This window comes from Pseudoalteromonas sp. UG3-2 (genome assembly GCF_037120705.1).
GTDB lineage: Bacteria > Pseudomonadota > Gammaproteobacteria > Enterobacterales > Alteromonadaceae > Pseudoalteromonas.
Map to the genome: position 1 here is coordinate 461,372 of NZ_JAWLJU010000001.1, position 115,343 is coordinate 576,714.

Sequence of the window (115,343 nt, forward strand, 5' to 3'; positions counted from 1 at the left end):
GCACATCATAATAATGGCTTTCAAATTAACTATCCTTTTAATTTGTTTGCGATAAATTTTATCTTAGCCCAGTTTAGCAGAGAATGCAGCATAAATATTGGTATCAAAAAATACCAATATTTGGGCCCTGTATAATTTTTAAAGGTAAAGTATGAATAAGCGGTAATAACGTAAGTTTCGCCGCTTTCCTCGCAGAAAGTTAACCATTAAGGAAAGAATAACGAGAAAGGAAGGTTCGACTATTATGACAGTTTTCGCCGCACTTTTTTAAGCAATTTGGCATTTCACCGTCGTCATATCTAATGTAATAGCCAGTAGTAATGCCACTTTACAGCGCTGCGATTGCAAGTGGCTTAGTGTGCATCGAAAAGCGGTGTTAAAGGTTTGCTTTTCATAACAAACACTTAATGTGGTTAAACGCTGCTAGTTGAGCGCCAGAGGGCACTCAACTATTACTCACCACTTGTAACGAGTTGTTGTCATCTTTACCGGTATCAAACTGTTCGACCATTTCCCTCAGCTCATTGGCTTTAGTGAGCAAAGTGATCCCGGAGGCATTGGTCATTTCCACTAGGGTATTATTTTTTTGAGTGATTTCATCAATTTGCTTAATGGCCAAATTAATTTGTGCAATACCACTTGATTGGGTATCGCTGGCATCAGCAATTGTTTGTACCTGCGATGCCAAAGTACTCGCATTGGCAATAATGGTGTTCAGCGTTTTTCCTGAGTCGGCTGCAAGCTTGGCTCCTTGTTCCACCTTAACATCACTTGTAGAAAGCAATGCTGCGATGTCTTTAGACGCGCTGGCACTTTTTAATGCCAGCTCCCTCACCTCTGAAGCCACCACTGCAAAGCCTTTGCCCTTATCCCCTGCCCGAGCGGCCTCAACCGAAGCATTTAATGCCAATAGGTTAGTTTGAAAAGCAATGGAGTCTATGACCTCGATAACGGTTTGAATTTCTCTAGCACTGCGGGTGATCTCGTCCATAGCCGCAATCGTCGAGCTGACCGCCTTTCCGCCCTGTGTTGCCTGTTGGTTCACTTCTACCGATAACTGATCGGCGGCTTTGGCATTAGTAGCGTTAGAATGAACGGTTTCCGATATTTCGCCAATTGAGACGCGAGTCTCCTCTACCGAAGCGGCTTGCGATGACGAGCGCTCACTCAGCTCTTCTATGCCAGAGGTGATTTGTTGTACCGACACCGTGATGGATTCCGCCATCGCCATCAGTTGTTGCATCATCTCAGCCAGTTTACCGACACTGCTGTTCACTGACTGCTTCAATAAGGCAAAATCACCATTGTAATTCCGACTGACTTGTCGAGTTAAATCGCCCTGCGACAACCCCTCCATCACATGCATACAGTCTTTGAGTGGCGCCTCAATGGAGTCAAGGGTGTTATTCATCGCAGCAATGATGTTGCGGTACGCTCCCTTATGTTTGCTCACTTCTGCGCGCTGATGCAAGTCACCATCATTAGCGGCCTGAGCCAAAACAGCCGTGTCAGCAGCCATATTATTTATCGCGGTTAAACACAGCTGTAAGCTGTCATAAATATGCCTAAAGTCGCCTTTGTAGCCCTCACTACTGAGCTCCGGCTGCTCTCCTTTAGCCAAACTGTCTAGGCAAGCTGTGGTTAACGTAATAGGTGCACTCAGTGCATCTAAGGTTGCATTGACACCGACAATGATTTTGCGAAATTCGCCGCGATGTTTGCTGGTATCGGCACGTTGTGAAAGTTTTCCTTCACTGGCTGCGGTAACCAGACTAGAGGTATCATCTAACAATAAATTAAGTGCTGCGGTGGCTTGCTCAAGTGCCTGCTTTATTTCTTTAAACTCGCCTTTAAAGTCACCGTTGATGGCATCTGGTATGTCTCCTTTAGCCAGCTGAGCTAAGTAATTTTTGGTTTGTTCAATGGGTGATTCAACGGCTTCTAATAGCTGATTTAACCCAGTGGCAATAACAGCCATGGAACCTTGATAATGCGTGGTATCTATTCTCTCACTTAAGCGGCCATCGGCTGCAGCCGCAATGAGCCCTTCAACCTGTTGCTGCGCTTGCTTTTCGAGAGTTAAGTCTTCGAACTCAAATACGGTGCCAAGCCTTGCACCTGAGTCATCGCTTACTGGGCTTGCGATCACTTCAAGGGTTACCCCTTTACTGTGCCAGAGCCACTGCAGCGGGGTCGTCAAAGTATTCGACTTACTCAGCTGGGTATTACTCTCCACTACGGCCTGAGGTAATGGTTGATTAAGCAGTGATGAGGGCAGCGATAACGCTTGATGATACTTAGCAACTAACTTCTCACATCGCTCATTAGTGTATATTATCTGGCTATCGTCGTTAACCACCAATACGGGTACCGCGACATTATCCAGTGCATAGCGCAGACGTAAACTCTCAGCGGCCTGCAGCTCAAGGCGCTCAGTGGCCTCGCGCAAACTGTCTTGCATTTTATTTAAATTTGTTAGTAGATCTCCTACTTCATCGTCACTGGTGACGGCAATAGTATTATCAAAGCGGCCATTGGCAATGGCTTTGGCAGTGCTTGAAGCCTCGTTTACCGGCTTTGTGATCAACTTTTGCATATACCAGGTTAGTAAAGCGAGAGTGATAAGCGCAATAATAATAAGTGCAGCAATACTCCAATTGATCACCGTTAACTTAAATTTGGTGATTTCGGCGTCGCGGCTGCTGACCAAGTCATTTATCTGTTGATTTATTTGCAGCAAATATTGACTCGAGCGACGGTCAATTCCACTCACAGCTTGATCCGCCAAACGAGCATCAAAGTTTGACTGTTTAAAGCGCTCTAAGCCTTGCCGATACTTGTCGCCGAGCTGCTGATGTTCTTGTTGAAAAGACTGGATCTCGTTTTCCAGCCTTGGTGGTAAAGCGTAGCGCTGTAACAACTGCGTCAGCTGCGATTGCACACTGGCTTCTTTGCTTTCAAAGCGCTGCCAGTATTTATTTAGCTGCTCAGCATTACTGCCACGCAACAACACATTTTTCCACTCTTGTACTTGCGTCTTAAAGTCTTCGAGCACTAAATTGACTTGCTCGCGGGCGGCCAATTCTTCACTGATCAAATCATCGTATTGCTTTGCCACTTGTTTTAATACAAACACCGTCGAAATAGCAGCCACCAGTAGCACAACTAAGCCACTGCTAACGGCCGTAAGTAACTTCGCTTTAACGCTTTTCATGCCCGAAATCCTTTATTATGAAAAGTTTATTACAGCTAAAGATAGGACACCAAGTAGGTTTCCACAAACCTAGTACCGCAAATGTACTCAAGCGACATCTCCCCATAACAAGGTAATAGTCCAAGTTGCCTAACTAGTATTGCCATTGCTACACTGGCACCAGCCGTGTACCCTGCATCAGTTGAGGAATAAAGTGGTTTCAGCGAACCCAAACCTACCTTTGGTATACCATCCAAACTATTCATTTAGTTTTGACCCTAACCATCGCTTTGTTATGAGTAAGTTTGCGCGCTTGTTTCAAGAGGTGCAGCAACTAGGGCTCGTCCATAACAACGTGTACAAACCAGAGGTTGGCTCGCCAACGCCATTAGAGACGGTTCATTGTGAACAGTATTTGTGGGATTTATGGCGTAACCAACTAGACTCCAAAACCATGCGTAGGATCGGGTTACCTTGGTCAGAACCATTAATGGCAAGAACCTTTACCGCCCCCCTTGGTACCCTTAAAACCGCCGAGCTGGCATTGCAACATGGAGTTGCTTGCCACCTTGCTGGCGGCACCCATCATGCCCATTATGACTTTGGCTCAGGTTTTTGTATGGTGAATGATTTAGCTTATACAGCCACCACCTTGATTGCGCAGCAGCGCGTCAATAATGTCTTAATCTTTGATTTGGATGTTCACCAAGGTGATGGCACGGCGGCGATGCTAAAGCACCACCCCTATATTTATACATGTTCCATTCACTGCGAAAAGAACTTCCCCTTTCGTAAGCACAGCAGTGATTTAGACATTGGCCTTGAGATTGGCCTCACAGACACAGAGTATCTAGATATTGTCGCCCATACGTTAGAGTCCTTGATACGTGATTTGAACCCAGAGTTAGTTCTCTATGATGCTGGTGTGGATGTCTGGCAAGGGGATAGCTTAGGTAAGCTCGATATTTCTTGGTTGGGGATAGCTAAGCGTGATGCCTTAGTATTATCCATGTGTCAGCGCCATGGCATTCCTGTGGCTACCGTTATCGGTGGTGGTTATGACAAAGATCATCAACGCCTAGCCAAACGCCACGCCTTAGTGGTTCAACAAGCCGCAAAAATTTAAAATTTTTTTGATCCAAATACAATCTTGCCACGTTTACTATTATCGAAGGGTTTGAACGGTGCAGTCACAAGACGCACTCTTGGATAACCCCCCTTCACGATGGCACTATTAAAGCGCACTTTATGTGCGCTTTAGCTTTTTTATGGCCCTACAAATTTTTTGTTGTGCTCTGCCAAGGCTCGCCTAAACCTATTAATCACACTCGGATTAGAATTTAGATTGAACGCAGCACAGGCACGCTGTTTCGTGATTTTTTTAATTTCGTAAATCGGCGTTACCATATCGTAGTCAAACCCTGCTGCTTTCATGGTTTCACTCATGGTGTATTCGGTTCCCGCGAGCAGGTCAATACGCTTCGCCACTAACAGCTTAGCAAATTGCGCAGGCTGGGCTGAAACATCTAAATGCACCCCAGGTAGCAAGCCGTGAGCCAAAAAGTGTTCGTAGTAAGAATCGCCTTTCACCACCGCAGTGACATAGCGTTTGGCATCTTCAATGGTATTAATGGCAATATCATCGCGCTCTTCGAGTTTAAAAAAGTACACCCCAACCGGCCGGATCAACGGGCATGCCCATTCAAATAGCGCTTCACGTTCTGGGTTTCGGTAAATTGAATAGATCATGGTATTGGGCCGCGACTGAGCCACCTTCATGGCACGCACCCAAGGATACATTTTTATTTCGTAATCGATCCCAGCTTGCTCTAATACTTGCTTAATCTTTTTGGTGGCGCGGCCGACTATCTCTCCTTTCTCATTGGTATAGTTGTAAGGTCGCCACTGCTCAGTTACCACTAGCAGTTTTGTTGCCCACGCACGAGCACTCAATGTTAGCCCCAGCAGCATAACTAGAGCAAAAAAAGCGCTGCTTAATGAGTTGTTTTTAGATGAGGTTTTGCATTTAGCTAACAACTGATGCACCATACGATAAAATGAAATTCGAAACCACCAATATGAGAAGCATAGTACTTATTATATTACTCGTCGCGTTGAGTTTTTCGGTAAACGCACAACAGTCTAGCGCCAACGAAAAACCCACTCAAGCTCAGCAACAACAAGCGGTGACTGAACTGAGAGAACCTATGTACCGCCCCCTTATTGAGCGCTATATTTTAGACGAACTAAAGGCCGTACGAGAAGACCAAATGCGTTTGCGCGCCGATATTGAGCGTAAAATAAGCCACTCGCAATTAGAAACAGCCGATCGTGCTATCACTTACACCACAGATACCGTTAATAATGTGCTGTTTCTTATCACTGCCGCCGCTTCCATACTTGTGGTTGTAGGTTGGACTTCCTTTAGGGATATAAAAAGCAAGGTTGAGGATATTGTCAGCCAGCGTGTGGGTACCATCACCGATGAATATGAAGAAAGGTTATTGTTACTGGAAGAAAAGCTCCGAGAGCGCTCTGAAGAAATTCTCAATAACCAGAAGAAAATATCCATCACCAACGAGGTACATTCACTGTGGATGCGCGCCAACCTAGAAAGTGACATGAACTCAAAAATTGAAATTTATGATGAAATATTGAATCGTAAACCGGAAGATGTCGAAGCGATTGCGTATAAAGCGGATGCCTTACTAGAACTCGGTGAGACTAATACTGCCATTGATTTATGTAACCAAGCGTTAGAAATAGACAGCGATTATGGTTATGCCTACTGGCAGCGAGCTTGTGCTTACGCCATGCTATACAAGCATGCCGATGCCATGGCCGACATTCGCATGGCACTTGAATATGCACCGAACTTAAAGAATGAATTACAACATGAACCTGCTTTTGCAAGCTTAGCTGACAACCAAAGCTTTAACGACTTGGTGAATAGTTAAGTCGCAGCAACAGCTGTGATTGCAGCTGCTTAATTAAGCCAACGGGGTGTTGTGACTCTGAAACAAGGGGGCTGGAGAGGTAATGTACTTCAGCCTCAGACAGATCAATCTGCTGTTTAGCCTGCTGCATAAACGCACTGGAATAGAATAGCTTGGCTAAACTTCCATCTTGCATTGCCAAAGACAACCCATAACGTAAGCGCCGGTGCAGTGCTAAGTTGCCCTTTTTCACGTAAAACGTCACCATCGCCGGATAAACCAACACGCTTTTTGCTAAAAACCCAACATGGCGCTGGTTTAACAACATCAGTTCAGGGAAGATTTCAATTACCCCCCGTGGAAAGAGGTATCCACGTTGCTGCGCTAATAAGTGATACATTGCCTTAGTGTTATTTTCTTTTACCACGGTAAAACCCGCCTCTTCAAACACTCTAACATCAGGCCAATTCTTTCCAAGTAATACGGAATAGCGTTTTAAATTTGCAAGGGACGCAGTAGCTAAGTCAGCTTAGTCGCTATTGTTTAGCGCTAATATTCTGACGCCAAAGCTGCCAAAAGCCAGTGGAATGTTGACCGTCAATGCCTGTGCGTCCCTCATGGGAGTTGCCACTGTCCAAAAAACGTCTACATTACCTTTATCTAATTCTTTGAATTGCCTTAATTGATTAATCGGCACATCGATGGGCTCTAGCCAATACTCGCCATATTTTGTTTGCGACTTATCCAGTGCTAAGCGTAATGCCGACAAAAAGTAAGCGTTTTGTGGCGATATATTAATGGTTGCGGCATCCACTACTCGGATCACCATGGACTCGGCCTTGGCAATAAAGCTTATCAGCAGTCCAAAAAACAAGATTAACCACTGCATAACAACCCCTTACCAGTATTGCTCTACGGTGATTTGTCCGGGCTTTGCCCGTCGGTGACGTTGATAGCCCATTTGCTGCAGCTGTGCACTACAGGACTTAACCATATCTGGATTGCCACAGAGCATAAAATGACTGTGCTCGGGAAATTGCTCATAGCCAAGGTGCTGAAGCAGCACGCCATTTTCAATTAAGTCTGTCACTCTACCTGCTAACCCTCCGACTTCTGGTGGCTCTCGGGTGATCAAAGGTTGATAGACAAAGTTGTCACGGCTTTGTGCTAACTGTTGTAATTTTTCGCGGTAACAGAGGTCGTCATTAGTTCTAACTCCATGGATTAAGATTACTTTATCAGCCTGCTGCCAGACATCTTCGCTATCCAACATAGACAAAAAAGGCCCTATGGCCGTGCCAGTACTTATCATCCATAAAACGTTACAAGGTGGGATTTCATCCAGGGTAAAAAAGCCGGTTGCTTGATGGGCAATATCAACGTATTCACCTACTTTAAGTTGGTGTAATGGCGGAGTCAGTTGGCCACCTTCAACTTCTACGAGTAAAATTTCCAGTAGCTCACTTTGCGGTGGATTTACAAAAGAATAGGCACGCGCTACGCGCTTATCGTCTTGCTGTAAGCTAATTTTGGTGTATTGCCCTGCTTTAAACGGTGCAATATCGGCTTTAATTTTGACTGAAAATAGCGTCTCGGTCCAATGTATGATGTCAACAATTTCACCTTTCACCCATTGCGCCATAACCTCCTCCAATTTTATTTACACCATCAAATACTAGCGGTTAGCACTTTAAACCATGGCAAAAAGGCCGTGTTTGTCAATAAATTCTGTTATTTGTACTAACGCGCTAACTTAAGCCTTTTGGGTTGATAAACAAGATAATGAAATGAAATTGGCATGTTGGTGAGACAGCTGTTTTGCTATTGTATTCCCGACGCCACAGTCGATGACCACCATTTGCTTTACTTCAGCCCCTTAAAGAGGAAAAGTGCACACTGGTGCCACTATTGACACCACTGTGGCGTTAAATTCAGAGGTAAAGGATCTCGCTCGGGAATTTGCTCTTGTACTGCAACAGTCGGTATATTAAATGCTGTAATATGAGCGTTAACGATATTCGCAAAGGTCTCAGACGCGACTTGTTGTAATGCCGTTGCCATTGTGTCGCTAAGCACTAAACTCTGTCTATTTGGGCTCTGCACCAGTTGCTTAGCCACCTCTCGCAGCCATGTCAGGTAATTTGCTCTGGTTTGATTGATCTCTTCATCGTCTGCAAGCGTTGCCATCGCCTGTTCATAGGCATTTAAATCGCGGTTAATCAGGTAAAGCCCGGCACTGTTTAAACTCACCAGCCTAATGGCGCGTTGATTGTTGCTGTTAGCGTAAAGCTCAATGGCGCGATTATAGTGTTGCAGCGCCTGATCAATCTTGCCAGTCGCTGTGGCGGCATTACCCAATGCCGTTGTTAGGCCGGCACGCATAAAATCAGGTAAAAACTGTTGCTCAATGCCAGTCAGTAAGTTATAGCCAATAGCAGGTTGCCCCATGCGGGTGTAAGCTATAGCGATATTAATTTTAATCGCCGATTTATATTGGCGCTTTTCAGCCAGCTCTAAGGCACAGCGGTAATAGGTAACGGCTGCTTTGTTTTGTTCTCGTAGACGATAAGCAACCCCAATGTTACTCAGGATCTTGGCTTTGTTTTCTGCCACCTGATCACTGTATTGAGGCTTTTTCAGTGCATTGATTGCCGATATTAAGGTTTTGTTATCATATGCTTGTGCACTGGCTCTGATAGCTAAGTAATGCAAGCGGTAACGTTGTAGTAGCGATAAATCGTCTCTTTTGAGGGTCTGTTGATAAAGTTGTACAGCCTGCCTAGGGTCATTTTTAGCAAGGTCTTCTAAAGTTAAAAACACGCTATTGCTGAGGCTGGTTACCCCAAGCATAAAGCTAAAAACCATGGTTACTATCATCTAGTTTGCCACTCCCTAATCTACTTTTTTCACTCTCTTGGCACTATCAACATAGTGCAGATACATCGCCCTCGCAGAGAAAAAAGAAACCCAAAGCTAGATTAAATTATAAACCATGAGGTTAAGTTGCAACATACGTCACTATGCTGACTTTTGTAACAGGCAAAAAAAAAGCCGCATAAGCGGCTTTTTTGGGTGTGATTCGCGTTGTTTTAGGCGTGTCTCCAAAACTCTGCGATTACGTTACCAAGGAACTTTTTATATCTAGGACTAAATTGATTCAAGTGCAATTTTAACCATTTCATTGAAGGTGCTTTGACGCTCTTCAGCTGGCGTTGCCTCGCCAGTAATAACATGGTCACTAACAGTAAACAGTGCCATTGCTTTAGCGCCATACTCAGCAGCAACGCCATACATACCAGCGGTTTCCATATCTACCGCCATGACACCTAGCTTGTCTAACTCTTTGTAAAAATCACCATCGGCTTGATAGAAAGTATCAGTGGTAAAAACATTACCAACCTTTGCTTCAATACCAAGACGACGTGCAGCATTAATGCCATTCTCAAGTAAGCCAAAATCAGCAATCGCGGCAAAGTCATAACCACGTACGCGGGCACGGTTTACGTTTGAGTCAGTGCTGGCACCTTGTGCAAAAATAACATCGCGGATTTTAATGTCTTGACTGATACCACCACAGGTACCAATGCGAATTAGGTTCTTAACGCCAAAGCTAACAATGAGCTCACGAGCATAAATCGACATGGATGGGATCCCCATACCAGAGCCCATGATGCTTACTGGCTTACCATTATAGGTGCCTGTAAATCCAAACATGTTGCGAACATCAGTGACCTGACGAGCATCTTCCAAGAAATTTTCTGCAATGTATTTTGCGCGCAGTGGATCTCCTGGCATTAATACGGTTTCTGCAAAATCACCTGGATTTGCGCTAATGTGTGGCGTGCTCATAATGTTTCCTTTAATTTGGCTTAATTGCGGCTTTAAAGCCTTCACCATATTCTGTTGCGTCTAAATCAAACCACTGGGCAAGTGTTTGACCCATGTCAGCAAAACTTTGTCTCTCTCCTAAAGGAGTATTGTCCATACCTGGGGTATATGCCAATACCGGCACATATTCGCGGGTATGGTCAGTGCCTTCCGCGGTTGGATCGCAACCATGGTCAGCGGTAATTAACAGCAAATCATCTGCTTGCAATTTCGCGATGATCTCTGGTAAAAAAGCGTCGAACTGTGCCAGCGCTTCGGCGTAGCCAACGGCATTTCTGCGGTGACCAAACTTCTCGTCAAAATCCACTAAATTAGTGAATACGATGCTATGCTCCGGTGCCGATGCCATTACCTCACTGGTTTTTTCCAGTAAGTTTAGCAAGCCAGGCGCTTTGTGCTTTTGCGTTATGCCTTGATGGGCATAAATATCCGCGATCTTACCTATGCTGATCACTTCACCACCATCGCTGGCTAGTTTATCTAGCACCGTTGGCGCTGGTGGCAACACCGAGTAATCTCTACGATTACCGGTACGAATAAAGTCGGCACTCGAGGTGCCTATAAATGGCCGCGCAATCACTCGTCCTATATTCATTTCATCAAGCAGTGCCCGTGCGATTTCACATACTTGATAAAGCTTGTCAAGTCCAAACGATTGCTCATGAGCGGCTATTTGAAAGACGCTATCAACTGAGGTGTAGCAAATCGGCTTACCGCTTTGCATGTGCTCTTCACCCAGTTGTTCTAAAATTGTTGTGCCCGAAGCATAACAGTTGCCCAAAATACCTGGGATGTCTGCTCGCTTGCACAACTCATCAATAAATTCTTGTGGGAAGCATGGCTTAGTATTAGGGAAGTAACCCCAATCAAACAGCACTGGTACCCCAGCCATCTCCCAGTGGCCAGACGGCGTGTCTTTACCACTTGATAATTCTTTTGCATATCCCCAAGCCGCGCTTGGTTCAATATGTTGTGCCACGGCACACTCTTTTTTTCCAGCAGCTTCACACGCTGCGATTAAGCCAAGCTTACTTAGGTTAGGTAAGTCTAATGCTTGCCCTTTTTCTTCTTTATAAGCCTGCAATAAATGAGCGAGAGTATTAGCACCTACATCACCAAACTTTTCAGCGTCTGGTGCTGCGCCAATGCCTAGGCTATCTGCCATTAAAATGATTGCTCTTGCCATAGATACCTCTCTTATACGCTGTGGCTGAAATTTGTTATAAATACATCATTACCACAAGCGTTGGTTACTTTATGTTTGGTTCAAAAAATCGTACAGGACATAAGTCCGCTGTCATAAAATAGTCATAAGTTTCACGAAAATCGTCGATCTTGCAAAATGTCTCCAGAGGACATAAGTCCTGTTTTGAGTACACTAAACCAGTTAAATTTGCTCATTAAGCGAGGCAAAAGAGATTAATCGTGTCTTTTTTGCTATTGTGATCTTCCAACATAAACAACTGCTGGGTGTGAACTTTAGTGACACGAACTATTATAGCTATAGCTGGCGCATCTGCGTCTGGTAAGTCTCTTTTTAGTCAAACGATCTACAACGAACTAGTTAACGAGCTGGCCTCGGGTACTATCGCGGTGATCGAAGAGGACGCCTATTATAAAGATCAATCGCATTTGCCTATAGAGCATCGTACTCAAACGAATTACGATCATCCTGATGCGTTTGAACACGAGTTATTACGCGAGCATTTAACTAAGCTTCGCCAAGGTGAATCTGTAGAGGTTCCGACCTACGACTACGGACAGCATACACGTAGCGATAAAACACGAATAGTAAATCCTGCTAAGATATTAATCGTAGAGGGGATATTACTGCTAAGTGATCCTGCATTAAGTGAAGAGTTCGATATAAAGGTGTTTATTGATACGCCTTTAGATATTTGTTTGCTGCGTCGTATGCAAAGAGATATAGAGCACAGAGGTAGAAGCCTGTCTTCTGTGGTAGAACAATATCAGGCGACGGTAAGACCGATGTTTTATCAGTTTATCGAGCCTTCAAAGCATAATGCCGACTTAGTTGTGACCCGTGGTGGTATGAATCGCGTTGCGATTGATATTATTAAAAGTAAAATAAAATATTTGCTACAAGAATAACGGGAAATTGGCATGACAACAATTATGAGCTTAGTGGGCATGATGATGCTCCTAGGCGTAGCATTTGCGTTTTCAACAAACCGCAGTGCTATAAATAAGCGCACCGTTGGCGTTGCATTTTTACTGCAAGTCCTTATTGGTGGCTTTGTACTCTTTATTGAAGCGGGCAAAAATGCCTTAGCTGCAATGTCTAGCGCAGTTGCGAAAGTGATTAGCTACGCCAATGACGGTATTAGCTTTTTATTTGGGCCTTTGGCTCAACAAGACTCGTTAGGTTTTATTTTTGCGATCCAGGTGCTGCCGGTGATCGTATTCTTCTCAGCGCTTGTTGCCGTGTTATATCACGTCGGCATCATGAACTGGATTATTAAAATTTTAGGCGGCGGCTTACAAAAGCTGTTACAAACGTCACGACCAGAGTCGTTATCAGCTACTGCCAACATTTTTGTCGGCCAAACTGAAGCGCCTTTGATAGTCAGACCGTTTATTCCAAAGATGACGCAATCAGAATTGTTTGCGGTTATGGTTGGCGGTTTGGCAACGGTAGCGGGCTCCGTAATGGCGGGCTATGTTGCTATTGGCGTAGAGCTAAAGTACCTGATTGCAGCCAGCTTTATGGCCGCTCCAGGTGGTTTCTTAATGGCCAAAATGATTGTGCCAGAAACCGAAAAACCGCATGAGAACCTCGAAGAGGTCGACAGCGGTGATGATAAACCGGTTAACGTAATTGATGCCGCAGCGTCAGGCGCTTCGAGCGGCATGCACCTAGCACTGAATGTTGGTGCCATGTTACTGGCTTTTGTGGCGTTAATTGCACTGTTAAACGGTTTACTCGGCAGTGTGGGTGGAATATTCGATTACCCAACACTGACGTTGCAAGAAATTTTAGGCTATGTCTTTGCTCCTGTTGCTTGGTTGCTCGGGGTGCCTTGGTCAGAAGCCGTTACGGCAGGTAGTTTTATCGGCCAAAAATTGGTAGTTAACGAGTTCGTTGCCTACCTAGATTATATGAATTATCGCGATGCGTTGAGTGAACACACACAAGCCATTGTCACATTTGCGTTATGTGGGTTTGCTAACTTGTCGTCGATTGCCATCTTACTAGGCGGGCTTGGCGGTATGGCGCCAAGTCGAAGAAAGGATATCGCGCGCCTGGGGCTCAGAGCAGTGTTAGCAGGGTCTATGGCTAACCTCATGAGTGCAGCAATTGCAGGTTTCTTCCTCTCGCTAGCTTAGAAACTTATTGAGATAAGCCGCAGTTGCAAAACAATTGGTTGGTTGCTTTAAGGGGTTAAAGTAACCACACTAACTTGAACGATACTTCACCAAAGGGCCTTTATGGCCCTTTTATCGTTTCTATGGCTCGCTTTTTTCTACCTTGACTGCCAACTCATCCTTAGTCATTATCACCCTTTGTACGGCAAAGGAAATGTTACATGAAATACTTAGTTATCTCTGATATTCATGGCGATACTGACTATATTCGCCAATTCACCGATAGCTTAGGTCCTGAAGCTGACTACCTCACCCCCTATCATGGGCAACAAGCTGCGTATAAACGTTCAAATGAATCGCAATATGCGTTTTTTAAGCGAGTTTCTTCTATTGATAACTTGACCGCTAAAGCTCGAATAACATTGCAAGCCGCTCAAGAGCCTGTGGTGGTAATTGGTTTCAGCGTTGGCGCTACCTCGGCGTGGCAACTTGCTGCCATGCCTGATTTACCCATAAGCCAATGTATTTGTGTGTTTGGCTCGCGCATTAGAGATCATTTAGACCTAGCACCTAAAGTACCCACCAGCGCCCTATTCTCCATTGATGAACACTATTTTTACCAGCAAGTTAGTGAGTCAAAGCTAGTACAAAAACAATTCATTGATTGCCCTCATGATGCCATTGCCACGGTTAACGAGTCTGGACCACTTAGACAATACATCACAGCAGCCATAACCTAGCGTTCCAGCTAATACCGGTTGGTATTTAAGCATTGATGGCTTTGGCCGATAACGAATTAATTACTCTAATCACCAATAACCATGCTAGATTGAAGTGAGATAAGCACTCATCAAGTCATTACCGTTCAAGCAGTGCAGTGGAGTACTATTATGAAATTGGCGCTGAAGACATTCTTGCTCGTTATGGCAATAACGCTAGCTGGATGCAGTAAGAAGCAACAGCTGCTACCTTTGGAGCAGTTACAACTGACGCAGCTGCCTATTTCAGCAGCGCAACTGTCTGATGACGGCGCGCTGACATTATTGTTGATTGAAGATCATTTACTGCAAGTATGGGACAACAGCACACAGGAAATTATCAAACAGATTGAAGGCAGCAAGTTTAACTTATACTTTCGCGCCGCCTTTATTGCGCCATCAAAACGCAGTATTTTGAGTGTATCGGATCAACAGCTCACCATTTGGCAGCTCTACTCTGATGAACTCACTACCTACGCACTGCCCCAGCGCGACAGCTATATCAGTGTCACAAAAGTGATTTGGTCATCCGATGAAAACCTCATCATGCTCGGTTATAACGATGGCAGCGCGCAACTATTGAACCTTAAACAGCAAAGCTTATCTCAATTAGCCTTACATGAAAGCAGTATCACGGAGCTTATATTTAGCCGCGACCTCAGTGTGGTTTACTCGGCGTCACTTGATGGCCATGCTAAAAAAGTCGATATTGCTAGCAAGCAGGTGCTATTTGATTATGCCTTACCTCATCGCATCACAAGCCTTGCGCTATCGCAGGCGGAAGATAAGCTATTTGTCTCTGATGCCCTTGCCGATCAACATATTATTTCCGCTGAGAATGGCGATAACTTAACCTCATTAGACTATATTCAGCGCTTTAAGTTTTTCCGTGAGGCCACCTTTGTGGCTGACGATAAATACCTGTTAACGAGCTCTTCAAAAGCGCATATGTCACTGTGGCAGGTTAGTTCAGGAGAAGAAATAATCAGCTGGCCTATTGCGCAATTAAGCCTTGGCAGTACCGTTTACGATTTGCAGCTTTCCAACAGCAATGTGCTCACCACGATTAGCTCTGATGGGGTATTAGAGCGGTGGGATTTACAACAGATCTTATTTAACTGGTAGCGCGGAGCCATTACTCCGCACTTAAGGTGGCTACGCAGTTATTGCTTTAACTGCGCTTTTGCCGCCACAACTTTGGCATAGTCTAAACCGAGCTCATCCACGGCTTCTTTGATCAATGCTGGGTTTTGCATCACTAGGGCCATTAACTGTTGCAGCTTTTCCGGTGGGATCCCCAGCTGCTGAATGGTGCCCATTGCCATCATTGGGTTTTCAGTTAACTGGCCAAATACCGTTTGAATTTGCTCATCTGAAATATCATGCTCTTTCAGTAACGCAATGATTGGGTTCATAATATGTCCTAACTTACTTTTACTAATCGGGCGGCATAGAAGCCATCGAATTCAGTGTTTATGCCAGGCAATAAACTCAGCGATGCCTCTAATTGCCAGTTGGGATTACGGTCTAAAAACTGTTGCACTTGCTGTTCGTTTTCTGCAGGTAAAACAGAGCAGGTTGCATACACTAACTTGCCGCCCACCTTACACATTTGACTATAGCGCTGCAAAATATCGCTTTGCAATGCAATAAGTGTGTCTAAATTTTGCGAATTCAAGTGCCACTTAGTATCTGGGTTACGTTTTAATACACCAAGGCCAGAGCAAGGCACATCTAATAACACCCGATCAAATTTCTCTTTTTGGCGCTTGATGGTCTTATTGTTTTGGATCACCCGAGTTTCAGCTACATGAACACCAGCGCGCTTGGCTCTTTGCTTTAGGGTTTCAAGCTTATGTTCATGTATGTCTAGCGACAATAAGCGGCCTTTATTTTCTAATAACGCGGCTAGGTGCAGGCTTTTACCACCCGCGCCAGCACAAGCATCCACCACCTTATGACCAGGCTTCACCTGTAAAAATGGTGCGATTTGCTGCGAGCCCGCATCCTGCATTTCAAACCAACCGGCCTGAAACGCTTGGGAACGGAATAAGTGACTGTTCGATTCCACCTTCAAAGCAATATGGCTATCGAGTTGCACCTGAGAAACCGTAATGCCCTCTTTTGCCAAAGATTGTTGCAAGCTTTCAAGATCGCACTTTAAGGTGTTAGGACGAATATATTGAATGGCGCTTTGATTTAGCCCCATAGCAATATCTGACCACTGTTCACCAAGCTGTGCTTGAGCAATCTCATGCAACCAGTCCGGCATAGACAATTTCACCGCCTCAGGAGCAGTTTCAATAGATGCACTTAGCGCATCGAAATCATAAGTCTCGGTATCTAACCATTCTGGCAATGTTTGTTGCGTAACGACTTGCGCGGTTAACCAATAGCCAAAACCATCGCGGCTGATGCCATTTTGCTCTTGCACGTATTCCAGCAAACGCTTAAAACGAAAAATATGATAGTAATTGCTGACCACATACTGCCGCTCATCAAGCTGCCATTGGGGATTATTGTGCAATAGTTGTGTTAATGCCTTATCGGCATGAGGAGAACTTTCCAGCACATTTTCAATGCACTCAGACAGAGTTTGAACTAACGAACGGGTAATAGACACGATGCGGTCTCGATTATTGCTAAAGGGCTATTTTAGCCTGCTAAGTACCGGGCATCAATTAGAGTTTATGATTTTTAGCTGAAACCAAAGCTTAACTCATCGGCTAGCTAGCAATGATGGTAAAGGGGGTGAAAACATACCCCCCCTTTAATCCAGCGGTCGTGATTATTTTTCCACAATGACAGAGGTAGAGCCATTACTAATGACTATAAAACGTGTAGCAACGCCACTGACCTGATATGCACCAAATTGCTGCAACGACTGCCCAGTTTGAAATAACACCAATTTGCTGCCATCAGTAGCATAAATACTACCAAGTGTATCCTCATTATTGGCTTGCCAAAGTAGTGTCCAGCCTAATGTGGCCTCAGTGGGTAATAGGCTTTTAGTCTGTTCAGAGTCAACAAAATGGAACTGGGTATAAAATGGCGCGGAAGATGATGTCTGTGACTGCAACTGCGCAAGCAATTCTTCTTCCTGGTCTCTAACCTGCTCAAGCAGCATAAAGTCACTCTCTGCATCTATTTTTCCAAGCCATAGTAGCTCCCCCATGGCAACCACCTCGCTGGCCTGAGTCGCAAATTGGCTGACCCATTCAATGTTCATGGTTGAAGTTTCTTCTAAACGCTGCACTGCTCCTGAAAATATCCTGACCAGTTGTTGCTCATCATCAGCATTTTGCCGAATACTTGAGCTGGTATCAGCGTCGATAAAGTCCACGATGTGTGCTGCTGAACTCACAGCTAATTGATAGCCTAAGCGCTTATCCTCAGTCCAAAACGTCATTAAGCCAAAGCCATTGCTATGTAAAACACCTGTCGCGGTACTTTTGTGGTAGCGCTCATCAAAAGTAAATGTGCCCGAGCTATTGCTACCGTGATGTTGATAAATGTGCGCTTGCTGGTTTTCATCCATTAACTCAACCGATAATAAAGGCCCAGAACGATACAAATCTGGTAGCACGTCCAAAGTTGCAAATGGCTGCTGTAATACCCAGCCATTATCGCCATAACGATAAAGCCCGTCAGACTTTAGCCCTGACAAAACGTCATTGCTTTTACTAAAATCCATGTCCAACGCGCCATCCAGTTCAAGCAAAGAACCAAGCACGAGAGTATTTTCACTATCAATGCGTTCAATGCCATCAGAGCTGACAAACCAAGCGATATCATCATGAAATACAATGGGGGAAATTAACGACTTTGCTTCACTACCAGCCAAAGCCCTGGTGGTGCCATCCGAAAATAGCAGCACGATGCCATTATCGCCATCGATTAAGGTATATTCTACACAACTTAACTGAAACGTATTTTCATCACTGCTATTTAAGCTACATTCTGCAGCACCCGCGACACGAACCAATTCAAACTCACTGATATTATAGGGTTTATCAAGCTCAAACTCGCCGGCCTCATGGAACTCATACTCCTCTCCCGCCACCATCACAGTGACGGCATAAGGTAACGACTCAGGCACCTTGACCATGGCATGATCGGGGGGGCAATTAACAACTAAATTATAATGAGATGGCGACAACTGCTCCTCGTTGTAGCCACACTCTTCATTGCTGAAGTTAACATTAGTAGGAGCTTGGTAAGCTAGTGACCAATGACTTAATGTTTGCTCACTATTGACCGAGTACTCTTCATCAAACCAAGCGAAAGAGACCTCTTCTGCAAAGTCAGCCATATCTACAGTCAATTGCCATAACGTCTCGGCTTCACAGCTAATAGAATATGAGTACTCAGTTGCTGATATTTGCTCATGACTGTTCTCACATACATGGTGCTCTGGGTGTTCAAAAGTCGGGGCTTGGTATGTTGCCGCTGTTTTTGTTAAAACCTGAGTATTGGTAAGGTTATAACTTTCACCCAGCCAATTAAATTTAATTGGTGTAGACACACCAGAGACGGTTACATCCAAAGAAAACTGAGTCTGATTCTCTACTGGTGTAGCGCCGTTCTGCTTATCACCACTTCCACCGCAAGCGCTAAGAAATACACACAAAATCGATATTTTGACTAACTTATTTGTCATTTTCATACTATTTCCTTATGCCGCAATAGTCACATGCATGCGAGCTCATTTACGAAGATTATCGGTTGATCAATTGCTCCTTCAACACAATCGATATTAAGTAATGTTGTTGCCGAAACTTGTTCAATGTCGGTGTGGTAAACTGTAAAATCAGAAATAGTCCGATTTATAAGCCATAAATAATTCGCTTTCAGTATGTAATACCCTTGATGATTAGTCGGAGGCTCAATGTCTTTTGGCGGCAGTAAGATTGGCGGCATTGGAGAGTGACATACTTTGCCTTCCACTGAATGAAGGCACAATGGGCTGCTTTGGTCGTATTGTTGCGCAATGGCAGGAAATCTATCAGTTACTTCACTTCCCCATTTATTTTCAAGTTCATCTCTCGACGGTAAAAAAACTTTTCTTGGTGCGTTTAATAATTCAATTCTCGCTGCAGTTGAAAGCATTGAAGGGTGGCTTACGAATGTAAATAGATACTTTTGAAGCCTGTTTTTGATGCTAGACTCGACCCTTAACTTCTGAGTTAATGAAAATGCACTTTGACTTTGTGTACGATCTTTGAAGTAGGTAATTTTTACACCAGCACGCTCAGCTATTGCGTGTGCAATAAACTCATTAACTTCAGTTAAAGATAACCTCCAACCAGTGCGCTTAATTTTAGGCCTCAATACATCAGAAAGTTGTAACCAGTCAATTCGGTATTTTGCATCTAACTTCCTTGAATAAGTAGGCAGCTGCCATTCGATAGCAAACTGAATTAGGCCATCCCAGCTAGTGCCACTTTCTAATAAAGTATTAATTGCATACTCCCAACCTGGAAGCGCTTTACCTGAAAAGGGTAACTTTTGCCCTATGTTACCTGGCTGCGCTAATGTGCTTTCAAACTCACTAAGAAAGTCCACAGCTAACCACTCTCCAGTTTGGCTTTTTGCTTTGCAAACGGGTATAACTATGGTGCCTGACGGGTTGCTCCATGTTTCCTCAGTACAATTAACCTGCAAGCGGCCCTCATTATCCAATAAAAACCCCGCAAGTATAATCCGGGTGTTTGCAGCTATAGCTTCCACGGGCTGCAGGTTGAAACCTTTTAGCAAAGCTTCAAGTCGCAAAGCCGAAAGGCGGTTATTCCGAGTTAGTGAGTTAAACTGCCCAGCAAATGATATCGAGTTTAAGCCATTAAATGGTCCAGATAATATTTGTTCTGATGACACCGAAAATACTGGCCTACCTCCAGCAGAGTCAAGACTCGCAACTTTTGGGATATACCAGACAAGATTAGAATTATCGGAGTCAGCAAATAAATGAAATGCGTTTTGACTATCAATTGAAAAATAGCCAGAAACGTCTTTGACACTGGGGCTGATAGGTATGGCCAAGCTGGTCACAGAAAAAACCATACTCATTATTGCTATTGCTAAAGTCCTAATTAACATAATCTCTTTCCTTGTTGATTGTTACAGCCGCTCTTAATCCAGCGGCCTACTAATTCTATAATTTGGGGGTGCAACGCTGCCCCAGTCATTGGCATCCCAGGCACACTTGCACCAATACCAACATCTTGCTCGGCTTGCCTTATCTTCAAACGGTAATATAGGCTTTTGCCATTGCCATTTTTCAGGTACTCAGCTAAGCCAATGCTAGATGTATCAAACCTTTGTTTTGCCCGGCCTTCGATACCATGACAATGCACGCAACCGCTATCTCTCCAAATTCCTTTCCAAACATACTGCCTTTCACTGCGGTTTAATGGGGAACTAGGTATTCTTGACCACTGCTTTTCAATGGCGGTTAGCTTGGCATCGACTTCCTCTTCGAGCTTATTACGTGAATGCGTGAAGTATGCCTGTAACGCTGCGGCTTGGTCTTGAGATAAACGGTAAGACACATGAGACTTACCCGAATGTTGATACTGCAAAAGGTACTCTTTTGCATACAACGACATGCTTGCTTGAGCAACACCGTCTTTGAGACCATGGCATGCCGCGCATGTCTGCTCATAGAGTAGCTCGCCTTTTTTGATAACGCGTAGCTCTTGGCTAACAGACTCTGAACTGACTTCGATACTGAGCGCTTTAATATCAACAAGCGATATGGCAGGGTAAGCCATCATGCTGATGGCTCGACACTCCCCTTCACTGCAACTAGCGCTTGGCCTCCGCAGGAAATTAACCAAGCCCTGGGCGTGATATTTTACGCCACTGCTGGAACCTAGATGTAACGGCGCCTCAAGATATGGCATTGGATGCTTAACTAAGTTGCGTAAACGTTCATCTGAAACTGGTAAAGTAAGGTACCTAGGATCGGGTTGCTTAGTGACAAGGTTATGCCCTACTTCATGTATTTCAGCGTGACAGCCATAACATTGGTTGTCTTTCCAGCGACCAAAACCACTTTGAAAACGCCCTGGTGGCTGTACTCTAACCTCAGTGTGACAACCTAAGCACTCTTCAGCTGTGCTTGTAAGCATTGCACTATTGCTGCTTAGCACCAGTGCAATATACGAATAGCTCAACATCACTACTGGTTAGCTCGGGTATCGACGTTAACCACGACTTCACCAGAACTTGGCGAAATTTCAATGGGTTGATCAACGTCATTACTATTGACCTGCACCCCGCCTGTAAACCTTATAGAGAAAAGCTTCATAAAGCGCTTCCAATCATTTACAGACAAACTCTCTCCTGGGGTTGCGTTGCTACGAAACGCTTCGGCTGGAGAATTCCTAGAGTAAAATACAACGTCTAATAAATCGCCGCTATACTCCACACTGTTGTCTAATGGATCTGGGGGAGACGCAACCAAAGCATTTTCATTAAGCAAATCGGTGATAATACGAGGAGCATCTAAATATACGGGCTCAGAACGAGTGCTTTCAATTGAGTACCAATGGTTTAAAACATTATTTGCATTCAAATAGTCCATAAGTTGAGCTTCAACGGCACTGTTTGACGGTTTCAAATAGGTTATACTCAGCCAACACAGGCTTGGATAACCGGATGGTTTTCTCTCTAATTGATAGTTTAGGTTTAGCGCTTCTAACTTAGCGACTAACCCCTTGGTCTCGATGCATAATTGTGCATTGGTAGGAATAAGATTTTGCCGCTCATCAATAATATTATTTTGCTGTACAAAATGAGTATATTTGCCATTATCTTGTGCTTGCGGATATGCCCGTATCGATATTTTATTAAAGTAGGGGTTTATTCTCGTCGGTGGAGTAACATCTTGCTTTAATGTCGTATACCAAAAAATGCCAGCGTTGATTTCAGTTCCTTTTAAAGGCGCATAAATAAAACCATCCTGCTCCGTTTTTACACTAAAATCCACATCATCTAACGTCAAGGCATGACTATTTTGCAGTGATAATAACCCTGCGATCACGACAATAAAAATGCGTTTCATAACAATCTCCTTTTTGATAAAGCTGAGCGTTACCTCAGCTTTTTGTCCTTGGTACTATTGTCCAATAATGTCTCGACACGCTGGATCGTCCATATCCCATGTAACTGGGAGGCCAAATCCGCCTTTACTACATTGAATAGTCATATTGGTCGATGCATTACTGATCTTAGAGCCAGGATTCCAGGTTAAATACCTTGACTCATTGCGGCGGAAAACCAATTTTTCGTAATTTGCTCTGAGCGTAAACACAGCGCCGCTAGGTTCATTATCTACATTTCCTAACTGTGACTGACCAAAGTCTCTGAGCTCTATAAATAACTCATCGCGAATTGACTCGTACAACGACTGCACAGCTTGATCAAACTGGGCAATATTAGTGGGATTTTCAGAATAACTACCATCTGGCTGTTTATATTCGATGGTAATGCCCGTTTGACCATTTTGGTTATCGAGCAAGCGTCTGAAGAAAGTTTCGATCTCAGCCTCTACACACGAATTTAAATGCACCGCAGTGTAAGTACTTGCTTGCTGAAAAACGCGTTCCCAATCAATGTTAATGCGAGCAATTTGAGTTCTGGCATGGGTGGTGAGCTGCCAATCCGTGGTTGCTTGAATATTGGCATCCCAGTTTGCACCGGCCATCATAATTTGACGAATCTCAGGCGTCGCATTTGGTGTTGTCACTAATTGAAATGGAATATAAGTCGAAGTGGAAGAGAAGCCATCGGGCGCCATGGATTGAAAACTAGCAACCACATCCGTTGGTTGCATATTGCCGTCATCGTCTAAGGCGTAGCATTTGGGTACTTGGAACTCAACGCCATTAAGACTACCTGTTTCCATCTCACACTCAACATGCGCTCTACCGCTATTGTCGAAATATATATCGCTGAGCATAAACCGAGTTTTAGCATGCTGAGCAGGTGCAGGCGCTACACGCCAGCCCCGCTCCTGAGCTTCCGATTTTAACCGTAACAGTGCACCACGGTTACCAGTGGTGTCAAACGCACCACCGATTACCGCTTGCTCTAAACCAGCCCAAATACCGTAAGGTGAAACTCGCGATAACACCGATAACCGCGGCCTTGGTGAACTGGTATTAGCACCATTAATGGCTATTTGCCCTTCTTTGGGCACATACCAAACTAGCTGATTATCTTGAGTATCAGCATATAAGTTAAATTTTCTTTGTGTGTCTGCACTAAAAAAGCTCGAAATGTCTTTTTCATCATGAGACATGGGGACAGCTTGAACATGCATAGAGGTCATGACCAGAGTCATCAAAAACACACTCTGACTGTACTTTGAAGTGTTCATACATTATTCCTTATGTATCTAATTTATAAGTTGCAAATCAACTTTTTCGCCACTTCCTAGGTCTGTTGAGGAACATACATCCACATCACTTGGCGAGCTTTAAGTAAAGCACAAAAAACAAAATATTTACACAAAACCAACCTTAAAGTCACAAACAAAATACGAACCAACTGAAATCAAATGATTTTTATTTTTAAGGCAAGTCGAGACGAGTTTGAATAAGGCTCGCGTCTTTCGCCGTTACTTTTTCCAGAGAATGTCGTGAACCATTGTAAACAACAAGAGTATCTATATGATTTTATTTAAGTTAAATCGTCTCATATTATTTTGAGTCACCTAACCTTAGTGATAAAGTAAACTCAATCACATTAATGCTTCAATCAATTTGAAAGGTCAAAGGCCTCGCTAGTAGCGTTAAAGGTTTCTTATCTAAAGTACGACGCAGAAAAAAATTTATCTTATCTGCATTGATAAAGGTGATTTTACATTGGCTGGACGAGGAAACTCATAGACCATTTCTCCGCTACAAACATAAACTGTTTACGTATTCAAATTGATATTAATTAAAAATAAAACTCAAGGAAATTTTATGTTCAAAAAAGCTTTAACCTTATCAGTTGCACTCGCGCTGACCGGTTGCAATACTTCTAATGAATCAACGCACTCAGAGACAATGTCACAAAATCAACCAGCACCAATCAATTACCCAGAAACCAAAAAAGAAGCTGTTGTTGATACATACTTCGGGCATAAAGTAGCTGACCCATATCGCTGGCTGGAAGACGATATGAGCGAAGAAACAGCTCAATGGGTGAAAAATCAAAATAAAGTAACTTCAACTTACCTTGAAGGTATCCCCTACCGTGATCAAATAAAACAGACACTAACCGACTTAATGGACTATGAAAAAATAGGATCCCCATTTCAAAGAGGTGAGTACACTTACTTTTTCAAAAATGATGGGCTACAGAATCAATATGTGCTTTATCGCAAGCTCAATGACGGCGAGCCTGAAGTATTTCTCGATCCCAATACCTTTAGTGATGATGGCACGACCTCATTAGGTGGCTTAAGCTTTACCGAGGATGGTTCCTTGCTAGCTTATCAGATCTCTGAGGGAGGTAGTGACTGGCGTAAAGTTATCGTCTTAGACACAAAGACCAAAGAGCAGGTAGGTGAAACACTAGTAGATGTAAAATTTAGTAATATTTCTTGGTATGGTAATGAAGGATTTTATTACTCTAGCTACGACAAGCCAGAAGGCAGTGAATTATCTGCAAAAACCGATCAGCACAAAGTCTATTATCATAAACTTAATACGCCACAATCGTCAGACAAGATAGTCTATGGTTCAACTGCTGATGAGAAACATCGTTACGTTGGTACTCAGGTAACAAAAGACAAACGATACTTATTCATTTCAGCTAGCGTTTCCACTTCAGGGAACAAGCTGTTTATGAAAGACCTCACTAAACAAAACAGTCCTCTTGTCACTATTTTAGATAATACCGATTCCGATACCTACGTTTTAGATAATAAAGGCAGTAAACTATTTTTAGTTACCAATCTAAACGCTCCCAATAAAAGAATAGTTACGGTTGATGCAGCGACCCCCACTCCAAGCAATTGGCAAGACCTTATTCCTGAAACGAAAAACGTGCTATCCGCTAGTATCGGTGGTGGCTATATTTTTGCCCGTTACATGGTAGATGCAGTGTCTCAAGTCAAGCAATTCGACAAGCAAGGGAACTTGGTTCGCAATATTGAATTGCCAGGCGTTGGTTCTGCATATGGCTTTGCTGGTGAGAGTGGCGATGAGGTGCTGTACTACTCATTTAGTAACTACAAAACGCCCACGACATCCTACAAGTTCGATACAAAAACGGGACAATCAGATATTTATCAACAACCCGAGATAGACTTTGAACCAGATAACTATGAGTCCAAGCAAGTGTTTTATACTTCAAAGGACGGTACCAAGGTGCCAATGATCATTACTCATAAAAAAGGGGTCGAGCTTGATGGAACTAACCCAACTATTCTCTATGGTTATGGCGGCTTCAATGTTAGCTTAACACCTTCATTCAGCTCTTCACGAGCGGCTTGGCTTAAGATGGGTGGTGTCTATGCCGTTGCCAATATTCGTGGTGGCGGCGAATATGGCAAAACTTGGCATAAAGCGGGAACGCAATTGCAAAAACAAAATGTATTTGACGACTTTATCGCAGCCGCTGAATACTTAATAGAGAAAGACTACACCTCAAGCGAAAAACTAGCAGTGAATGGTGGCTCCAATGGTGGTTTATTGGTGGGTGCTGTCATGACTCAACGTCCTGAGCTATTTAAAGTAGCGCTACCAGCTGTTGGTGTACTCGATATGCTTAGATATCACACCTTTACCGCTGGTGCTGGTTGGGCTTATGATTATGGAACGGCAGACCAAAGCGAAGAAATGTTTAAATACCTGAAAAGCTACTCACCAGTTCATAACGTTAAGTCAGGAGTACACTACCCTGCTACGCTTATAACAACTGGTGACCACGACGATCGAGTTGTACCAGCTCATTCATTTAAGTTTGCTGCTGAACTACAAGATAAACAGTCAGGTAGTAACCCAACACTTATACGCATCGAAACTAACGCAGGTCATGGTGCCGGTACGCCTACTAGTAAAATCATTGACCAATATGCCGATATTTTTAGTTTCACTCTGCACAACATGGGAGTGAAGTCACTATAACTTTTTGCGCAGTAGGGCTATTTTTAGAGCCCTACTGCGCTAATTAACTTTTCACAAAAGTGCAGGTTATACCAGTTGAACTAATACTCCAACACCTTGAAAAGTGAAACCCATCAGCTCCGCTAAAGAGCTTCTTTGATTCAACCCCAACTATAATCCAAACCACTGTACTACACGCTCAACCACAGCAAGTTACTATTTATCCACTTAGCAGACATGGACTGAAAAAGCCTGTATTGAATTAATTTAAAGCTGGTGCGAGCAAAAATGTGAACCTAAATACCTAAGTGCTTGCAGACTCACTTAAAACAGGACGAAGAGCACTCTGAGGTGTAACCCTCTCATTTTATACAGCAGTTATTCAGGGTTTAGACCTTGTACAGCCGCATTATCAAAAGGGCGTACTGCAACCAATAACAATTAGTGCTGCATGGCAGAGTATATTTCTAAAAAACTATACGACAACCTAGGATGCTGAATAGGCATTTTATTGAGCACTCGCACCTTTTTTAATCTGAGCCTGAGATCAAAGTCGACAACGGAGGTCATTAGTACTTTTGCAGAATTATCAACAGAGGTTTAAGGGAGCATTTTGCAGTCCCGGTTGGCAGCATAGCTACAGTGTGACACTTGATGCTGGGCTACTGCCAACAGGCAATGAACAAGACATCAAGTAATTAAACTTGGCAATCAATTACTCACTAGGCGGACTACTGATGGTAAACGAGAGAAATTAAGATCTAGTCTTATTATTGAGACATGATGAGAAACACTGGCAACCGGTGTGATCAGCAGACTGGTACTCAGCAGGTCTTCACTTGGACTGACTGTAACTCGACCAGCATATAGCTCTGTCATGGCAGAGCAGGTACCAAAACACGAATAATCAGCATCGAAGAAATAATGAAGAGAGTCTACGCTAACTTTTACGTTAATTCTGCCACTAAAAAACCTTATAGCATCATTCTATTCACACATATTTACATATGAATAAACATTTAATTGACAACCAATCTGTAAAAATAAACACTTATCAAACTTATAGAAAGTAAGTCTTTTAAATTAAAGGAATTAAAATGAAAATGAAAAACCTCGCTGCGCTTCCTCTTGCTCTAGCTTCATTAAGCGTGATGTCACAAGAACTTCCATACGACTGCAGTTACTCCAGTTATGAGTCCACGCAATTAGAGCTTCATGCATTACCAGATGCTATCGACGCCGGCTGGGGCTATTATGGTTCTCAATCTTGGACTAGCCTAGGTTCATTTTTATGGTCTTTGACGAGTTTGACAACTGGTGATAGCTTCAAATTGTCAGGTCCATCCTATGTATTAAAGGGAAACAGCTATCGCTTTAAAGTTGACCTTGACTTCCTTGACCTGAATGACAAATTACGTGATGTGAGCTTCTACAATTCCGAGAACGGACTTTTAGGAAATGACCGCACTAACTGGGATTCAAATGCTTATTTTAACATGGACTTTTCATATACTTATGGAGCAGCTTTAGTATGGGCACGTTCAAGTAGTAGATGTCAAGCAATCCCAGTGATGGTACAGAATGCACCAAAGATAACCTACGCAACTACACCATCAATTACAGGCGGTAAAGTTAGTACGAAAGTTAGTTTTGAACTAGACCAATATTCCAAAGCGATGGTGTCAAATTCAGATGTTAGAGTAACGCTTACATTAAAAGACGAACTCTATTTGACCTCAAAAAGCACATCAGTTTCTTTCTCGAATGGCGGTATGCTGAGAGGCTCAAAAACTATTACAGCAACACCTCATCGAGGTGGTGGTATATACCAGGTTAAAGTTACCATAAATGATGGCACTTATAGCACTAGTCGGAATATTGGCTGGGTGAGAGTACCAGGCGACACGACCCCACCTTGTCCCCAGTGCAAGCCGTTATAAGCTGAACTTTTTAGCAGGTATGTGACCAATATACCTGCTAAATACTTAATGCGTAAGACATGATATCGATTGGTCTATACCGTTTTATGCTAAGAACTATTCAATATACCGAAACTGAGGTATAGATTTTTTCACAGATAAAAGCGCCAGCAATTATTATTAAAACTATCTCTTCCACTATGCGCTTAAATGATGGTGGGTGTCTCCGTTAACCCTGTCATTGTCTAAGCTTGACAACGGTTTTCCGACTTCGATTAAACAGTGCGTTAGCGTGAGGATAGCTAGAAAGTTATCACTTCCATGATGATGGACTTTCCTTTGCGGTTCAAAGTAAACGTAGCAATAAGACTATTTACAACAAAACGTTGAGCTATCAGTCGTCGAGCACCAAAAATCAATACAGTTTACGAGTAAAGGCAAACAATATTTGCTAGTTAAGTCTAAGTATCTAGGAGGGAGCCTTATTGTTTATCGCTGCGCCCAGCTCATTTTAAAAACCAGTTATAACGCGTATCTGGTTAACATAATTTAATTGCTGATGGATTCTATCCGTGCTTTTTCTACATACCCTGAGCGTAATTATTAATGTTCCTTGGTATTTCCCCTAAGAAGATAGGCAAGCGTTAAAGACTACCTACCTTCTTAATTCAGCCTACTATTGCTGCACCAATTGCCAAGGCCCCCAGCTACCTGCAACAGGGGTGTCACCTTGGGTCCACCATTTCGCCTTAAACACTAGGCCCTCATAACTAACTTGGTCGTCTTTTACATACACACTGGTGGCATCCCAAGCAGGCACTTCGCCCACAGGAGGCTCTGTAGGTTCAGTGGGTAACTCATCCACGACTCTCACTTGCGGCCAACCAGCATGAGATTGGTAAAAGTTCGTCACACACTTTTCGTAATCGCCAGGGACCAAAGCGGAATAAGCCGTTTGGTAGCCCACCAGTTTACATTCAAAAGAGAAACCTCCAGGTCTATCTGGGTAGTAGGCCCAATCTCCTTCCCAGTTGGTGTATAAAACATCGCTTGCGCCATCCAAGTTCAGGCTGCCATAAGGCGTTTGTTGCCAGCAGGTGTCTTCTTCGTCGCTGGCAATGGCGATATTGTAGTGGTGTGAGAGTCCTTGCCAGTAACGAATACGATTAACCGGCTGGCCTTTATCTTTATTTTGCGCACCGCATTCAATACCCCCGTTAATAATATTTATCGTGGTACCAAAGCCATAACCAATACCAGCATCCACCTCACGCTGCGATGGTGTCCAAGTTCTGTCGATAACATGCAACATGGCAGGTTTAGGCGCCTGTGGGGTTAAGAAAAACCAAATCGCTGAAGCCAAGTTTAACCAAGAATCAGCCACCAACCCTGGATTATTAAGCAGCACGGTAGCGTCGCCATCAAACATCACTTCGCTGAACGCACCATAGTTAAAGTGATAAGACAGTTGTTTAGCACCGCGACCAAAGTAACCTTGGCCTTCACCACATGGCCAACGCCGAGTTTGCCAGTTATCTTGACCACATCCTGTGGTATAGCCTTGCTCTCCTTCAGACCACCCCATTTCACGTACGTGAACCAACGCCTGCTGCCACTCTTCAAGGCCCAATGGGTTGTCAGAGACATTGCCTTTACTAATATGACCACCGGTTTCTTGAGCAAAGTGAGCAAATGCGGTGATGATAGAGCGTTTACAGATGGCATCGGCATTTCTGCCATCGCTGTAGTCACCACAAAATGCGGGAAACTTGCCAATTGCTCGTAAGAAACGGGTGTAGGTGTATTCTGGCGCCGCCATTTGGGTTAAAAACTGCCACTGCTGCTGACCAAACACTCGCTCCGCTCGTTTTACATTCTCGGGATTACTTGCAAGACCTGGCGCAATCGCCTCAACCACGGCGTTGTCACGCGCTTCAAGGGCTTTTGACCAAATGGCATACATGGGGTCGAGCGTTTTGCTGGTTTTCGCAGCGTTGAGCTCGGCGCGTGAGACAATATACCCATCTGGGTTGTTAGGGTCAGGCTGAGGGTTCATCGCCACAGCAAGCGAGCTGTTCAGTGCCACTAGGGCAAGCGTGATAGAAGTTACTTTATTCATTTTTTATCCTTTACATGTTGTGATCGGTACAAAACACCGATTAAACAATTATTAACAAAATGACATCGCTGTCAAATCTACTTTCTTTACCGCCACGCTGGATTTTTGTTTTTGCTGTATATATGCCCGTGGTAAGCTTAAACGTCGACGCAGTTCATAAATAGATACCGATAAAAGAATAAATAAAGAGGCTAATCATGCAGATACTTCCATTACAAGCCGAACATTTTGCTGCCGTTATCGAGTTAGGTAATCTGGTTCATGGCGACAATTACCTAGATGCACAGGGCATTGAAAAAATGTATCAGCAAGGCATGAAAAATGGCATTAACGCCTCTTTTGTTGCACTCGGGGACGATGGCGAGTTACTGGGCTTTAGAACCACCTACAGTGCAGGCCAATGGTTTATCGATAAATGGAGTTCACCTGAGCTATGGCCTGTTACAGCGGCAGATATGGCGTACTTCAAGTGCATTGCTGTGGCGCCACAGGCACAAGGCCTCGGGATCGGACCGCAACTGTTACAACATGCTGTGGATGCGCTGCGTCAACAAGGCGCAAAAGCAGGCGTTGCCCACTTGTGGAAGCAAAGCCCAGGCAACGGCGCAGTAAAGTATTTTACCAAGGCAGGCGGCCGCTTAATTAAGTTACACGATGACAAATGGTTAGACGATTGTATTCACCATGGCTACGTCTGCACTCTGTGCGGTAACGAGTGCCACTGCCAAGCAGCAGAAATGGTGTTGGAGTTTTAGTATGACAAGCTTTGACCCCCTCTCACAGCCACATTGCCAAGGCCAAGCGTTTGCTGATAGTTATTGGGCCGCAACATGCGATCTTGGTAAGCCTTGCGCGGCATTAGATAAACCGTTGCAAGTGGATGTTGCAGTTATTGGCGGCGGCTTTACAGGCTTATTAACTGCGTATCATTTGGCCACCAGCTATCAGCAAAGTGTGGCGCTGTTTGAAGCCAACCAAGTTGGCTTTGGTGCCAGTGCTAGAAATGCCGGGTTTGTGCTACCCAGTACCGGGCGCCTTGGTTACAGCCAACTTGCCAAACTCTATGGCTTAGACGTGAGTAAAGCCATCTATCAAGAATACAATCAGGCCGTAACTCAGGTGCGTAACCACATAACGTCGCAGCAAATAGATTGTTCCGTGCAGCCATCAGGCTATCTCAAAGTCGCCCATAATCAGCACGCCTTTAACCTACTTAAGCAACAAGCAGACTTTTTAAGCAACACTATGGGCTCAAGCAGCCATCAGCTGTTATCCAAACAGCAGCTGGCCGAGCACTACATGCAAAATCAACAAGGGTTTGGGGCACTACGCTTTGATAATGCCTTTGGCATTCACCCATTAAAGCTATTAATGGGCTATAAATCGCAAGCACAGCAAGCCGGTATTCAACTTTTTGAAAATAGCCTAGTTAGCCAGCAGCACAACCACAATGGCCAGCATCAACTTAACGTCAACGGCCATCAGGTCACGGCTAAAAAGCTGGTGATTGCCGCGAATGCTTATGCTCAACGTGACTTTTCGCCACTGACTCAAGGGCGCTACTTGCCTATTCTAAGTAGTATTATTGTCACCGAACCACTTAGCCATGAGCAATTAGCCGCCCATGGCTTACTCACTGAGCAAGTGGTCATGGATACCCGAAGGCTAAAATATTATTATCGTCGTTTGCCAGATAACCGTATTTTATTTGGTGGGCGTGGCGCCGTGTTTGGTCACGATCAAGATAATATTAAGTATCAGCGTAATCTCGAGAAGGCACTGAAAGACTGCTTCCCTGCTCTGCCATTCAAAACCCACTACTTTTGGAGCGGTTACATTGCTGCCGCTTTAGACGACATTCCCCATGTCTATGCTGAAAACAACACCGGTTATGTCTTGGGTTACTGTGGCTCTGGCGTTGCTTTTAGTGCCCAAGCAAGTATGCGTTTGGCGCAGCAGTTGATGGGGGAAAGCGTGCCCAATCTGCCAATTTACAACAAACCATTGCCCAAATTTCCACTTCCCCAGCTCCGGCGCTTTGGGCAGTTGGCGTATTATCAATACGCCCAACTTATGGACAGGGTCAGTTAATCAAATTGCGCTTTAATTTTTAAAATTTCTGGTAAGTTTTCTGCCAATAGCGCCACCAACTTGGGATCAAAGTGCAGTCCACTTTGTGATTGAATAAATGCCATCGCTTTCTCTATAGGCCATGCCTCTTTGTATGGCCGCTTTGAGGTTAAGGCATCAAACACATCAGCAAGAGCGCAGATCCGCCCTTCGATGGAGATCTCTTCCCCCTGCAAACCTTTTGGATAGCCGCTGCCATCGTACTTTTCGTGGTGCTCCATCGCCATCAGATAGGCAAGGCGTACCAGTTTTGACTCTGAACCGGCAAGAATATTGGCACCAAGTTCCGCATGTTGCTTCATGATTTCATACTCTTGCGCGTCTAAACGCCCAGGTTTTAATAAAATACTGTCTGCTATTCCCACCTTACCAATGTCGTGCATGGGCGCTGCCAACATTAAATCCTCAGCATATTCTTCTGATAGCCCATAAGCTTTGGCAAGCACATAACAATAGCGACTCATTCTGGCAATGTGCTGACCCGTTTCATTGTCCTTGTACTCAGCAGCTTGAGCTAAACGTTGCATCAGCTCGACATAGGCCTTTTTTAACTCCGCCGCACTCACCAAAGACAAATGCGTTTTCACTCGGGCACGAGTAATGGCCGGACTAATTGGTTTGGTAATGTAATCGACTGCACCAAGTTCAAAGCCTTTTGCTTCATCAAACTCTTCACTCAAAGCGGTAACAAAAATAATTGGGATATGGGCAGTGCGACTGTTTTGCTTGAGCTTGGCACACACTTCAAAGCCGGTCATGCCTGGCATCATCACATCTAATAAAATCAGGTCAGGGCGCTCTTGGGAGGTAAGCTCAAGGGCAAGCTCACCCGATTTGGCAAACTTTAAACGATATTCTGCTGCCAGGGTTTGTCTTAACACCTGAAGATTGGTTGCCTCGTCATCTACCGCTAATATGAGCGGTTTTTGCTCGTTACTCATTACGATTCGCTTCCCATGAGTTGTGCTACTATGTGCTCTGCACGCTGAAAATCAAAATCATCCAAAGCATGCTGTAATAACTCAATATCTCGATGATAACTTGGTGGGGCACTCTCTCTGAGCGCCACAATAACTTCATCTTCTACTTGCGCCGCCAACACCATGGCTTTAATGCGGCTAAGTGAGTGCTTAAATTGCTCAGCATCTCCTTGAGTCAGTGCCGCGGTTACGGTGTTTTCGTCGCTAACACCCACCACATCATCTAGCTGCTCAACAATGTTGGCCAGCTTAGCCCGTAATCGCTCATCTAAACATTTGCTGCGCTCTGCTTGGGATAAACTATCTGCTAGGGTTTCTAACGCCAGGTTGCTAGCAATGCCTTTGAGAGTATGTACACTCTCAAGCGCAGCGGCATCGAGTGGCGTCACATGCGACATTAAGGCGATAACATCGGCTCGCTTACCCTGCCAAAAGCGCGACAACTCGGCCAAAAAGCGTGGTTCATCACCCCATAAGTTAATGGCTCTAGCACGGTTGATCAGCTGCTTGGTTATAGCCTGACGCCCTTGCTGGCTCTGCTCAGGCACTTTCAAGCCAAGTACTTTGGCGATGGTTCGGGTTAGTTCCTCTAACACCAACGGCTTTGAAGCAAACGCCACCATTCCGGCTTGCTTAGCAGCGGCTCGGTCTTCACCCAGTACGCTGGCAGTCAGCGCGATGATCGGGGTTGCTTTGCTTGAGGTTTGTTGCTGCCAAGCTTTAATCTTGCGTGTTGCCTCTAGGCCATCACATCCAGGCATATGAATATCCATTAGGATCACGTCATAGTTACCTGCTTTTACTTTGTTTAACGCTTCCGCACCATCATGAGCAACGTCAATCGTATGGCCATGTTTAGATAACAATAATTGCAATAGCTCGGTATTTTGTTGGATATCATCGGCCACCAAGATGCTTAACGGTGGTATCTCAACTTGCTGATAATTATTGCTGTTTGTGAGTGTTGCAATCTGTTTCAAGGGCACGGTAAAGCTAAATATTGAGCCCTTGCCCAGTTCACTCTGCGCCCAAATTTCCCCTTGCATTAATTCCACCAGCTGGCGGCTAATCGTTGTACCGAGCCCTGTGCCACCATAATTGCGACTCATACTGCCGTCGGCTTGCTCAAACGGGTTAAAAATCGCCTCTAAGCGGTTTTTCTCGATGCCAATACCTGTATCGTGTATTTCAAATAATAACCCTTTGTCGCCATTTGCACGAACACACAACTTCACACAGCCTTGGTTAGTAAACTTAATGGCATTGCCCAGTAAATTCACCAGTATTTGTCTGAGCCTGTCGGGGGCTCCGTGGTAATACTGATGTAGGTTTGGGCTTATTTCCAGCTCTAACGCCAAGCCTTTCTTTTTCGCCTGATACCAAAACGTCGACACAACATTATCAACCAGCTCAGAAACACAAAAGTCCGCTTCCACCAAGTCCAACTTACCTTGCTCTAATTTGGCAGAGTCGAGAATGTCATTAAGCAAGTGGAGTAATGCTTTGGCACTAGTTAAAATGGTATGCACATGCTTGCTTTGCTCTGGTTGCAAGGGCGAATCTTTCAGTACCTCGCTAAATCCTAAAATAGCATTCATGGGAGTTCTTATCTCATGACTCATATTAGCTAAGAATGCCTGCTTCGAGGCCGCAGCACTCTCGGCGATACGCTTAGCTGTACGTAACTCGTCTTCCATTGATTTGCGCTCACTGATGTCCAGTAGCACGCCGGCAATACCCGCCACTTTGCCCTGCTCATCAAATTCAAATGAGCCCTTATCTAACACCCACTTTATTTCTCCCGCACGATGCTTAATACGATACTCCAAAGAGTAGCTCCCCTTACCACTTTGTAACGCTTCGTCTATAACATCACGAACATAGGTTTTATCCTCATGATGCAATAACGCCTCAAACGTGATGGTATTGGCAATAAACTCTTCGCTACGATAGCCGGTTAGCTCGGCAACGATTGGGCTAACAAAAGACATGCTCCATTGCTCGTCAATTTTACAGCGAAACGCAACACCAGGCATATTGTTAAGCAAGGTGCGGTGACGCGCTTCTTGCTCTTTAAGTGCCTGTTGCATTTGTTTTTGTACGGTTAAATCGGTAATAAAGGCAACAAAGAAAGAGGCCTGATTTTTAAGCTTTACTTCACCCACACCTAATCGTACAGGCACTAAAGTACCGTTTTTGTGTTGTGTGGTTATTTCACTCCCCACGGCACTAAACTGCTTGATTTCGGCACTACTGAGTGGCCCTCGAACGCCGCTGTGTTGCGGCAGTAAAATAGCAATGTTTTGTCCCAACAACTCTCTTTCTTGATAGCCTAAAATATCGCTCACTACGGCATTGCAACTTTGGATATTGGCTTGACTATCGATGGTAATAATACCATCCACTGCGGTTTCAAAAATGGCCTCTAGACGCGACTCATTAGCGGCTTTATCACTGGCAACTGCACGGTATTTACTGGCCGTATGCACCAACGCCGACAGTGCACTAATAATAATGCTCATGGCGGCGACGAATAGCGCTAAAGACTGATTGTGTTGACTTTGTATTTGCTGATCGAGGATGGGGCTGTCGGCGACAAAACGCGCTGCCGCCATACCAGTGTAGTGCATTCCTGAAACAGCAGCGCCTAAGATCACCGCACATAATAGCCGCACTGCATTTTGATTATATTGTTCACTCACGCGCCGGAGTTTGGCGCGAAATTGAATCGCCACAAATGCCAAACTAACAGCAACCACAATAGAAAGGCTGAATATACCAGGGTCATACTTCAGGCTCGGACCAAGCTGCATGGCCTCCATACCAGCGTAATGCATAACCCCAATCCCGGCTCCTAATATCAGCGCCGCGCCGCCTTTTTGCGTAAGTGTAGGACTAGGCTTGGTGATGACTTCAAATGCACTCCAGCAGGCAATCAAAGCCGGAATAACAGAAGCCCCAGTAAGCCAGGGGTCATAACTTATCTCGACACACAAAGAAAACGCCAGCATACCAATGAAATGCATGCTCCAAATACCACCGGCCATGGCCACTGCACCGCCGAGTTTTGCCAAACGGCTGATACTACTGGTTTGATTTTTTTCAGCAAAATCAATTTGGATTAAGGTGAAAAACGAAGCGATGATGGCCACTATCACCGACACCACTACTAAGGTGTAATCGTAGGCACCATTGACCAATAACTCAGGAGCAGGATTAGTAATAAAAAGAGAACTCAGCATAACGTCATAAATGGATCCAGATTCACCGAGTTTAGTCTGCTAAGCGTCAGTTGCACAGGAAAAAACGATGCCTCTGCGAATTTTTAAGGTGATTGACGCCATACTCAACGCAACGAGTATCAGCGCTCATACCCTACTAGCTCAGCATAACCTTCCCCAGTAAAGCCTCCGGAAGCGCTCACCCGGCCCTCCCAGTAGGGAATGGTTAAGTTATTGCGTGAATTTGGGTTTCGACTGTGAATATCAATGGCAGCTCGATGGTCTAACTTGAGCCGCCACCTAGTGGGATAACGGTGCCCCGAAATATCTGTGGTAGCCGTTACTTGCAGGTTTATCTCCTTGGCTGGGATGTGTTTGCTACTCCCGTTTTGACTAATTTCAGTACCGCGACAGTCTTGATATCGTTGTTGTTCATCGCGAATACAAAACACCATCAATGCTCCTTGCGCCGGGTCTTGGTGGCGCAAACTAAACCAGTCCCAACCACTTTGCTCTGGGTCAATAAAGGCCGCTGACCACTCGCGGTCTAACCACGCTTGGCCTTTCACTTGATGCACTTGGCCATCAAAGTGAATACGTCCCGTCACTTGCAAAAACGGATAACTGTAGTAATAAGAAGCGTGGCCCTCGGCTGTTTTTTCGCTGTAACCGTTATCGCCGTGTAATACTCTAGGGCTGTTTTTGAGCGTCAATGCTATTTGCTCAGAACCTGTATTAGCCTGCAACTCCAACTGTAAAAAGGCATCGCCGCGACTTTGCATTGACCAGTCATCGATACGGGCGACAAACGGCTGACTTTGAATGGTCACCTGCCCAGCGCGACCGTACTTCTCAGCGGCTTTATGAGTGTTGTCGGTTTGAATGGCAAAGTGAGCAAAATATAGGTTGTCATCCCACCACTTCGAGTTGAGCTCTGGCTGCGCTAATGAGGTTCTAAACAGTGTCCATTGCACCCCAAATTGCTTGCCTTTTTCACTGCTTAGGTTCGCAGTAACGTACCACCATTCAATCCCTTGCTCAGGATGAGCACCATGATCTTTAGGAAATTGCAGTTGCATGCCCGGCTTAACCGCTTCACCAAGCTGGAGATTAAAAACGCTCGCGGTTTGCTCTTTTGCTGGCTGCTCGGCGGGTGAACAGCCGCTAAGCAGCATCACAGTACACAGAAATAAGTAAGCTTGCCAATTACTGTTCATAAAGCAGATCCGCAGCCGCATAACGACGAAGTTTTAGTAATGGTAACAGGCTGACCACTAACGCCAGTATAAAAATGGTGAGCAAAAAGAATACAATATCTAAGACAGGCAGATCCATAGGAATACTCCAACCGAAACCGATAGGCATCACTAGTTTCAATAGCACCACCCCAAGCGCAAGGCCTAAGGCCGTTGCCAGCAATAAAGTAACCAGCAAGATGATACCACTTTGTAATAGCTTCACCGCCAACAGTTGCTTGGTGGTCACCCCCAACGTGGATAAGGTTGCCAGTGGTTGCAACTGCTTTGCACCTAAGGTTAATAACGACACCCAGAGCCCAAACAGGGCAATCAACACGATCAACATATTGAGTGCTTTCGTGGCATAAAATGTATGAGAAAACAGCCTGTTAGCAAAGTCTTTGAACACTTGATTGTAACTCACTTGCGAGGCTCTTAATTGCAATGCTGTGACGATATCTTTTTTTAACTGGTCGATATCCGCACCCTGCTTAGCTTGAACAGAGTAACCGTATTGTTGATAGGTAAAGCCCGCTTGCTGCAGCGCGGTAGTAGGCACCACCAACACCGGCTTTTGTTCACCGTAATCATAGTAAAATCCAGTAATGGTACAGCGGAGTACTCGCTCGCCTTGCAATAACCTCAGTGACATACCGGTTTCGAGACCATAGCGTAACTGACTGGGTTCATTCGCTAAGCAGCCAAGCTGCTCAGTGGCTTTGGCGGAATAAAGCTCTGTACTGTCGGGCGCGCGACCTTGAAGTAACTGTAAGTTTTGATGCGAAGTTGCATCCGCACCAAAACTTATTACTTCAACCTGTGGGGGAAGTTGGCGCCGCTCAGCGTTATCGAGCGCGGCATCGGCGTGCCAATACACGCCCAGTTGTGCCACCTCTGGGCGCGCCGCGAGCCAGCGATACTGCTGCTCTGTCACCTCAGCAGGACGAACGTACAAATCGGCACTTAAGCGCTTATCTAAGTGAATTTGTAATGCGCTATTAAAGCTGACCACCATAACTTGCAACCCCACCGAAGCGCCAGTGGCGAGTAATACAGCATAAACACTGACTTTAAGCACCGTTAGTTGCTGCGCACTTTGCGCTTTCATCCACTTTAATAGTGGGGAGGCTGCCGGTAGCCAAGAAAACGTGTATCGCAGCACAGGGCCGCAGATAATAAAAAACAGCAGTAATAAGCTGACGCACAAACCCAAGGCATCTAATGCGCTATCACTGTAGTGGTAAAAATACCCGGCAATTACCGCCACCATCATCAGAGCACTAAGCTTTATCGGGGTGTTTAACGGAATGCTAACGCCCCTTAATTGACCGACAATAACCCCGAGCAACACCATAACGTTGAGCGAAAACGCCAACAGTACAGTCGTCCAACTAAACTCTATCGCTAAACTCCGATCGAGCTCGAATAAACTTTGCATGGCGAGGTTAATTTCGCCCAGTAACAGGTTAGCACCAAAGTAGGCCATGCCCTCGCCGATAAGCGCAGCGATGGCGCTCATGAGCAGCAGTTCACTGACGACGACATAAGCAAGCGTGCGCTCAGTACAACCAAACAATAATAACTGGCTGTGCAGTTTTTTTCGTGCATACAGTACCAGTTTAATGGCGTTAAAGCTTAGAAAGGCACCCACTACATAACCCAGTAACGCCAATGCTTTAAGATTGAAAAAGAACGCCTTAGAGAGGGAGTCAAAAGATTGCTGCTCTGCGTTTTGTAACACCCCCTCACCATTAAGAAGTAGCTGCACCTGACTTGGCTCCAGTTTGGGGTCGGAGATTTCAATGTAACTGACTGCGCCATTTAATTTCAGCACACTGTCTACCAGCGCAATGTCTGCCAGTGCCGTTTGCCCTTCAAGGCTGGGAGCCGGTTGCAGATTAACCGTTACCCCGGCAACCTCGCGCGTTACGGCTTGGTTAATATTGAGGCGCTGTGCCAAAGCAGCCGGTAAAAATAGCGTGTTCAGAGCAAAGCCAACATCACGCCCTTGCTGTGATTGCTTGGCTGGTCGTGCTTGGCTTAACCAGTCGAGGGTGTTTACCCCTCGCAGCCAAAGCCGCTGCCCTTGTAGTGTGATGGTGTGTTCAACCACCGGAGCGGCGCTGGTGATCCCCGCTTTTCTTAATCTTAACCACGTTGCTTGCTCAATATACTGCTGCCCAGCAGCTGGACGAACAAAATGCGTGATGGGGTTATTAAGCAGGGCACTGGTGTTTTCATAGCGCTCGCCCGCTTCTTGGTTAAGCCCTTGAATAGCCCCGAGTAATGCGCCGCCTAACGACAAACCAAACAGAAACAATAAACACAAGGCCAAGTGTTGGCGATAGAATTTGCCTATCACCTGAGCGATAAGCATAAACTCTCGCCTTGAGTGTATTGTTTGACCTTGCTTAACCATGGGCAACTTGGTCTTGAATTAAAATTTGTCGGTCAAGGGCATGTGCTAATTGCTGGCTGTGGGTCACCATAATCAAGTTTATACCTTGTTCACGACAGAGGCTTTGCATCAGTGACACCACTTCTTCACTGCGCTGGGCATCGAGATTACCGGTGGGTTCGTCGGCCAATAACAGTGCCGGTTGATTAAGCAGCGCACGCGCTATTCCTACTCGCTGTTGCTCGCCACCAGAAAGCTGGCTTGGGTAGGCATCCAGTTTGTTACTAATGCCCAACCTCTCTGTGAGGGTGATGATTTCATCCTGACTGGGTTGGCGATGATTAAGCTGTGCTTGAAAGGTAATGTTATCGCGCACTGTTAATGGCGCTAGCAACTGGTAATGTTGAAAAACCATGCCAACACTTCTGCGGTATATGGCTTGCTCGGTATCATTAAGCTGGGCAATATTTTTGCCCGCCACCCAAATATTACCGGCGTCTGGGCGTAATAACCCCCCAAGCAAATTGATCAAGGTGGTTTTCCCTGAACCGCTGTCGCCAATAATGGCAACTTGCTCGTGCTCGGCGATGGTAAAATGAGCACGATTTAAAATGGTGCGCGTGGTATCGCCGTCACGGCGAGTAAAAACAAGATCTTCAACAACAACCACAACGGATCCTTGGTTTAAGGTAAAAGGATTTACCAGGGAATGGCTTCGCCTTTGTAATCGTAAAAGCCCCCACTTTGGGCATCAACAAAGTGTGATAGCACACTGTAGAGGCCATTTGCAGACTCTTGCGGGGTAATTAACGCATTCTCCCCACCCATTTCGGTTTGCACCCAGCCTGGGTGTAAGGCAACTGTGCGAATGCCTTCATTGAGCAAATCATTAGACAGGCTTTTGATCACCGAATTGAGCGCAGCTTTTGAGCTGCGATAAATGTAACCGCCGCCTTTGGTGTTCATGGTATTGCTGCCAACCTTAGACGACAAGGCCGCAAAGATTTTGTCTTCGCCATGACTTAAATGGGTATAAAACAACTCAGCTAAACGCAAGGTAGCAAAGACATTGACCTCCATCACCTCACGCCAAGTTTCTATGTCGGTTTCACCAAAGGCATAGCCTTTAGGGCCATAAATACCAGCGTTATTAATCACTACATCGATTGCCACTGGCGCTAACTTTTCACTGAGCTCTGCCATCTGGTCGTAGTTAGTGACATCTAAAGCAAACACTTGCAGTTCAGGGTAAGTGGGTGCTAACGCATTAAGCTCGGTTGCCGCTTGAGGATCGCGGCAGGTCGCAAGTACATGCCAGCCAGCTTGCAAGTAAGTATTAACTAACGCCAAGCCAATACCACGGTTTGCGCCCGTGATTAGGATTTTCTTCACTTGAAATCCTCCCCCGAAAAGTGAACTAAGTGTTTAATCTATCGACTTTTTAGCCATAACGCAAAAGTAGCTACAAGGGACATAGGCTAGTCAGCATTAAGCCACTGCAGTGCCGCGGACTTTTCTTCAAAGTATTTCACTTCTCCTGAGATAAACCAGTTGCCAATGGTTGCTGCCAGCTTTTGCCAGTTTTGTCTGCCATAAATGGCTATTTTTACAAACTCACTGCGATGGCCAAGACCCAGTTTAAAATCATCCCAAAGCGCTCGAGGTTCCCAGCCATCGAACTCGGTGGCATCAATTAATGCATACACTTTAGGTGAGGCCACCGCCTGCGTGGCGTTATCGATGATTGGGGTGATCACTTTGTAATCTTCATGAGTGAGCGTACCTGTGGGTTTTAAGGTAAAGAATATTCTTTCACCATGGCGTTCGGTCCCCACCGCAATACCGTGAAAAGCGCGTGTCATATCCATCTCCATCCTGTTAGGCCTACTAAAGTATATGTAAGCAATTACCACTAAGCCAATTCGAGATCTTAAATAACCACAACCGACGTAAGCTGTCATACTCTGTTCATTTACTGGCTCATACCATGAGCTGCAACTTCGGCAGTATCGCCAATTTTTTTACCATTAAAGGATGAATATGAAACAGCTATTATCACTTGCAGCCATTTCCCTACTCGTATCCACTTCTGCTGCAGCCAATGCCGGCAACGTCAATAAGTCATGGTTTAATGGCGCCAGTTATACCCACAATGATGGTACTGATAATAACGCCCTAATGCTTTCTTCACGTTACTATTTTGCCCCTCAAGCCTCCTCAGGTGTGTGGGATGATTTTGGCTACCTCGATACCGACAGTAATATTGGTGTGAGTTACATTAATGATGATTTTGACAACGCCTTCTCTGCCGATGGCGAAGGGTTTATTACTAACCAGTGGTTTGTCAGTGGCAGCATCAGTGATTTAGGCAATGCCGATGATCATTACTCACTGGGCTTTGGTTACCTCTATAATGACAACTTAAAACTCAGCGTTCGCCAAGAGGAATATGACAATGGTGACACCACCTGGTTTAAAGCACAGTACAACCACCCGCTCAATAACACTGACTACGTTGGTTTTAGTATTGAAACCGAAGATCAATTAGACGCCTTTAATTTAGGTGCCCGCTACTTTAAACATGTTGGCGGTGACAGCTATTTTGCTATTGATGTTGAACACAACCGAATCGATAACGACTTTGTTGATGACTCCATCACCAACATCATGGCCAATTACTACTTTACCCGCCACCTTGCACTGGGTTTAGGCAGTTATGACTCCGACCTAGCAGTAGAAGGTAAGTACTTCTTCAACGACACTTACTACCTAACAGCCAATGTCGTTGACACTGAAGGCGGCGAAACCAGCAGTTTGAATTTTGTGGCACAGTTTTAATTAACTCCACCCCGTATTCCTAACCAGCAACAGCACTTAAGTACCTCGCCATCGGGGTACTTTTTCACATTTTGAAACAAGCCAACCACCGCAATGGGGTGCAATTCGAGCTGTAATCGTTATTATGTATCAAAATAATAACGGAAATATGCTTATGACAAAGATAAAATCGTTAGTGCTGGCCATTGCTGCGGCAGCCGCACCTTTTGTATCCGCTTATCAAACCGAAGATACCCGCTTATTGCGTTTCCCCGACATTCACAAAGACAAAGTAACATTTGTCTATGCTGGCGACATTTACGTTGCTGATACACAGTCGGGCCAGAGTCAACGCTTAACCGACCACATCGGCTTTGAAACTTTTCCGAAGTTTTCACCCGATGGCAGTAAAATTGCGTTTGCCGCTGAGTATAACGGTAGCCGTCAAATCTATGTGATTAATGCCGATGGCTCGGGGCTAAAACAGCTGACTTACTATAACGATGTTGGCCCCATGCCGCCACGCGGAGGCTATGACTACCGCGTAATGGATTGGACGCCCGATGGCAAACACATCGTCTTTAGAGCCAACCGTACCCCTTGGGGTAAGCGCATGGGCCGCCCTTATATGGTGCCAGTTGATGGTGGCTTAGAGCAGCCAATGGCGATCCCTGAAACCGGTGGCGGCATGCTCTCACCAGACGGCAGTAAGTATGTTTATACGCCAATCGACCGAGAGTTTAGAACCTGGAAGCGCTCTCGCGGCGGCCGTGCTCAAGATGTTTGGGTTTACGATTTAGAAAATAATAGCTCTAAACAGCTGACCACCAACCCAGCTACCGATCAACAACCAACCTGGGTGAACGACAGCATTTATTTTGTTTCAGACCGTGACTACACCCTTAATCTCTACCAGTACCGCGACGGCAAGCAACCAGTGAAAATGACCGACCACAAAGACTTTGATGTGTTGTGGCCATCGGCGGGCCCCGATGCCATCGTCTATGAAAACGGCGGTTACCTTTATCGCTTTGATGAAGCCACGAATAGCTCTGAACGCTTAACCATCGACGTCGCTGGTGTGCGCCAATATGCCATGCTATATAGCAAAAATGTCAGTGATTTTATCGACTCAATGGACATTTCTCACGACGGTAAACGGGCGCTATTTACCGCCCGCGGCGAACTGTTCTCCGTGCCTGTAAAGCAAGGCCCAACGCGTAACCTTTCTTACACCCCAGAAGGCAGAGAAATTGAAGCCAGCTGGTCGCCTAATGGCCGTTATATTGCTTACATGAGCGATGCCACTGGCGAGTATGAGATCTACTTAAAAGACCGAGCCAATAACAATAAGACCATTCAACTGACCAGTGATGGCACCATTTGGCGCTTTACCCCAATTTGGTCTGCAGACAGCAAAAAGCTGTTGTTTGCCGATAAAAACCACACCTTGTGGTGGCTGGATGCGCAATCTGGTGACCTACACAAGATTGATACCGCCAAATACAACGAAGATGGTTTAACCCAATATACCTGGTCACCAAATAGCGCAGACATTGTTTTTGTTAAAAACAATGAAAACCGCTACAGCTCACTGTGGCATTACAATATCGATAGCGACAAGGTGACGCGCCTCACTGACGAAATGACCAGTGAGCGTAACCCAACGTTCTCACCTGATGGCGAGCACTTATATTTCACCTCAGAACGTGACTATAACTTAACCTTTAGCAGCTACGAATTTGATTATATGTTTAACGACGCCACCCGCATTTACAGTGTCGCCGTAAACAATCAAATTGAGCCATTAAATGCTTTTAATAGTGATGAGTCTGAGATCAAAACCGCAGGTGACGACGCCGAATCAGATAAAGCGGACAGCAATAATCGCATCGAAGCCGATGGCTTTATGTCGCGAGTCGTAGCATTAGCCGCACCAGCTGGTAATTACCGCGCACTCACGGCGGTGGAAGACGGCGTGCTCACTTTAACCGGTGGGGCATTAAAGCTACTCGGCACCAAGCCAGACAGCAAACTAAAAACCGTAGCCAAGGGCGTTTCCAGCTATAAAGTGGCTGCCAGTGGCAAGCATATTATTGCCCGCGCAGGTAACGATTACAGTGTGATTGCGCCAAAAGCAAAACAGGATCTAAAAGCAAATAAGTTAGATCTTTCTAACATGACGCTAAAAATTGATCCGCAAGTGGAATGGCAGCAAATGTATGTGGAAGGCTGGCGTACACTGAGAGATTGGTTCTACGACGAGAACCATCATGGTCAAGATTGGGATGCCATTTTAGCCAAATATCAACCCATGGCGGATGCCGTGGCACACCGCAGCGATCTGGATTATGTTTTAAGTGAAATTGCCGGTGAGATCAATGCTGGTCACATTTATGTGCAATCGGGTGACGCCCCTACTGCTGAGCGCAAAAAACATGGCTTGTTAGGCGCAGAGATCAGCGCGCACCAATCGGGCTATGTCAAAATTGAGCGCATTTTCAAAGGCGAAAATTGGCATGAAAACTACCGCTCACCACTTGATGAAACCGCGGTAAACGCCAGCGTTGGTGATTTTATCATTAGTGTTAACGGCCGCTCGGTGAAGGACGTAGTAAACTTCTATGAGCTACTGGAAAACACCCAAGGCGAGCAAGTGGAGCTGGTGCTAAGCAAAACACCTAATGCTGACGCGAGCTGGAAGACCACAGTGAAACCGGTTGCCAGTGAACAAGGCTTACGCTATATGGCATGGGTGCAGTCTCGTGCCGACTACGTTGATAAGCTCTCGGGCGGTAAAATTGGTTATGTACACTTGCCAAACACCCATTACGATGGCAACCGCTCGCTGTTTAAAAACTTTATGCCACAAACCAATAAAGACGCTTTAATCATTGATGACCGTTATAATGGTGGTGGCTTTATCCCTGAGCACATGATCACTTGGTTGGCTCGTAAGCCACTGAACTACTGGAAGCGCCGTGGCGTTGAACCCACTAAAACGCCACAGTTTGCTCACGATGGTCCTAAAGCCATGTTGATCAACGGCTACTCAAGCTCCGGGGGCGATGCCTTACCTTACTACTTCCGCCAAGCTGGATTAGGTAAGCTCATTGGTACTCGCACTTGGGGTGGCCTAATTGGTATTTCTGGCAACCCAAGCCTTGTTGATGGTGGTCAAGTCATTGCCGCTACCTTCCGCATTCTCGATAACGACGGTAACTGGATCATCGAGAACGAAGGGGTCAGCCCAGATATCGAGGTGATTGATCGCCCTGAGCTTATTCACGCAGGCAAGGACCCTTCCGTAGAGCGTGCGGTTGAAGAGCTATTAAAAGAGCTTAAGGCCAATCCGAAAAAAGAACTGACTGTGCCACCTGCGCCGTCAAAGTTCTAAATTCAAAGCAAGTAAAAGCGGCTGGCAATAAAGCCAGCCGCTATCTAACTTCTCACTCTCTGACACGGTTACTCTACGCGTTCCATAAGGTTATTTAGGGTATAAACAACTGGCGCTGTTGCCCCTCTGCTGTTAGCCAATACCGCTAAAATATAGCCCTTATCTTTATAGATATTTAGCTGTGAGCTCATACCAAGATGTGCACCATTATGACCTATGATTTGATTGCCAGGCTTACCGCGCACCGAAAAGCCAAAACCATAGTTAGGCGAGTTTAATTGCGGCTTGGCAGACGTTGCCTGCAAGGTAAACTTAGGAGCAATCAAGCGATTGTGCATTAAAGCCAGAGCAAACTGATGCAGATCGCCTACGGTGAATAGCCTCCTCCAGCAGGGCTTCCCTTAACATGTTGTTTAACTAAATTCTCGGTGATTGCTTTGGTGTCGATAGAATACCAGTAGCCTCTGGCTGTATTTTTCACCGGTAAATCTATATCGAAGCTGCCACTGCTGAGCATCTTGGCTTTGTGATAAATATTATCGTCAATATAATCGTAATAGCTTTGCTGGGTAACCGCTTCTATAACATGACCCAGCATATCCATTCCCGTGCTGCTGTAACCCCAGCGACTTCCAGGCGGAAAGTTGAGCTGCACCTCCTTATAAAGCCCTAAGCGCTGTTTAAGCGTTCGTATCTCTGTTTGTTTTGCTTGATAGCTAGGCACTGCCCCCAAGCCCGAGGTGTGAGTAAGCAACTGCGCAATAGTGATGGCATCAAAATTCCCGGTACCAAAATATTCCCTGTCGACATATTGAGTAAGCTTATCATTGAGCGAAAGCTTGCCAGCTTCTACCAGCTGCATAATAGCTATACCGGTAAACATTTTATTCATTGAACCAATTTGAAATTTGGTTTCTAAATTATTTTTCACGTCATAACGTCTCGACGCTAAGCCGTGGGCCTGTTGCAAAAGGATCTCTTCTCCTTTTGCAAGCAATACCGCGCCAGAAAACACCCCATTTTTGGCTAATTTTTTTATCAATTCGCTCAACACTTTTACCATTTCCGCTTCGCTCACCTTACCGTCCGGCTTATTCCTATCACTAGGGGTGAGATACCAACTTATAAGCGAGTGAGGTGCATGAGCCCCAACATTGATGACGAGCTCATAGTCCAGCCCCGTAGCTTTAGAAGTAATCGGCGCTGTTATCCTAACCCTTTGCTGTTGCTCTTCCTGCGCAATATCACCAACCTGCTGTAGACTTTTATGGCTCAAGGAGCTGTTCATGGTATAAATGATATATCGCTTTGTGCCAGCCCCCTGCCAACGCGCTGCGGTTTCCTCGGAAAGGTGGTTGTCCACGTAGTGAGTGATAGTCTCGAGGTTATTGGAGTTAAAAACCCGCAAAAACTGCGAAACGACTTGCTTAGGGTCGAGCTGAGCAGGAAGTTGCGCCTTTACATTGACTGACATTAGCACCAATGTCAGTACTAGAAGTAGCGTTTTAGCCATGATAAGTTGTTCCTTTTATTTAATTTTTCTGATGAAATGTAATACCAATTCGCTTAATTAAGTGATCTATTTGAGGCAAGAAAATTCTGTCGATAACAAAGCAAAAATTTTGCTATTTAGTTGTTCTAAATAAGAAATTTTTAACGTAGTTAACGTCGAGTTTGCTCCCTCAAATTGAGCAAGTATTAATACGGATTGGTATAAGTTACCTACATGGCTTTAGTACCTGTTTAAACGGGGAGTGGCGATGACTTTCTGCTTAAAAAAGCATTAAGTAATGATTAAGAAAAAATATCAATAAATAACATAAGGTTAGAGACTTTTTTGGCAGTTGAAAAATATCCCTACGGGTTCTATATCAATGACGCCTTTATCAATCCGCAGTCGGGTGAAGTGGTATTACAGGATAAGGTTCAGGTCCTGGAACCTAAGCTAATGACGATGCTGCTGGTGTTTGTTGAACATGCGCGGAGCATTCTAGGCGCCGAAACCCTGTTCGAACAGGTCTGGCCGGGCGCTATCTATAGTCCTAACTCAGTACGCCGTAACATCGCCTTGCTAAGAAAGTCGCTTGGCGACGAACAAAAACAGTTGCTAAAAACCCACCCAAAGCGCGGCTACAGCTTACAAGCCAAGGTGACGATTTTGTCCGCCCCCAATGGCGCTGCTGGCAAGGATGAGAAAATCACACGAGTACCTACTCTAACCGTAGTGGCCGCATTGATATTTGTGGCCTGTTTACTGGGAGGCATGGCGTTTGATGGTTTTTTTTACACCTCACCCTCACCGCAAATTAATACCTTAGCGGAACAAACGCCAATCACATCAGGTAGTGAACAAGAGCGTTATATGCGCCTAAGCCCTAACGGCAACTACATGGCAACCATTCAAACGCAAGATAACCCTAACAGCAGCCACATTGCTATTTTTAATTTGGCTACTAAACAAACTTGGCGGGTCAGCCAGCAGGACAAACCTTATACCTATCTTGCCTGGCGCGATAATAATTTGCTGCTGTACTCTTACAACAGCAATGCTGGCATCAAGTTTGGCCAGCTGCTGCTGAATGAGGATTATCAAGTGGTCTCTGACACACCCTTATTTTCGCGACAGGATATTAGCTGGAATAGCCCTTTTTTTATTGATGATGAGCAACAGTTGTACTATCTGGCGAATAGACAAGCCTCGGAGCATAGTCGCAACACCAGCTTGTACCAACACGATTTGTTCTCGGGGAAAATCACCACTTTACTGCCGCCCAATGACGCCTTTAAACCATACAAAATCACGCTCTCCCCCGATAAATCAACACTTGCGATACTGGGCTTCAATCGTCAGTCAAAATCCGTGGTAAAGCTCATGGATCTCGCTACGCTGGCCGTTAATACGGTGAGCGAGCTTGATACGAATTGGTATTTTTTTACTTGGTTAGACCATCAAGAGTCCCTGCTATTAAGTGACGGCAGCCAGATATCTGAGCTGAGTTTAAGTGGCCAGTGGCGCCAACTGCCATACAGTAGCTATCACTTCTTGCAGTACGTGCAAGTGCATAATAACCAAGTGTACTTTATCGACAAGCGCGCCGATTGGGATATTTTTTTGGTTAAACGTAACGAGCCAGAAAGTCTAGCGGCTATTTCAGATTCCAATATGCTCGACATGGACGCCGTTATATCAACCGACGAGAAGAAAGTGGCCTATATCTCAACTCGCAATGGTAAGCCACAACTTTTTGTTAAGTCGCTTGTTGATGATTTTGAACAGCTTGTGTTTGCCAATAAACGAGGTAAGCTCGCCCTGCACCCACCTATTTGGCACAAAAATAATGAGCGCTTACTAAGTGCTGCGAACAATCGACTCTTTATCGTTGATACCAATAAGCCGAATGTAACTTGGCTAGAAGATGCCATTGGTGTCCCCATCGCTTGGTTAAAGGATAAAAACAGTTTTGTTTATATCGATAAATCAGCCCAAGGCGACTGGTTGTATACCTACAATCTAGTTACCTCCAAGAGACAGGCCTTACAACAACAGTTGGATGGTCGCCAAACCATAGTGAACAACCAAGATGAGCTGATAGCCGTTACAGCTGCTGGCATAAAGAACCTTTCAACCGGGGCCTTGCTAGAAGCGGTGACCACACCAAACCTAACACTGTTCCCTGCAGCACAAGGCCTCTATGTCAGGACCAAGCAAGACGATCAATATAGTTTAAAGTATATTCCTTATTCCGGCCAAAGTACTGTTAACCAAGAGGACTTAGCAAGGCTTTGCCAACGCTACTGTGAAAACTTACATTCACTATCGGAAAATTATATCGTCTACACCACACAGCGATACCAAACGGATATTGTGTCGTTAGCTATAACAGGCAGCCGGTGACTTACGATACCCAGCCCCTGAAAAATAGCAAAGCGAGTAATGGCCTATAGACAGCGCGCAACAACACAACTCTAGCTTCTTATTCATGACCTCACTGTCTGTGGGTAAAAAAACTGTGCCTTATTAATTTACAGGCAGGTATCGAAAGCAGTTGAAAAAAAGGAAAACAAATTTAAAAACAGGCTGACAAATACACTCGATAAAGCTACTTTTAAGAAAATGTTTTTTAATTCAACGTGAACAATGCCTCATACATGGCCCCTAGTTATTTTTAGTTGTTTGTTGTTTGCACCGTCATGCTTAGCTTTGGACGATCTTTATAGCCTGTCACTAGAAGAACTACAGGATGTAAAGGTCACTATCGCGACCAAAACCGATACCCAGCTCAAATATACGCCTTCATCAGTCAGCTATTTTTCACAACAGCACATTCGAGATCTAGGCATAACCACGCTCACCGAGCTGTTTGCGCATATACCTGGCTTTTATCCTATGTATAACCCCGTTGAGGGCAATGAATCTTATTTAATCGCCCGGGGGCATCCACAAAAATACGCCAATACCTTGCTGTTATTGATTAATGGCCAACGTATAAATGAAGACTATACCGGTGGCATCAACTATATTGACCGCTTTATTAGCCTACACAATGTCGAACGTGTCGAAGTGGTAAGAGGGCCGGGTTCCACCTTGTATGGCTCAAACGCGTTTAATGGTGTGGTGAATATCATCACCAAAACTGAAAATTACATCACCCTTGGGGTGGGCTCTTTTTCACAGCGAACTTTGAACCTTGGGGCGACATACCAAGGCGAAACCATCTCTGCAGGATTTGATGGCCACTTTTATCAAGATGACGGCGACACTCTTGGCAACGTCTTTGATCGCTTCTTGCTTCAAGATGCCACCAATGATGCTCACGAGGCGCAACAACTAGAAGCGTTTGTTTCTGCCTACGGTGTAACCTTTAATACGCGCTACCACCGCTCTGCTCGCGACAGTTATTACTTATTTCGCCGCTTGCGTGATGGCACCACAAAACATGAAAACCAACATTGGCTATCGCGCTTGGGCTATCAATACACTGTTAATGATAGCTGGGCCGTTAAAGCGGCACTAGAATATTCTAAAGCCACGCGAAAGTCGCTTACCGCACTAGAACTACAAGGAAACGCGCCATTTAATAATGCGGATTTTTTATTCGGTGAGGACTTTACTTACGACTCTTATCGCGCCATTGTTGACTCACAGTACTTTTACTCTGACTCGCAAACGTGGTCAGCGGGTATTGAATTGGTCGAATCCCAAGTACCAGAAGGCTATTTGCGCAGCAATTACGATCTTTATTCTGAGCTTGAGTACTTGAATCAAATAGTCACCTTTACTCAGCCCGGACAGCGAGTGGTTCTGCCAAACACACGCCGTATCAAAATGGCTTACTTACAACTGGAGTCGGTGTGGAGCGAACATTGGCGCACGACGTTTGGTTTGCGTCGAGATAGCTACAATGATGTGGCAGGCAGAACAAACCCTCGTGGCGCGGTGATTTACACATTTGATGACCACCATTTATTCAAACTACTTTACGGTGAGGCCTATCGAGCTCCTTCACTTGGCGACCTTTACGATGAAGAAAGTGGCTTAACGGTGGGCAATCGCACTTTGCGGCCAACCACGCTCAAAGCAACAGAATTGGTTTACCAATATACAGGAAACAGCCTCTCTTTCTCCCTTAGTTTGTTCCACAACCATATTGATGACCTTATTGATTTTAGTAGCAGTGGCGACGCCGTCTTTTTAGGCAATATTGCCAACAACAAAGCCACTGGCGTTGAAATAGAGTGGCATGCTGACCTATCACAATATGTTGACTTAAAAGGGACTTTCTCTCATTTATTCAGCAACGACACTGAGATTAATCCGGATCAGAGCAAAACTCCTTCAGAAGATTTAGTGCCCCGGACTCATGCCATGACGTCTATTGTGGTTAAACCCAGCGAGCGTTGGCGAGGGTCATTGTCTGTCCATAGTCGCAGCGGGGTAAAAGTGTTACAACAATTCGATGATAGCTGGACGGTCGCGGCGGCCATTAATTATCAATACAGTGAAAACGCGTTGTTCTCCTTAGATATTAACAATTTACTCGACAGCAACTACCACACCGCTGCAATCATTCCATTAGGAATTAAAGATAGTCGCGAGTTCAGTAGCTTTCAGGCACGTGGTAGAGAAATAAAACTCAGCTACCGGTATCAGTTTTAACGCTGAACACTGCCACTTAGCTGCAACTCACTTAAGATACTAGCAACATTTGCGCATGCAAACAGTGATCGCCTATCTGTGTTGCTTTCGTTTTGTCGTATATTTGTTGTCAATTATCGCACATTACTGAATGCTGGTAACAATTTAGCTAAGAACCAGCTACTCTAGGGTTATTGTTTTTCAATCAATTGGATTTGTTATGAAAAAATACTTATATACGGCCATAGCTGCAGGCATATTAACCGCGGGCTTTGCGGCACAGGCTAAGCCGGAACAACCTATTCCTCTGGCAGCCAGCGCCGATAAATACGAGCTAGAACTGGTTGCTAAGGGAATTCAAATTCCTTGGGGCCAAGTATGGTTAAATGAAAAGGAGCTATTGGTTACCGATAGGTCGGGAGAGCTTAGGCTCATCCGTGACGGCAAATTGCTAGAGCAGCGAATTGCTGGTGTGCCTAAAGTACATGCAGAGCGCCAAGGCGGCCTGTTAGACGTAGAGCTTGACCCTAACTATAAAGACAATGGCTGGATTTACTTCTCGTATTCGGGCTATGAAGGCGATGGCGAAGGATATAATACCTCCATTATGCGCGCGCGCTTGCAAGACATGAGCTTAGTCGACAAGCAATTGCTCTTCGATGGTACGCCAAACACCACCAAAACGTTCCACTATGGCTCGCGTATTGAATTTGATAAAGACGGTTATTTGTATTTTTCTATCGGCGACCGCGGTAACCGCGATGTTCACCCACAGCGTTTAGACCATGACGCCGGTAAAGTTCACCGCATTAATGCCGATGGTTCTATTCCCAAGTCGAACCCATTTTATGACCGAGCTGGAGCGCGTAAGAGTGTTTACTCATACGGCCACAGAAACCCACAAGGCATGGCGATGCACCCTGAAACAGGGAAGATCTGGACTCATGAGCATGGGCCTCGTGGCGGCGATGAAGTGAATATCATCGAACCCGGTGCTAATTACGGCTGGCCAGTCATTACCTACGGCATCAATTACAATGGCACAACCATTACTGATGAAACGGCCCGAGATGGGATGCAGCAACCCGACTGGGTTTGGGTTCCGTCTATTGCCCCCTCTGGCATGGAGTTTATTAGTGGTGATAAATACCCTGAGTGGCAGGGCAAAGTAGCGATAGGGTCAATGAAATTCGCTCACCTTGTGCTGCTCGAGTTAGATGGCAATAAAGTAAAAAGCCATAGCAAGATATTTGAAGGGGCAGGAAGAGTGCGCAGTATTTCCACCCACCCTAATGGCGACCTGTATTTAGGGATTGATGGCACTGGGATTTTCCGCGTAGTGCCAAAAGGCTAACCTTAACTATTGGAGTGTGCTTTCACGCATACTCCTTATTTTGTTTACTTTTTAATATCAGAGTTACGGTGAACTGAGTCTAATTACGAGTATACACGCTAAGTAATGGAAATTTACTTTCACCAAAACTGAGTGTCAGCGACAGCGTTTCTTGACCATCGAAAATCGTCGATAGCTGCATTGGTTTAATTCGTTTCCCCTCCGCGGTCAATGCTAATAGGTGCTTATGGGTTAAGGTACGGCGACCGAGAGCCTGATTTTTAATGGTTGCCACGGCGAAGCGCTCGCCGGCATCGTTGCTCATAGGTATAACACTTAGCACGGTAAAATCACTGATTTCAGGAAATACTTTAGCGTCATTGGGGAAAGCCAGTTGGGTACTACTAGGAATAGCTCGGTCGACTGCCAGCGCACCGCTGGTTGCGCCAAAGCTTAAGGCGCTAAACAATAGGGTAAACGGTATTAATATCCTTTTTATCATTCTCAGCCTCTCGGGTAACAGTCCAAAACACAGTTATAGTCTCGAACCTAGCTATTTTTCAAGCTTTAATCCTTGTCAGAGTGCATAAAAGCTCCAGCCACCATGCAAGTGGTGACTGGAGCTTTTTGTCATTACAAACCCGAGTTACGCTGCAGCTTGAGCTTTATTGCTTAACTTGTCACACAACGCCTGCCACTCTGAGGTTTGTTTCTTGCCCTCTGTACGGCGACCGAATAAGGTTAATACCGTGTCGCGATTGGCATCAAAAAACTCGATAGAAGTGACGACTGTGTCGCCATTGTCGGTTGGCTTTCTCACCACAAAAGCGCGGCTGAGCTCAGCGGTTTTCACGTGTAAATTAAAGTCGGGATCCAGCACGTTATACCAAGGCCCTACCTGCTTTAAGTTACTCACCTTACCAGAGAAAATTTGCACCGCGCCGTCGTTCCCCACAAACGCCATGATCTCTTGCTCTGCAGACTTAGCGGCGCTTAATATGGTTTCCAGATCGACGTTTTCCAGTTCAAATGCCCAAGGTGAGCCCACCAGCTCCAAGGCTTGTAAACGCTCAAGCTGATGCTTTTCTAGCAGTTTTGGAAAGTGATGAACGTCGGCCAACTCCGCCCAACCTGTTCTGAACTCCTCTAAATGCTCTGCACTTGGATTCACCTGCGCTACTTCTTTGGCTGCAACCGCTGCAACCTGCAAAGGCGCTGGCGAGTCTAACTGAAAACGAGCCTTTAAATTCACCACCTCATTAACGTCAGAGTCTGCCGTGGTAAAGACCTTATGTACCGCACGACCATGTTTATCAAAGAATTGCACGCTGCTGTGGTTATCGCTTTCGACTAAAAACGCACTGTGCCAACGATACAAAAATAGCCTTAAATCAATGCCACCCGGATTAATGGCAATGCCACTGAGCTTGCCGTTGTTGTCAGAAATATACAGCTTTTCATAGACGCCTTTTATTTCGTTAACGACGCTGCCGTTTCGTGTCAACGCCATGACTTTGCCAAGCTTCTTAAGCTGTTTTAATATTTCAGCAATTTTGCTTTCATCCAAGCGGGTTACGGTGGCAGTAACACTGTGATATTGCTGCGCCGCAAGTAGCTCAGCTTCACTCACGCCTAATCGCATGGCGGCATCCACGGCTCTGGTGCGTGGCTCTTCGGCTAAAATATCTTTATATTGTTGAATAAGTTCTGTGGTCATGTTCGCTCCTTAAAAGCGCCAGCTAAGTTGAGTTTTGATATTGCGGCCAAAGCCATAGTCACCAATACCACCACCGGTGCCAGCCATCAGTTTATATTCTTTATCAAAGGCATTATCGACGGCCACTCTAAGGTTAATGGCACTATTCACGTCCCAGCTGGCATACAAGCTAGTTAGGGTGAAGCTTTGTTGGGTTTGGGTAGAATATTGTCTGGTGGCTCTGTCCATCACCTGAACGTCTCGCGCACCACGGTGAACCACTTTGACACCCACTTGCACAGACTTATCAAGCAGTGAGGTGCCCAAATCCAGTGCCAACTTATCTGCAGGCAAGTACCATAAGTGCTCGCCATTTTGGTCTTCACCATCGATGTCACTGTAAGACAAATTCGTGTAGAAATCTGCGGTGGCGAAGTTCAGCTCAAACTCAATGCCGTCTCTGTCGTTGCTGGCGCGATTAGCGTAACGTGGCGCCGGAAGCGGGTTAAGAGTACTGCTGGTCAGCGAGGTGATTTCATCGTCGACGGTAATATCAAAATAAATAAACCGAGCGGTTAAAGAATCATTGTCGGTTAGCACATTTTGTACTTGATAATTCACCCCAAGCTCAGTGTTGTCACTGTATTCAACATCTAAGTTTAGACCTGGGTTTCTGCCGCCATATTGGTCATAGAGTTCATCGATTAAGGGGGCTCTAAAACCTTCTTGACGGTTGGCAAATACCGCCAGCGATGGCGTTATTTGATAGCTTGCACTGAGTGCACCGGCCCAGTCACTGTGACTCACGTCGGTATCTAACTCAGCGAATTGCTGTTCAAAGCGGCTTGTGGCTGAAGTACGATAATGCTCGTAACGTAGGCCTGCCACTAAGGTTAACTGTTGCCATTGAAATTCATCTTGAATATAAAGCCCAGTCCGTGTTTGTGAGCCACCAGGTTGAGAGGTCATTTCCGATGTTTCAGGCTCAGTGCCATATTGCAGGCAAGCATAAGTTTCATAGTTCACTTGCAAACAAGGCAGTGCGGTTTTCTCGCCAATGCGTTCTTTGTCGGTGTATTGCAGGCCATAGGTGAAAGTATGGTTGTCGAGGCTGGTGGTATTCATCACATCTAGAGTGGCAATGTTGTACTCGTAGTTTGACTCCAAGCCGATGTAATCCTCTAACATGCCAACGCCATCGCTTTCTGTGACTTGGCTGCTGCTGTAACCCAGTTTAGCGGTAAGATTCAAATAGCGATTATTAGCCGGATTAAGCTCATAGCTTAAGTTTGTCACCGCCTGATCAACTTCACGGTAAACGGTGCCCCATGCGCCGGGATCTGTGGTGTTAAACTCGGTGCGTTGACTGTCTGAGGTTTCAGTATGACTGGCGCTTACGATGGCGTCGTCGCTTAGAAAGTACTCCCCTTTCAGCAATACTGAGGTGTTTTCGATGGCGGAATTATCTAAGGTTTCACCATTTGATAACTCCCAGTCGTCACTATCTCGCTTAATAACAGCAGCCAATAAGTCTAATGATTCTGTGGGTCTGGCAAAAGCAAATACAGAGCCGTTTTGCTGTTGGTTATTGCTGTCATAGCCCAGCTTTACTTTGGCGCCGGCCGTTTCGCCTGGCGCTAAAAAGTCGGCGGCGTTTTTCAGCTCAAACTGCACTACGCCACCGAGTGCCCCACCACCATGAAGCACAGTACTGGTGCCTCTTTTAATATTAATCGTGCGGTATAATTCTGGGTCGGTGAACAGGCTACCCATGCGGTATTTTTCAAAGGTTTGTAGCATGCCGTCAATGGTCACCATGACATCTTCGGCATCACTGAAACCGCGTATATTAAACTTATGACCAGTGGCTCTTGGGCCGCCATTGGCAGACACATTCGGTAAGGTATCAAGGGTGTCAAAAACACTGCTGTCTAGGGTGCGTTCAATTTGCTCTTGGGTGACTACGTTCACCGCTTGCGCCGATTGCACAACGGTTTTCTCAGTTCGAGTGGCAGTAACGGTAACCGCGTCGAGATCGGTTTTCACCGCGCTGTTTTGGGTGTCGGTGTTTGCTGAAGCAGTGGCTGTCAGGGCTGAGCAACCCGCAAGGGCAATGGATAAGGTTAATTTTGATAAACGCATAAGAATACTCCAAGTGTCGTTATATTTATACGCCCTTCACCTTTGCCCCTATTCGTCCTTTACAGCCAACTTATGTGGCCTATCCATGGTGAAGCGCGATTGTCGCGAGGCAATATAACACAACCAAATCTAAATAGTAATTATTTTTATTCGCTTTTAACTACTATGTTAGCAATGGCTATTTCTAATTTGCTAAGCTCAGCAAACAGGCCCACCAAATCTTCGCTGGGAACACGCTTATCCACGGCCAGATAAATCGGTTGAGTTTGATCTAAATGGGCCACTGCTTGGATCAATGTATGCTCGGCGCTAAAAGGCTGCTCATCTAAGGCGTACGACACTTCGCCCTGACTGTAAGTAAGACTGATCACTTTCGGCGGCTGCTCTAATACCACTTCGCCACTTTCTCCTGCACTGGGTAAACTCACTTCAAGGACATTTAATTTAACCGCCACACTTAACAACAAAAACACCAACACAATAAAGAGAACATCTAAAAGTGCGGTTAAATCAGCAGTGAGGTTCTGCGTTCTCACAGGTGGAAGCTCAAGCATGGGCTGCTCCGGCGCTAAAATGTTCATTGCTCAGCAGCACCAGTTCGCTTTGTAGGCGTTCCACCCAAGCTTGAAATACCCCATAAACCAGCAGGCACGGCATCGCAATAGCCAAGCCAGCCATGGTTGAGTACATGGCTTCCCATAAGCCATCGGCCAATAAAGCGGGGGTTACGGCTTGCTGAGTTTGCGCAATGGTTTGAAACATAAGCACTAAGCCCCAAACGGTGCCGAATAAGCCCATTAAGGGGCTTAACGTGCCAATGATGCTCAGCAATACCAGTCTTTTGCGCCACTCAAATACATAACGCTGTACCTTTAACGAAGCGCTGTCGTGACATTTAAATTGCTCGGCAAATGCGCCTTTTGTTAGGGTTTTCACCCTATGCCAAGCTTGGCTCAGTACCCAAGCTCGCTCAATAATGACCGCTAAGGCGACAATTGAAATCACCAGAAATGGCCACTGCATAAGGCCTAATTGTTGAAACCATGATTGCATTGTTAACTCTCTTACTTAGGTTAATTTGAATTCGATTGGCACAGTGAACTGGGCTTTAACCGCGTGGCCATTTTGTTTTACCGGATGAAACTGCCACTGTTTAACATTTTCTTTGGCAGCACGGTCTAGGCTGTCGTAGCCACTGCTTTTTAGCAGCGTTAGCTGGACAATTTCGCCTTGGGTATTGAGTTCAATTTCAAACACACTGATCCCTTCTAAACCACGCCGCTTCGCTCTAAGTGGGTAGCTCAGTGGTGGCCTTGGCGACTTAAATAAAGGCAGCTCATCGAGACGCACCGGAGTATTGCTGACACTATTTTGCTGGTTTAGCTGTTTTGCCGTGGCCAACTGCGTGGCGTCTGCGTCTGTGTGCTTTAATGTTTCCTCGGTATTTTGGGTGGTTGGCGGCTCTTTTTCTTGCACCTGGTGTTGAACCATTTTTTTAGGCTCAGGGGTGTGTGTTGGTTTTGCTGTGGTTTTTGCCACTGCGGTTGCGGGTTCAGGCACTGGCGGCTGAGGTTTCGTCGTTTTCAGCTTAGCTTTACTGTTGTTAAACTCACTGCTCGCTGGCAATTCTTTTTTTGCCTTACTAGAGCGTGCCTCTACTTGCGGCTCAGGTACAGGCTGAGTCTCTTGCTTAATCACTGGTGTTGTAAAAGCAATAGCCAATGACTGTACGGTGTCAGCTTGCTTATGTGCCACCTCCCCGCCTTGCCATCGCAATGGCTCAGCACTGGGATAAAGCCACCATGCAGCGTGAAAAGCGAGGGAAACAACAAAACAAATAAGCACTTTCATATTGATAAACATAAATGATAACTGTTACTATTCGCAACAAATACTAACAAGTTTGAGATCCTTATGAAAGTTCAAATTCGTCATTTATTCACTATTGCTGTATTACTGCTTACTTCTATGCAGTCCGTTAAAGCGGATCCTGCGCCACAAAGAGTGGTGGTTGCCGGTGGTTCTATTACAGAGATCATCTATGCGTTAGGTGAACAACAGCGCATTGCCGGTGTCGATAGCACCAGTATTTTTCCTCTCGCAGCCACCAAAAAGCCGCAAATTGGTTACGTTAGAAAAATTAATGTCGAAGGCGTGTTGTCACTGAACCCAGATTTGTTATTAGGTGAGGCTGATACCGGCCCAGAAAAAGTCGTTAAGCAACTGCAACAAACCGGGTTAAACAGTCATATTTTTAGTGATAATGATAATTTAGCTGGGGTGGAAGAAAAAATTGCCAAAGTGGCAGAGCTACTGGGTGTCAGCGAAAAAGGTCAAACTTTGATTGAGACTATCCAAGCAGACCGCCAGGCATTAAGCCATGTGCTCAAGCAAGTTGAACACCAGCCTAAGGTGTTATTTGTATTAAGTTTGCGCGGCGGCCAACCCATAGTGGCTGGCAAAGGCACATCCGCAGACGAAGTCATTACTGCCGCAGGAGGCATTAATATCGCCGCCAACCACTTTAACAACTGGAAGCCTTTGTCTACAGAAGCTGCCATTGCCATGAACCCTGATGTGATTATTAGCATGGGTCGCCACGGCGAAGATAGCACACCAGACTTGAGCCAAGTTCCCCATTTTCAATTTTCCAATGCGGTGAAAAACGATCAGGTGATAGTACTGGATGGCGTGTACTTATTAAGCATGAGTCCACGCACGCCACAAGCAGTGGTGGAGCTAGCTACTTTACTGCACCCAGAGGCACAACTACCGAGCGGTTATGGTTTTCGCTTTGCCAGCTCTTCAAAAGCCAGTGAGTCGCTGTAATGCTGGCGCTAAATCAATCGTTATTGTCGCCTGATGTGGCGCGCAAATGGATGTTGCTGGGCTTAGCGGTTGCAGTGCTCGGCGTTAGCTTTTTAGCCTTAGCCATCGGTGGGGTGGATATCTCGTTAGAGCGCCTAGTCACGATTTTATTTTCTTCTCAAACAAACAGTTTGGAGCAGGCCGTGATCTGGCAAATTAGATTGCCACGATTAGTGCTGGCACTCGTGGTCGGTGCAGGCCTTGGGGCATGCGGCGCCGCGATGCAGGCAATTTTTCGCAACCCGCTGGCCGACCCTGGACTCATTGGTATTTCCAGTGGTGCCGCGCTTGGTGCTATCAGTACCATAGTGCTGGGCAGCACCTTGCTCAGTGATTTCTCGGCTTATTATGGTATCTATGCCGTGCCGATTGGGGCGTTTTTAGGCTGCCTTGCCATTTGCAGCATTATCTATCGCCTATCGAGTCAAGGAAACCGCTTCACCATTGTCAGTTTATTATTAGCAGGCATTGCAGTGAATGCCATTGTCGGCGCTGTAATCGGTATTTTAACCCTGATCAGCAGCGATGAGCAGTTACGCGATTTAACTTTTTGGAGCATGGGCTCGCTTGCTGGTAACAGCTTTATGATGATGCTGCCATCGTTAGTATTGATGTTGGCTTGCTGCATTGGCTTTAGCCGTTTAGCGCAACCGTTAAACCTGTATCTATTGGGTGAGCAACAAGCTAAGCACCTTGGCGTAAACGTGGTCAGTTTAAAAAAACAGGTGTTTGTGTTTACCGCCTTATGCACCGGAGCGGCTGTGGCCTTAACCGGGATCATTGGTTTTGTGGGCTTCATCGTGCCCCACATTGTGCGCTTACTCATCGGCCCCGATCACCGCTACTTACTGCCAGCCTCCATGCTAGGTGGCGCGATATTGTTATGTTTAGCCGATTTGATGGCACGCACGCTTATCTTACCCTCTGAGCTGCCGATTGGGCTCATTACCAGTGCTTTGGGCGGCCCGTTTTTCTTAATTATGCTGCTGAAAACCTACCGAATAAAGGAGCTGTAATATGCTAAGTGCAAAACAATTAACGGTTGCTGTGGGAGCCAAAAAGCTTCTTAATGAGGTTGACTTCAGCTTGTCGCCTGGGGAGCTGGCGGTGGTGCTTGGACCAAACGGCGCGGGGAAATCGACCTTATTAAAGGCCCTTTGCGGTGACGTTAGTTTGCAAGCAGGCGAGGTACGTTATCATGACAAACCCATATTGCAGTATAGCGCTCAACAACTATCTCGTATTCGCGCCGTACTGACTCAACAATACGACTGTGAATTTCCCTTTAGCGTGCAAGAAATCGTGGATATGTCTCATTATGTTCACCAACATCAAATCTCGCCTACACGGCTAAAACAGTTCTCACTGCAAGCGCTAGAGACATTATCGGTTGCCCACCTGACCAAGCGTAGCTTTACGCAATTATCAGGCGGAGAAAAACAAAGAGTGCAGTTTGCGCGGGTGTTGTGTCAGTTATTACCAACCTTAGAACAACAACAACCTTGTTATTTAATGATTGATGAGCCTACGGCAAGTTTAGACTTATTTCATCAATACCAAGTGATGGCACTCGCTAAAGACATCGCCAAACAGGGAGCTGGCGTGGTTGCCGTGGTCCATGACTTAGCATTGGCTGCCAGTTTTGCCGACACCGTTTACTTGCTCCAACAAGGTGAGCTAGTTGCGTCCGGTACGCCCGATGCCGTGCTTGCTAAGCAACAACTGAAACACACCTATGGCATTGATGCCGAGCTCACTCAGGTGGGTGACTTTCTGCCCGCGTTAGGGGTGGCAAAAAGCTTCGACTTGCGTGCCGCCCAACCCTAGGTTCACACTGGCTATGAACAGTAAAGATAGGGCTTTAGGTTTAGAGCTGTTGCAAAAGCGTTTTATCCTTGGCTAAGAAATTTGCTAAGGATAAAAATAACGGCTGCGGTAACTGCGCTAAATCAAACCAGCGCCAATGCAAACACTTGTTTGGTTCGAGCACTTGCGCCTCGCCGCTTGCGACTTTAGCGGCGACAAACAGTGTAATGTAGTGCTTATTCTCCGCAGCAAAAATGTCGTTACTAAACCCTAACCGCGTTACTTCTGTCACTGTCAGCCCAGTTTCTTCTTGCACTTCTCGCTTGGCGCACTCCGCAATTTCTTCACCAAATTCTAGATGCCCGCCAGGAGTGGCCCAAGTATTGGCCCCATGGGCACCAATTCGCTCACCTAATAAAATCTTTTGCTCGCGGATAATTACCACCGCGACGCCCACTCGTACTGCTTCATTCATCGCTTTGCGCCAATTTTATTTGTTGCCGCTTTTGTTCACAGTTTTGCAATACATCACGCTTTTGTTTATCAGTAAAACTCGTCCAGCCTGTGATCTGCTCTAATGTCCGGAAACAACCTAGGCAAATGTCGTTATCGTCCAAGCAGCATTTGCGGATACAAGGCGACTCTGTAGTGGTACTCGACACTGTCATTGCTCACTTTGCTCTAAATGCCTAATCGTATTTATATTAGCAGTTGGCCTCTTTGTTACTCAAGGCAATGAGCTAATTACAGGTGAGTTAACTATTGCAGACCCCAAATAGTTGTTCCCTATTACAAAATACCCTTAAGTCATTCGATACTTATTAATGGATAGTGTGAGTTATCAAACGAACCCTAACCCCAGCACAACAAGTGCCACTAACGACAAAGCAAAGACGAGTCGTATCGCCGATAGCGTCTTAACATTGGTTATGGTTTTAAACATCACGCCTCCTAAAGCCAACCAACACACGTCGACCAATACCGCTACGGAGTAACAGACACTGGCCGCTAATAAGATGGCTGTGAGGTTTGAAGTTACAGGCACAGTAGTGCTGGCAAATATTGCAATACAGGCAGCATAGGCCTTGGGGTTGAGCAAGTTAAGTAGAAACCCGTCATAAAAACGCAGAAGTGACTGCACTTTGCTGTCCAGTGCCGATTTATTACTGGCAATTTTGTAGGCAACATAGAGCAGATACGCTGCCGCAGCCCATTTTAATCCTCTACTGATTTGCGGCTGCTCCACCAGCAAGGTGGCCACACCAGAGGCAGCCAGTATTATTGCAACTAGGAGCCCAGCTAAGATACCGCATAAAAATGGCAAGCCACGTTTAAACCCTTGGGCCGCGCCCGTTGCAGCTAAAGCCAATGGCGCAGGGCCAGGTGACCCCAGCAGTACCAAGGTAGTGAAGGCAATAGTAAAAAGTGCTTCTGTCATCGCTTATTTCCTTTAACAAGTGCTCTGCTGAGTCAATGAGTTTATTTATTCTGGTGGTGCATGGGGCGAGATTAATAGCAGCCCTGAACAGATCAGGGCTGTGAAGATAAGTTTATCTAGGCTTGTGGTACTCTGACTTGTCCTTCCATCAGTACCCGCGCACTGCGGCTCATGATCGCCTTTTTAGCTTGCCAACGACCAGACTGCTGCAGCGCTTCGGCGCCGACTTTTAAGGTACCAGAGGGATGGCCAAAGGTCACGCTAGTGAGATTGCCGCCACCTGCAGCCTCATTCACTAAGGTGCCAGGAATCGCTGCCGCCGTGGCAATGGCAACAGCAGCGGTCCCCATCATGGCATGGTGCAGCTTACCCATGGACAAGGCGCGAACATTCAAGTCAATGGTCTCAGCGCCAATGGCTTTGCCACTCGACGAGGTGTATGCCTTCGGCGGCGACACAAACGCGATTTTTGGCGTATGCTGCCGCATCTTGGCTTCATCAATATGCTCAATTAAGCCCATTTTAACGGCGCCATAAGCACGAATCTTTTCAAATCGCGCCAATGCTGCCGGATCGCCATTAATCGCCTCTTGTAATTCCGTACCGTCATAACCTAAGTCATCGGCTCGGAAAAATAAGGTGGGGATCCCAGCACTTATCATGGTAACCTCAAAAGTGCCCTCATCGGGCACAGTGAGAGTGTCTACCAAGTTCCCCGAAGGGAACATGTCGACATCAGGATCGCTTGGATCCATAAACTCAACCACCACCTCGGCGGCCGGAAAAGTAACCCCATCAAGTTCAAAATCACCGGTTTCTTGTACTTCGCCATTGTTCATGGGCACATGGGCAACAATGGTTTTGCCAATGTTGGCTTGCCAGATGTTGACCACAGCAATGCCATTGTCTGGCACTTTATCGGCGTCTACCAAACCGTTACTGATGGCGAAAGCGCCAACAGCCGCAGTGAGGTTGCCGCAGTTGCCGCTCCAATCAATAAAGGGTTTATCAATGGCAACTTGGCCAAACAAGTAATCGACGTCATGATCGGCGCTGTCACTTTTAGATAAAATAACTGTTTTACTGGTGCTCGAGGTCGCTCCCCCCATACCGTCCGTGTGTTTGCCATACGGGTCGGGACTGCCTATAACTCGCAGCAGCAATGCATCTCGTGCTTCACCAGGGACTTGAGCAAACTCCGGTAAATCCGCCAGATTAAAAAACACCCCTTTGGAGGTGCCGCCACGCATGTAGGTGGCGGGAATTTTTAGTTGTGGTTTAAACTCACTCATGCTTATACGCCTTCTGCTTCCAAGAAGTCTTGGGCAAAGCGCTGTAACACACCACCTGCAGAGTAAATAGACACTTCTTCGAACGTATCTAGGCGACAGATAACCGGTACTTCAACACGTTCTCCATTTTTACGGTTAACGATGAGTGTAAGTGTTGCACCCGGTGCCGGTTCGCCTTCAACATCATAGGTTTCAGTACCATCTAAGCCGAGAGTTTTACGGGTTGTGCCCGCTTCAAACTCCAGCGGTAACACGCCCATACCAATTAAGTTAGTACGGTGAATACGCTCAAACCCTTCCGCCACAATCACTTCAACCCCAGCTAAACGCACCCCTTTGGCCGCCCAGTCACGAGATGACCCTTGGCCATAGTCGGCACCGGCAACAATAATTAGCGGCTGTTTGCGCTCCATGTAAGTTTCGATGGTTTCCCACATCCGCATCACTTTGCCTTCTGGCTCTAAACGTGCCAGAGAGCCCTGCACCACTTCGCCGTTTTCGACCACCATTTCATTGAGAATTTTGGGGTTAGCAAAGGTCGCGCGCTGAGCCGTTAAGTGATCGCCTCGGTGGGTGGCGTAAGAGTTAAAGTCTTCTTCAGGCAAGCCCATTTTCGCCAAGTATTCACCAGCAGCACTGTCTGCCATAATGGCATTCGATGGTGACAAGTGATCGGTGGTGATGTTATCTCCAAGAATAGCCAATGGGCGCATGCCTTTCATGGTGCGCTCACTCGCTAAGGCACCTTCCCAATAAGGAGGACGGCGAATATAGGTACTCATAGGACGCCACTGGTACAGTGGATCATTGTCTTCGCCATAATCTACGCTTAAATCAAACATGGGCTCGTACACTGCGCGGAACTGTTCGGGCTTGACGCTTTCTTTGATCACCGCATCAATTTCTTCATCACTTGGCCACAGATCCTTTAAGGTCACTGGGTTGCCTTGTTGGTCTCTGCCCAGTACGCCGTTTTCAATATCAAAGCGCACAGTACCGGCAATGGCATAAGCTACTACCAATGGCGGTGATGCTAAGAAAGCTTGTTTAGCGTACGGGTGAATACGACCGTCAAAGTTACGGTTACCAGACAGCACAGCAGTTGAATAGAGGTCACGGTCAATCAACTCTTGTTGAATTTTCGGGTCAAGCGAACCACTCATGCCGTTACAAGTAGTACAAGCGAACGCCACGACACCAAAACCTAGGGCTTCTAATTCAGGCAGTAATTGTGCTTCTTCCATGTAAGAACGCACCGCTTTTGAGCCTGGCGCAAACGAGGTTTTCACCCAAGGTTTGCGGGTTAAACCCAGCTTATTGGCGTTACGAGCAAGCAAACCGGCAGCCACCACGTTACGTGGGTTACTGGTGTTAGTACAACTGGTAATGGCGGCAATGATCACCGCGCCATCTGGCATCAGGCCATCTTCCGGCTCTGCAATTTCTCTAGCAATACCTTGGTTTTCTAGATCGCTGGTGGCCACTCGACGGTGGGGGTTAGATGGCCCAGCGATATTACGAGTAACCGTGGATAAATCGAACTTTAATACTCGCTCATACTGCACTTTTTCAAGTGAGTCTGCCCATAGCCCTGTGTGCTTAGCGTATTGTTCCACCAACTTCACTTGCTCATCGTCACGGCCAGTGAGTTTTAAGTAATCAATGGTTTGTTCATCAATGTAGAACATCGCCGCTGTGGCGCCGTATTCTGGCGTCATATTGGAAATGGTTGCTCGGTCACCTAAATTTAAGTCCTTGGTGCCTTCACCAAAGAATTCTAGGTAACTTGATACCACTCGCTCTTTACGCAAGAACTCGGTGATTGCCAATACGATGTCTGTGGCGGTGATCCCAGGTTGACGCTTACCGACAATTTCAACTCCGACAATATCCGGCAGTCGCATGTAGGAAGCTCGGCCGAGCATTACGCTCTCGGCCTCGAGGCCGCCAACGCCTACCGCAATAACACCTAAGGCATCAACGTGCGGCGTGTGGCTATCGGTGCCCACCAATGTGTCTGGGAACGCCACACCGTCGCGGGCTTGAATCACCGGAGACATTTTTTCTAGGTTAATTTGGTGCAAAATGCCATTGCCCGGAGGGATAACATCGACATTTTTAAAGGCGGTTTTGGTCCAATTAATAAAGTGGAAGCGGTCATCATTACGACGGTCTTCAATGGCCCGGTTTTTCTCAAACGCGTCTTTTTCATAACCGGCGTGTTCAACAGCAAGACTGTGGTCAACAATTAACTGGGTAGGGACTACCGGGTTCACTTTTGCCGGATCGCCACCTTTTTCAGCGATGGCATCGCGGAGGCCAGCTAAATCAACCAACGCTGTTTGCCCTAAAATATCATGACACACTACCCGAGCTGGGAACCAAGGAAAGTCCAGATCGCGGCGACGCTCAATAATTTGCGTCAAGTAGTCGTTGAGCTTTTCTGGCTCTGCGCGACGCACTAAGTTTTCTGCTAAAACACGTGAAGTGTAAGGTAAGGTTTCGTAGCTACCTGGTTTAATTGCTTCTACAGCGGCTTTGGTGTCGTAATAACACAGCTCAGAATCAGGTAGGCGTTTGCGGAATTCAGTATTCATAACAACTTCCAATAATCGGTGACAAGGAGAAGACGGTGTGCAAGCCATTTAGGCTGCGGCTGACTTAAAGGTGTAAAGCCAGTTGGCACTGAGCAACAAGCCCAGTGCCTTGGTCAAGATTAACGTTCAGTAATGGCTGGTACTGGACGTAACTCTTCCCCTGTGTATTCAGCCGACGGACGGATAATACGGTTATCGGCACGTTGCTCCATCACATGCGCAGCCCAGCCAGTAAGGCGTGACATCACAAAGATAGGAGTAAACAGTTTGGTTGGAATGTTCATAAAGTTATAAGCCGATGCATGGAAGAAGTCGGCATTACAGAATAGCTTTTTCTCACGCCACATAACTTCTTCACAGCGCACTGATACTGGATATAACACAGTGTCGCCCACGTCTTCGGCAAGCTTTTCTGACCACTTTTTGATGATTTCGTTACGCGGATCCGAATCGGCATAAATAGCGTGACCAAAGCCCATGATTTTCTCTTTTCGCTCTAGCATCCCCATCATTTCTTGCTCGGCATGATCAGCAGACTCAAACCGCTCAATCATTTCCATGGCGGCTTCGTTAGCCCCACCATGAAGTGGGCCACGTAGCGAGCCAATGGCACCGGTAATACAAGAATGCATATCAGAAAGCGTAGAAGCACACACACGAGCAGTGAAGGTAGACGCATTAAACTCATGCTCAGCATATAGAATCAAAGACACATGCATTACCCGTTCATGCAGTTCACTTGGCTTTTTGCCGTGTAGCAAGTGTAGGAAGTGAGCACCAATAGACTCGTCGTCCGTTTCCACATCAATGCGCACGCCATCGTGGCTAAAGCGATACCAATAACAAATAATACTTGGGAAGCTGGCTAACATGCGATCTGTTACTTTCCCTTGTTGCTCAAAGCTTTCCTCGCCCTCAAGGTTACCTAGCATAGAACAACCGGTACGTAATACATCCATTGGGTGCGCGTCTGCTGGAATGCGCTCGAGTACTTCGCGTAGTGCTAATGGCAAACCACGCATTGCTTTTAATTCACTTTTATAGTTGTCTAGCTCTGCTTGGTTAGGCAACTTACCTTTTAAGATAAGGTAAGCCACTTCTTCAAACTGACAGTGTTCAGCCAGATCCTTGACGTCGTAGCCGCGGTACGTCAGACCTGAGCCTGATTTACCTACTGTTGATAATGCGGTTTTACCTGCTACTTGACCACGAAGGCCTGCGCCACTTAGTACTTTAGCCATTTTGTTGTCTCCTGAATTTTTTACCTGCTGAGGATTAATTTTTATCTCGCTGACGCTGCCAGCGAGTTGAATTTTTTACTTATTTTTGCCTTCGGCGAATAAGGCATCTAGCTTTTGTTCATACTCGTGATAGCCAAGGTAATCGTACAAGTCCATGCGGGTTTGCATGGTATCGATCACGGCTTTTTGGTCGCCATTTTGTAAAATTGATTGATATACCAGCTCTGCTGCTTTGTTCATGGCTCTGAAGGCACTTAATGGATACAGCACCATATCTACGCCCCACTCACCCAGCTCGCTTTTGTTCCAAAGCTCGGTTTTACCAAACTCAGTAATATTAGCCAAAATTGGCACATCGAGCGCTTCACTGAACGCACGATAGTGTTCTTCGGTTTGCACCGCTTCTGCGAAAATGCCGTCAGCACCAGCTTCCACATAGGCTTTAGCACGAGCGATAGCGGCTTCCAAGCCCTCTTGCGCAAAGGAGTCGGTTCTGGCCATGATGAAAAAGTCTGGATCGGTGCGGGCATCGACAGCTGCTTTAATGCGATCGACCATTTCTGCTGTGGATACGATTTCTTTATTAGGGCGGTGGCCACAACGCTTTTGTGCCACTTGGTCTTCCATATGAACCGCCGCAGCACCGGCTTTTTCCATATCACGGATGGTTTTAGCAATATTAAATGCCCCACCCCAACCGGTATCGATATCCACCATTAAAGGTAGATCACACGCTGAGGTTATGCGATCGACATCGGCAATCACGTCATTTAACGACGTCATGCCTAAGTCAGGTAAGCCATAAGAAGCGTTAGCAACACCGCCACCCGATAAGTAAATGGCTTGGTGACCAATTTTCTTGGCCATAATCGCGCTGTAAGCGTTAATAGTGCCGACTATTTGTAATGGTTGATTGGCTTTTAGTGCCTCACGAAATTTTTTTCCTGCGCTCATGATGTTCTCTCTTAAAAGTGTGATTGATTGCTTGCTAACTTGGCTGCGATGTTATTTTTAGAATATTGGATATGTCGACGCATTAGGATCTCGGCCAACTCTGGGTCGCGATTACTGATGGCGCGCACAATGTGTTTATGCTCATCAAAGGCGGTAGTAACTCTGGGCCCTGCCATGCCTAATTGCACTCGATACATGCGCACAAGGTGATAAAGGCCGTTCACCAACATCGATATCAAACTGGCGTTTTTGCTACCTAAGATAATGCGGTAATGAAAATCTAAATCACCCGCTTCTTGGTAATACGAGTGCTGGTTCTTTACCTCATCAAACTGGCTCGACAGCAGCTGCTCTAAATCCGCCACTTCGCCGTCGCTCATGTGCTGTGCCGCCAACCTGGCCGCCATGCCTTCTAGTGCTTCTCTGATCTGATACAGCTCCAGTAGCCCCTCAGGGGTCAGAGTAACCACTCTGGCACCGACATTGGCTTTGCGCTCGACTAAATGGCACGACTCTAAACGGTTGATGGCCTCCCGCACCACGGCACGACTGACCTCATACTTTGTCGACAATTCCATTTCACTGAGCTTAGACCCTGCCGCGATCTCTCCTTCCACTATCTCTTTGCGTAGTCGAAAGAAGGCTTTATCAGAGGAGGTAACGGCTTGTTCGTCAAAAAAGCTCATCATCAGTTAGTCTATTATAATGCTTTAAGTGCTAGACAATATAGTGCTGCTTTACGTATGCGTCAACCTCAAAATCGCAACATTGTCGACAATAATACCAATAGACAGTATTCATCATATTTATGGTAATCACACAATTCTGCCCTAAATCGATCTTAACTTTTGCAGTCGAGTATATTTAGGCATAGTATTGAACTACCCGTTGCTATTTAAGGCCTGAATGAGACTATTTGCACTAATAGCCACCATCATGGCATTGACCCTTTCGCCGCTAAGTGCGAAAGAGTATCAAGTGTTGGTGTATCACGGTGCCAACCCTCCTTACTACTACTTGCAGCAAGGAAAAGAAACGGGATTATTTGTCGACATTTTTGCCGAACTGGCTCAACGCACAGGTCATCAGTTTACCTTTATGCCTTTGTCTGTCGCTCGAGGCAGCCGCTTCTTTGACCAGGGCAAAGTGGATATTGAACCTGGGATCAACCCGCTGTGGCGCCAAGATGCCGAAGTTCCCGGTATTTATTCAATTAGTTATGCATTCAGCCGAGAAGTGATTTTAGGGCGGGCCAACTCGTGCCCGGTGAATGCCGCCCCTGAAGATTTTTACGGTGCTTTGGTTGGTAAAGTCAGAGGTTACAGTTATGGCGATTTTGATGCTCATTTGAGTAGCAGTGGAATAGTTGTTTACGAAAATATCTCTGAAAAAGAACTACTAGCGCAACTGGCATACCAACGTCTCGACTATATTATGATTGGCGATGTGACCGCAGATTTTTACATTGCCAATCAAGAGGCTTACCGAGGTTTTAAGGAGTGCTATGAAATTAGTCGTTTACCTGTTCACATGCGCTTGCAGCCAAAACTTACGCAATTACAACAAACCATGAATAAAGCACTTAGACAAATGGTTAATGACGGAACCGTAAAAGCCATCTATTCTAAGTATAGGTTAAGCCATTGATGTCCGAGCTTTATGAAAAACTGTTTCTCTTTCTGTAGTTGGCTACTAGTTTGCTTATTTATATTGCTGAGTCAGTCAGCATACGCTCAATTGCACATATTCACCGAACTTTCACCGCCCAACCAAACCCTACACAACAACCAAGTAGCTGGGACCAGTACGGCATTAGTAAAGCAAATTTTACAGCGCGCTAAGCTGACTGGCGAATTCACTATGTACCCGTGGGCTCGGGCATATAACTCAACCTTAAAGCAGCCAAACGGACTGATTTACAGCATGGCGAAAACACCAGAAAGAGAGGATTTATTTCATTGGATTGGCGCTGTTGCCGTGTTTCACTTAGGTTTTGTGTCTAACCGCTACCGCTCAGACATTCAGATTAAAAGTTTAGCGGATGCCAAGCAATATAAGGTTGCAGTGCAGCGCGGTGACGTCGCTGCAGGCACGCTCAAAGCACTAGGCTTCAATTTTATAGAAACCAGTGATATTCAAAAATCTTATGAGTTGCTGGTGGCAAACCGCGTCGATTTAGTGATTGATGATCCGCGTTACGTCACCAATATGGCAGAGGCTCTTAACTTGCCAGATGAGCACTTTGCATTTATTTATGACATTGAGCAGCTCACGGTAAAAGGCTATTTGGCTGCTAATAAACAGCTACCCGAGGCCGTTATCGTAGAGCTTCGTAAAGCTTTTGAGCAAGTGGCAAGCACCCCTGAATATAAAAACGTGCTAGAGCTTTAAAAGCGATAAAAAAAGCACAGGGTGAACTGTGCTTTTGTGGATGAGAAAGAAAATAGTTGTAACTGAAGTGCTTAATCTACCGCAGTGATCACGGTATCAATTAAGTGGATCACGCCATTTACAGTGTAAATGTCTGTTTGGGTGACATTACTGCCTTCCACTTGCAAACCTGAAGTTGGTAAGCTCACTTGCCACCAGACGTCGTTGACCCCCTGTCCCATGGCATCACCCGCTTGGCTGTCACCACTGTAAGTGTATAAAGGTCTGCCAAGATAAGCGGCCTGCATGCTGCCATCGGCACGCGCCATTAAAGACAGACCGGCGATATTTTCAATTTGCTCTGCAGTGGCGATGACTGGCGGCCACGTTTGTGCACAGGCATCATTACATTGGCTTTGAGCAAAGGTTAAGTCGTTATCAAACACATACAGCGTACGGCCCGCTTGCTCTAAACCATTCCCGGCAACTAGACGTTGCTGTTCGCTGTTATAAGCAATGGCATCTGCAGCGGTATTGCTGGTTGCGGCAAAGTCATAGACGTTTATATCTAACTGATTACCAGCCACCGTTGTGGCTTTTTTACCATTTAAGGAAAATGCGGTGGCACTGCTTGCCTCTAGTGGCAACACATGTTGTGTTAATACTTGCGTTAAGGCGTCGCTGTCAGCAAGGAGCCCTGACAAGGTTGCAGAGGGGATCTTGTTAAACGCAGCGTTCGTGGGAGCAAACACAGTGAACTGTGCCTCGGTATTGGCTAGGGTATCAACTAAATCGGCGGCTTGCAGCGCACTTACTAAAGTCGATAAGTCTTCTCTAGCCACGGCAGCATCAACGATGGTGTTTTCAGTAGCCACTTTCTCAGTGGGCGGCATGATAACCTTGTCTAGCACATGGATCACCCCATTATCAGCTTCAACATTAGCGCTGCGGATCACGGCATCGTTAATGAACAATTTACTATCGACCATGCTCAGTACACTGCTATCCTGATTAGCCATGGTGACGGAATTTTCGCTTGAACTGGCGACACTCGCGGCCGCATCAGACATCACGCTTTGGCCTGCAATCACATGATAAAGTAAGATATCTTTTAGCTTGTCGGGGTCGCCTGCCAAGGCGGTTAGGGTTTCTTGGCCTAACGCCGCAAACGCTGCATCTGTAGGCGCAAATACGGTAAACTGCGTGGTCGGATCGGCCAACACCGAATCTAAACCGGTTTCAGTGACTAGGCTTAGTAAGGTGGTAAAGCTGCCAGCTTGCGCCGCCACGGCCGGAATTAACCCTTTAGACTCAGGCACAGTCACCTCATCAACAATCACCGCATCAATCACATGAATAATGCCGTTTGCCGCAGCAATGTCAGTTTGTGTTACGGTGACGCCAGCAAATTTTAGCTGATCTGTTTCCGAGTCAATAGTGATAGGTAACGAATTTCCTAACAATGTTTGCGCATTTTGACCATTTAATGACATCGCGGTAACGGCATCCACTTTGCCACTGACAATGTGTTGCTTAAGGATGTCGCCGAGGACATTGGGGTTAGCAAGCAAGGTATTGATGGTGTCTTGACCAAGCGCTGCAAAAGCAGCATCGGTTGGTGCAAAGACAGTCAAATCATCACTTCCCGACAAAGCGCCGCTTAACCCTGCCACTCCAGCCGCTTGTAACAAGGTATCAAAGTTACCGGCAGATGCAGCCACCTCGGCAATAGTCATATCACCAGTGGCCTCTTGTGGTGGCATGAGCACCGCGTCAATAACGTGAATGATGCCATTGTCAGTGGTGATATCGGTTTGCGTAACGGTTGCGGTATTCACCAACAGCGAATCACTATTGAGAGATAAAGCGATGTTTGCGCCATTGACGGTTTCAACGGTTTGCCCTGCAGCAGCAATGGCTGCTTCTGCGTTCACTTCTGAACCAATAACATGGTAAGTCAAAATGTTGCTTAAGGTATCGGGGTCGGCAAGTAAACCGTTGATGGTGTCTTCGCCTAATAGTGCAAAGGCGTCATCTGTTGGAGCAAATACAGTGAAGCTTGAACCTGTATCGTCTAAGGTAGCATCGAGGCCTGTTGCTTCTAATGCTGCTACCAGAGTGTTAAAGCTACCAGCCGCTTTCGCCGCATCGTAAATTGACGTTTCTTCAACCACTGGCGGTGGCGTAGGTGGGGTAACTGTGTGGTCGTCGTCATCAGAGCAAGCACTTAATAACAATGTTGCGCTGAGCATGGTTATTGTTACTATTTTGTTCACGATAATCTCCGTTTACTGGGTTAATCATCCAGCAATACGGAGATTTTTTAAACAAAGATCAACGATTATAAAAAAGCAAATTTAAGCTTTTTTAACAAACTTCGCCGTGACCATCATTTCGCCAACGCCATCCACTTTACAGTCTAGCTCATGATCTTTTTTATCTAACACGCGGCGCACCAAGGCCTTAGTGCCAATTTTAATGACCTGAGAACTGCCTTTAATTTTCAAATCTTTTGCTACCGTCACTTTATCGCCGTCTGCCAAAAGTGTGCCGTTAGCATCTTTTACTTGAATTGCATCTTCTTCATCGATGGCATTAGGATCCCACTCGTATGCACATTCAGGGCAGATCAGTTGATTTTGATCTTCATAGACATACTCTGAGCTACATTTTGGGCACGGTGGTAAAGACATAAGCGATATTCCAGTTTTGGTTGTAGTAAAAGGGGTATAATAAACCTTTCTTACCACAACCGCCACTAAGTGAGACAAACAATGCTGTTTGCGGTTGGTAGAGACTCACTTTTGCAATTGTTTAGTGAGTGAAAAGATACCCCTCAGCTCGCCGAGTCGATACCCTGTTGCTAAGTCATTGGGGTAATAATGCGCTAAGGCCTGTTTCACTTCTGGCGCAATGGTCTCGCCATGACACGACAAGCATAATGGGCCTGCCATTATCGGACTCGTGTAACGAAAAGTGCTTGATGAAGTGGTGCTGGTATGTTGTCCAGCTAGGGGTTGATTGTCAGCGTTCATCGCCAAGTAATGCTGTAATTGCTGCAGCTCCCAGCTATCGGGAACGTTTTTAGGGTTGCGATTTTTATTGCTCTTTCTGGCTACTTGCCAGCCGTCTATAGAGAGTGAGGCGGCAATCACCGGAGCACGTTGCTGGCATACTTTGATGCCGTTAACTAAGCCACCCGCTTTAATCGCAGTACTGAGCTCAGACTTTAATTGGCCAGAAAATGCCTGCACCTTATTTTGAGCTTGAACCACTAGCTTTTCTTCGTCTGCTGCAGCCACTGCAACCGAGGCTAGTGCAGCACTTAATAACGCCATATAAGAAATCAATTTACTCATCTTGACACCTTTATATTAGAATTTCCTAATATAATAGAACAGACTCAGAATATGACAATGTTAAAGTCTGTCAATCTTCAGCTAATTTGTTATAAATCAATAAAGACTAAGCATTGGCGGTGTGTTGCCAAACCAGCGTAACAACGTGGGCGATAGATATGCGGATGGTCGAGGAGGTGTGCTTACCAACTTATTCATAAGAAGGAGCAAATTTCAGGCACAAAAAAAGCAAGCCTAAGCTTGCTTTTTGTCAGTCGTTTAAGCGATTAAAGCTTAACGATGTTCTCAGCCTGAGGACCTTTCTGGCCATCAGTTACTGTGAATTCTACTCTCTCGCCTTCAGCAAGTGTACGGAAACCGTCACCTTTGATTGCGCTGAAGTGTGCGAACACGTCAGGGCCATTTTCTTGAGCGATGAAACCAAAACCTTTAGACTCGTTAAACCACTTAACGGTACCTGTAAGAGTGCTAGACATAATACTAATCCTGATATAAAAACAAAAAATCAATGCTATCAATGTGCATTGATGAGCTATGCCCATGTGGGCGCATAGACCTAAATTTGTAGAGTGGATAAAACTTCAGGACGGTACTACTACAAGCAAACACTTATACAACAACGTAATGGAGATTTTTAAACACTGACCCAAATTCTGTCTATGAACATCATATAGGGATTCCTCCCTAAGTCAATACATTTTTAACCATCAATATGACTTGTTAATGACAACCTTAAATCTAGCGATAATAAATTGATAATTTGATGTTTTTTGTATTATTTAATTATGCTCAGCCTATGCCAGAGGTGCTTAACTAAAGCCTAAAGTGGCACCTTTAATAACCAAGGTAAAGCAACTCTCAGGAAAATTTAGTGCCTATTGGCAATTAATTTGCCCTAATAATACTGCACTGGTGTCGTACAAATACCAACAGGAAATTGAGGATTTAACCGCTAAACGCTAATTATTAAGGGTAGTCACTTCTAAGCCCGAATGTTCTTGGACCTCTGTGTAACTGTACTCAACTAACCTGTAAGCTATTTATCGACTAGCGCTATTGAGTCGCGCTCCCAAATGGCCACTTAAACTAGCCTAGGTACTAATATATGTTGCTGCGGTAAATCAATGAACAACTAAAGGTCGCTTTTTAAGCAAGGCTTGAACACAGCTCACAGCTTGTAAAGGGGTTTTACACCAATTCGCTTAATTAAGTGGTCTATTTGAGGCAAGAAAATTTTGCCGATAACAAGGCAAAAACTTTGCGATTTAGTTGTTCTAAATTAGAAGTTTTTAACGCAGTTAGCGTCAAATTTACTCCCTCAAATTGAGCAAGTATTAATGCGAGTTGGTATTCTCCCTATTCAGACCATACCGCAAACTCGTTACCACTGGGTTCAATAAAGTGAAAGCGTCGGCCACCAGGAAAACTAAAAATGGCTTTGTTTACCCGTCCGCCGGCTTGCTCAACTTGAGCCTGTGTGGCTTCTAGCTCTTTGCTGTAAAGCACCACTAAAGCGCCACAAGTTTGCTGCTCAGAGTGAACATCGGCTCTAAAAAAGCCGCCATCGAGACCGGCATTACTGAATGCAATGTAATCGGGCCCATAAGATTGAAATTGCCAATCAAAGACTTGCTCGAAGAAGGCTTGAGTGGCTTCAAGATTGCTTGCTGCCATTTCTAGATAGTTGATTTTATGATGCATAATTGACTTCCTTTTACTCGGCTATTTTGAGTTTACATCGTATTCGGTGCTAAAGTGTAGCCCAGTTTGTTCAGCGTTAGTGACTGATTGTGCGTTTATTATCGTTTTTTACCATATTAGGGATGGTTATCACCATGAGTTTTTCCGCTTCAGCTCAAGCTGCACCGAATCGCGAGTCAATAAGCCCAGCATCAATGCTAGGGCAAAAGCTAATGCTTGACCTGCGTTATTATTGCCCTAAGGGCTCAAGCTCAGCCTGCCGCACTCCACTTACGCAATTGCCACCAGAGTTGCATCAACTCATAGCTAAACACGACATCGGCGGAATTATTCTGTTTTCCGAGAACGTGCAAGACACGGCGCAAATTGTTTCACTGACCAAGGAACTTCAAGCCGCAGCTGCACAAAGTGCCAGTGGCCTCCCTTTGCTTATTGCCATTGACCAAGAAGGAGGCCGTGTTGCTCGTATTAATCGCGCCCAAGCGACTTCGTTTACTGGCAATATGAGCATAGGTGCAACCTACCCCAAGCATGGTGATAAATACGCCACAGCGGTAGCCACAGCCATCGCCACCGAGCTCAATAGTCTGGGCATAAACGTAAACTTTGCGCCGACGGTAGACGTGAATAGCAACCCCCACAATCCGGTGATCAATGTCCGCTCTTTTTCAGAAAACCCCAAGATGGTTGCCGAGCTTGGCGCCGCTCAGGTTAGCGCCTTTGAGCAACATGGGGTGATTGCGGCACTAAAACACTTCCCTGGCCATGGTGACACCCATGTTGATAGCCATACCGGCCTGCCTCGCGTCGACCACAGCCGCGCAGAAATAGACCAACAAGACTTGCTGCCGTTCAAAGAGATCATTACCAGCAGCGCACCTGGCATGATCATGACAGCACACATACAGTATCCCGCACTCGATGCCAGCGAAGTGGTCAACTCTCAAGGCGAGCGCATGATAAAGCCCGCTACCATGTCTCACAAAATCATGACGACGCTGCTACGCGATGAACTAGAATACCAAAGCGTTACCATCACCGACGCCCTCGACATGGCTGGGATCAGTGACTTTTTCTCCCCGCTGGATGCCACCATTACTACTTTTCAAGCTGGGGTAGATATCGCCTTAATGCCAATGGCAATTAGAACACCCGATGACATAGCGCAATTTGACGACTTTATGACTGCGCTTAAAAACGCTGCAGAGCAACACTTAGACAGCAATGACATACAGCGCTCGTTCTCACGCATTACCATGCTAAAGAGTAAGCTGCCCAACTCAGTTCCCTCGGCCACCATTGCGCAATCGACTCTTGGCAACCCTAAACATCGCCGTTTAGAAGCCGAGTTGGCATTAGCCGCCATTACCGAAGTGAAAAACCAGCAATTGTTGCCACTGCCAGCGACCTTAAAATCACTCCATCTGATCATGCCAGACAGACAAAAATGCATGGCATTAACGCAAGCGCTGCAGCAAGTTTCTCGCTCACCAATGAACATCACATGCAGTAGTTTACAAGGTTACGATCCAGTGCTTGCAGCCACGCAAATCGCCAATGCCGAAGTGGTGATTGCTGGCCATGCTTCGCCACCGCAAAGTGCCGTTGAAATTGGCGGCATGGACGACGTGAAAAAGTTACGTGAGCATGGTGTTGCCCGCAATGAGCAGCCCGAAGCGTTGAAATCTTTACTTGAGGTGGGTGCAAAGCTGGGTAAGCCTCAGGTCTTTATTAGTTTACGTGCGCCTTATGAAATCACCGAGTTTTCTCCTCTGGTTGACGCGGTGTTAGCCAGTTATGCGTATAATGTCGATGTGGTCGCTGGCGAGCAAGTAAGTGGCCCGGCGTATACTGCCTTGGCAAAAGTATTGCTGGGGCAGGCGAAGGCGCAAGGCCATTTACCGGTAACCGTAACGCTGCCAGAGCACCAACAACCCGAACAGAACTAGGATCAACAGATGTTATTGAATTGCGATTTAGGTGAAAGTTTTGGCCCATGGCAAATGGGGCTGGATGACCAAGTTATGCCCCATATTGACATGGCCAACGTGGCTTGCGGTTTTCACGCTGGCGACCCAGATGTGATGGCAAAAACACTGACATTAGTTAAGCAACACCAAGTGATGCTCGGCGCCCACCCAAGTTACCCAGACCGTCAAGGATTTGGCCGTCGCTCAATGACACTGAGTGAAAACGAGCTGCGCCATGCTCTGCACTATCAAATTGCCGCCATCGAAGGCATGGCCAAAGTGCAAGGGCTCACGCTCAGTTACGTCAAACCCCATGGCGCATTGTATAACGATATGATGAAATCTGAGGTGCTGTTGAGTACTGTGATTAAAGCGGTGGCAGACTATCCCAGTGAGCTCAAGTTGATGATACTGGCCACCAAAGCGCAGCAACACCATCAACAGCTCGCCCAGCAACATGGCGTTAATTTGATCTTTGAAGCCTTTGCAGATCGACTTTACACCGATGAAGGCTTATTAACCCCACGCACAGAGCCCAATGCCGTTCATAATAAAACCGCATTATTGGCTCAGGTTAAGCAACTGCATCAACAAGGCAGTGTCACCACCAGCTCAGGACAGACACTGCCTTTGCGTGCGGATACCCTGTGTGTTCATGGCGACAACGAGGCCAGCATTGCGTTAGTGAAAGAGATAAAAAACGAACTAAGTCAGTAACTAACCTTTGTTACGATAACAGTAGGAGACAAGGATGCAACTCACCACACCTAGGCTGGTATTAAGGCCACTTCAGGGATCCGATTGGCCATTGTGGCAACAGCTGCATCAAGACCCTGCTGTTATGGCCTATATCGGCGATATACCCGACGAAAAAACGCTCGGCGAAAAATTTCACGCCCGAATAGTTAGCCCACAGCAACCTTGGCATAAAGAAACGTCGCAGTGGCTAACTTTTACTATCATCGAGCAAGCGAGTGACACAGCCATTGGCTTTCATGGCTTTTTCAGTCACTGGTCGCCCTACCAGCAAGCTGAGCTCGGCTTTATGCTCGACCCAGCCTTTCAAGGCCAAGGTTATGCCTTCGAGGCCAGCCAAGCGGTTATTGATTTTGCTTTTGCCCACTGTCATTACCATAAGCTGGTCGCCACAGTGACCCAAGGCAATGCCCCTTCGCACGGGTTACTCAAAAAGCTGGGGTTTGAGCTCGAAGGGGTACTAAAACACAATTTTCGCATTGCAGAGCAATGGGTTAATGATGAAAAGTTCGCATTGTTTAATAACGAATAACCACACCTATATGTACTTACAAACGCCAGCTTCGTGGATAGTATTAGCTGGCTTTTGCCAATAACTCTTGGCGCACTAGCTCAGCGCCTGCGCTTAATGCCTGCAATTTTCCTTGAGCAATATCCCGTGCCAGTGGTGCCATACCACAATTGGTGCATGGGTAGAGCTTATCAGCATCAACGTATTGCAATGCTTGGCGCAAGGTTGCGGCCACTTGTTCTGGCGTTTCAATGCTCTCGGTTGCCACATCAATGGCCCCTACCATGACTTTTTTACCCCGAACCAGCTCAAGTAGCTCAATGGGCACCCGCGAGTTGTGGCACTCCAATGAAATAATGTCGATATTCGACTGCTGCAACTTCGGCAATACTTGCTCATATTGTCGCCACTGCGCGCCTAAGGTTTTTTTCCAATCGGTGTTGGCTTTAATGCCATAGCCATAGCAAATGTGTACCGCCGTTTCACATTGCAATCCGTCAATGGCTCGCTCTAGCGCTGCAATGCCCCAGTCATTGACCTCATCAAAAAAGACATTAAAGGCTGGCTCATCGAACTGAATAATATCCACTCCTGCCGCTTCCAGCTCTTTGGCCTCTTGATTGAGGATTTTGGCAAATTCCCACGCCAGTTTTTCACGGCTTTTATAATGATCGTCATAGAGCGTATCTATCATGGTCATCGGCCCCGGCAGCGCCCATTTAATTGGCTGGTTGGTTTGCTGGCGCAGCACTTTGGCATCTTCCACAAATACCGGCTGTTGCCGTGAAACTGGGCCCACCACCGATGGCACGCTGGCCTCATAACGGTCGCGGATGGTCACCGTTTGCCGCTTTGCAAAGTCGACACCACTGAGGTGTTCAATAAACGTGGTCACAAAGTGCTGACGGGTTTGCTCGCCATCGCTGACAATATCAATCCCGGCTAGCTGCTGCTCATGCAAGGCTAGCCGTAATGCGTCATGTTTGCCATCCACCAGCTCCTGGCCGTGTAATTTCCAAGGTGACCAAAGCACCTGAGGCTGCGCCAGCCAACTCGGTTTTGGCAAGCTGCCCGCCGTTGAAGTGGGTAATAGCTGTTTCATTCCATGATCTCCTTTGTTTTACTGGTTATAACGCGTAGTTTTGCGACCACTGCTCGAGTACTCTTTGGTACGGCTTAATAAAGTGCTCTTCGGCAAATTTCCCTTGTGCCACGGCCAATTGGCTACGCTCTTCGCGGTCATAGACAATTTGCGTCAAGGAATGATCTGGGTTTTGTAAGTTGGGTCGATAACGACGCCCTGCCACCGCATTAGCGTTATAGATCTCTGGCCGATAAATCTTTTGAAAGGTTTCCATGGTGCTAATGGTGCTGATCAGCTCCAAGTTGGTGTAGTCGTTCAGCAAATCACCAAAGAAATAAAATGCCAATGGCGCCACACTGTTTGGCGGCATAAAATAACGCACTTGCAGCCCCATCTTTTTAAAGTACTGCTCGGTAAGCGAAGACTCGTTGGGCTGATACTCAAAGCCCAAAATTGGGTGTTGGTTTTCAGTACGTTGATAGGTTTTGTTGTCAGAAACGCTCAGGCAAATCACTGGTGGCTTGTCGAAGTGCTGCTTGTAACTATCTGACTCAATAAAGCACTTAAACAGTTTGCCATGGAGTTCGCCAAAGTTACTGGGCACACTAAAGTTCGATTTGTCTTTATTATATTCCCGTAGTACCACGCTAAAATCATAGTCACGAACATACGAAGAAAAGTTATTGCCCACAATACCAGCGATGCGCTCATTGGTTTTATGGTCAAGGATATTGGTTTTCAAAACTTCTATGGAAGGAAACGCCTGCTCGCTGCCTGCAATGGCGATATCCACAGACACAATCTCCAACTCAACGGTGTAGCGTTCCCCTTTGGGGTTATCCCAGTTAGCCAAGGCGTTGAAACGATTATTCACCATCTGTAAGGCGTTGCGTAAGTTTTGTTGGCGGCGCTCACCACGGGCCAAATTAGCAAAATTGGTGGTAATTCGGGTGTTGTTCGACGGCTCGTAATTCTCATCGAGCTTAAGCTTTTTAATATTAAAGGTAAATTCTGTCGTCATGGTTTTTCCCTGTCATAATGAATCACGGTTGCTGGCAAACAACCCAGCATGCAATATCACTTCTGGCGGTGTTACCCTTGCCTCGAAAGTGATGAGATGCAGTAGTTATACGTGTTCCAGTTAGAGAAAAAAAACGCTTTAATTTCACCCCTACTATGAGGGCGATTCATATAAACAGAGCGGTGCTAACGCTCATCAGCAAAACCTCCCCAAAACACAAATAAACACCCAGACATTTAGAACTCTAAAAGTCCAAATATAGTTTTATTCATATTCAAGATGAGGAAATATCAGCCCTTATTATGACCGCAATTGTTATACTGGTGAGCACCTTTGCAATCAAAATATCAGTATAACTGACTGATATTTAATTAATTTAAATAAGAATAATATGACTGAGCTGATCCTACTGTTGTTGAGCTGCGCTGTACTTGGCGCCGTGGTTGGTTTTTTAGCAGGCCTGCTGGGCATTGGCGGCGGGCTAGTTATTGTGCCTATGCTGAGCAGTATTTTACTCTACTTTGCGGTGCTGCCGGCAGAGCAAGTGGTGATTGTTGCTATTGCCACCTCTTTGGCTTCAATTTTATTTACCTCCACTGCAGCGGCCAAAGCGCACCATCGCAATAATAATGTGCCGTGGCATATTGCCCCTTGGATTATGGTTGGCGTAGCGGTTGGCGCCACACTCAGTGGCTTTTTCGCGCCACTGCTTGATGCCGAGGTGGTTAGCATTATATTCGTTGCCAGTGTACTTTTGATTGCAGTAAAAATGGCATTTGGCAGCAACCAACCTAAACAGACGCACCCTTTACCTAATAAAGGGGTGTTGATGCTACTCAGTGGTGTTACCGGAAGTGTGTCTGCGGTGATTGGCATTGGTGGCGGTGCTTTGCTGGTGCCACTGCTGACTTTCTTTTCTGTTGATATTAAAAAAGCCATTGGTTGTGCCTCGGCAAGCGGCATTGTTATCGCGTTATTTGGCTCAATAGGTTATATCAGCACGGGTAGCCAAGATTTGGCGCTTAACCATGGCTTTGCTGGGTTTGTTTACTTACCAGCACTGCTTGGGATTGTGTGTACCTCTTGGTTTACCGCCCCACTTGGGGCCAAAGCAACCCAATATTTACCGGTGGCCACTATTAAAAAAGTGTTTGCGCTTTTGTTGGTTGTTATGGCGATGAAGTTGTTGGTTTATTAGTAGCTATGCTTAACGGAGTTTTAGTTTTGAACTTTTTGTGTTGAAATTTTGAACTCAAACAACTTGTAGTGCCATAGTTCTTTTCCTCTTATGAGTGTTGGTATAGTCGTCCTCGTGACGGGTTTCGACGTCCGTCCATGGGCGTCAACTGACTTATCGATGCTTGCCCAAAGTAAAGTAAGCAAAAGAAAGAACGCTTCCAGCATCACACTAATACCAGCTTGCTTAATTAAAGGGTCGATTCTGAGGCAATTAAACATTGTCAATAACACCGCTCCCGCATCCTGCTACCGCCAAGGTACCTGCGTCCATGCAGGCAAGGCAAAAGTTTTGCAATTTGGTGGTGCCAAATAAGAAACTTTTAACGGAGTTAGTGGCAGCGCTTTAAAATATTAAATAATGACAGCACTTTTTGCTTCTGTGTATTCAGTTGGTTGTCCTCGTGACGGGTTTCGACGCCCGTCCATGGGCGTCAACTGACTTTTCTTTGCTTGCCCAAAGTAAAGTCAGCAAAAGAAAGGGCACTCCCAACATCACACCAGGAACCTCAAGTAATCAGCCAATTTTAACGTTACCAGCATGTAAGGGCCGTCCTTGGCCCTGTCATGCTTTTTCGCGCTTCCATGCGCGAAATAAGTTAATTGGCTGCTGACTTGAGGGTGTGATGAGGGAGGTAAAATTGCTGCAAGCGCGCTGCTTTTAGCTCGCAATTGAGTGGCTGATCTAAACGAAAAACGGCCATTTCGATTTAGAATAAAACCTTTTAGCTTTTAGGTTATTGGCCTTCTCCAATATTCAGAAAAGTGAGCGATTTGCGTATTTTTGTCCTTAGACCAACTTGTAACAATGCAATAATTTCTCAAGCTAGTAATGGTTTACCAAATTTGGTATTAATATGTGAATTAGAAAAGTGAGCCATACCACGGTAGAGAAATGCGCGATTTGCGCACTACTTAATTATTATGCATATTTCTAGTTGAGAGGTTAAATGGAGTCGGTTCAGGTAGCATTAAATCCGCTGGATTGGTCAGGTGTTTCGGCAATCACATCAATCTTGATGCTTTTCATCAACATTTTCTTACTCGTGTCAGTAATTTTTGCTTACCGAACCATTAAAGAAGAAGTTAAGAATAGAGACAGTACTTTGCTACTTTGGGCAATGGATGAAATGTCAAAGATTAAGTCAGATCTTTCATTGCTCCATAATGCAGGTGACTATGCGATCGGAGAGCTAGGGGGCGAAAACCATGAAGTCATTTGGTCTAAAGAGACGGTTGATGCAGCGTACCGTGTCAGCATTGTGATGCAACGGTTATCCTACATGGCGATGTCAGGGCTTATTAGTCGGGAGCATTTTTCCAAGATGTGGGGGCCTGCTTTTGAGAAAGCATGGAAATCGTTGGAATCATATATTCATCACAAGCGTTTCCTAAACGGTAAGCCTTTAACACTGGCCGAGGGTGCCTATAGCCGTAATGACTTCGAAAAATACGCTCTGTACTGTAAGGACCTAAACATATAACAAGACAATCAAATTCTTTCCGGCCTCCACCGGACGCCCTTCTTAGGGCGCTGCTTATTGCTGGTGTTTACATTTCAAAACGGAACCCAAGGATTTATGGAGTTAATAAAATATCTAAATGAGCACTTCATTACTAAATGCGAATTGCTTGAACTTTCAAAAGTGACTGAAACAGAGTTGAGAGAACTTCAGCAGCAGGGCTTAATGCCACAGTGTTCATATAAGCTAAAACTAAATTTGGAAAGTGATTCATTTTTTGGTGTGCACTGCGATAATCAAGTGTTGGAGTATTACGCAAAGGGTTATATCTCTTGGTTAACAGCTATTAAAGACCTTGAAAGTAAACACAACGCTTACTTATCTTTTTCTGCACGTTAAAAAACCGCTTTAGACAGTTTAAAAAATGACGGTTTTGCAACAAATAACAATAAGTTCAAAGAAAACATAGAGTCACATATAGAAGAGGAATGGTCTCATTTTTTAAAGGGTATCTATGGTCTATGCACCAAGTCTGGCTTGCCGGAGGATATAGCCGCTAAAGAGCTTGCCATACTAGAGATTAATGAACTTGCCGAAAAACCTGATTTAGATGAGAAACAATTAAACAGCCTCCAACGTGCAGTTAATCTGCTGGATTCTGTCAGTTCCTTATTTGCACCTCATGAGAGATCAAATAGTTCTCGCCATCGTTTGGTTGACGAGGTGCGTCGTAAGTACAAGCTACAAAGCTAACAGAATAATATACGGCGCTCCCACTGCCGCCTCTTACAACTTTGCAGCTGCCAGCTTTGATTAGTTTTTAACAACCAAAGCTGACAGTTGTGAGGAGTTGGCATAAATGATCCCAAGCGATTAATTAGCGAAGCTTTACCGCAAACGGTAAGTTAGTCGCTGTTTCTTTCTTCAGGTAGGTCGCTAAGGTACTCGACAAATTCAACTTCAAAACCCATGGGGTCGATAAAGTAGGCGTTTTTGCGGTGGGGGTGCTCTGCGCCTTGTTTATCCACTGGGTAGCCGGCTTGTTCTAGGCGCTCGACTAATCTATCTAAGTTTTTTACCACGTAGGCAAAGTGTGCCAGTCCTAGTTGGTGGCCGGTTAAGTCGCGGTTTTCTCCTTCGCCGTTGTCGCTCATAGCAATGTAGTGGTAATCATCGCCAAAGTGCAGCCATGTACGCGCTTTGCCGTACCACTCTCCTGTGCCCTTGCTTCTTATTTTCCAATGCGGAAAAGCGGCGCCATAAAAGTGCAGCATTTTGTCGAGGTCATTTACGATTAGGTTAATGTGTTCTAAATACATAATTTTTCTCCTTGAGCTTTTTTGTATTAAGTGCAAGCGCATGTGTTCGTTGCATTGACTAAAAGATAAAACCTGAAGCTAACTTGAGGTAAAGAGAAAAAATGAGATTTATCGAAAAAAGTTGAATTAATGCACTGAGCGACCATAGTGGGTAACAACAATCATTATAAGGAAGCGTCATGAAACGTATTTTTGCAAGTGCCGCGCTGGCCAGCCTCTGTGCGGTTGCACAGGCCACGCCGTTAGCGCCTACCGATATATTTAATTTAGAGTACGCCAACCAAATCGATATTAGTAACGACGGCGATAAAGTCTTCTTCGTACGCAATCGCATGGACATTAAAAGCGATAGAAAAGTCGGCAATATTTGGTCGGTGGATTTAGCCACCAATGCCATGCATCCCGTGACGGATGGTTTGCATATGGACTACTCGCCGGTGTTGTCACCGAGTAATGACCGCATTGCTTTTATCTCTACTCGCGATGGCAGTAGCCAAATCTATGTAAAATGGCTTGCCACTGGGGCCGTTGCTAAAATCAGTAACTTAACTCATAGCCCTTCTTCGTTGCATTGGTCTGAAGATGGCAAAAGCCTGTTCTTTAGTCAGTTTGTGCCCAGCAAACAAGCGCCACCGGTGAGTGTGGCTGGCAAGCCTGAAGGAGCTGAGTGGGCAAAGCCGCCGGTGTTTATCGATGATGTTTATTACCGTGCCGATGGTGCTGGTTATACGGAACCGGGGTTTCGCCATATTTTTAAAATCGACGCCAACGGCGGTAATGCTATCCAGCTGACTTCTGGTGACTTCGACCATGGCGGCAGCTTAAGCTTTGGTGATGACGGTAAAACCCTTTATTTTTCTGCTAACCGCCACCCCGACCACAAGATGCAGCCCACCAACAGCGAAGTCTACAAACTCGATTTAGACTCGCTAGAAATTACCGCAGTTACCGACCGAAAAGGCCCAGATCGTAACCCGCAAGTGTCGCCCAACGGTCGCTATTTAGCCTATTTAGGGCACGACGATAAAAAAACCAATTACGAAAATAATCTGCTGTACGTTAAAGACTTGCGCTCGGGAGAGACGCAAACCTTTGCTACCGACTTAGACCGCAGTTTAGAGTCGGTCACTTGGGCGGCTAATGGCCGTGGTGTGTACGTAAGTTACGACAGCGAAGGCAAAACCACGCTTGGCTACCAACCCTTGAAGGGCCGTTTTGAAGTGATCACCGACGAAATTGGCAGCGTCAGCTTTGGCCGCCCTTATTCGGGTGGCGATTATGACATCAGTGACCGCGGCTTAGTTGCTTTCACCTTGGCAGACACCCAAGCTCCAGCCGACGTAGCGGTAGTGAAGCGAGGCGAGCCTCGGGCTATCACCCAGCTTAATACCGATGCTTTAGGTAATAAAGAATTAGCCAAGGTTGAAGAAGTGTGGCTGAAATCAAAACACGATGAGCTGCCAATTCAAGGCTGGGTTGCCTACCCTCCTGGCTTTGATAAGTCGAAGAAATACCCCTTAGTGCTGGAGATCCATGGTGGTCCGGTGGCCAACTATGGCCCTCACTTTAGTGCCGAAGTGCAGCTATTCGCCGCACAAGGGAACGTGGTACTGTACATGAACCCACGTGGTAGCGACTCGTATGGTAAAGAGTTTGCTCAAACCATTCACCATAACTACCCAAGCCACGACTACGACGACCTAATGACCGGCGTAGATCACCTCATCAGCGAAGGCTTTATTGATAAAGATCGTTTATTTGTAACCGGTGGCTCCGGTGGCGGAGTGCTAACCGCTTGGACTGTAGGGCATACCGATAGATTTGCCGCAGCTGTGGTAGCAAAACCGGTGATCAACTGGTACAGCTTTGTGCTTACCGCTGATTTTTATCCGTTCTTTGCGGATTACTGGTTCCCAGGTAAGCCATGGGAGCACATGGAACATTATATGAAGCGCTCGCCTATCAGCTATGTTGGTAACGTCACCACACCGACTATGCTGCTCACCGGTGAAGCCGACTATCGCACGCCCATCTCAGAAACCGAGCAGTACTATCAAGCGCTGAAGTTACAAGGCGTAGACACGGCCATGGTGCGTATTCCCGATGCCTCGCACGGGATCACCCGTAGACCATCGAACCTGTTGAACAAGGTAGCTTACATTCAGTGGTGGTTTGATAAGCACGATCCTAAAAAGTAATTCACTTACCAACCAATTGGGCTGACAGCCTTATTTTGTTAGCCCTTTTTCTTTTACGAGCACTCCTTTATTCTCACCGCGTTTTTCAAACTCAGCTATAGCGCCTGGTTGTTATTGGAAAACCAAACAGCTATACCCATACGCTTATTTTAATTGATTAAACCTCTCTCATTTATTTTTTCGAATACTGCAATTCGTTTTTCTTGATGTTAAGCCTCGGCGTTGTGAACTACATTTTAAAACGCAGTTCGTAACCTACTTTTAAACGAGGGATTAACCATGAGAACAACACCTAAAATTGTCATCTCTGCTATTGCATTGGCGGTGTCTAGTAGCTTTTCTGCTACTAGCTTTGCTGCTGCCAGCGAGGCAAAAACCAACCAGTTTTGGTGGCCGGAGCAATTGAATTTAAGCCCACTGAGACAGCACAGCCCAGAATCCAACCCTTATGGTGCTGACTTTGATTATGCCAGCGAATTTAACAAACTCGATCTTAGCCAAGTAAAACAAGACATAGAGCGCACCTTAACGGATTCACAAGACTGGTGGCCGGCCGACTGGGGTCATTACGGGCCCTTTATGATTCGTATGGCGTGGCACAGTGCTGGTGTATACCGTGTTCATGATGGCCGCGGCGGCTCTGCAGGAGGTCAGCAACGTTTTGATCCGCTCAACAGCTGGCCAGATAACGCCAACCTCGACAAAGCCAGAAGACTACTGTGGCCGATTAAACAAAAGTACGGTCGTAGCCTCTCGTGGGCCGATTTAATGGTGCTTGCCGGTAACGTCGCGCTAGAATCAATGGGCTTTAAGACCTTTGGTTTTGCCGGTGGTCGTGAAGACGACTGGGAACCCGATCTAGTCTACTGGGGCCCAGAAGAAGCTTTCTTAAAAGATGAGCGCCGTGACAAAAAAGGCAAGCTAAAAGGCCCACTGGCAGCAGTAGAAATGGGCTTAATTTACGTTAACCCTGAAGGTCCTCATGGTAAGCCCGACCCCTTATTAGCAGCCAAAGACATTCGCATGTCGTTTGGTCGCATGGCAATGAACGACGAAGAAGTGGTAGCGCTGATCGCCGGTGGCCACACCTTTGGTAAAGCCCATGGCGCGAAAAAGCCAAAGGACTGTGTCGGTAAAGAGCCAGCTGCGGCCGCTATTGAAGAGCAAGGCCTAGGTTGGAAAAACAAATGTGGCTCGGGCAAAGGCGCCGATACCACCACCAGCGGCCTAGAAGGGGCATGGACAGTATCGCCGACTCAGTGGTCAACCAACTACCTCGACAACCTAATGAACTTTAATTGGGTTATGACCAAAAGCCCTGCCGGTGCCACACAGTGGGTGCCAGACAATGAAGCGGCGCAAAACTTAGTACCCGATGCCCACATTGAAGGCAAACGCAGTGCACCCATTATGTTTACCACCGACTTAGCACTGAAGTTTGACCCTGAGTATCGTAAAATTGTTGAGCGATTTCGCGCCGACCCCAAGCAATACGAAGAAGCCTTCGCCAAAGCCTGGTTCAAACTCACGCACCGTGATATGGGCCCAAGAGCGCGTTATGTCGGTGAGGAAGTACCACAAGAAGTACTTAAGTGGCAAGACCCTATTCCAGCCGCTGATTACGAAATGATAAACGCAGCAGATATCGAGGCGCTTAAGCAAGATATTGTAAACTCAGGCTTGAGCAAGCAAGAGCTTATCAGAACCGCTTGGGCGGCGGCTTCAAGTCACCGTGTTACTGACATGCGTGGCGGTGCTAATGGTGGCCGCTTACGCTTAGAGCCACAGATCAGTTGGGAAGTGAACAACCCAAGCGAAGTGAAAAAGGTATTAGCGACCTTGAGCGACATTCAAACTCGCTTTAACCGCAACAGTGGTGATAAAGCCGTGTCAATTGCCGACCTCATTGTGTTGGGTGGAGCTGCGGCATTAGAGCAAGCTGCCAGCGATGCCGGTTACGATATTACTGTGCCATTTCAGCCTGGCCGTACCGATGCATCGCAGCAACAAACCGATGTTAAATCGTTTGGTTACCTTGAGCCTAAGGCCGATGCATTTAGAAACTACTACAGTGAAGACGCCTATATGTCACCCACCAAAATGCTGGTTGATAAAGCCAACTTACTTGGCTTAACGGTACCAGAAATGACCGTATTGCTAGGTGGTTTACGGGCACTTGATGCCAACTACAAAGGCTTGGAGCATGGTGTGCTTACTAACAACCCAGGACAGCTTAACAATGACTTCTTTGTTAACCTTCTCAGCATGTCAACTAAGTGGTCAGCCGTTGAAGGAGATCCTGGCTTGTATCAAGGGGTTGACCGTCAAACAGGCGAGCCAAAATGGACCGCGACTCCGGTCGATTTAATCTTTGGTTCAAACTCAGAGCTGCGCGCGATTGCAGAAGTGTATGCCTCTGATGACGCCAAGCAGAAGTTTGTTGACGACTTTGTTGCCGCTTGGGTAAAAGTGATGCAACTAGACCGCTTTGACTTAAAATAAGCCAACAACGGTGGGGCGCAAGCCCCACTCTTCTTTCATTAAAGCGCAGCTAAAATGGCTTCCGCTTTGCTCACTTCAAACTGTTTCGGCTCCTCAACGTGTAATTGAGTAACCACACCGTTTTCAATGACCATGGCATAACGCTGCGAGCGCACACCGCCAAAGCTACCTGTGTCCATGTCTAACCCTAGTGCTTTAGTAAAGCTGGCGTCGCCATCTCCTAACATCATGATGTCATCGGCATTGTGGGCTTCACCCCAGGCTTTCATTACAAAGCCATCATTTACCGCGACGCAGGCAATGGTATCAACTCCTTTTGCCTTGATTTTATCGCCATTAACAACAAAGCCTGGCAAATGTGACGCTGAGCAGGTTGGCGTAAACGCACCTGGTACTGCAAACAGCACCACTTTTTTATCCGCAAACAGTTCATTCACTTGGTGAGTTTGCATGCCGTCGGCGGTTAATTCACTGAGCTCTGCCGCGGGCAGTGATTGTCCCACTTGTATCATAGCTTAATCCTTATGGTTAAATGTATTGTTACTCTAGACCATATGGAGGCGATTGCCGTATTTTTAAATCTTCGGGGCAATATCTATTTGCTATTAAAGTAAAAAAGCCCCCTTTAATGGGGCCAAAGTCACTGCCTTGCTGTATTCGGCTCAGTTAAAGTAAACTTTATGCTGAACGAGTAAGCCGCGCTACAGTTCGCCACTTACCAGCAAAGTAGTGCACTGCAACTAAAACGGGCCGCGGTTGTTACTCGGCGAGTGCCATAAACTTTGCCAAACATAATTACCGTGGATATAAAATAATTGTTCTGCGTTAATCAGCCCCCTATCCGCTTCAGAAAAACCCAAAGGCAAATCACTGTGTATTGGCGCTGAAAGCTGCGCTTCACTGCGACCCATATACTCTAAGCTTGGTTTTTCTTGCAAAGAAATAGTAAATGCAGCCAGGCTATTTTCGTTATACCACTGCTGCACAGCCCCCTCAGACTCCGCCACCTGCCACGACACCAATGGCAAGGAAAAACGCACTTGAGTTTGCTCAGTCACCATTGCCAGCGCACGATAGTCGTATTCCAGCGGCGTAAACTGCTCAGTAAAGTAGTGTGCACCAAGTAGCAATGGGGCAGTTGGGTCACTGACATCAAATAAGCTAACTTGAGTGCCTATTCCTTCTGCCGTTTCAGCGCTCACCTGCTGACCCACGCCTAATAATAGATTTTCAGCAACAGGATGGAGATAAGTCGAGTACCCGGGAACGTCTAGCTCCCCTATTATTTTGGGGGCTCGTGGGTCACTAAGATCAATCACATAAAGGGGAGCGCTTTGCTGAAATGTCACCACATAGGCTCGGTCGTTGACGTAGCGCACCGCATACACCTGCTCTTCCACTTGGCTAGATTCTGGGTCGACCTTGCCAATGGGCTGCGGATGTTGAGCATTAGGTAGCTGTGCAATAATGGCTAAATTGTTGCCCTCGGCTTGCAATAGATGTAACTGATGTAGATTCCCAATCTCAGCATCATCACGGCTAGTGAGCACTCTAAGTACCCCGTCACGTTCATCAAAGCGCGTTGCCGCCATGGCATCACTGGCACGTGCTAAGACTCCTGGTACTTGACCCGTTGCTTGATAACTCGCCCCCTGCTCTGTTAACGTAAACTTATGCAGTACTATGCCTTTAGGGTCCCAAAGCGAAGTGTTGCCCTGATCCGACTTACTAGGTGTAAAGAAATAACTGTATAAGTACAATGCCGAAGGGGACATATAAAAGCCATCACTGCGAGCACTGACACAGGCTGTGGTTATATCCGTAGGGTTTTCAACATCAACACTGGTGATGGTTGTTAGGCCATGGTAGCCATCATTTTCCGTGGCATCCGCAGGGATATAACAGTTTTCACTGGTCACCAGTGGCTGACTGGTTTGCTCGGTTAGGTTAGTAAGCCTAGGGAGCATTGCTGGCAGCTCAGTGGCCTGCAAACGCGCATAACTTTGCTCTTTATCATTGGCGATAAAATCACTGTAAGTTAGGTCATGCTTAGCGATAATATAGAGCTTATTGCCCACTAAACGACTTCCCAATAAGGTGCCGTCCATTGCAAAACGTTGCCCTACTTGGGCTTGCGCAGGCAATGAAACATCACTGAATGTTAGCTCAATGTGGCCTGGCGAGTTTGCCTCTGAAGTCACACCACTTTGGTTAAACTGCTCAGCGAAGTGAGGGTTACTGCCCATCATCACACTCACTAGGGTCTGCTTATGTAAGTATAAGTGTTGGCTGGTAAACTCACGCGGTGAAAGCGTTAGCTCATTCACTTGCGTCGCTTGTGGTTGTTGTAAATCCATGATCCGAACAAAGGTTTTACTTGCCTCGCGGTTATAAGCCGTTTGCGTACTTCCGGCAATAAACAAATAACGGCCAGCAAACTTAATACGGTCACCCTCAGCAACGCCAGCCACCAGCTGATTGCTGGTTGAATAAGGAGAGGCCGGCGGATGCGCTGTGCTTTGTTGCAACCGCGCCAGAAAAATACCATTTTTAATAAAACGTTCGAATTGTGCGTGGCTGGCCCGCTGTAAAGGGGCTTTACTGTTGCTGAAGGCCTTTAATGGCGGCACGCTTAGTGCTTCTGTGTCACTGCTGGTGTCACCGCAGGCACTCAAACCTAAAAGCAAAATTAAGCTTAATACCTTCGTGTACTTCATGCTTGAAACCTTGATTCATTGCCGTGCTACCAAGCCTAGCCATCTGGCACTAAAATTCTGTTATTATGACGCCTAGTTTTGTTATTTATTGTTACCCTTAGTGGTGTTTTACCCCAGTGCTGGTACATTAACTGCAGAATTCTTAATCGGCGTTCATAAGCATGCTATATCTTTATGGAGTTAGAGGTTGAAAAAATTTCTTGGTGCCTTGGCGCTGCTACTTGCCCCCCCCTCATTGGCTAACTCATCAGACTGTGATGCTGAGCAACAGCAATGTGTTGCTGTTGGCCAATGGCAAGTTGGTGTGGCAGTAGGTGCAGGCTTTATTTCAAACCCATTGCATCAAGGTGAAAACATTCCTTTGGTTGTGGTGCCTTATTTAAGCTACTACGGTGAGCAGTTATTTTTTGATAATGGCACGCTGGGCTACACATTAGTGAATAAGCCGCGCTTTGATTTTAGCTTAATCACCACCTTTAACGCCGAACAAGCTTACTTTGAAAAGTTTCACCCGAATAATATCTTCTTGCCAAAAACCTTTTTAGACTCCAGCGCCCAACTGCCTGGTGGAGAATCTACCGTTATGGCCAATGCCATTTCATTGCAGCAAATAGCTAAGCGCAAATGGGCCGCGGATGGCGGCGTATTAATGCACTGGTTGCTCAGCGATCAGGTAAAAGTGTCGGCCAGTTGGCTCAGAGATATTACCAACACCTATCAAGGCCACTTGGCAGAGGCCGCGATCAGCTACCGCTTTGCTTTATCTGGCAAAGCAAGCGCTGCAGTTAAAGCGGGTGTGCAATGGAAAAGCCAAGCATTGATTGACTACTATTATGGCATCGACGGCAAAGACACCGGCAACGCTAGCTTCTGGTATAACGGCAAAGCAAGCCTACAACCTTACCTCAGTTTTGCTTACTCCTATGCCCTTTCAGAGCAGTGGCAATTTAAGTTCAACGCCAAATACAAACGCTTAGACAGCGCCATGACCAACAGCCCCCTAGTGACTGATGATTATACCGCCACGGTATTTGTCGGGGGCAAGTATGAATTTTAACTCTGCATTGTTGTGCGTGTGCTGTATAGCCCCTTTACAGGCGATGGCAGAGCAAAGTAGCGCTATACGTTTTGCTATTAAGCCCATCACCTGCATGGTAAAGCAGGCTGGGCAAGCGTGTGAAATGACCGCTAAAATCGCGTGGCAAAGCGATAAAAAGGAAGATTTGTGCTTGTATCAACAGCAGTTGCAATTGGCTTGTTGGCAACAAACGCAAAAAGTCAGCACCAACAAAGCCATAAAACTTGAAAAAACCATGCGATTCACATTAAAAAATAGTGAGCAACAAGTAGTTGCCGAGCAGCTCATTGAAGTTCACAGCAGCGCCAACCAAAAGTATCGTCGTAAACTGAAAAGTGATTGGAGTGTATTTTAATGGCCAAAGTATTACTGGTTGAAGATGATGTTAAGTTAGCCGAGCTAACGGCTAAATTTTTACGCCATAACGACTTTGAGGTGGTCACTCTGCATCACGGCGTTAACGCCATAAAAGCCATCGAAGCGGAAAAACCCGATCTTTTAATACTGGATATTATGTTACCTGGGTTAGATGGCTACTCCATCTGCAAAGCGGTACGGCAAGAGTTTACTGGGCCAATTTTATTTTTAACCGCCAAAGACAGTGACTTTGACCACGTAAAAGGGCTTGAGATTGGCGCCGATGACTACATTATTAAGCCGGTCGAACCTTATGTCTTGCTTGCTCGCCTTAATGCGTTATTACGCCGCACCACAGTGCAACCAAGCAATACCGAGTCAATCGTGTTAGGCGAGCTGCACATTGATAAATCGGACCGCAAAGTTTTTTTAGCGGATAAAGAGATTGAGCTCACCAGTTATGAGTTTGATTTATTGAAAACCCTCGCCAGTCACGCAGGGGAAACCTTGAGCCGCGATTACATCTACAAGCATGTGGTTGGACGTGAGTATGATGGCTTAGACCGCAGTGTCGATGTGCGCATAAGTCGCTTACGGAAAAAGTTAGGCGACAATTTAGAGCAACCTTCGCGTTTAATCACCGTGTGGGGCAAAGGCTACCTCTGCTCTAAGTCAGCATGGGGCTAAATCAGTTGTGTTAAAACTTCTGCTGAGCCTGTATTTGGCGGTCTTCGCTAGTATTGTTGTCATTAACCAAATCAACGAACTTATTTGGCAGCAGTGGGCCGTGTCAGAACCGGACGAGCTGAGACACGCACAATCCGTAGCCCAAACTTTGCAAACCAGTATCAACGCAAGCTCGTTGCCAGCTGAGTCGCAAAACCTCAAAGTGTTGCACATCGACGACGTGGCTTGGCTGCCCGAGCAAGCCTCATTATTACGCCAAGGAAAAGTACTGACCAGTTACAATAGCCAAGGTGATGCCTTACTCACCCTGGCGGTAGCAAACTCAGACAAGCTCATACAACTTGGCCCCTTCGCCCCAGCCACCAGCGCTGCGGACAAACGTTGGGCGCTGAAACTGCTTTCTTACGCAATTCTGGCGTTTTTATTGATGTTATGGATACGACCACTGTGGGTAGACTTGCTGCAATTAAAACACATTACCGCCAGCCTCACCCAAGGGCAGTTACCCAGCACAACTCGGCGCTCACGATTTTCAGCCATTGCTACCTTGACCGAGCAAATTCGTGCTCTTGCGGCGCAAGTAGCGAGGCTAATAGAGAATCAAAAGTTATTGGTTAATGCCGTCTCCCATGATCTGCGTACGCCCCTAGCAAGGCTTAAGTTTGCCCTCGCCATGCTGCCTAAGGAGAGCCAACAGCAAGCTCAAGCCATGGCCGAAGACGTTACCGAGATGGAGCAGTTAATCGCCGAAATGCTGGCTTACGCGCGACTGGAGTTCGAGCTTGAGGACTTAACCATGAGCGACATCGACCTCAACGAGGTGGTAGCGCAGCAAGTCAGCAAACTCGGTAAATTAACCGAGAAAACCATTCACTTTCAGGCTGGCAGCAACGCAATTAATGTCACTGGCAATAATCATTACCTCAGTCGTGCCTTGCAGAACCTGATCCAGAATGCCGATAAATACGGTCACAGCCAAATTTCAGTGTCGCTGCAATACAACAATGAACAAGCCAGTATTATTGTTGAAGACGATGGTAATGGCATTGCCAAAGAGCAATGGCAAAGCATTTTTGTGCCTTTCTCGCGGTTAGACGAAAGCCGCAGTAAAAACAGCGGCGGCTACGGCCTGGGGCTGGCTATAGTCCGCAAAATTGCCCAATGGCATCACGGTGAATGTGAGGTTGGCGAGGCCAGTTTAGGCGGCGCCAAGTTTACTTTAACCCTGCCGTTAAAGCGTTAGTGAGTAGTAAATTAAAGCTTCACTGAGCCACGCAATGCCTTGGTTTGCCCACGCTTGGTTTTTTGATTAAGCCGCTTGCGCTGGGCACTTTTACTGGGCTTGGTGGGGCGACGCTTTTTTTCCACTTTGGTCGCTTGTTGAATAAGTGCTTGCAAGCGCTTCAGGGCGTCTTCGCGGTTTAGCTCTTGAGTACGATGGTTTTGCGCCTTGATCACCACAACCCCTTCTTTGGTGATGCGCGAATCGTTCAGTTCAAGGAGCTTATCTTTATAAAAGGCAGGTAAAGTTGAGCGCTTGATATCAAAACGCAAATGTATCGCACTGGCTACCTTATTGACATTTTGCCCTCCGGCGCCTTGGGCGCGGATCGCCGATAAGTCAATTTCCCACTCTGCCAATGTTACGTTATTTGAAATTTTTAGCATACTTCCCCCATTGGTGTGATTTTACCATAGCAGCAAAATCACACCAAATGAGGGCCGCGAAGTGTTATTAAGCGGTGCGAGTGGCTATCGCAGGAGGAACTCGCGCAGCCATCACTGCAGGGTAAAGCGTTGCTAGCTGGCCAACAGCAATCATGGCGCCGGCACACCAAAGTAAATACTCCCCGGGCACCGCGCTAAGAGCAAAGTAGTTAACCAAATACATGTTCGCTAAGATGGCAAGCACTGAGCCCAGCACGATGCCTGCAACCATCATAATTGCATTTTCTAACAGCAAGTAAGCCAATACCTGGCTGCGAGTCGCGCCTAAGGCACGCCGCGTGCCTATTTGCTTACGGCGCTTGATCACGGTGTATCGTGCCTGACCAAAAATGCCCAACATAGTGACAAAAGCCAGTGCGATGATCACCGCCTTTAAGGTTTGGCTGGCAGCAAAGTCGGCTTGCAGATTGTCTTTTTTTATCTCTGTGAAGGCCTGAAAGTTATCAAGGTGACGACCGGGCTGCTGCACTAACAAGGAATACGTCGCTTCCATGGCTTGCTGGCGTTGACCGGGCTTGGCTCGTACCACCAACATGCTTTCTTCATAATGCTCGCGCACCGAGCTTATTACCGTCATGTCGTAGGCATACCAAAATCGCCAGGCGGCTTTCATGTTGTCTACCACCCCAATCACACGTTGCGGCACAAACTCAACAAAAATGGTGTCGCCAACAACACTACGCCAATCTTGCGGTTTTATTTTAGCTGCGAGCTGCTTGGAAATAATCACACTGGCCGAGCTTTTGTGGCCATCGTAATACTGCTCAATGACATCGGAGGGAGAAAAGTTTCTGCCAGCGATTATGTTCAATCCCAGCGTCTCTATCACAGTATGATCAGAGCCATAATATCCAGCGTGGGTGATGCGGTCGTTTTCATTATCCGATAAGCCAACGTCCAGCGAGCGTCCCCAATTGGTCAGTGGCATGCCAGTGATCGGACTGACACTGGCCACGCTGGGTAAGGCACGAATGGCGGCTAGGTCTTGCTCCAATTGCGCACTTTTTTGCGCTTGGTTACCGACCAAGTTGGTAGAAAAGCTAAATAACTCGCTTTCATTTAACCCGGTGGGCTTTACCAACTCAGCCTCTTTAGTCACCATCATGTACATGGCATTAACCAAAATAGTGAAGGTTAACGCCACTTGTAGCGTCAAAAGTAAGGGGGCAAGCTTGCTATGTTTAATGGTTTTCAAAATAGGAAATAAGTCTCTCATGGGCCGCTCCTACAAGCTTTTCAACTGACTCGATGGCTGCGTTTGCGCCGCTCGAATGGTGGGTAACAAGCCAAAGATCATGGCGCTAATAATGGCCAGCGCCAGTGTCATGATCACCAATCCAAAGGTCATTTCCAGCATTTGCGCATAGAGGTGACTGTAAAGCTGTGCGGTAATACTGAGCCCTAATTGAGCCAGCAATAAGCCTGCTACTCCCCCCAGCAAACCAATAATGCAGGTTTCAACTAAAAACTGCAGGATAATATCGCGCTGCGATGCGCCTACGGCACGGCGTAAACCCACTTCACCGGCGCGGCTGTGAAACTTGGCCATCATCATTGCCATACTGTTGAGCAAACACACCAGTAAAAAAGCAAAAGCCAGCCAAATGGCAATGTTGCCATCTTCTTTGAGGACTTTTTGATCGTACAAATACTCCTTCACATCCAACAACTGATGTAATGGTTCGCGCAAAAATCGGCCATACTCTCTTTGCTCTGCCGAGTAACTGCGTAAAAAGTCGAGGTACTGTGTACGCTCTGAGGCAGAGCCCAGCTCTACCCAATAAGAAAGCCAAACACACTCAGAAGCCAAACGGGCAGCAAATGACTCATCGGCAGGCTCGCGCCAGCAGCGGGAAGAAATATCCGAGGCCGTCCAAAAGGTGTGATTTACTTGAGATTGCAGTGGGATCATGACATCACGAGGCTTGCTGAAGGCACGTACGCCATAATCATAGAATTTGGGGGTGGGATACCAGTGATCGATAACTCCGACCACGCGGTATTGATGTTCCCCAATCAGTAGTCCCTGTCCTACCGAGTTTGCACCGTTAAATAGCTTGTCGTTTAACTCTCTGGTGATCACCGCCTCAGGCAACCCTGCTTTATCTGCCTGCTCGCTCCATGGTTGGCCAAACAGGAATGGCACCTCGAACATGGCGAAAAAGTCGCGATAGGCACTGCGGATCGGAGTCATCTTAGCTGCTACCCGGCTTTGTTCAGTGCTGCGCACCATTTGTTTAAAGCTGGCTAGAGGAGTTTTTCTTACCCCCGGCTCGGCTTGCTGTAAATTCATGGCGTCTTGATAGGTCATGATTTTAGGCGGAATTTCTTGCCCATTTTGAATAGCAAAAGGCTTATCGGGACCATAACTGTTAAGCCGAACATGGAACAGTTTATCGCTTTTTGTCGGAATGGGATCTTTGCTCAGCATATAACTGACCGTGTAGGTGGTCATTGCCGCACCGATACCAATGGCAATGGTCGCTATCATTGACAGGGATAAAAAAGGGGTTTTGCGTAATGACAATATTGCCAGCTTAATGTAATAACCGAGCATATGATCTCCTAAGCAATGGCTTTGGCGTAGTCGGCGACTTCTGCAATAATGCCGTCGCGAATTTCCACTACACGCTGTGCTTTTAGCGCTTGTTGCGGATCATGTGTCACCATAATAATACTGGTGCCTTGGTTATTAATGTCTTGCAGCAACTTCATAATGCTATCAGCCATTTTGCTGTCTAAGTTGCCTGTTGGTTCATCCGCGAGCAAAAAAGCAGGCTTACCGGCAATGGCTCTGGCTATCGCCACTCGTTGTTGTTGACCACCAGAGAGTTGTGCTGGAAAGTGGCTTTGCCGAGACGCTAACCCCACCTTGGTGAGGGCATCCATAATGCGTTCATGACGCTGTTTGCTCGACAGCTTACGATAGCGTAGTGGCATATCGATATTGTCGTACAGATTCAGCTCGGGGATTAGGTTAAAACTTTGAAAGATAAAGCCTATTTTCTCATTTCTAAGCTTTGACTTGTGCTTGTCGCTGAGTTTTTCCACATTAATGCCATCTAATTCATACTGGCCTTCGCAGGGATTTTCCAGCAGTCCGGTAACGTTTAAAAACGTCGTTTTTCCAGAACCCGACGGCCCAACTACGGCGACAAACTCGCCAGCGGCAATCTCCAAATCGAAAGGCTGCAACGCTTGAGTTTTGATGGTATCGGTATAGTATGCCTTGGCCAAATTGCGCATTGCTAACATGTGTAAGCTCCCTATTGCAGAATTCTGACGCTTGGTGCGTCATTAAATAAGCGCGGATCCGACGTCACCACTAAATCCCCTTCTTTGAGACCAGCAAGCACTTCAACTTGCGAAATACTTCGAAGCCCCACCTTAATCGGCGTTTTAATCGCCCTTCCTTCTTTTATAACATAGGCAAATTGGCCGTTATGCACCGTGAGGTATTGACCATGGGGTAAGTAAGCAATATTTTGCTTGTGCTCTATCACAATACGGCTGGTAAGGCGTTGGTTTTGCCTAAGTCCTTTCACTGTTTGCTGATTAAAGCGGATTTTACCGGCAACCCGACCGTTTTCTATTTCTGGGGAAATGGCAACAATTTCACCTTGGTATGATTCACCATTAAGGTTAATTTCAGCACTCATGCCAATGGCTAAATCTTCTGAATAACTTTCGGGGATCTGAACTTCGATTTCGTATTCGGACAAATCAACCACACTCAACAAGGATTGATTTTTTGCCACCGTATTTTTTTGCTCAACCGCCAAATTCCCCACGATCCCCGCGACCGGTGACACCACTTTAAGGGCATCAACCTGGCGACTCAGTTCAGCCACCTTGACCTTTTGAGCATCGTATTCCAGCTCTTTGGTACGAATTTCAAACTTCTGGCTTTCTTTTAATAGCGCCACTTCTTTTAGTGCCAAACGGTATTCCCGCTCGGCATTTTGCAATTCGTCTTTGGCTTTTTGGTAATCTATATCGCTGATCACTTGGCTTTTTAGGCCATTTTCTGATCGCTGCATTTCTCGCTTTGCCGCATTCAGTGCCACTTCGGCTTCACCAAGGTAGTTTTCTTGTACTAAGTCTTGTTTTTTGGCGTGAATGATCTGACGTTGCAGTTGGGTTTCTAGGCGGTTGAGTTCAGCTTGCTGTTGCGCCAGTTCACTTTTCAGTTCTGGGCTGTCGATAACGGCTAACGTTTGCCCGGCAACCACGGAATCGCCGGCGGCAACGTGATAAGTCACCGTGCCTTGAGCTGGGCTGTAAATCTGCGGCCGCCTCGCGGCAACCACTTTACCTTGCACCGAAATATCTCTGATAAAATCGCCCTTTTTAACACTGGCAATGTGGAGGTCTTGTTTTGCAACCGCCGCTTCATCACTGAGCCACTGGGAAAAAAGGGGCGCTAACGCAACCACAACCAGCACTATAGAAATAGCAGCCAATACTAGTAACGGTAGGCGTTTTTTCGGCTTTTCGACCTTAGTATCCTGGGAGCTGGTATCAGGGATATAAGTCATGTGAGGATTCCTTTGTCACGGCTTATGTTGTTTTTATTGCTATGCAAGCGCCGCGCACAGTTTTACCCAACATAACCAGGTGTACTGAACCGTAATGCCTTATGATTGTGCTACAGCAACTTACTTTGCGTCCTATATCAACGTGCCTAAACCCTACACAAATTAAAATAAAATGTCACTATTTATAGTAATTTTTGTTAATTATTCGTTCTGATTGTTTACCAGCTCCAGATAGCGACTTTCAATAAACTTTTTCTCCTTTGACAGGTGCTGTAAGGCTTCTCGGGTTTGCTCCAGCTCTGCCTTAATTTCTTGTAATTTGGCACCATCTTCCACTTCTTGCTCTTGTACTATTAGCTGTTGAAGGGCCTGACTCTGCTCAGCAATTTGGCGCTTATACTCATTAATTGTGTGGGACATGTCTTGGCGCTCACGCTCAAAATTCGCCACCAGTTGCTCCAGCTCCTGCTCCGATGGCCCAGCCGCGGTGGTTGACTCCTCTAACTGTTGTCGCAACTCTTGATTTTCTTTTTGTAATTGTTCAGTCGATTGGTATTGATCATAGAGTTTGCGACGGGTGACTTTAAGTCGCTCAATGCTGCTATCTAAATCGCCTTTGAGCTTTTTTATGAGCCTATGAGACTTAATTAACTTGCGATTCAATTCATCAATTTTGGTTTGTTCATCTTTGGTAATGTGATCTCGGGTGGAGGTTTTTATTTCTATTAGCTGCTGCTCGAGGTTGGATTGTATGCTGGCCAGCTCTTGGATGGTTTTTTGGTTATCGGCAATAAACCGCATAGAGCGGTCAATGGCATCGCGACACTGTTGCAATAAATAGTGGTTATCGTGTCCTGCTTGGTGATTGCCTTGGACATTTTTTGCAAATAGCCGGAATTCTCTTAATATCAATAATAGGATATAAAACCAGGCCGCTAATATTAGCAGCCCGAGGTTCACCGCCATATAAATGAATACATCGCTGGGTAGTTTATCAATTAACATATTGCTTGCTCTTGGTTTACTCTTCATTTAGTTTAGTATTGGTACAAAATCGTGCCTATAATAAATCTATATTTTTCAATTAAGTGGTAGTTTGTGAAGGTATTAATCGTTGATGACAGCCCGGCAACCTTAGAAATAGTCCGACGAGGTCTTTCGCGATTTCAATATCGCAAGCTGCTGGTGAAAAAGGCGCAAAGCGCCAAAGAAGCGCTGAAAGTCATAGGCTCGTGGCACCCCGACATAGTGTTAACCGATTGGCATATGCCAGACATCTCAGGCTTGGCATTGGTTAAGGCAATTAAACAGAAGAAGCTCGACATTACCATGGCGATGGTGACAACCGTCGACGATAAAGAACAAATTAAATTGGCCATGGAATATGGCGCGGCTTTTGTGCTGTCGAAGCCCTTTGCCGACGACGATCTGCATTTGAAAATGCAGCCTTTGGTAGAAGCCGCAGAGCAAAGCATTAAAACCCGTCAAATCCATGCCCTTCACAAAGGCGTGCCCTTGCCACAAGTGGCACAACTTGAAAAACTGATGAATAAACACATCGACCCAGAGCTACGATTAGATCAGGTCCAGCCGCTGGAGTTTGACGCCGATAACCTACCTTGTGTGATGGTGGCGTATGAAGACCCCAAAATACAAAAAGTCAGGGCTGTGGGGGTGTTAGATATTTATGCCCTTTGCGTTATTGTTGCCTCAACGGGCAACCTATCTAAGTCTGAAGCGATGCAGGTGATCCATAACCATCAGATTAATGAAGAGATTTTGTCAGCCTGTAAATCGGCACTTAATTCCACTTCCTACGCTTTTTTAGACACCATGACTCGCAGAAGTTTGAAAGTAAAAACCCTGCAATTTGTGGAAAAGCCTTTTCCTAAATTACGCCAGCTGTATCAGACCGCCGCCAATATGCGCATCGATCTGTGCTGCCAACGCCCGGGTATGGCGCAAGGTAAAATCTTACTGGTGGGCTTTTTAGGCTAATATAAAAATTGCGTGGCGTCCTTGCCACGGCAAGTGCTTGGGAACTGGAAAATGGACATCGGTCATAGCAATCGCATTGCTGCGTTTACAATAGCTTGATTACTTCATGCAATTGCTAAAAAATCATGAGCCGTTTAGTTTAAAATAACTCTGCGCCAATATTTGTTGGCTGTTTTTCAGCGCTCGGCTCAGCGCTTGCAATACTGTTTTCCCCTTAGCCTTAACAATTAGCGTAGGTAAGCCAGGCAATAGCACTTCTACCTTGCACAGTGTCATGTTGCCACTTTTGCTGCTTAACTCGTCTAATCTCACGTTGACCTTGCGAATATTATCGGCATAGCTTTTTAGTCGACTTTTTACCGCTTTAGTAAAAGCGACCTTGTTATCTGCAGATAACGTGGTGTTCTGGCTAACAAGATTTAGTTTCATCTTCTACCTCAATTTGGTCGTGAACAATCTTTCTCTTGCTCCGTGACAACAAATTTACTAACCTTGAAGAAAAGATAAAAGCTGATTATATCTAACCAAGCATAAGATTTTAACGAACAATGAACATAAACTTTAACCATCTATATTATTTTTGGCAGGTGAGTAACGAAGGCAGCATCGCGGCCGCGAGTAAAATACTGCATTTAACCCCGCAAACGATCAGCGCTCAGCTATCCAGCTTAGAACAGCGCTTGGGCAAACCTTTGTTTATTCGTGAGGGTCGCGGACTCAGGCTAACGGATTTTGGCATTCTAACCAAACAGTACGCTGATGATATGTTCTCAATTGCAAAAGAGTGGTTAGAAACCACCCAAGATGAATTCGGTAACGCTCACCGCACGCTAAAAGTGGGTATTTCTGATGCCATTCCCAAATCTTTGGTTTCAAAATGGCTAGCTCCTTTAATCGAAAACGATAAAGTCGCCAACTTGCACTGCATTGACGGCCAACAAGCTGAGCTGTTAGCGCAAATGGCCACTCATAAGCTCGATATTGTATTGGCAGATAAGCCCTTAGACAGCCAATTACCTTTTAAGGTGTTTTGTCATGAAATAGGAAAGAGCCAAATTGGCTTTTATAGCTCGTCAGATACATCCGAAAAGCTCAACACACACTATCCAGCCTCACTACAAGATAAAGCGATTTTATTACCGGCAAAGCATAGCCCAGTAACCAACGCCATCCAGTATTGGTTGCAGGAGCAAGATATTGAAGTGAAAGTAGCCGGCCACGTTGATGACAGTGCCTTGATGAAATCCCTTGGTCAGCAAGGGTTTGGTTTATTTCCGGCGCCTTTATCCATAAAGCGCGAACTGGAACGCCACTATGATGTAGTGTTAATTGGCACCATGGAGAATGTTTACCAAAGCTACTACGCCTTTACCCCAGATAGGCTAATAAAAGATTCTATCTTCTCTGAGTTTGTTCGGCTCGCGAAGAGCATCAGTTAAAGTTGAACTGTCACAAAATGCATGGGCTTGAGGTAAAAACCCACAATAAAAATTAAAACAAAAGTCACAATGATTTCAAAGTTAATAGCTTATTGAAGTACTGTCATCAGTTTATAATTTATGGGGTTCCCTACCATCGAACTTTGGGCTTTTCTCTCAGCTTCCATGCCTCTATAATTTATCGAACCCTTAAATCAAACGGTATCATGTTGCACAAGCCCAAAATTCGTATTCATTTTTGCACTTTGTGTCAGTGGTTGTTGCGTTCAGCCTGGCTGGCACAAGAGTTACTCTCGACTTTTTCCGATGATCTAGCTGAAGTCGCCTTAGTGCCGGCTAGCAAAGGCTGCTTTGAAATTTATTATAATGATACCTTAATCTGGTGTCGCAAACTCGATGGTGGTTTCCCTGAAGCAAAGGAACTAAAACGGCGGGTTCGTGATAAATTGGACCCAGAGCGAGACTTGGGTCACATTGATAATTAGCTTGATACAGGCGCATGCCCTACTGGGCATTCCCCTATAACCTTATTAACTGGTGGCAAAGTCTTTTAGCGCTTGGCCACTCAAGCGGTAAATGATCCATTCGTTTTGCGGCTCGGCGCCGATGCTGTCGTAGAAATCAATGGACGGTTTATTCCAATCTAATACCACCCACTCAAAACGCCCACAGTCCTTTTCTAACGCCAAGTTAGCTAAATACTTCATAATCCCCTTCCCTGCTCCATTTCCACGCTTATCTTGGCTTACGTAAAGATCTTCGAGGTATAAACCATGCTTTCCTAACCAGGTTGAATAATTAAAGAAATAGACAGCAAAACCGATCGCCTCACTATCTTGCTCACAAATGACACTGTGGGCCCTTGCCTGCTCGCCGAACAGTTTTTTTTCTATTTCGGCTACGGTGTTCACCACAGCATCAGGCTCTTTCTCGTAAATGGCTAATTCATTGATAAAATGTAAGATGGTTTTGGCATCGGATGGCTCTGCAGGCCGCACGGTTATGGTCATTGTTTTTCCTTTTTATGAGTTTGTTTCAGACTAGCAAAAACGCTAAGTGGAAAACAGCAGCACAAGATAAGTGCACTGAAAAAGTGAACAATTAAGGTGAGCCACTCGTATAAAGGGTAAATTTAGGTATGAGGAGTCCTACCATGTTTACAAGGATATTTGCTGCCATAGCTCTACTTTTTACCAGTTTTTCATCACTCGCCAGTATCGATGTGGTGCAGCGCTTTATTGAGCAACCGAAAGCAGTGGGTGAAACAGCCAGAATGACCTATTTATTTTGGGACGTTTACGATGCCACCCTGTACGCACCACAAGGGACTTACTCTGAGCAGCAGCCCTTTGTATTAGCACTACGCTATTTACGCGATCTTGACGGTAAAGCCATTGCGGAGCGCTCTATTGAAGAGATGCAGAAACAAGGCTTTAATGACCATGAACTGGAAAAAAAGTGGCTACAACAGATGATTGCTATATTTCCTGATGTCAGTGAAGACACAACCCTTTATGGTGTCCGTAATGCCGCAGGCTATACTGAGTTTTATCAGGGCAGCAACAAAATTGGTGAAGTCCAAGACCCACAGTTTACCCGTTGGTTTTTCGATATTTGGTTAGGAAGTAAAACCTCAGAGCCCAAATTACGTGCAGAAATATTAGGACTAGGGAGTAAATAAATGCGAGCCACCATTATTATACTTATTACGTTGCTACTTACCGCTTGCAGCAGCGGTATTGAAGGAAACCGCTATGCCCAGTTGCAACCCAAGTTTGACCCTTACACCTTCTTTCAAGGGGACATAAAAGCTTGGGGCATTGTACAAGACCGTGATGGCAATATGATCCAGCAGTTTGTGGTAGACATTAACGCCTACCAGAATGAGTCGGGACAACTGATACTCGACGAAACGTTTGAGTATTTGTTGGGAGACGGCGTTAAAGAACGAGTTTGGAAAATTCGTCAGCAACAAAATGGCAGTTACGTTGGCCGAGCTGGTGATATTTTAGCCGAGGCTTCAGGTGAAACCTTTGGTAATGCCATGAACTGGCGCTATGAGATGGACTTACCTGTGGGTGACACCAGCTATGTAGTGACTTTTGATGATTGGATGTGGGCGTTTGATAATAACACCCTTATGAACCGCTCTTACATTGAAAAATTTGGCTTAACTATGGCCGAGGTGACTATTTTTATGCAAAAACAATAAAGTTATGGCGAGCTATTTATACGGCGCTTAGGCGCCGTCTTTAAAGGTAATACTCACTCTTTTATTAGGCCTCTTGATGCATTGCTAGAGACATAAATACACTCAAGGGGTTATCACGGTAAAAGCCAAAGCGCTCACAACGCTCAAATCCTAGACTTTCATATAACTTAATCGCATTGGTTTGTTTTGAACCTGTCTCTAGGCGGATCAGGGGAATTTGCGCATCTCCAGCGTAGTGCAACAAGATTTGCATAATACGCTTAGATAGCCCCTTGCCGCGATAGCTTGGCTTGACATACAAGCGCTTAATTTCGCCGTACAAGGTTTTATCAAATTGTTTTACAATGGCGCCGCAAGCAACAATACCTTCATCTGTTTGCAGGCCTACGGCATAAACATTGGGTTGGTTTAGCTCTTCCACAGCCAAAGACTGTGCACTAGCGATGGGATACAAGCTATTCATTAGCTTGTCGATTTCAGAGAACACCGCAATGGTCTGCGGATCCTCTGGCTTAAGTTGAACTAATTGCATACCTGCCTCTATATCAAACAGTCACCTACAGAGCTACTTCCGGCTCTAGCTCAAAGAGCATACTTTATACCTACTTACTGCGCAGATTGATCAATGTGTTTCATTATTTTGTTGATACTTATTGCAGCGCATAGCGTGACCGAGGTCAGACTATACCGAGTTAAACAAAATAAGCAACTTGGTGAGGTATTTTTGAATAGCTTGTTAGCTGTACCTGATGAAGAAAAAATAAATTTTTTTATTTTAATCAAATAGTTAAGATTGAAAGTTAACGTCTGAACTTAACTGGGGAAGATTAACAAAGTCAGTATTAACAAAACCAGCACAAGTAGGGTAAGCGCCGGCAGTGAAGGGGCCGTATTTGAATTTGGTGATTTGTATGGCATAAACGGAATACTCCCATTGCAGCTTCTCGGATTTTGCTTCCTAGCAAGCTTCAGAAGTGCAAAAAAACAAGCGGTGGGTTAACTCCAGCCCACAGTAATAAAGTACCAAACAAAAAATAAAAAGCAATACTAAAGATTTTGCTCGCTATACTTAGCGTGTGCGTCACAGTCGTTTTCTACTGTTACGAAAGCACAGAGGCAAAAAGCGACTACTATTGTTACAGGTGAATTTTGTTAAAGGCATGATTATGGCTTTATCGGTGAATGAAAGTATGCCAATCCTTATCGCCTCTTCAAGCTGGCGGATCATAAAGGCAACGCAGGCTGCACAACAGCTACTGGGAAACCAAGATAATATTGTAGGCAGTCAACTTGACGAACTGTTTAGCTTTCCCAGCTGCTTCCTAGAGCAACACAAAATAGATGATGGTATTTCAGTACAAGTAACACTGCGCCTTAAAGGAAAAGCTCAATATTTACTTTCTTTTTATGATGTCGCACACAATGACATTTCCATCCATATCACAGAGTTAACCAGCTACTACTGCCAAAACCCACTCGAGGATGAACAAACTCGGATCTTAAGACATGCAGTCAACAGTGCCAACTTAGGGATCTGGTGTTATGACTTAGTGAGCAAACATGCCTACTTCTCTCCTAAGTTTAAAGCCCTTATTGGCCTACCAGCATCCGCTGAGCTCGACTGGGAATCACTTAAGTCAATGATTTATCATGAAGATCGCAGCTTGTTTGCAGAACTCTTAGCGCATCATATTGAGCAGGGGCTGATGATCCAATTTGAGTTTCGTATTGAAGTACGAGGCGCCATTCGCTGGTTTGAATTCAAGGGTGAACAAGTTAAATACTGCATAAAAACACACAATGTTTATGGTATTTTGGCAGACTGCACCCATGAAAAAGACATGTTGGTTGCGCTACATGATGCTGAGGAAAGCAAGCAGCTGGCCATGCAAGCAGGAAAGATCGGCACATGGCGAGCCATAAAAGTAGCGAATCAATGGGTTTGGAACTGGGATCGACAGGCCAACTCTATCTTCAAGCTCGAAGATGACGATATCGGAAACTTACCAAAATGGCAGCAGAGCCTTCACCCTGATGACAAAGCTCGAGTCACAGAAGCGCTGCAAAACTCTTTACAAACCGGTGATACTTTCGAACAACGTTACCGCAGTGTTATTGCAGAAGGTGACGTTATCGTGCTGTATGCAAAAGGCGTGGTAGGCTGTGATGAACATGGCGTTCCCAAGCGCATCGATGGTGTGGTCATTGACCAAACCGATGTGTACATTGCGCAAAAGAAGCTACAGCATATTAATCAAGAACTAGAACAGCGGGTGGCGGAGCGTACCGCCGACTTAGAAGCCGCCATCATCAAGGCAGAGCATGCAAATCGTACCAAATCAGATTTTTTATCCATGATGAGCCATGAGCTACGCACTCCAATGAACGGTATTATTGGCGCCCTTGATTTAATTAACATTAGTGAGCTAAATGACGATAACCAAGAGCTAATCGAAACCGCCACGGTTTCGGCCAATAACTTAGTGGCGATTTTAAATGATATTCTCGATCTTGCTAAAGTAGAGCAAGGCAAGCTAGAGCTAGAAAGCTACCCCTACTCGCCATCAAAAATGCTCAATAACATTGTCAAAACGTTTTCTGCCCATGCGAATGATAAGTCCGTTAAGCTCGTGGTATTAGAAGCTACAGATTTGCCTATGACGGTCACCGGAGATGAAAACCGTGTCCGGCAAGTTATTTTTAATATTGTCAGCAATGCCATAAAGTTTAGCGTGCCGACCAGAGCAGAAGGTGCCTTAGTGTCCATTGAAGTGAGCTGGAGAACGGAGGGAGTGGCATTGTCTCACCTGATTTTCACCATATCAGACAACGGCATTGGCATCACTACAGAAGTACAGAAAAAACTGTTCACCCCCTTTACACAAGCCGAACGCTCCATCACTCGTCGCTTTGGCGGTACTGGGCTAGGATTAGCCATATGTGGCAAACTGGTTGATTTAATGGGTGGTAAAATCAGCTTAACCAGCAAACCTAATCAAGGGTCAAGCTTTGCTATTACCATCCCGGTATGGCAAGGACACACACCACAACCATTAGCGCCAACCTTTAAAACCCTTTACTTGCTTCACAGTTCAGACCAACAGGCTCCAGAATTACAACAGCTTAGCAACTGCTGCCATAAAGCCTGTGAGCAGGTCATTGTTATTGAAGACATCTCGCAAGCAAAGCCTGAGAAGGATGCTGCTCTGATCATGACTGTTACTGCGAATGAAGAAATTACACAAGGTGCTAATCAGCGTGCCTCTTTACCAACATTAGCCTTTGTCACTCCAGCTCTGCATACCACCTCTACTGAGCAGCAACTGCAGGTGGATATGGTACGCTCACTCTACCCCCACACCCAGCACTCTTTTATGCAGTTACTGAAGAAGCTGCGCCAAACGACTAAGCCAGTCCCCGTCGACAGTCTCGATGACTTAGCGCCACTGGATGAGCTCGATAGCCTGCTAACGCAAACAAAGGACTCTAGCTGCAATGAGCAAAGTGATGCCGGTAAAACAATCTTGCTCGCAGAGGACAACCCTTTTAACCAGAAGCTGATTGTTAAGCAACTGGCTCGATTACAATTAAACTGTGATATTGCCAGCAATGGCCAAGAAGCTTTGGATAAATTCAAAAATAATGACTACAGCCTACTACTCACCGACTGCCATATGCCAGAAATGGACGGTTACGAGCTAACTAAGCATATTCGTGAATTAGAACAACAACAGCAGCGCACCGCTATACCTATTGTTGCGGTGACCGGTGCGGCCATGAAAGGCGATAAAGAAAATTGCATCGACAGTGGTATGAATGATTACGTCAGTAAACCGGTAAGACTGATGGAATTAAAGGACACTTTATACAAATGGCTGAACACAGAGGATAGTAATGAGTAAATCGCTGAATCCACAAGTTATGATAGAGCTTATCGGTGATGATAAGGCCAGCGCGAGAAAGTTTTATAGCGATTTTCTCCAGCAAGCAAAGTCCAGCTGTGGGCTACTTAAACAAGCTTACCAAGACAGCGCATATCAAGAGCTGAAAGACCATGCACACTTTTTAAAAACGTCTGCCAAAGCCGTGGGGGCAGAAGTACTAGCGGAGCAACTACAAGAACTAGAGGAGCAAGCCTTAGCTAATAACCAAGCACAGTGTGCCGAGCTTATCCGCGCCATTCATACCGAACTGGGCAGCCACTTTGTGTTAGCACTAAAAGCGCATTTACAGCAAGCTTAATAGCTACCTCATTTAGTTGAATAAAATAAACAGGCCGCCATACCACAACAGTAGACAATCTATTTTACAGAACATAACAATCAAAATATACCATTATACAGATTAAACACATTCACTCATAATAGCGTCATCAACTTAATGAGGAGCGACAAGATGCTAAACAATATGGAAGGTAAATCAGTACCTAATGTAACATTTCCGGTTCGAAAAGGTGAACAGTGGCACCACCTAACCACAGCAGAGATTTTTAATAACAAAACGGTTGTGGTGTTTTCATTGCCAGGGGCATTTACGCCTACGTGCTCTTCTACTCACTTGCCACGCTATAATGAGCTGGCAAATGTATTTAAGCAAAATGGCGTCGATGACATTGTTTGTGTGTCCGTCAACGATACCTTTGTTATGAATGCTTGGGCACAATACCAAGAAGCTGAAAACATTACCCTGTTACCCGATGGCAACGGTGAGTTTACTGATGGCATGGGCATGTTAGTAGACAAAAACGATCTCGGCTTTGGTAAACGCAGCTGGCGCTACGCTATGTTGGTAAAAAATGGCATCATTGAAAAGATGTTTATTGAGCCAGAAAAACCTGGTGACCCATTTGAGGTTTCAGATGCCGACACCATGCTGGAGTATATCAACCCCAGTCAAATTAAGCCGGAGCCGGTTACGGTGATCAGTAAAATTGGTTGCCCATTTTGTGAAAAAGCAAAAGCTCTGCTGCAACAAAAAGGTCTTGCTTATGAAGAGCTAATGCTGGGCAAGCAAGCCTCTTTGACTAGCTTAAAAGCGTTGTCGGGCCGTGAAACCGTACCTCAGGTATTTATTGGCGGCAAGCATATTGGTGGCTCTGACGACTTAGCTGAGTACTTTGCATAATCCTTTACCGTTGCAATCCAAAGCAATGCTTTGTCATGGGGGTTTACAGTGGCAAAGCATCTTGCTTAGAGGTTACTCTTACTCGAGCAGTAAAGGAGCATTTATAAAGCCCATTTAAAAACTTGCTTTTATTAACAGCGCTTTGCACCATAGCTGTTACACTTAACAGCAAGCTTACGACGTTGTTAAGGATAAGGACATGGATCACCCCGAATGTTGCCACTATCATGCCGACTTTTTATCTTCGCATGAACAAAACACGATACTGACTACGCTGAATAATGAGTTTAACCTCAATCAACCCGACTATGTAGAAGTGATTGGCAAAGGCAAACAGCCAGTATGGCCTTGGAAAATGATGTTGGTTGACCCGCTTTTAGTGGATAGCGATGTCTTTGCTGCACATCACGGACGCCGTCAAGCTTGGTTTCCAGCCATATCGCTATTACAACAAAAGCTCGCTGAATTCACTGGGGTAGAATTTCCTGTTTGCGTTTGTATCTACTACCCTGATGGTGAAGAATACCTAGACTTTCATAGCGACCTACCCGCTTTTGGTCCAACCAACGTCATTGCCTCAATTAGTTTAGGTGCCGAGCGAGCATTCCACATTCGCCATCAATCTCAGCAACAACATCAGTGGCAAATCAGCTTAGCTAGTGGTTCTTTATTGCTCATGGCTGATGGCTTTCAAGACAATTACCAGCACGCTGTACCAAAGGCGACAGGTAAGGTCGGCCCGCGGTTTAACCTAACATTCCGCCAGTTTAACTGGCCTGGGCATGTTCACTCAGCTTAAGCAATTTCGAACTCGGCCTTACCATGAGAGGTGGAGGTAAAAGAACCCTCCTTGCCTAGCCAACTGTTATAAAAAAAAGAGCGGATGATCCGCTCTTTTATATCAACTTACGCTTTTTTAATCGCTTTTTTCAATTTCTTGATTTTCGCTTCATGCTTTTCAATTTTTGCCTTGCGGGCTTTCACTTCTTTTTTTAGCTTCTTAACATCGTCTTTTTTAGCCACTTAACTCTCCTTAATTTGCTTGGTATCAATAATAAAGGTAGCCATTAAGTGCAGTATTTCAAATTCATTGCGCTACAATGAGAACTATCTAAAGGGCGTTAGTCAATTTCATCACTTTACTACACAAACGCTTACTTTTTGGTATTTCTTATTACCAAATAAAACCCAGAAATTCATTAAGTTATTGATATTGTATAGTTTTAAAATATTGGCTTAGTAGTTGCTGCTAACAATCACTATTCGATTATGAGTTGGAGTAAGGATAATGTCCGTACCATTGCAAGACAGACCGTTAGAAAGCGTCAGGGAAGAAGTCATTGACCAATTAATCTTAAATTATAGCCATGGTGAAATCTCAGCAGATGCCTTTGAAAGGCGGCTTGATAAAGCATACCAGCTTGATTGTCACGAACCGTTAGCTGCCTTAAGTGCCGACTTGCCATTACAAGCCGATCCTAGATACCACAGCGAGAAAGCGGCACGAATGGGGCCAAAGTTTTCTCCCAGTGAAACGCAGCAGCCTCTCACTATCACTGCTATTTTGAGCTCAGATCACCGTGCTGGTGAATGGCGAGTGCCAAAGTCTATTACTTTGCGCAACTATCTTGGCAGCATCGAACTCGACTTTAGCAATGCCATATTCACTCACCCTGAGGTACACATATACAGTGACTGTATCATGGGAAGTGACGACATCATTGTTCCAGACTCAGTGGATGTCATCACTGAGATCACCAATATAATGGGCTCAGTCGAAAACACCAGAAACACGCTCAGCAATACTGCACACACCAAACAACGGCCACGAATTCACCTACATGGTCGCACTATTCTCGGTAGCGTGGAGGTTCGCTCTAAAGTCTCAATGAAAGAGCAGCTGAAGCAATTTGCCAATGGTTTGCGGGACTTTTTTACTGAGCACCCAAAGTCAAAGTAAATACACCTAAATTGGGCAATGTCACCACGGTGACGAAAAAGAAAAAACCCTGCCGCGTAGGACAGGGTTTTACTATTTTATATGGCGTTT

The 115,343-nt window shown here is 45.8% G+C and carries 98 protein-coding genes and 2 pseudogenes; 43 read left to right on the forward strand and 57 right to left on the reverse strand.

Annotated features, from left to right (window positions below):
* Positions 1-445: 445 nt before the first annotated feature.
* Positions 446-3,214 (reverse strand): methyl-accepting chemotaxis protein, encoded by a 2,769-nt coding sequence (locus R3P39_RS01815; RefSeq protein ID WP_336565304.1) that lies wholly within the window; start codon positions 3,212-3,214, stop codon positions 446-448.
* Between the two features lie 193 nt (positions 3,215-3,407).
* Here R3P39_RS01815 and R3P39_RS01820 point away from each other — a divergent pair, with 193 nt between their 5' ends.
* The gene (locus tag R3P39_RS01820; protein WP_336565305.1) at positions 3,408-4,319 is read left to right on the forward strand and encodes a histone deacetylase family protein; all 912 of its coding nucleotides are present in this window, start codon (positions 3,408-3,410) and stop codon (positions 4,317-4,319) included.
* A gap of 140 nt (positions 4,320-4,459) precedes the next feature.
* On the opposite strand, the gene R3P39_RS01825 is transcribed toward R3P39_RS01820, so the two are convergent.
* Positions 4,460-5,146 (reverse strand): substrate-binding periplasmic protein, encoded by a 687-nt coding sequence (locus tag R3P39_RS01825; RefSeq protein ID WP_336565306.1) that lies wholly within the window; start codon positions 5,144-5,146, stop codon positions 4,460-4,462.
* Between the two features lie 125 nt (positions 5,147-5,271).
* On the opposite strand from R3P39_RS01825, the gene R3P39_RS01830 reads away from it, so the two are divergent.
* Complete coding sequence (locus R3P39_RS01830) at positions 5,272-6,150, forward strand: tetratricopeptide repeat protein (RefSeq protein ID WP_336565609.1); 879 nt, start codon at positions 5,272-5,274, stop codon at positions 6,148-6,150.
* Here R3P39_RS01830 and R3P39_RS01835 read toward each other — a convergent pair.
* The 6 genes from R3P39_RS01835 to R3P39_RS01860 form a co-directional block, all read right to left on the reverse strand.
* Positions 6,128-6,580 carry a hypothetical protein gene (locus tag R3P39_RS01835; protein WP_336565307.1) on the reverse strand — a complete coding sequence of 151 codons (453 nt, stop codon included), beginning with the start codon at positions 6,578-6,580 and terminating at the stop codon, positions 6,128-6,130. The two genes, R3P39_RS01830 and R3P39_RS01835, sit on opposite strands and share 23 nt — an antisense overlap.
* A gap of 78 nt (positions 6,581-6,658) precedes the next feature.
* Positions 6,659-7,018, reverse strand: a complete 360-nt coding sequence (locus R3P39_RS01840; RefSeq protein ID WP_336565308.1) for a hypothetical protein — start codon at positions 7,016-7,018, stop codon at positions 6,659-6,661.
* A 9-nt stretch (positions 7,019-7,027) separates the two neighbouring features.
* A complete protein-coding gene (locus R3P39_RS01845) occupies positions 7,028-7,771 on the reverse strand; it encodes a ferredoxin--NADP reductase (protein WP_336565309.1) in 744 nt (247 codons plus the stop codon).
* Between the two features lie 263 nt (positions 7,772-8,034).
* Positions 8,035-9,006, reverse strand: coding sequence for a tetratricopeptide repeat protein (locus R3P39_RS01850; protein ID WP_336565310.1), 972 nt, complete (start codon positions 9,004-9,006; stop codon positions 8,035-8,037).
* Positions 9,007-9,276: 270 nt separating this feature from the next.
* Positions 9,277-9,978, reverse strand: coding sequence for a purine-nucleoside phosphorylase (gene deoD, locus R3P39_RS01855; RefSeq protein ID WP_336565311.1), 702 nt, complete (start codon positions 9,976-9,978; stop codon positions 9,277-9,279).
* A gap of 10 nt (positions 9,979-9,988) precedes the next feature.
* Complete coding sequence (locus R3P39_RS01860) at positions 9,989-11,203, reverse strand: phosphopentomutase (protein WP_336565312.1); 1,215 nt, start codon at positions 11,201-11,203, stop codon at positions 9,989-9,991.
* Between the two features lie 296 nt (positions 11,204-11,499).
* Between R3P39_RS01860 and udk the strand changes: the two genes are divergently transcribed.
* The 4 genes from udk (at position 11,500) to R3P39_RS01880 (ending at position 15,227) form a co-directional block, all read left to right on the forward strand.
* Complete coding sequence (udk, locus tag R3P39_RS01865; RefSeq protein WP_336565313.1) at positions 11,500-12,129, forward strand: uridine kinase; 630 nt, start codon at positions 11,500-11,502, stop codon at positions 12,127-12,129.
* Positions 12,130-12,141: 12 nt separating this feature from the next.
* Positions 12,142-13,365, forward strand: coding sequence for a NupC/NupG family nucleoside CNT transporter (locus R3P39_RS01870; protein ID WP_336565314.1), 1,224 nt, complete (start codon positions 12,142-12,144; stop codon positions 13,363-13,365).
* A 200-nt stretch (positions 13,366-13,565) separates the two neighbouring features.
* Positions 13,566-14,084 (forward strand): dienelactone hydrolase family protein, encoded by a 519-nt coding sequence (locus tag R3P39_RS01875; protein ID WP_336565315.1) that lies wholly within the window; start codon positions 13,566-13,568, stop codon positions 14,082-14,084.
* Positions 14,085-14,234: 150 nt separating this feature from the next.
* The gene (locus tag R3P39_RS01880; RefSeq protein WP_336565316.1) at positions 14,235-15,227 is read left to right on the forward strand and encodes a WD40 repeat domain-containing protein; all 993 of its coding nucleotides are present in this window, start codon (positions 14,235-14,237) and stop codon (positions 15,225-15,227) included.
* A 38-nt stretch (positions 15,228-15,265) separates the two neighbouring features.
* Here the strand turns inward: R3P39_RS01880 and R3P39_RS01885 are convergent, their stop codons facing one another.
* The 7 genes from R3P39_RS01885 to R3P39_RS01915 all read right to left on the reverse strand — a co-directional run bounded on the left by R3P39_RS01885 (position 15,266) and on the right by R3P39_RS01915 (position 23,484).
* Positions 15,266-15,517, reverse strand: a complete 252-nt coding sequence (locus R3P39_RS01885; protein ID WP_336565317.1) for a DUF2999 family protein — start codon at positions 15,515-15,517, stop codon at positions 15,266-15,268.
* Between the two features lie 8 nt (positions 15,518-15,525).
* A complete protein-coding gene (locus R3P39_RS01890; protein WP_336565318.1) occupies positions 15,526-16,725 on the reverse strand; it encodes an RsmB/NOP family class I SAM-dependent RNA methyltransferase in 1,200 nt (399 codons plus the stop codon).
* A gap of 165 nt (positions 16,726-16,890) precedes the next feature.
* Entirely contained in the window at positions 16,891-18,768 is a 1,878-nt protein-coding gene (locus R3P39_RS01895; protein WP_336565319.1) for a hypothetical protein, read from the reverse strand.
* Between the two features lie 23 nt (positions 18,769-18,791).
* The gene (locus R3P39_RS01900; RefSeq protein ID WP_336565320.1) at positions 18,792-20,198 is read right to left on the reverse strand and encodes a hypothetical protein; all 1,407 of its coding nucleotides are present in this window, start codon (positions 20,196-20,198) and stop codon (positions 18,792-18,794) included.
* Entirely contained in the window at positions 20,192-21,232 is a 1,041-nt protein-coding gene (locus R3P39_RS01905; protein ID WP_336565321.1) for a c-type cytochrome, read from the reverse strand. The genes R3P39_RS01900 and R3P39_RS01905 overlap by 7 nt, the downstream gene beginning before the upstream one ends.
* A gap of 50 nt (positions 21,233-21,282) precedes the next feature.
* Entirely contained in the window at positions 21,283-22,167 is an 885-nt protein-coding gene (locus R3P39_RS01910; protein WP_336565322.1) for a hypothetical protein, read from the reverse strand.
* A 54-nt stretch (positions 22,168-22,221) separates the two neighbouring features.
* The gene (locus tag R3P39_RS01915; RefSeq protein ID WP_336565323.1) at positions 22,222-23,484 is read right to left on the reverse strand and encodes a hypothetical protein; all 1,263 of its coding nucleotides are present in this window, start codon (positions 23,482-23,484) and stop codon (positions 22,222-22,224) included.
* Between the two features lie 589 nt (positions 23,485-24,073).
* Between R3P39_RS01915 and R3P39_RS01920 the strand changes: the two genes are divergently transcribed.
* Together R3P39_RS01920 and R3P39_RS01925 are read left to right on the forward strand one after the other, a co-directional pair.
* A complete protein-coding gene (locus tag R3P39_RS01920; RefSeq protein ID WP_336565324.1) occupies positions 24,074-26,224 on the forward strand; it encodes a prolyl oligopeptidase family serine peptidase in 2,151 nt (716 codons plus the stop codon).
* 1,076 nt (positions 26,225-27,300) lie between these two features.
* Positions 27,301-28,143: a hypothetical protein gene (locus R3P39_RS01925; protein ID WP_336565325.1), complete on the forward strand. Its 843-nt coding sequence runs from the start codon at positions 27,301-27,303 to the stop codon at positions 28,141-28,143.
* Positions 28,144-28,798: 655 nt separating this feature from the next.
* On the opposite strand, the gene R3P39_RS01930 is transcribed toward R3P39_RS01925, so the two are convergent.
* Complete coding sequence (locus tag R3P39_RS01930; RefSeq protein ID WP_336565326.1) at positions 28,799-30,241, reverse strand: chitinase; 1,443 nt, start codon at positions 30,239-30,241, stop codon at positions 28,799-28,801.
* Between the two features lie 197 nt (positions 30,242-30,438).
* On the opposite strand from R3P39_RS01930, the gene R3P39_RS01935 reads away from it, so the two are divergent.
* Both R3P39_RS01935 and R3P39_RS01940 read left to right on the forward strand, forming a co-directional pair.
* Positions 30,439-30,996: a GNAT family N-acetyltransferase gene (locus tag R3P39_RS01935; protein WP_336565327.1), complete on the forward strand. Its 558-nt coding sequence runs from the start codon at positions 30,439-30,441 to the stop codon at positions 30,994-30,996.
* 1 nt (position 30,997) lies between these two features.
* The gene (locus tag R3P39_RS01940; protein WP_336565328.1) at positions 30,998-32,332 is read left to right on the forward strand and encodes an NAD(P)/FAD-dependent oxidoreductase; all 1,335 of its coding nucleotides are present in this window, start codon (positions 30,998-31,000) and stop codon (positions 32,330-32,332) included.
* On the opposite strand, the gene R3P39_RS01945 is transcribed toward R3P39_RS01940, so the two are convergent.
* The 7 genes from R3P39_RS01945 to R3P39_RS01975 form a co-directional block, all read right to left on the reverse strand.
* On the reverse strand, positions 32,329-33,312 hold the full coding sequence (locus tag R3P39_RS01945; protein ID WP_336565329.1) for a response regulator: 984 nt from the start codon (positions 33,310-33,312) through the stop codon (positions 32,329-32,331). The genes R3P39_RS01940 and R3P39_RS01945 overlap by 4 nt on opposite strands.
* A complete protein-coding gene (locus tag R3P39_RS01950) occupies positions 33,312-36,593 on the reverse strand; it encodes an MHYT domain-containing protein (protein WP_336565330.1) in 3,282 nt (1,093 codons plus the stop codon). Before R3P39_RS01950 ends, R3P39_RS01945 begins: the two co-directional genes overlap by 1 nt.
* Before the next feature lie 119 nt (positions 36,594-36,712).
* The gene (locus R3P39_RS01955) at positions 36,713-37,789 is read right to left on the reverse strand and encodes a lipocalin-like domain-containing protein (RefSeq protein ID WP_336565331.1); all 1,077 of its coding nucleotides are present in this window, start codon (positions 37,787-37,789) and stop codon (positions 36,713-36,715) included.
* Positions 37,779-40,187, reverse strand: a complete 2,409-nt coding sequence (locus R3P39_RS01960; RefSeq protein WP_336565332.1) for an FtsX-like permease family protein — start codon at positions 40,185-40,187, stop codon at positions 37,779-37,781. The genes R3P39_RS01955 and R3P39_RS01960 overlap by 11 nt, the downstream gene beginning before the upstream one ends.
* Before the next feature lie 34 nt (positions 40,188-40,221).
* Positions 40,222-40,878 carry an ABC transporter ATP-binding protein gene (locus tag R3P39_RS01965; RefSeq protein WP_336565333.1) on the reverse strand — a complete coding sequence of 219 codons (657 nt, stop codon included), beginning with the start codon at positions 40,876-40,878 and terminating at the stop codon, positions 40,222-40,224.
* 29 nt (positions 40,879-40,907) lie between these two features.
* A complete protein-coding gene (locus R3P39_RS01970) occupies positions 40,908-41,600 on the reverse strand; it encodes an SDR family oxidoreductase (RefSeq protein WP_336565334.1) in 693 nt (230 codons plus the stop codon).
* An 86-nt stretch (positions 41,601-41,686) separates the two neighbouring features.
* Positions 41,687-42,070, reverse strand: coding sequence for an STAS/SEC14 domain-containing protein (locus R3P39_RS01975; protein ID WP_336565335.1), 384 nt, complete (start codon positions 42,068-42,070; stop codon positions 41,687-41,689).
* Between the two features lie 178 nt (positions 42,071-42,248).
* Between R3P39_RS01975 and R3P39_RS01980 the strand changes: the two genes are divergently transcribed.
* Together R3P39_RS01980 and R3P39_RS01985 are read left to right on the forward strand one after the other, a co-directional pair.
* Positions 42,249-43,046 (forward strand): putative porin, encoded by a 798-nt coding sequence (locus tag R3P39_RS01980; protein WP_336565336.1) that lies wholly within the window; start codon positions 42,249-42,251, stop codon positions 43,044-43,046.
* 154 nt (positions 43,047-43,200) lie between these two features.
* Positions 43,201-46,422 (forward strand): S41 family peptidase, encoded by a 3,222-nt coding sequence (locus tag R3P39_RS01985; RefSeq protein WP_336565337.1) that lies wholly within the window; start codon positions 43,201-43,203, stop codon positions 46,420-46,422.
* Positions 46,423-46,490: 68 nt separating this feature from the next.
* On the opposite strand, the pseudogene R3P39_RS01990 reads toward R3P39_RS01985, so the two are convergent.
* Positions 46,491-47,935, reverse strand: a pseudogene (locus R3P39_RS01990) (serine hydrolase domain-containing protein).
* A 324-nt stretch (positions 47,936-48,259) separates the two neighbouring features.
* On the opposite strand from R3P39_RS01990, the gene R3P39_RS01995 reads away from it, so the two are divergent.
* The 3 genes from R3P39_RS01995 to R3P39_RS02005 all read left to right on the forward strand — a co-directional run bounded on the left by R3P39_RS01995 (position 48,260) and on the right by R3P39_RS02005 (position 53,912).
* Positions 48,260-50,317, forward strand: a complete 2,058-nt coding sequence (locus R3P39_RS01995; RefSeq protein WP_336565338.1) for a winged helix-turn-helix domain-containing protein — start codon at positions 48,260-48,262, stop codon at positions 50,315-50,317.
* A gap of 243 nt (positions 50,318-50,560) precedes the next feature.
* Complete coding sequence (locus R3P39_RS02000; RefSeq protein WP_336565339.1) at positions 50,561-52,579, forward strand: TonB-dependent receptor plug domain-containing protein; 2,019 nt, start codon at positions 50,561-50,563, stop codon at positions 52,577-52,579.
* A gap of 199 nt (positions 52,580-52,778) precedes the next feature.
* Positions 52,779-53,912, forward strand: coding sequence for a PQQ-dependent sugar dehydrogenase (locus R3P39_RS02005; RefSeq protein ID WP_336565340.1), 1,134 nt, complete (start codon positions 52,779-52,781; stop codon positions 53,910-53,912).
* 79 nt (positions 53,913-53,991) lie between these two features.
* On the opposite strand, the gene R3P39_RS02010 is transcribed toward R3P39_RS02005, so the two are convergent.
* The 6 genes from R3P39_RS02010 to R3P39_RS02035 all read right to left on the reverse strand — a co-directional run bounded on the left by R3P39_RS02010 (position 53,992) and on the right by R3P39_RS02035 (position 59,484).
* The gene (locus R3P39_RS02010) at positions 53,992-54,393 is read right to left on the reverse strand and encodes a hypothetical protein (RefSeq protein WP_336565341.1); all 402 of its coding nucleotides are present in this window, start codon (positions 54,391-54,393) and stop codon (positions 53,992-53,994) included.
* A gap of 144 nt (positions 54,394-54,537) precedes the next feature.
* Positions 54,538-55,608 (reverse strand): hemin-degrading factor, encoded by a 1,071-nt coding sequence (locus R3P39_RS02015; RefSeq protein WP_336565342.1) that lies wholly within the window; start codon positions 55,606-55,608, stop codon positions 54,538-54,540.
* Positions 55,609-55,617: 9 nt separating this feature from the next.
* Positions 55,618-57,729 carry a TonB-dependent receptor domain-containing protein gene (locus tag R3P39_RS02020; RefSeq protein ID WP_336565343.1) on the reverse strand — a complete coding sequence of 704 codons (2,112 nt, stop codon included), beginning with the start codon at positions 57,727-57,729 and terminating at the stop codon, positions 55,618-55,620.
* A gap of 146 nt (positions 57,730-57,875) precedes the next feature.
* Positions 57,876-58,283 (reverse strand): biopolymer transporter ExbD, encoded by a 408-nt coding sequence (locus tag R3P39_RS02025; RefSeq protein ID WP_336565344.1) that lies wholly within the window; start codon positions 58,281-58,283, stop codon positions 57,876-57,878.
* The gene (locus R3P39_RS02030) at positions 58,276-58,782 is read right to left on the reverse strand and encodes a MotA/TolQ/ExbB proton channel family protein (protein ID WP_336565345.1); all 507 of its coding nucleotides are present in this window, start codon (positions 58,780-58,782) and stop codon (positions 58,276-58,278) included. Before R3P39_RS02030 ends, R3P39_RS02025 begins: the two co-directional genes overlap by 8 nt.
* 15 nt (positions 58,783-58,797) lie before the next feature.
* Positions 58,798-59,484, reverse strand: coding sequence for an energy transducer TonB (locus R3P39_RS02035; RefSeq protein ID WP_336565346.1), 687 nt, complete (start codon positions 59,482-59,484; stop codon positions 58,798-58,800).
* A gap of 159 nt (positions 59,485-59,643) precedes the next feature.
* Between R3P39_RS02035 and R3P39_RS02040 the strand changes: the two genes are divergently transcribed.
* From R3P39_RS02040 to R3P39_RS02050, 3 genes are read left to right on the forward strand one after another with little or no spacing between them, the layout of a single operon-like run.
* The gene (locus R3P39_RS02040; RefSeq protein ID WP_336565347.1) at positions 59,644-60,558 is read left to right on the forward strand and encodes a heme/hemin ABC transporter substrate-binding protein; all 915 of its coding nucleotides are present in this window, start codon (positions 59,644-59,646) and stop codon (positions 60,556-60,558) included.
* Positions 60,558-61,613, forward strand: a complete 1,056-nt coding sequence (locus R3P39_RS02045) for a FecCD family ABC transporter permease (protein WP_336565348.1) — start codon at positions 60,558-60,560, stop codon at positions 61,611-61,613. Before R3P39_RS02040 ends, R3P39_RS02045 begins: the two co-directional genes overlap by 1 nt.
* A 1-nt stretch (position 61,614) precedes the next feature.
* The gene (locus tag R3P39_RS02050) at positions 61,615-62,424 is read left to right on the forward strand and encodes a heme ABC transporter ATP-binding protein (protein ID WP_336565349.1); all 810 of its coding nucleotides are present in this window, start codon (positions 61,615-61,617) and stop codon (positions 62,422-62,424) included.
* A gap of 40 nt (positions 62,425-62,464) precedes the next feature.
* Here R3P39_RS02050 and R3P39_RS02055 read toward each other — a convergent pair whose 3' ends face one another.
* The 8 genes from R3P39_RS02055 to R3P39_RS02090 all read right to left on the reverse strand — a co-directional run bounded on the left by R3P39_RS02055 (position 62,465) and on the right by R3P39_RS02090 (position 70,611).
* Positions 62,465-62,878, reverse strand: a complete 414-nt coding sequence (locus tag R3P39_RS02055) for a nucleotide triphosphate diphosphatase NUDT15 (protein ID WP_336565350.1) — start codon at positions 62,876-62,878, stop codon at positions 62,465-62,467.
* Positions 62,871-63,071 carry a DUF1289 domain-containing protein gene (locus R3P39_RS02060; protein ID WP_336565351.1) on the reverse strand — a complete coding sequence of 67 codons (201 nt, stop codon included), beginning with the start codon at positions 63,069-63,071 and terminating at the stop codon, positions 62,871-62,873. The genes R3P39_RS02055 and R3P39_RS02060 overlap by 8 nt, the downstream gene beginning before the upstream one ends.
* Before the next feature lie 173 nt (positions 63,072-63,244).
* Positions 63,245-63,841 carry a LysE family translocator gene (locus R3P39_RS02065; RefSeq protein ID WP_336565352.1) on the reverse strand — a complete coding sequence of 199 codons (597 nt, stop codon included), beginning with the start codon at positions 63,839-63,841 and terminating at the stop codon, positions 63,245-63,247.
* Between the two features lie 116 nt (positions 63,842-63,957).
* The gene (prpF, locus tag R3P39_RS02070; protein WP_336565353.1) at positions 63,958-65,133 is read right to left on the reverse strand and encodes a 2-methylaconitate cis-trans isomerase PrpF; all 1,176 of its coding nucleotides are present in this window, start codon (positions 65,131-65,133) and stop codon (positions 63,958-63,960) included.
* Positions 65,134-65,135: 2 nt separating this feature from the next.
* The gene (gene acnD / locus R3P39_RS02075) at positions 65,136-67,730 is read right to left on the reverse strand and encodes a Fe/S-dependent 2-methylisocitrate dehydratase AcnD (protein WP_336565354.1); all 2,595 of its coding nucleotides are present in this window, start codon (positions 67,728-67,730) and stop codon (positions 65,136-65,138) included.
* A 119-nt stretch (positions 67,731-67,849) separates the two neighbouring features.
* Positions 67,850-68,971 carry a bifunctional 2-methylcitrate synthase/citrate synthase gene (gene prpC / locus R3P39_RS02080; protein WP_336565355.1) on the reverse strand — a complete coding sequence of 374 codons (1,122 nt, stop codon included), beginning with the start codon at positions 68,969-68,971 and terminating at the stop codon, positions 67,850-67,852.
* A gap of 75 nt (positions 68,972-69,046) precedes the next feature.
* Positions 69,047-69,925: a methylisocitrate lyase gene (gene prpB / locus R3P39_RS02085; protein ID WP_336565356.1), complete on the reverse strand. Its 879-nt coding sequence runs from the start codon at positions 69,923-69,925 to the stop codon at positions 69,047-69,049.
* Positions 69,926-69,936: 11 nt separating this feature from the next.
* Complete coding sequence (locus R3P39_RS02090) at positions 69,937-70,611, reverse strand: GntR family transcriptional regulator (RefSeq protein ID WP_336565610.1); 675 nt, start codon at positions 70,609-70,611, stop codon at positions 69,937-69,939.
* 220 nt (positions 70,612-70,831) lie between these two features.
* On the opposite strand from R3P39_RS02090, the gene R3P39_RS02095 reads away from it, so the two are divergent.
* Both R3P39_RS02095 and R3P39_RS02100 read left to right on the forward strand, forming a co-directional pair.
* Positions 70,832-71,572: a substrate-binding periplasmic protein gene (locus R3P39_RS02095; protein WP_336565357.1), complete on the forward strand. Its 741-nt coding sequence runs from the start codon at positions 70,832-70,834 to the stop codon at positions 71,570-71,572.
* A 90-nt stretch (positions 71,573-71,662) separates the two neighbouring features.
* A complete protein-coding gene (locus R3P39_RS02100) occupies positions 71,663-72,316 on the forward strand; it encodes a substrate-binding periplasmic protein (RefSeq protein ID WP_336565358.1) in 654 nt (217 codons plus the stop codon).
* Positions 72,317-72,387: 71 nt separating this feature from the next.
* Here the strand turns inward: R3P39_RS02100 and R3P39_RS02105 are convergent, their stop codons facing one another.
* From R3P39_RS02105 to R3P39_RS02125, 5 genes are all read right to left on the reverse strand, one after another.
* Entirely contained in the window at positions 72,388-74,571 is a 2,184-nt protein-coding gene (locus tag R3P39_RS02105; RefSeq protein WP_336565359.1) for a fasciclin domain-containing protein, read from the reverse strand.
* Between the two features lie 81 nt (positions 74,572-74,652).
* Complete coding sequence (locus R3P39_RS02110) at positions 74,653-74,988, reverse strand: zinc ribbon domain-containing protein YjdM (RefSeq protein ID WP_336565360.1); 336 nt, start codon at positions 74,986-74,988, stop codon at positions 74,653-74,655.
* A gap of 105 nt (positions 74,989-75,093) precedes the next feature.
* Entirely contained in the window at positions 75,094-75,654 is a 561-nt protein-coding gene (locus R3P39_RS02115) for a Tll0287-like domain-containing protein (protein WP_336565361.1), read from the reverse strand.
* A 266-nt stretch (positions 75,655-75,920) separates the two neighbouring features.
* Positions 75,921-76,130, reverse strand: a complete 210-nt coding sequence (locus tag R3P39_RS02120) for a cold-shock protein (RefSeq protein WP_099029882.1) — start codon at positions 76,128-76,130, stop codon at positions 75,921-75,923.
* An 880-nt stretch (positions 76,131-77,010) separates the two neighbouring features.
* Positions 77,011-77,355 (reverse strand): VOC family protein, encoded by a 345-nt coding sequence (locus R3P39_RS02125; protein WP_336565363.1) that lies wholly within the window; start codon positions 77,353-77,355, stop codon positions 77,011-77,013.
* A gap of 134 nt (positions 77,356-77,489) precedes the next feature.
* Here R3P39_RS02125 and R3P39_RS02130 point away from each other — a divergent pair, with 134 nt between their 5' ends.
* Genes R3P39_RS02130 through R3P39_RS02140 form a run of 3 tightly spaced genes read left to right on the forward strand, consistent with a single transcriptional unit; the run spans position 77,490 to position 80,613 of the window.
* On the forward strand, positions 77,490-79,304 hold the full coding sequence (locus R3P39_RS02130) for a glycoside hydrolase family 3 protein (protein ID WP_336565364.1): 1,815 nt from the start codon (positions 77,490-77,492) through the stop codon (positions 79,302-79,304).
* A gap of 9 nt (positions 79,305-79,313) precedes the next feature.
* Positions 79,314-80,042, forward strand: a complete 729-nt coding sequence (locus R3P39_RS02135) for a 5-oxoprolinase subunit PxpA (RefSeq protein ID WP_336565365.1) — start codon at positions 79,314-79,316, stop codon at positions 80,040-80,042.
* 34 nt (positions 80,043-80,076) lie between these two features.
* Complete coding sequence (locus R3P39_RS02140; protein ID WP_336565366.1) at positions 80,077-80,613, forward strand: GNAT family N-acetyltransferase; 537 nt, start codon at positions 80,077-80,079, stop codon at positions 80,611-80,613.
* A 43-nt stretch (positions 80,614-80,656) separates the two neighbouring features.
* Here R3P39_RS02140 and R3P39_RS02145 read toward each other — a convergent pair whose 3' ends face one another.
* Both R3P39_RS02145 and R3P39_RS02150 read right to left on the reverse strand, forming a co-directional pair.
* Positions 80,657-81,694, reverse strand: a complete 1,038-nt coding sequence (locus R3P39_RS02145; protein ID WP_336565367.1) for a methionine synthase — start codon at positions 81,692-81,694, stop codon at positions 80,657-80,659.
* A 25-nt stretch (positions 81,695-81,719) separates the two neighbouring features.
* Positions 81,720-82,697 carry a DUF1852 domain-containing protein gene (locus R3P39_RS02150; protein WP_336565368.1) on the reverse strand — a complete coding sequence of 326 codons (978 nt, stop codon included), beginning with the start codon at positions 82,695-82,697 and terminating at the stop codon, positions 81,720-81,722.
* 391 nt (positions 82,698-83,088) lie between these two features.
* Here R3P39_RS02150 and R3P39_RS02155 point away from each other — a divergent pair, with 391 nt between their 5' ends.
* The 4 genes and pseudogenes from R3P39_RS02155 to R3P39_RS02170 all read left to right on the forward strand — a co-directional run.
* The gene (locus tag R3P39_RS02155; protein ID WP_336565369.1) at positions 83,089-83,895 is read left to right on the forward strand and encodes a sulfite exporter TauE/SafE family protein; all 807 of its coding nucleotides are present in this window, start codon (positions 83,089-83,091) and stop codon (positions 83,893-83,895) included.
* A 988-nt stretch (positions 83,896-84,883) separates the two neighbouring features.
* A complete protein-coding gene (locus tag R3P39_RS02160) occupies positions 84,884-85,417 on the forward strand; it encodes a hypothetical protein (RefSeq protein WP_336565370.1) in 534 nt (177 codons plus the stop codon).
* A gap of 96 nt (positions 85,418-85,513) precedes the next feature.
* A complete protein-coding gene (locus R3P39_RS02165; RefSeq protein ID WP_336565371.1) occupies positions 85,514-85,795 on the forward strand; it encodes a hypothetical protein in 282 nt (93 codons plus the stop codon).
* Between the two features lie 15 nt (positions 85,796-85,810).
* Positions 85,811-86,149: pseudogene (locus R3P39_RS02170) on the forward strand (DUF6058 family natural product biosynthesis protein); the annotation flags it as partial.
* A 152-nt stretch (positions 86,150-86,301) separates the two neighbouring features.
* On the opposite strand, the gene R3P39_RS02175 reads toward R3P39_RS02170, so the two are convergent.
* Positions 86,302-86,715, reverse strand: a complete 414-nt coding sequence (locus tag R3P39_RS02175; protein WP_336565372.1) for a VOC family protein — start codon at positions 86,713-86,715, stop codon at positions 86,302-86,304.
* A 179-nt stretch (positions 86,716-86,894) separates the two neighbouring features.
* Between R3P39_RS02175 and R3P39_RS02180 the strand changes: the two genes are divergently transcribed.
* Positions 86,895-88,913 carry a S9 family peptidase gene (locus R3P39_RS02180; protein ID WP_336565373.1) on the forward strand — a complete coding sequence of 673 codons (2,019 nt, stop codon included), beginning with the start codon at positions 86,895-86,897 and terminating at the stop codon, positions 88,911-88,913.
* A gap of 279 nt (positions 88,914-89,192) precedes the next feature.
* Positions 89,193-91,415, forward strand: coding sequence for a catalase/peroxidase HPI (gene katG, locus R3P39_RS02185; RefSeq protein WP_336565374.1), 2,223 nt, complete (start codon positions 89,193-89,195; stop codon positions 91,413-91,415).
* 38 nt (positions 91,416-91,453) lie between these two features.
* Here the strand turns inward: katG and R3P39_RS02190 are convergent, their stop codons facing one another.
* Both R3P39_RS02190 and R3P39_RS02195 read right to left on the reverse strand, forming a co-directional pair.
* Positions 91,454-91,927: a peroxiredoxin gene (locus R3P39_RS02190; RefSeq protein WP_336565375.1), complete on the reverse strand. Its 474-nt coding sequence runs from the start codon at positions 91,925-91,927 to the stop codon at positions 91,454-91,456.
* 228 nt (positions 91,928-92,155) lie between these two features.
* The gene (locus R3P39_RS02195; protein ID WP_336565376.1) at positions 92,156-94,132 is read right to left on the reverse strand and encodes a beta-propeller domain-containing protein; all 1,977 of its coding nucleotides are present in this window, start codon (positions 94,130-94,132) and stop codon (positions 92,156-92,158) included.
* A gap of 187 nt (positions 94,133-94,319) precedes the next feature.
* Here R3P39_RS02195 and R3P39_RS02200 point away from each other — a divergent pair, with 187 nt between their 5' ends.
* From R3P39_RS02200 to R3P39_RS02215, 4 genes are read left to right on the forward strand one after another with little or no spacing between them, the layout of a single operon-like run.
* On the forward strand, positions 94,320-95,189 hold the full coding sequence (locus R3P39_RS02200) for a MipA/OmpV family protein (RefSeq protein WP_336565377.1): 870 nt from the start codon (positions 94,320-94,322) through the stop codon (positions 95,187-95,189).
* Positions 95,179-95,565 (forward strand): DUF3019 domain-containing protein, encoded by a 387-nt coding sequence (locus R3P39_RS02205; RefSeq protein ID WP_336565378.1) that lies wholly within the window; start codon positions 95,179-95,181, stop codon positions 95,563-95,565. Before R3P39_RS02200 ends, R3P39_RS02205 begins: the two co-directional genes overlap by 11 nt.
* On the forward strand, positions 95,565-96,254 hold the full coding sequence (locus R3P39_RS02210) for a response regulator (protein ID WP_336565379.1): 690 nt from the start codon (positions 95,565-95,567) through the stop codon (positions 96,252-96,254). Before R3P39_RS02205 ends, R3P39_RS02210 begins: the two co-directional genes overlap by 1 nt.
* A gap of 7 nt (positions 96,255-96,261) precedes the next feature.
* Positions 96,262-97,497 (forward strand): ATP-binding protein, encoded by a 1,236-nt coding sequence (locus tag R3P39_RS02215; protein ID WP_336565380.1) that lies wholly within the window; start codon positions 96,262-96,264, stop codon positions 97,495-97,497.
* An 11-nt stretch (positions 97,498-97,508) separates the two neighbouring features.
* Here the strand turns inward: R3P39_RS02215 and arfB are convergent, their stop codons facing one another.
* From arfB to R3P39_RS02245, 6 genes are all read right to left on the reverse strand, one after another.
* Positions 97,509-97,922, reverse strand: a complete 414-nt coding sequence (gene arfB, locus R3P39_RS02220; RefSeq protein WP_336565381.1) for an alternative ribosome rescue aminoacyl-tRNA hydrolase ArfB — start codon at positions 97,920-97,922, stop codon at positions 97,509-97,511.
* Positions 97,923-97,989: 67 nt separating this feature from the next.
* The gene (locus R3P39_RS02225) at positions 97,990-99,198 is read right to left on the reverse strand and encodes an ABC transporter permease (RefSeq protein ID WP_336565382.1); all 1,209 of its coding nucleotides are present in this window, start codon (positions 99,196-99,198) and stop codon (positions 97,990-97,992) included.
* 9 nt (positions 99,199-99,207) lie between these two features.
* The gene (locus tag R3P39_RS02230) at positions 99,208-100,539 is read right to left on the reverse strand and encodes an ABC transporter permease (protein ID WP_336565383.1); all 1,332 of its coding nucleotides are present in this window, start codon (positions 100,537-100,539) and stop codon (positions 99,208-99,210) included.
* Between the two features lie 8 nt (positions 100,540-100,547).
* Positions 100,548-101,237: an ABC transporter ATP-binding protein gene (locus R3P39_RS02235; protein ID WP_336565384.1), complete on the reverse strand. Its 690-nt coding sequence runs from the start codon at positions 101,235-101,237 to the stop codon at positions 100,548-100,550.
* An 11-nt stretch (positions 101,238-101,248) separates the two neighbouring features.
* Complete coding sequence (locus R3P39_RS02240) at positions 101,249-102,520, reverse strand: efflux RND transporter periplasmic adaptor subunit (protein ID WP_336565385.1); 1,272 nt, start codon at positions 102,518-102,520, stop codon at positions 101,249-101,251.
* A gap of 201 nt (positions 102,521-102,721) precedes the next feature.
* A complete protein-coding gene (locus R3P39_RS02245) occupies positions 102,722-103,525 on the reverse strand; it encodes a chromosome partitioning protein ParA (RefSeq protein WP_336565386.1) in 804 nt (267 codons plus the stop codon).
* A 93-nt stretch (positions 103,526-103,618) separates the two neighbouring features.
* On the opposite strand from R3P39_RS02245, the gene R3P39_RS02250 reads away from it, so the two are divergent.
* Positions 103,619-104,518 (forward strand): response regulator, encoded by a 900-nt coding sequence (locus R3P39_RS02250; protein WP_336565387.1) that lies wholly within the window; start codon positions 103,619-103,621, stop codon positions 104,516-104,518.
* A 123-nt stretch (positions 104,519-104,641) separates the two neighbouring features.
* Here R3P39_RS02250 and R3P39_RS02255 read toward each other — a convergent pair whose 3' ends face one another.
* Positions 104,642-104,947, reverse strand: coding sequence for a hypothetical protein (locus R3P39_RS02255; protein ID WP_336565389.1), 306 nt, complete (start codon positions 104,945-104,947; stop codon positions 104,642-104,644).
* A 119-nt stretch (positions 104,948-105,066) separates the two neighbouring features.
* On the opposite strand from R3P39_RS02255, the gene nhaR reads away from it, so the two are divergent.
* Both nhaR and R3P39_RS02265 read left to right on the forward strand, forming a co-directional pair.
* Positions 105,067-105,957 (forward strand): transcriptional activator NhaR, encoded by an 891-nt coding sequence (gene nhaR, locus R3P39_RS02260; RefSeq protein ID WP_336565390.1) that lies wholly within the window; start codon positions 105,067-105,069, stop codon positions 105,955-105,957.
* Positions 105,958-106,166: 209 nt separating this feature from the next.
* A complete protein-coding gene (locus R3P39_RS02265) occupies positions 106,167-106,442 on the forward strand; it encodes a SelT/SelW/SelH family protein (RefSeq protein WP_442962077.1) in 276 nt (91 codons plus the stop codon).
* A 45-nt stretch (positions 106,443-106,487) separates the two neighbouring features.
* On the opposite strand, the gene R3P39_RS02270 is transcribed toward R3P39_RS02265, so the two are convergent.
* Positions 106,488-106,967, reverse strand: a complete 480-nt coding sequence (locus tag R3P39_RS02270; RefSeq protein ID WP_336565392.1) for a GNAT family N-acetyltransferase — start codon at positions 106,965-106,967, stop codon at positions 106,488-106,490.
* A 143-nt stretch (positions 106,968-107,110) separates the two neighbouring features.
* Between R3P39_RS02270 and R3P39_RS02275 the strand changes: the two genes are divergently transcribed.
* The gene (locus tag R3P39_RS02275) at positions 107,111-107,638 is read left to right on the forward strand and encodes a chalcone isomerase family protein (protein ID WP_336565393.1); all 528 of its coding nucleotides are present in this window, start codon (positions 107,111-107,113) and stop codon (positions 107,636-107,638) included.
* Positions 107,639-108,169, forward strand: coding sequence for a DUF3833 domain-containing protein (locus tag R3P39_RS02280; protein WP_336565394.1), 531 nt, complete (start codon positions 107,639-107,641; stop codon positions 108,167-108,169).
* A 64-nt stretch (positions 108,170-108,233) separates the two neighbouring features.
* On the opposite strand, the gene R3P39_RS02285 is transcribed toward R3P39_RS02280, so the two are convergent.
* Positions 108,234-108,701, reverse strand: a complete 468-nt coding sequence (locus tag R3P39_RS02285; RefSeq protein ID WP_336565395.1) for a GNAT family N-acetyltransferase — start codon at positions 108,699-108,701, stop codon at positions 108,234-108,236.
* Positions 108,702-109,335: 634 nt separating this feature from the next.
* On the opposite strand from R3P39_RS02285, the gene R3P39_RS02290 reads away from it, so the two are divergent.
* The 5 genes from R3P39_RS02290 to R3P39_RS02310 all read left to right on the forward strand — a co-directional run bounded on the left by R3P39_RS02290 (position 109,336) and on the right by R3P39_RS02310 (position 115,253).
* Complete coding sequence (locus R3P39_RS02290; RefSeq protein WP_336565396.1) at positions 109,336-112,071, forward strand: ATP-binding protein; 2,736 nt, start codon at positions 109,336-109,338, stop codon at positions 112,069-112,071.
* Positions 112,064-112,411 carry an Hpt domain-containing protein gene (locus R3P39_RS02295; protein ID WP_336565397.1) on the forward strand — a complete coding sequence of 116 codons (348 nt, stop codon included), beginning with the start codon at positions 112,064-112,066 and terminating at the stop codon, positions 112,409-112,411. The genes R3P39_RS02290 and R3P39_RS02295 overlap by 8 nt, the downstream gene beginning before the upstream one ends.
* Before the next feature lie 153 nt (positions 112,412-112,564).
* Positions 112,565-113,293 carry a glutathione peroxidase gene (locus tag R3P39_RS02300; protein WP_336565398.1) on the forward strand — a complete coding sequence of 243 codons (729 nt, stop codon included), beginning with the start codon at positions 112,565-112,567 and terminating at the stop codon, positions 113,291-113,293.
* Positions 113,294-113,492: 199 nt separating this feature from the next.
* Positions 113,493-114,092 carry an alpha-ketoglutarate-dependent dioxygenase AlkB gene (locus R3P39_RS02305; RefSeq protein WP_336565399.1) on the forward strand — a complete coding sequence of 200 codons (600 nt, stop codon included), beginning with the start codon at positions 113,493-113,495 and terminating at the stop codon, positions 114,090-114,092.
* A gap of 489 nt (positions 114,093-114,581) precedes the next feature.
* Positions 114,582-115,253: a LiaF domain-containing protein gene (locus tag R3P39_RS02310; RefSeq protein WP_336565400.1), complete on the forward strand. Its 672-nt coding sequence runs from the start codon at positions 114,582-114,584 to the stop codon at positions 115,251-115,253.
* Positions 115,254-115,343: the final 90 nt, after the last annotated feature.

Coding starts and splice junctions, on each gene's coding strand:
- R3P39_RS01815 (WP_336565304.1), bottom strand. CDS start 3,214: ATGAAAAGCGTTAAAGCGAAGTTACTTACGGCCGTTAGCAGTGGCTTA.
- R3P39_RS01830 (WP_336565609.1), top strand. CDS start 5,272: ATGAGAAGCATAGTACTTATTATATTACTCGTCGCGTTGAGTTTTTCG.
- R3P39_RS01840 (WP_336565308.1), bottom strand. CDS start 7,018: ATGCAGTGGTTAATCTTGTTTTTTGGACTGCTGATAAGCTTTATTGCC.
- R3P39_RS01845 (WP_336565309.1), bottom strand. CDS start 7,771: ATGGCGCAATGGGTGAAAGGTGAAATTGTTGACATCATACATTGGACC.
- R3P39_RS01850 (WP_336565310.1), bottom strand. CDS start 9,006: ATGATAGTAACCATGGTTTTTAGCTTTATGCTTGGGGTAACCAGCCTC.
- deoD (WP_336565311.1), bottom strand. CDS start 9,978: ATGAGCACGCCACACATTAGCGCAAATCCAGGTGATTTTGCAGAAACC.
- R3P39_RS01860 (WP_336565312.1), bottom strand. CDS start 11,203: ATGGCAAGAGCAATCATTTTAATGGCAGATAGCCTAGGCATTGGCGCA.
- R3P39_RS01870 (WP_336565314.1), top strand. CDS start 12,142: ATGACAACAATTATGAGCTTAGTGGGCATGATGATGCTCCTAGGCGTA.
- R3P39_RS01875 (WP_336565315.1), top strand. CDS start 13,566: ATGAAATACTTAGTTATCTCTGATATTCATGGCGATACTGACTATATT.
- R3P39_RS01880 (WP_336565316.1), top strand. CDS start 14,235: ATGAAATTGGCGCTGAAGACATTCTTGCTCGTTATGGCAATAACGCTA.
- R3P39_RS01885 (WP_336565317.1), bottom strand. CDS start 15,517: ATGAACCCAATCATTGCGTTACTGAAAGAGCATGATATTTCAGATGAG.
- R3P39_RS01895 (WP_336565319.1), bottom strand. CDS start 18,768: ATGAAAATGACAAATAAGTTAGTCAAAATATCGATTTTGTGTGTATTT.
- R3P39_RS01900 (WP_336565320.1), bottom strand. CDS start 20,198: ATGTTAATTAGGACTTTAGCAATAGCAATAATGAGTATGGTTTTTTCT.
- R3P39_RS01905 (WP_336565321.1), bottom strand. CDS start 21,232: ATGCTTACAAGCACAGCTGAAGAGTGCTTAGGTTGTCACACTGAGGTT.
- R3P39_RS01910 (WP_336565322.1), bottom strand. CDS start 22,167: ATGAAACGCATTTTTATTGTCGTGATCGCAGGGTTATTATCACTGCAA.
- R3P39_RS01915 (WP_336565323.1), bottom strand. CDS start 23,484: ATGAACACTTCAAAGTACAGTCAGAGTGTGTTTTTGATGACTCTGGTC.
- R3P39_RS01920 (WP_336565324.1), top strand. CDS start 24,074: ATGTTCAAAAAAGCTTTAACCTTATCAGTTGCACTCGCGCTGACCGGT.
- R3P39_RS01925 (WP_336565325.1), top strand. CDS start 27,301: ATGAAAATGAAAAACCTCGCTGCGCTTCCTCTTGCTCTAGCTTCATTA.
- R3P39_RS01930 (WP_336565326.1), bottom strand. CDS start 30,241: ATGAATAAAGTAACTTCTATCACGCTTGCCCTAGTGGCACTGAACAGC.
- R3P39_RS01935 (WP_336565327.1), top strand. CDS start 30,439: ATGCAGATACTTCCATTACAAGCCGAACATTTTGCTGCCGTTATCGAG.
- R3P39_RS01940 (WP_336565328.1), top strand. CDS start 30,998: ATGACAAGCTTTGACCCCCTCTCACAGCCACATTGCCAAGGCCAAGCG.
- R3P39_RS01945 (WP_336565329.1), bottom strand. CDS start 33,312: ATGAGTAACGAGCAAAAACCGCTCATATTAGCGGTAGATGACGAGGCA.
- R3P39_RS01950 (WP_336565330.1), bottom strand. CDS start 36,593: ATGCTGAGTTCTCTTTTTATTACTAATCCTGCTCCTGAGTTATTGGTC.
- R3P39_RS01955 (WP_336565331.1), bottom strand. CDS start 37,789: ATGAACAGTAATTGGCAAGCTTACTTATTTCTGTGTACTGTGATGCTG.
- R3P39_RS01960 (WP_336565332.1), bottom strand. CDS start 40,187: ATGCTTATCGCTCAGGTGATAGGCAAATTCTATCGCCAACACTTGGCC.
- R3P39_RS01975 (WP_336565335.1), bottom strand. CDS start 42,070: ATGACACGCGCTTTTCACGGTATTGCGGTGGGGACCGAACGCCATGGT.
- R3P39_RS01980 (WP_336565336.1), top strand. CDS start 42,249: ATGAAACAGCTATTATCACTTGCAGCCATTTCCCTACTCGTATCCACT.
- R3P39_RS01985 (WP_336565337.1), top strand. CDS start 43,201: ATGACAAAGATAAAATCGTTAGTGCTGGCCATTGCTGCGGCAGCCGCA.
- R3P39_RS02000 (WP_336565339.1), top strand. CDS start 50,561: ATGCCTCATACATGGCCCCTAGTTATTTTTAGTTGTTTGTTGTTTGCA.
- R3P39_RS02005 (WP_336565340.1), top strand. CDS start 52,779: ATGAAAAAATACTTATATACGGCCATAGCTGCAGGCATATTAACCGCG.
- R3P39_RS02010 (WP_336565341.1), bottom strand. CDS start 54,393: ATGATAAAAAGGATATTAATACCGTTTACCCTATTGTTTAGCGCCTTA.
- R3P39_RS02015 (WP_336565342.1), bottom strand. CDS start 55,608: ATGACCACAGAACTTATTCAACAATATAAAGATATTTTAGCCGAAGAG.
- R3P39_RS02020 (WP_336565343.1), bottom strand. CDS start 57,729: ATGCGTTTATCAAAATTAACCTTATCCATTGCCCTTGCGGGTTGCTCA.
- R3P39_RS02025 (WP_336565344.1), bottom strand. CDS start 58,283: ATGCTTGAGCTTCCACCTGTGAGAACGCAGAACCTCACTGCTGATTTA.
- R3P39_RS02030 (WP_336565345.1), bottom strand. CDS start 58,782: ATGCAATCATGGTTTCAACAATTAGGCCTTATGCAGTGGCCATTTCTG.
- R3P39_RS02040 (WP_336565347.1), top strand. CDS start 59,644: ATGAAAGTTCAAATTCGTCATTTATTCACTATTGCTGTATTACTGCTT.
- R3P39_RS02045 (WP_336565348.1), top strand. CDS start 60,558: ATGCTGGCGCTAAATCAATCGTTATTGTCGCCTGATGTGGCGCGCAAA.
- R3P39_RS02050 (WP_336565349.1), top strand. CDS start 61,615: ATGCTAAGTGCAAAACAATTAACGGTTGCTGTGGGAGCCAAAAAGCTT.
- R3P39_RS02055 (WP_336565350.1), bottom strand. CDS start 62,878: ATGAATGAAGCAGTACGAGTGGGCGTCGCGGTGGTAATTATCCGCGAG.
- R3P39_RS02060 (WP_336565351.1), bottom strand. CDS start 63,071: ATGACAGTGTCGAGTACCACTACAGAGTCGCCTTGTATCCGCAAATGC.
- R3P39_RS02065 (WP_336565352.1), bottom strand. CDS start 63,841: ATGACAGAAGCACTTTTTACTATTGCCTTCACTACCTTGGTACTGCTG.
- prpF (WP_336565353.1), bottom strand. CDS start 65,133: ATGAGTGAGTTTAAACCACAACTAAAAATTCCCGCCACCTACATGCGT.
- acnD (WP_336565354.1), bottom strand. CDS start 67,730: ATGAATACTGAATTCCGCAAACGCCTACCTGATTCTGAGCTGTGTTAT.
- prpC (WP_336565355.1), bottom strand. CDS start 68,971: ATGGCTAAAGTACTAAGTGGCGCAGGCCTTCGTGGTCAAGTAGCAGGT.
- prpB (WP_336565356.1), bottom strand. CDS start 69,925: ATGAGCGCAGGAAAAAAATTTCGTGAGGCACTAAAAGCCAATCAACCA.
- R3P39_RS02090 (WP_336565610.1), bottom strand. CDS start 70,611: ATGAGCTTTTTTGACGAACAAGCCGTTACCTCCTCTGATAAAGCCTTC.
- R3P39_RS02095 (WP_336565357.1), top strand. CDS start 70,832: ATGAGACTATTTGCACTAATAGCCACCATCATGGCATTGACCCTTTCG.
- R3P39_RS02110 (WP_336565360.1), bottom strand. CDS start 74,988: ATGTCTTTACCACCGTGCCCAAAATGTAGCTCAGAGTATGTCTATGAA.
- R3P39_RS02115 (WP_336565361.1), bottom strand. CDS start 75,654: ATGAGTAAATTGATTTCTTATATGGCGTTATTAAGTGCTGCACTAGCC.
- R3P39_RS02120 (WP_099029882.1), bottom strand. CDS start 76,130: ATGTCTAGCACTCTTACAGGTACCGTTAAGTGGTTTAACGAGTCTAAA.
- R3P39_RS02125 (WP_336565363.1), bottom strand. CDS start 77,355: ATGCATCATAAAATCAACTATCTAGAAATGGCAGCAAGCAATCTTGAA.
- R3P39_RS02130 (WP_336565364.1), top strand. CDS start 77,490: ATGAGTTTTTCCGCTTCAGCTCAAGCTGCACCGAATCGCGAGTCAATA.
- R3P39_RS02135 (WP_336565365.1), top strand. CDS start 79,314: ATGTTATTGAATTGCGATTTAGGTGAAAGTTTTGGCCCATGGCAAATG.
- R3P39_RS02140 (WP_336565366.1), top strand. CDS start 80,077: ATGCAACTCACCACACCTAGGCTGGTATTAAGGCCACTTCAGGGATCC.
- R3P39_RS02145 (WP_336565367.1), bottom strand. CDS start 81,694: ATGAAACAGCTATTACCCACTTCAACGGCGGGCAGCTTGCCAAAACCG.
- R3P39_RS02150 (WP_336565368.1), bottom strand. CDS start 82,697: ATGACGACAGAATTTACCTTTAATATTAAAAAGCTTAAGCTCGATGAG.
- R3P39_RS02155 (WP_336565369.1), top strand. CDS start 83,089: ATGACTGAGCTGATCCTACTGTTGTTGAGCTGCGCTGTACTTGGCGCC.
- R3P39_RS02160 (WP_336565370.1), top strand. CDS start 84,884: ATGGAGTCGGTTCAGGTAGCATTAAATCCGCTGGATTGGTCAGGTGTT.
- R3P39_RS02165 (WP_336565371.1), top strand. CDS start 85,514: ATGGAGTTAATAAAATATCTAAATGAGCACTTCATTACTAAATGCGAA.
- R3P39_RS02175 (WP_336565372.1), bottom strand. CDS start 86,715: ATGTATTTAGAACACATTAACCTAATCGTAAATGACCTCGACAAAATG.
- R3P39_RS02180 (WP_336565373.1), top strand. CDS start 86,895: ATGAAACGTATTTTTGCAAGTGCCGCGCTGGCCAGCCTCTGTGCGGTT.
- katG (WP_336565374.1), top strand. CDS start 89,193: ATGAGAACAACACCTAAAATTGTCATCTCTGCTATTGCATTGGCGGTG.
- R3P39_RS02190 (WP_336565375.1), bottom strand. CDS start 91,927: ATGATACAAGTGGGACAATCACTGCCCGCGGCAGAGCTCAGTGAATTA.
- R3P39_RS02195 (WP_336565376.1), bottom strand. CDS start 94,132: ATGAAGTACACGAAGGTATTAAGCTTAATTTTGCTTTTAGGTTTGAGT.
- R3P39_RS02205 (WP_336565378.1), top strand. CDS start 95,179: ATGAATTTTAACTCTGCATTGTTGTGCGTGTGCTGTATAGCCCCTTTA.
- R3P39_RS02210 (WP_336565379.1), top strand. CDS start 95,565: ATGGCCAAAGTATTACTGGTTGAAGATGATGTTAAGTTAGCCGAGCTA.
- arfB (WP_336565381.1), bottom strand. CDS start 97,922: ATGCTAAAAATTTCAAATAACGTAACATTGGCAGAGTGGGAAATTGAC.
- R3P39_RS02225 (WP_336565382.1), bottom strand. CDS start 99,198: ATGAGAGACTTATTTCCTATTTTGAAAACCATTAAACATAGCAAGCTT.
- R3P39_RS02230 (WP_336565383.1), bottom strand. CDS start 100,539: ATGCTCGGTTATTACATTAAGCTGGCAATATTGTCATTACGCAAAACC.
- R3P39_RS02235 (WP_336565384.1), bottom strand. CDS start 101,237: ATGTTAGCAATGCGCAATTTGGCCAAGGCATACTATACCGATACCATC.
- R3P39_RS02240 (WP_336565385.1), bottom strand. CDS start 102,520: ATGACTTATATCCCTGATACCAGCTCCCAGGATACTAAGGTCGAAAAG.
- R3P39_RS02245 (WP_336565386.1), bottom strand. CDS start 103,525: ATGTTAATTGATAAACTACCCAGCGATGTATTCATTTATATGGCGGTG.
- R3P39_RS02255 (WP_336565389.1), bottom strand. CDS start 104,947: ATGAAACTAAATCTTGTTAGCCAGAACACCACGTTATCTGCAGATAAC.
- nhaR (WP_336565390.1), top strand. CDS start 105,067: ATGAACATAAACTTTAACCATCTATATTATTTTTGGCAGGTGAGTAAC.
- R3P39_RS02270 (WP_336565392.1), bottom strand. CDS start 106,967: ATGACCATAACCGTGCGGCCTGCAGAGCCATCCGATGCCAAAACCATC.
- R3P39_RS02275 (WP_336565393.1), top strand. CDS start 107,111: ATGTTTACAAGGATATTTGCTGCCATAGCTCTACTTTTTACCAGTTTT.
- R3P39_RS02280 (WP_336565394.1), top strand. CDS start 107,639: ATGCGAGCCACCATTATTATACTTATTACGTTGCTACTTACCGCTTGC.
- R3P39_RS02285 (WP_336565395.1), bottom strand. CDS start 108,701: ATGCAATTAGTTCAACTTAAGCCAGAGGATCCGCAGACCATTGCGGTG.
- R3P39_RS02290 (WP_336565396.1), top strand. CDS start 109,336: ATGGCTTTATCGGTGAATGAAAGTATGCCAATCCTTATCGCCTCTTCA.
- R3P39_RS02295 (WP_336565397.1), top strand. CDS start 112,064: ATGAGTAAATCGCTGAATCCACAAGTTATGATAGAGCTTATCGGTGAT.
- R3P39_RS02300 (WP_336565398.1), top strand. CDS start 112,565: ATGCTAAACAATATGGAAGGTAAATCAGTACCTAATGTAACATTTCCG.
- R3P39_RS02305 (WP_336565399.1), top strand. CDS start 113,493: ATGGATCACCCCGAATGTTGCCACTATCATGCCGACTTTTTATCTTCG.
- R3P39_RS02310 (WP_336565400.1), top strand. CDS start 114,582: ATGTCCGTACCATTGCAAGACAGACCGTTAGAAAGCGTCAGGGAAGAA.